General features: G+C 43.5%; 102 protein-coding genes. 69 read left to right on the top strand and 33 right to left on the bottom strand.

Annotated elements, in window-relative coordinates:
* Positions 1-188: 188 nt before the first annotated feature.
* Positions 189-1,070, bottom strand: a complete 882-nt coding sequence (locus K1M91_RS14160; RefSeq protein ID WP_232802693.1) for an AraC family transcriptional regulator — start codon at positions 1,068-1,070, stop codon at positions 189-191.
* A 176-nt stretch (positions 1,071-1,246) separates the two neighbouring features.
* Here K1M91_RS14160 and K1M91_RS14155 point away from each other — a divergent pair, with 176 nt between their 5' ends.
* The 6 genes from K1M91_RS14155 (at position 1,247) to K1M91_RS14130 (ending at position 8,769) form a co-directional block, all read left to right on the top strand.
* Complete coding sequence (locus tag K1M91_RS14155) at positions 1,247-2,395, top strand: iron-containing alcohol dehydrogenase (RefSeq protein WP_232802692.1); 1,149 nt, start codon at positions 1,247-1,249, stop codon at positions 2,393-2,395.
* A 274-nt stretch (positions 2,396-2,669) separates the two neighbouring features.
* The gene (locus K1M91_RS14150) at positions 2,670-3,023 is read left to right on the top strand and encodes a hypothetical protein (protein WP_232802691.1); all 354 of its coding nucleotides are present in this window, start codon (positions 2,670-2,672) and stop codon (positions 3,021-3,023) included.
* A 265-nt stretch (positions 3,024-3,288) separates the two neighbouring features.
* Positions 3,289-5,283: a DUF2298 domain-containing protein gene (locus K1M91_RS14145; RefSeq protein ID WP_232802690.1), complete on the top strand. Its 1,995-nt coding sequence runs from the start codon at positions 3,289-3,291 to the stop codon at positions 5,281-5,283.
* A 2-nt stretch (positions 5,284-5,285) separates the two neighbouring features.
* On the top strand, positions 5,286-7,358 hold the full coding sequence (locus K1M91_RS14140; protein WP_232802689.1) for a DUF2298 domain-containing protein: 2,073 nt from the start codon (positions 5,286-5,288) through the stop codon (positions 7,356-7,358).
* A gap of 51 nt (positions 7,359-7,409) precedes the next feature.
* A complete protein-coding gene (locus K1M91_RS14135; RefSeq protein ID WP_232802688.1) occupies positions 7,410-8,384 on the top strand; it encodes a glycosyltransferase family 2 protein in 975 nt (324 codons plus the stop codon).
* A complete protein-coding gene (locus tag K1M91_RS14130; RefSeq protein ID WP_232802687.1) occupies positions 8,338-8,769 on the top strand; it encodes a GtrA family protein in 432 nt (143 codons plus the stop codon). Before K1M91_RS14135 ends, K1M91_RS14130 begins: the two co-directional genes overlap by 47 nt.
* Before the next feature lie 91 nt (positions 8,770-8,860).
* Here K1M91_RS14130 and K1M91_RS14125 read toward each other — a convergent pair whose 3' ends face one another.
* Positions 8,861-9,538: a 2OG-Fe(II) oxygenase gene (locus K1M91_RS14125; RefSeq protein ID WP_232802686.1), complete on the bottom strand. Its 678-nt coding sequence runs from the start codon at positions 9,536-9,538 to the stop codon at positions 8,861-8,863.
* 131 nt (positions 9,539-9,669) lie between these two features.
* The gene (locus tag K1M91_RS14120; RefSeq protein WP_232802685.1) at positions 9,670-10,026 is read right to left on the bottom strand and encodes a HopJ type III effector protein; all 357 of its coding nucleotides are present in this window, start codon (positions 10,024-10,026) and stop codon (positions 9,670-9,672) included.
* Between the two features lie 121 nt (positions 10,027-10,147).
* Between K1M91_RS14120 and K1M91_RS14115 the strand changes: the two genes are divergently transcribed.
* From K1M91_RS14115 to fadA, 3 genes are all read left to right on the top strand, one after another.
* Positions 10,148-10,486 (top strand): N-acetylmuramoyl-L-alanine amidase, encoded by a 339-nt coding sequence (locus K1M91_RS14115; protein WP_232802684.1) that lies wholly within the window; start codon positions 10,148-10,150, stop codon positions 10,484-10,486.
* 775 nt (positions 10,487-11,261) lie between these two features.
* Positions 11,262-13,406, top strand: a complete 2,145-nt coding sequence (gene fadB / locus K1M91_RS14110; RefSeq protein ID WP_232802683.1) for a fatty acid oxidation complex subunit alpha FadB — start codon at positions 11,262-11,264, stop codon at positions 13,404-13,406.
* Positions 13,407-13,418: 12 nt separating this feature from the next.
* On the top strand, positions 13,419-14,594 hold the full coding sequence (gene fadA, locus K1M91_RS14105; protein ID WP_232802682.1) for an acetyl-CoA C-acyltransferase FadA: 1,176 nt from the start codon (positions 13,419-13,421) through the stop codon (positions 14,592-14,594).
* 42 nt (positions 14,595-14,636) lie between these two features.
* Here the strand turns inward: fadA and hdfR are convergent, their stop codons facing one another.
* Positions 14,637-15,482: an HTH-type transcriptional regulator HdfR gene (hdfR, locus tag K1M91_RS14100; protein ID WP_232802681.1), complete on the bottom strand. Its 846-nt coding sequence runs from the start codon at positions 15,480-15,482 to the stop codon at positions 14,637-14,639.
* A gap of 107 nt (positions 15,483-15,589) precedes the next feature.
* Between hdfR and K1M91_RS14095 the strand changes: the two genes are divergently transcribed.
* Complete coding sequence (locus K1M91_RS14095) at positions 15,590-15,931, top strand: DUF413 domain-containing protein (protein WP_232802680.1); 342 nt, start codon at positions 15,590-15,592, stop codon at positions 15,929-15,931.
* Positions 15,932-15,992: 61 nt separating this feature from the next.
* Here the strand turns inward: K1M91_RS14095 and K1M91_RS14090 are convergent, their stop codons facing one another.
* On the bottom strand, positions 15,993-16,973 hold the full coding sequence (locus tag K1M91_RS14090) for a zinc transporter ZntB (protein WP_232802679.1): 981 nt from the start codon (positions 16,971-16,973) through the stop codon (positions 15,993-15,995).
* A gap of 239 nt (positions 16,974-17,212) precedes the next feature.
* Between K1M91_RS14090 and K1M91_RS14085 the strand changes: the two genes are divergently transcribed.
* Genes K1M91_RS14085 through K1M91_RS14075 form a run of 3 tightly spaced genes read left to right on the top strand, consistent with a single transcriptional unit; the run spans position 17,213 to position 19,628 of the window.
* Positions 17,213-17,644 carry an ATP-dependent zinc protease gene (locus K1M91_RS14085; RefSeq protein ID WP_232802678.1) on the top strand — a complete coding sequence of 144 codons (432 nt, stop codon included), beginning with the start codon at positions 17,213-17,215 and terminating at the stop codon, positions 17,642-17,644.
* A 12-nt stretch (positions 17,645-17,656) separates the two neighbouring features.
* Positions 17,657-18,562 (top strand): 30S ribosomal protein S6--L-glutamate ligase, encoded by a 906-nt coding sequence (rimK, locus tag K1M91_RS14080; protein WP_232802677.1) that lies wholly within the window; start codon positions 17,657-17,659, stop codon positions 18,560-18,562.
* Positions 18,549-19,628: a succinylglutamate desuccinylase/aspartoacylase family protein gene (locus K1M91_RS14075; protein ID WP_232802676.1), complete on the top strand. Its 1,080-nt coding sequence runs from the start codon at positions 18,549-18,551 to the stop codon at positions 19,626-19,628. The genes rimK and K1M91_RS14075 overlap by 14 nt, the downstream gene beginning before the upstream one ends.
* Positions 19,629-19,684: 56 nt before the next feature.
* On the opposite strand, the gene K1M91_RS14070 is transcribed toward K1M91_RS14075, so the two are convergent.
* A complete protein-coding gene (locus K1M91_RS14070) occupies positions 19,685-21,022 on the bottom strand; it encodes a magnesium transporter (RefSeq protein WP_232802675.1) in 1,338 nt (445 codons plus the stop codon).
* A gap of 22 nt (positions 21,023-21,044) precedes the next feature.
* Positions 21,045-21,608, bottom strand: coding sequence for a mechanosensitive ion channel domain-containing protein (locus K1M91_RS14065; RefSeq protein WP_232802695.1), 564 nt, complete (start codon positions 21,606-21,608; stop codon positions 21,045-21,047).
* Positions 21,609-21,897: 289 nt separating this feature from the next.
* On the opposite strand from K1M91_RS14065, the gene K1M91_RS14060 reads away from it, so the two are divergent.
* From K1M91_RS14060 to K1M91_RS14015, 10 genes are all read left to right on the top strand, one after another.
* Complete coding sequence (locus tag K1M91_RS14060) at positions 21,898-22,854, top strand: DUF523 and DUF1722 domain-containing protein (RefSeq protein ID WP_232802674.1); 957 nt, start codon at positions 21,898-21,900, stop codon at positions 22,852-22,854.
* Between the two features lie 59 nt (positions 22,855-22,913).
* Complete coding sequence (locus K1M91_RS14055; protein WP_232802673.1) at positions 22,914-23,744, top strand: MerR family transcriptional regulator; 831 nt, start codon at positions 22,914-22,916, stop codon at positions 23,742-23,744.
* Positions 23,741-25,120, top strand: coding sequence for a deoxyribodipyrimidine photo-lyase (gene phrB / locus K1M91_RS14050; protein ID WP_232802672.1), 1,380 nt, complete (start codon positions 23,741-23,743; stop codon positions 25,118-25,120). The genes K1M91_RS14055 and phrB overlap by 4 nt, the downstream gene beginning before the upstream one ends.
* A 38-nt stretch (positions 25,121-25,158) precedes the next feature.
* The gene (locus K1M91_RS14045) at positions 25,159-25,584 is read left to right on the top strand and encodes a nuclear transport factor 2 family protein (RefSeq protein ID WP_232802671.1); all 426 of its coding nucleotides are present in this window, start codon (positions 25,159-25,161) and stop codon (positions 25,582-25,584) included.
* Between the two features lie 10 nt (positions 25,585-25,594).
* On the top strand, positions 25,595-26,320 hold the full coding sequence (locus K1M91_RS14040; protein WP_232802670.1) for an SDR family NAD(P)-dependent oxidoreductase: 726 nt from the start codon (positions 25,595-25,597) through the stop codon (positions 26,318-26,320).
* Positions 26,320-27,576 carry an FAD-dependent oxidoreductase gene (locus K1M91_RS14035; RefSeq protein ID WP_232802669.1) on the top strand — a complete coding sequence of 419 codons (1,257 nt, stop codon included), beginning with the start codon at positions 26,320-26,322 and terminating at the stop codon, positions 27,574-27,576. The genes K1M91_RS14040 and K1M91_RS14035 overlap by 1 nt, the downstream gene beginning before the upstream one ends.
* Entirely contained in the window at positions 27,573-28,355 is a 783-nt protein-coding gene (locus K1M91_RS14030) for a DUF1365 domain-containing protein (RefSeq protein ID WP_232802668.1), read from the top strand. Before K1M91_RS14035 ends, K1M91_RS14030 begins: the two co-directional genes overlap by 4 nt.
* Complete coding sequence (locus K1M91_RS14025; protein WP_232802667.1) at positions 28,348-29,610, top strand: cyclopropane-fatty-acyl-phospholipid synthase family protein; 1,263 nt, start codon at positions 28,348-28,350, stop codon at positions 29,608-29,610. The genes K1M91_RS14030 and K1M91_RS14025 overlap by 8 nt, the downstream gene beginning before the upstream one ends.
* 5 nt (positions 29,611-29,615) lie before the next feature.
* Positions 29,616-30,167: a DUF2878 domain-containing protein gene (locus tag K1M91_RS14020; RefSeq protein WP_232802666.1), complete on the top strand. Its 552-nt coding sequence runs from the start codon at positions 29,616-29,618 to the stop codon at positions 30,165-30,167.
* A gap of 583 nt (positions 30,168-30,750) precedes the next feature.
* Positions 30,751-33,312, top strand: coding sequence for a P-loop NTPase fold protein (locus tag K1M91_RS14015; protein WP_232802665.1), 2,562 nt, complete (start codon positions 30,751-30,753; stop codon positions 33,310-33,312).
* Positions 33,313-33,345: 33 nt separating this feature from the next.
* On the opposite strand, the gene K1M91_RS14010 is transcribed toward K1M91_RS14015, so the two are convergent.
* Both K1M91_RS14010 and K1M91_RS14005 read right to left on the bottom strand, forming a co-directional pair.
* Positions 33,346-33,657: a type II toxin-antitoxin system RelE/ParE family toxin gene (locus tag K1M91_RS14010; RefSeq protein WP_232802664.1), complete on the bottom strand. Its 312-nt coding sequence runs from the start codon at positions 33,655-33,657 to the stop codon at positions 33,346-33,348.
* The gene (locus tag K1M91_RS14005; RefSeq protein WP_232802663.1) at positions 33,645-33,902 is read right to left on the bottom strand and encodes a type II toxin-antitoxin system Phd/YefM family antitoxin; all 258 of its coding nucleotides are present in this window, start codon (positions 33,900-33,902) and stop codon (positions 33,645-33,647) included. The genes K1M91_RS14010 and K1M91_RS14005 overlap by 13 nt, the downstream gene beginning before the upstream one ends.
* A gap of 154 nt (positions 33,903-34,056) precedes the next feature.
* On the opposite strand from K1M91_RS14005, the gene K1M91_RS14000 reads away from it, so the two are divergent.
* The 6 genes from K1M91_RS14000 (at position 34,057) to trpB (ending at position 38,277) form a co-directional block, all read left to right on the top strand.
* Complete coding sequence (locus K1M91_RS14000) at positions 34,057-34,857, top strand: hypothetical protein (RefSeq protein ID WP_232802662.1); 801 nt, start codon at positions 34,057-34,059, stop codon at positions 34,855-34,857.
* Positions 34,858-34,876: 19 nt separating this feature from the next.
* The gene (locus K1M91_RS13995; protein ID WP_232802661.1) at positions 34,877-35,293 is read left to right on the top strand and encodes an NUDIX domain-containing protein; all 417 of its coding nucleotides are present in this window, start codon (positions 34,877-34,879) and stop codon (positions 35,291-35,293) included.
* Entirely contained in the window at positions 35,293-35,697 is a 405-nt protein-coding gene (locus K1M91_RS13990) for a hypothetical protein (protein ID WP_232802660.1), read from the top strand. Before K1M91_RS13995 ends, K1M91_RS13990 begins: the two co-directional genes overlap by 1 nt.
* 217 nt (positions 35,698-35,914) lie before the next feature.
* Positions 35,915-36,265 (top strand): hypothetical protein, encoded by a 351-nt coding sequence (locus K1M91_RS13985; RefSeq protein ID WP_232802659.1) that lies wholly within the window; start codon positions 35,915-35,917, stop codon positions 36,263-36,265.
* Between the two features lie 26 nt (positions 36,266-36,291).
* Complete coding sequence (locus K1M91_RS13980; RefSeq protein ID WP_232802694.1) at positions 36,292-36,837, top strand: uracil-DNA glycosylase family protein; 546 nt, start codon at positions 36,292-36,294, stop codon at positions 36,835-36,837.
* 207 nt (positions 36,838-37,044) lie between these two features.
* Positions 37,045-38,277 (top strand): tryptophan synthase subunit beta, encoded by a 1,233-nt coding sequence (gene trpB / locus K1M91_RS13975; protein ID WP_232802658.1) that lies wholly within the window; start codon positions 37,045-37,047, stop codon positions 38,275-38,277.
* Positions 38,278-38,469: 192 nt separating this feature from the next.
* Here the strand turns inward: trpB and K1M91_RS13970 are convergent, their stop codons facing one another.
* Positions 38,470-39,180 (bottom strand): DUF445 domain-containing protein, encoded by a 711-nt coding sequence (locus tag K1M91_RS13970; protein WP_232802657.1) that lies wholly within the window; start codon positions 39,178-39,180, stop codon positions 38,470-38,472.
* A 230-nt stretch (positions 39,181-39,410) separates the two neighbouring features.
* Positions 39,411-39,809 carry a hypothetical protein gene (locus tag K1M91_RS13965; RefSeq protein ID WP_232802656.1) on the bottom strand — a complete coding sequence of 133 codons (399 nt, stop codon included), beginning with the start codon at positions 39,807-39,809 and terminating at the stop codon, positions 39,411-39,413.
* Between the two features lie 419 nt (positions 39,810-40,228).
* On the opposite strand from K1M91_RS13965, the gene K1M91_RS13960 reads away from it, so the two are divergent.
* The 4 genes from K1M91_RS13960 to K1M91_RS21540 all read left to right on the top strand — a co-directional run bounded on the left by K1M91_RS13960 (position 40,229) and on the right by K1M91_RS21540 (position 46,259).
* A complete protein-coding gene (locus K1M91_RS13960; RefSeq protein ID WP_232802655.1) occupies positions 40,229-42,319 on the top strand; it encodes a glycosyl hydrolase family 18 protein in 2,091 nt (696 codons plus the stop codon).
* A gap of 334 nt (positions 42,320-42,653) precedes the next feature.
* Positions 42,654-44,147 (top strand): chitinase N-terminal domain-containing protein, encoded by a 1,494-nt coding sequence (locus K1M91_RS13955; RefSeq protein ID WP_232802654.1) that lies wholly within the window; start codon positions 42,654-42,656, stop codon positions 44,145-44,147.
* Positions 44,148-44,424: 277 nt separating this feature from the next.
* Positions 44,425-45,537, top strand: a complete 1,113-nt coding sequence (locus tag K1M91_RS13950; RefSeq protein ID WP_232802653.1) for a substrate-binding domain-containing protein — start codon at positions 44,425-44,427, stop codon at positions 45,535-45,537.
* Positions 45,538-45,656: 119 nt separating this feature from the next.
* Positions 45,657-46,259, top strand: a complete 603-nt coding sequence (locus K1M91_RS21540; protein ID WP_232802652.1) for a WHG domain-containing protein — start codon at positions 45,657-45,659, stop codon at positions 46,257-46,259.
* A 305-nt stretch (positions 46,260-46,564) separates the two neighbouring features.
* Here the strand turns inward: K1M91_RS21540 and K1M91_RS13940 are convergent, their stop codons facing one another.
* Positions 46,565-47,611: a PLP-dependent cysteine synthase family protein gene (locus K1M91_RS13940; protein WP_232802651.1), complete on the bottom strand. Its 1,047-nt coding sequence runs from the start codon at positions 47,609-47,611 to the stop codon at positions 46,565-46,567.
* A 127-nt stretch (positions 47,612-47,738) separates the two neighbouring features.
* On the opposite strand from K1M91_RS13940, the gene K1M91_RS13935 reads away from it, so the two are divergent.
* A complete protein-coding gene (locus K1M91_RS13935; protein ID WP_232802650.1) occupies positions 47,739-48,233 on the top strand; it encodes an Lrp/AsnC family transcriptional regulator in 495 nt (164 codons plus the stop codon).
* Between the two features lie 91 nt (positions 48,234-48,324).
* Here the strand turns inward: K1M91_RS13935 and K1M91_RS13930 are convergent, their stop codons facing one another.
* Positions 48,325-49,326 (bottom strand): metal-dependent hydrolase, encoded by a 1,002-nt coding sequence (locus K1M91_RS13930; RefSeq protein WP_232802649.1) that lies wholly within the window; start codon positions 49,324-49,326, stop codon positions 48,325-48,327.
* A gap of 70 nt (positions 49,327-49,396) precedes the next feature.
* Between K1M91_RS13930 and K1M91_RS13925 the strand changes: the two genes are divergently transcribed.
* On the top strand, positions 49,397-50,065 hold the full coding sequence (locus K1M91_RS13925; RefSeq protein WP_232802648.1) for a DUF2161 family putative PD-(D/E)XK-type phosphodiesterase: 669 nt from the start codon (positions 49,397-49,399) through the stop codon (positions 50,063-50,065).
* A gap of 61 nt (positions 50,066-50,126) precedes the next feature.
* On the opposite strand, the gene K1M91_RS13920 is transcribed toward K1M91_RS13925, so the two are convergent.
* Entirely contained in the window at positions 50,127-50,450 is a 324-nt protein-coding gene (locus tag K1M91_RS13920) for a hypothetical protein (RefSeq protein WP_232802647.1), read from the bottom strand.
* Positions 50,451-50,804: 354 nt separating this feature from the next.
* On the opposite strand from K1M91_RS13920, the gene K1M91_RS13915 reads away from it, so the two are divergent.
* The gene (locus tag K1M91_RS13915) at positions 50,805-51,347 is read left to right on the top strand and encodes a hypothetical protein (protein ID WP_232802646.1); all 543 of its coding nucleotides are present in this window, start codon (positions 50,805-50,807) and stop codon (positions 51,345-51,347) included.
* 1 nt (position 51,348) lies between these two features.
* Here the strand turns inward: K1M91_RS13915 and K1M91_RS13910 are convergent, their stop codons facing one another.
* Together K1M91_RS13910 and K1M91_RS13905 are read right to left on the bottom strand one after the other, a co-directional pair.
* A complete protein-coding gene (locus K1M91_RS13910) occupies positions 51,349-53,370 on the bottom strand; it encodes a GGDEF domain-containing protein (RefSeq protein WP_232802645.1) in 2,022 nt (673 codons plus the stop codon).
* A gap of 208 nt (positions 53,371-53,578) precedes the next feature.
* Positions 53,579-54,268, bottom strand: a complete 690-nt coding sequence (locus K1M91_RS13905; RefSeq protein WP_232802644.1) for an NUDIX domain-containing protein — start codon at positions 54,266-54,268, stop codon at positions 53,579-53,581.
* A gap of 235 nt (positions 54,269-54,503) precedes the next feature.
* Here K1M91_RS13905 and nadE point away from each other — a divergent pair, with 235 nt between their 5' ends.
* The 4 genes from nadE (at position 54,504) to K1M91_RS13885 (ending at position 57,277) form a co-directional block, all read left to right on the top strand.
* On the top strand, positions 54,504-55,334 hold the full coding sequence (nadE, locus tag K1M91_RS13900; RefSeq protein ID WP_232802643.1) for an ammonia-dependent NAD(+) synthetase: 831 nt from the start codon (positions 54,504-54,506) through the stop codon (positions 55,332-55,334).
* A gap of 82 nt (positions 55,335-55,416) precedes the next feature.
* Complete coding sequence (locus K1M91_RS13895) at positions 55,417-56,076, top strand: UPF0149 family protein (protein WP_232802642.1); 660 nt, start codon at positions 55,417-55,419, stop codon at positions 56,074-56,076.
* 9 nt (positions 56,077-56,085) lie between these two features.
* Positions 56,086-56,574 carry a hypothetical protein gene (locus K1M91_RS13890; protein WP_232802641.1) on the top strand — a complete coding sequence of 163 codons (489 nt, stop codon included), beginning with the start codon at positions 56,086-56,088 and terminating at the stop codon, positions 56,572-56,574.
* A 349-nt stretch (positions 56,575-56,923) separates the two neighbouring features.
* Complete coding sequence (locus K1M91_RS13885) at positions 56,924-57,277, top strand: DUF6572 domain-containing protein (protein WP_232802640.1); 354 nt, start codon at positions 56,924-56,926, stop codon at positions 57,275-57,277.
* A gap of 51 nt (positions 57,278-57,328) precedes the next feature.
* Here K1M91_RS13885 and K1M91_RS13880 read toward each other — a convergent pair whose 3' ends face one another.
* From K1M91_RS13880 to K1M91_RS13865, 4 genes are all read right to left on the bottom strand, one after another.
* Complete coding sequence (locus K1M91_RS13880) at positions 57,329-58,015, bottom strand: pseudouridine synthase (RefSeq protein ID WP_232802639.1); 687 nt, start codon at positions 58,013-58,015, stop codon at positions 57,329-57,331.
* A 105-nt stretch (positions 58,016-58,120) separates the two neighbouring features.
* Positions 58,121-58,918: a transporter substrate-binding domain-containing protein gene (locus K1M91_RS13875; RefSeq protein ID WP_232802638.1), complete on the bottom strand. Its 798-nt coding sequence runs from the start codon at positions 58,916-58,918 to the stop codon at positions 58,121-58,123.
* Positions 58,919-59,021: 103 nt separating this feature from the next.
* The gene (locus K1M91_RS13870) at positions 59,022-59,213 is read right to left on the bottom strand and encodes a hypothetical protein (RefSeq protein ID WP_232802637.1); all 192 of its coding nucleotides are present in this window, start codon (positions 59,211-59,213) and stop codon (positions 59,022-59,024) included.
* Between the two features lie 93 nt (positions 59,214-59,306).
* Complete coding sequence (locus K1M91_RS13865; protein WP_232802636.1) at positions 59,307-60,263, bottom strand: DUF3369 domain-containing protein; 957 nt, start codon at positions 60,261-60,263, stop codon at positions 59,307-59,309.
* Positions 60,264-60,553: 290 nt separating this feature from the next.
* Here K1M91_RS13865 and leuA point away from each other — a divergent pair, with 290 nt between their 5' ends.
* The 6 genes from leuA (at position 60,554) to K1M91_RS13835 (ending at position 67,375) form a co-directional block, all read left to right on the top strand.
* The gene (leuA, locus tag K1M91_RS13860; RefSeq protein WP_232802635.1) at positions 60,554-62,245 is read left to right on the top strand and encodes a 2-isopropylmalate synthase; all 1,692 of its coding nucleotides are present in this window, start codon (positions 60,554-60,556) and stop codon (positions 62,243-62,245) included.
* Positions 62,246-62,557: 312 nt separating this feature from the next.
* Entirely contained in the window at positions 62,558-62,953 is a 396-nt protein-coding gene (locus K1M91_RS13855) for a hypothetical protein (RefSeq protein ID WP_232802634.1), read from the top strand.
* A gap of 173 nt (positions 62,954-63,126) precedes the next feature.
* The gene (locus K1M91_RS13850) at positions 63,127-63,897 is read left to right on the top strand and encodes a phosphatase PAP2 family protein (RefSeq protein WP_232802633.1); all 771 of its coding nucleotides are present in this window, start codon (positions 63,127-63,129) and stop codon (positions 63,895-63,897) included.
* Between the two features lie 131 nt (positions 63,898-64,028).
* Positions 64,029-64,457, top strand: a complete 429-nt coding sequence (locus K1M91_RS13845) for a copper resistance protein NlpE (RefSeq protein ID WP_232802632.1) — start codon at positions 64,029-64,031, stop codon at positions 64,455-64,457.
* Between the two features lie 93 nt (positions 64,458-64,550).
* Positions 64,551-66,299 carry a DEAD/DEAH box helicase gene (locus K1M91_RS13840; protein ID WP_232802631.1) on the top strand — a complete coding sequence of 583 codons (1,749 nt, stop codon included), beginning with the start codon at positions 64,551-64,553 and terminating at the stop codon, positions 66,297-66,299.
* A 110-nt stretch (positions 66,300-66,409) separates the two neighbouring features.
* Positions 66,410-67,375 (top strand): TDT family transporter, encoded by a 966-nt coding sequence (locus K1M91_RS13835; protein WP_232802630.1) that lies wholly within the window; start codon positions 66,410-66,412, stop codon positions 67,373-67,375.
* 218 nt (positions 67,376-67,593) lie between these two features.
* Here the strand turns inward: K1M91_RS13835 and K1M91_RS13830 are convergent, their stop codons facing one another.
* Positions 67,594-68,478: a LysR substrate-binding domain-containing protein gene (locus tag K1M91_RS13830; RefSeq protein WP_232802629.1), complete on the bottom strand. Its 885-nt coding sequence runs from the start codon at positions 68,476-68,478 to the stop codon at positions 67,594-67,596.
* Positions 68,479-68,934: 456 nt separating this feature from the next.
* Here K1M91_RS13830 and K1M91_RS13825 point away from each other — a divergent pair, with 456 nt between their 5' ends.
* The 6 genes from K1M91_RS13825 (at position 68,935) to K1M91_RS13800 (ending at position 76,441) form a co-directional block, all read left to right on the top strand.
* Complete coding sequence (locus K1M91_RS13825; protein ID WP_232802628.1) at positions 68,935-70,566, top strand: diacylglycerol kinase family protein; 1,632 nt, start codon at positions 68,935-68,937, stop codon at positions 70,564-70,566.
* 262 nt (positions 70,567-70,828) lie between these two features.
* Positions 70,829-72,262, top strand: a complete 1,434-nt coding sequence (locus K1M91_RS13820) for a sigma-54 dependent transcriptional regulator (protein ID WP_232802627.1) — start codon at positions 70,829-70,831, stop codon at positions 72,260-72,262.
* 25 nt (positions 72,263-72,287) lie between these two features.
* Positions 72,288-72,482, top strand: coding sequence for a histidine kinase (locus tag K1M91_RS13815; protein ID WP_232802626.1), 195 nt, complete (start codon positions 72,288-72,290; stop codon positions 72,480-72,482).
* Between the two features lie 20 nt (positions 72,483-72,502).
* A complete protein-coding gene (locus K1M91_RS13810) occupies positions 72,503-74,017 on the top strand; it encodes a sensor histidine kinase (protein WP_232802625.1) in 1,515 nt (504 codons plus the stop codon).
* Positions 73,989-74,435 (top strand): response regulator, encoded by a 447-nt coding sequence (locus tag K1M91_RS13805; RefSeq protein WP_232802624.1) that lies wholly within the window; start codon positions 73,989-73,991, stop codon positions 74,433-74,435. The genes K1M91_RS13810 and K1M91_RS13805 overlap by 29 nt, the downstream gene beginning before the upstream one ends.
* Positions 74,436-74,485: 50 nt before the next feature.
* On the top strand, positions 74,486-76,441 hold the full coding sequence (locus tag K1M91_RS13800) for a response regulator (protein ID WP_232802623.1): 1,956 nt from the start codon (positions 74,486-74,488) through the stop codon (positions 76,439-76,441).
* A 443-nt stretch (positions 76,442-76,884) separates the two neighbouring features.
* On the opposite strand, the gene K1M91_RS13795 is transcribed toward K1M91_RS13800, so the two are convergent.
* The 3 genes from K1M91_RS13795 to K1M91_RS13785 all read right to left on the bottom strand — a co-directional run bounded on the left by K1M91_RS13795 (position 76,885) and on the right by K1M91_RS13785 (position 78,272).
* A complete protein-coding gene (locus K1M91_RS13795) occupies positions 76,885-77,292 on the bottom strand; it encodes a hypothetical protein (RefSeq protein WP_232802622.1) in 408 nt (135 codons plus the stop codon).
* 1 nt (position 77,293) lies between these two features.
* Positions 77,294-77,617, bottom strand: a complete 324-nt coding sequence (locus K1M91_RS13790) for a hypothetical protein (protein WP_232802621.1) — start codon at positions 77,615-77,617, stop codon at positions 77,294-77,296.
* 91 nt (positions 77,618-77,708) lie between these two features.
* A complete protein-coding gene (locus tag K1M91_RS13785; RefSeq protein ID WP_232802620.1) occupies positions 77,709-78,272 on the bottom strand; it encodes a BON domain-containing protein in 564 nt (187 codons plus the stop codon).
* A gap of 388 nt (positions 78,273-78,660) precedes the next feature.
* On the opposite strand from K1M91_RS13785, the gene K1M91_RS13780 reads away from it, so the two are divergent.
* The 5 genes from K1M91_RS13780 to K1M91_RS13760 all read left to right on the top strand — a co-directional run bounded on the left by K1M91_RS13780 (position 78,661) and on the right by K1M91_RS13760 (position 81,678).
* A complete protein-coding gene (locus K1M91_RS13780; RefSeq protein ID WP_232802619.1) occupies positions 78,661-79,776 on the top strand; it encodes a mechanosensitive ion channel domain-containing protein in 1,116 nt (371 codons plus the stop codon).
* A 395-nt stretch (positions 79,777-80,171) separates the two neighbouring features.
* A complete protein-coding gene (locus K1M91_RS13775) occupies positions 80,172-80,618 on the top strand; it encodes a PA2169 family four-helix-bundle protein (RefSeq protein WP_232802618.1) in 447 nt (148 codons plus the stop codon).
* A 51-nt stretch (positions 80,619-80,669) separates the two neighbouring features.
* Complete coding sequence (locus tag K1M91_RS13770) at positions 80,670-80,840, top strand: DUF1328 family protein (protein WP_232802617.1); 171 nt, start codon at positions 80,670-80,672, stop codon at positions 80,838-80,840.
* A gap of 12 nt (positions 80,841-80,852) precedes the next feature.
* On the top strand, positions 80,853-81,044 hold the full coding sequence (locus tag K1M91_RS13765; RefSeq protein ID WP_232802616.1) for a hypothetical protein: 192 nt from the start codon (positions 80,853-80,855) through the stop codon (positions 81,042-81,044).
* Between the two features lie 250 nt (positions 81,045-81,294).
* Positions 81,295-81,678, top strand: a complete 384-nt coding sequence (locus tag K1M91_RS13760) for a hypothetical protein (protein ID WP_232802615.1) — start codon at positions 81,295-81,297, stop codon at positions 81,676-81,678.
* A 54-nt stretch (positions 81,679-81,732) separates the two neighbouring features.
* On the opposite strand, the gene K1M91_RS13755 is transcribed toward K1M91_RS13760, so the two are convergent.
* Both K1M91_RS13755 and K1M91_RS13750 read right to left on the bottom strand, forming a co-directional pair.
* Positions 81,733-82,887 (bottom strand): substrate-binding domain-containing protein, encoded by a 1,155-nt coding sequence (locus K1M91_RS13755; protein WP_232802614.1) that lies wholly within the window; start codon positions 82,885-82,887, stop codon positions 81,733-81,735.
* 156 nt (positions 82,888-83,043) lie between these two features.
* Positions 83,044-83,814: a phosphatase PAP2 family protein gene (locus K1M91_RS13750; protein ID WP_232802613.1), complete on the bottom strand. Its 771-nt coding sequence runs from the start codon at positions 83,812-83,814 to the stop codon at positions 83,044-83,046.
* Between the two features lie 136 nt (positions 83,815-83,950).
* On the opposite strand from K1M91_RS13750, the gene hspQ reads away from it, so the two are divergent.
* Both hspQ and K1M91_RS13740 read left to right on the top strand, forming a co-directional pair.
* Positions 83,951-84,262 carry a heat shock protein HspQ gene (hspQ, locus tag K1M91_RS13745; RefSeq protein WP_232802612.1) on the top strand — a complete coding sequence of 104 codons (312 nt, stop codon included), beginning with the start codon at positions 83,951-83,953 and terminating at the stop codon, positions 84,260-84,262.
* Positions 84,263-84,462: 200 nt separating this feature from the next.
* Entirely contained in the window at positions 84,463-85,059 is a 597-nt protein-coding gene (locus K1M91_RS13740) for a hypothetical protein (RefSeq protein ID WP_232802611.1), read from the top strand.
* A 32-nt stretch (positions 85,060-85,091) separates the two neighbouring features.
* Here K1M91_RS13740 and K1M91_RS13735 read toward each other — a convergent pair whose 3' ends face one another.
* Positions 85,092-87,206: an EAL domain-containing protein gene (locus K1M91_RS13735; protein WP_232802610.1), complete on the bottom strand. Its 2,115-nt coding sequence runs from the start codon at positions 87,204-87,206 to the stop codon at positions 85,092-85,094.
* 326 nt (positions 87,207-87,532) lie between these two features.
* Between K1M91_RS13735 and K1M91_RS13730 the strand changes: the two genes are divergently transcribed.
* Both K1M91_RS13730 and K1M91_RS13725 read left to right on the top strand, forming a co-directional pair.
* Entirely contained in the window at positions 87,533-88,456 is a 924-nt protein-coding gene (locus K1M91_RS13730) for a diguanylate cyclase (RefSeq protein WP_232802609.1), read from the top strand.
* Between the two features lie 3 nt (positions 88,457-88,459).
* The gene (locus K1M91_RS13725; protein WP_232802608.1) at positions 88,460-92,209 is read left to right on the top strand and encodes a PAS domain-containing hybrid sensor histidine kinase/response regulator; all 3,750 of its coding nucleotides are present in this window, start codon (positions 88,460-88,462) and stop codon (positions 92,207-92,209) included.
* A 149-nt stretch (positions 92,210-92,358) separates the two neighbouring features.
* Here the strand turns inward: K1M91_RS13725 and K1M91_RS13720 are convergent, their stop codons facing one another.
* From K1M91_RS13720 to hemC, 4 genes are read right to left on the bottom strand one after another with little or no spacing between them, the layout of a single operon-like run.
* A complete protein-coding gene (locus K1M91_RS13720; RefSeq protein WP_232802607.1) occupies positions 92,359-93,537 on the bottom strand; it encodes a heme biosynthesis HemY N-terminal domain-containing protein in 1,179 nt (392 codons plus the stop codon).
* Positions 93,530-94,768 (bottom strand): uroporphyrinogen-III C-methyltransferase, encoded by a 1,239-nt coding sequence (locus tag K1M91_RS13715; protein WP_232802606.1) that lies wholly within the window; start codon positions 94,766-94,768, stop codon positions 93,530-93,532. Before K1M91_RS13715 ends, K1M91_RS13720 begins: the two co-directional genes overlap by 8 nt.
* A gap of 16 nt (positions 94,769-94,784) precedes the next feature.
* Complete coding sequence (locus K1M91_RS13710) at positions 94,785-95,537, bottom strand: uroporphyrinogen-III synthase (RefSeq protein ID WP_232802605.1); 753 nt, start codon at positions 95,535-95,537, stop codon at positions 94,785-94,787.
* On the bottom strand, positions 95,534-96,466 hold the full coding sequence (gene hemC / locus K1M91_RS13705) for a hydroxymethylbilane synthase (protein WP_232802604.1): 933 nt from the start codon (positions 96,464-96,466) through the stop codon (positions 95,534-95,536). The genes K1M91_RS13710 and hemC overlap by 4 nt, the downstream gene beginning before the upstream one ends.
* A 304-nt stretch (positions 96,467-96,770) precedes the next feature.
* Between hemC and K1M91_RS13700 the strand changes: the two genes are divergently transcribed.
* Positions 96,771-99,287, top strand: a complete 2,517-nt coding sequence (locus tag K1M91_RS13700) for a class I adenylate cyclase (protein ID WP_232802603.1) — start codon at positions 96,771-96,773, stop codon at positions 99,285-99,287.
* Between the two features lie 43 nt (positions 99,288-99,330).
* On the opposite strand, the gene K1M91_RS13695 is transcribed toward K1M91_RS13700, so the two are convergent.
* The gene (locus tag K1M91_RS13695) at positions 99,331-99,999 is read right to left on the bottom strand and encodes an alpha/beta fold hydrolase (RefSeq protein WP_232802602.1); all 669 of its coding nucleotides are present in this window, start codon (positions 99,997-99,999) and stop codon (positions 99,331-99,333) included.
* Positions 99,992-100,312 carry an iron donor protein CyaY gene (gene cyaY / locus K1M91_RS13690; protein WP_232802601.1) on the bottom strand — a complete coding sequence of 107 codons (321 nt, stop codon included), beginning with the start codon at positions 100,310-100,312 and terminating at the stop codon, positions 99,992-99,994. Before cyaY ends, K1M91_RS13695 begins: the two co-directional genes overlap by 8 nt.
* 74 nt (positions 100,313-100,386) lie before the next feature.
* Here cyaY and K1M91_RS13685 point away from each other — a divergent pair, with 74 nt between their 5' ends.
* From K1M91_RS13685 to uvrD, 7 genes are all read left to right on the top strand, one after another.
* Entirely contained in the window at positions 100,387-100,566 is a 180-nt protein-coding gene (locus K1M91_RS13685) for a lipoprotein (RefSeq protein ID WP_232802600.1), read from the top strand.
* Positions 100,567-100,576: 10 nt separating this feature from the next.
* Positions 100,577-101,830, top strand: coding sequence for a diaminopimelate decarboxylase (gene lysA, locus K1M91_RS13680; RefSeq protein ID WP_232802599.1), 1,254 nt, complete (start codon positions 100,577-100,579; stop codon positions 101,828-101,830).
* 13 nt (positions 101,831-101,843) lie between these two features.
* On the top strand, positions 101,844-102,671 hold the full coding sequence (dapF, locus tag K1M91_RS13675; protein WP_232802598.1) for a diaminopimelate epimerase: 828 nt from the start codon (positions 101,844-101,846) through the stop codon (positions 102,669-102,671).
* A complete protein-coding gene (locus K1M91_RS13670) occupies positions 102,668-103,378 on the top strand; it encodes a DUF484 family protein (RefSeq protein WP_232802597.1) in 711 nt (236 codons plus the stop codon). Before dapF ends, K1M91_RS13670 begins: the two co-directional genes overlap by 4 nt.
* A 26-nt stretch (positions 103,379-103,404) precedes the next feature.
* Complete coding sequence (gene xerC, locus K1M91_RS13665; protein WP_348983267.1) at positions 103,405-104,304, top strand: tyrosine recombinase XerC; 900 nt, start codon at positions 103,405-103,407, stop codon at positions 104,302-104,304.
* Positions 104,304-105,014, top strand: coding sequence for an HAD-IA family hydrolase (locus K1M91_RS13660; protein WP_232802595.1), 711 nt, complete (start codon positions 104,304-104,306; stop codon positions 105,012-105,014). The genes xerC and K1M91_RS13660 overlap by 1 nt, the downstream gene beginning before the upstream one ends.
* 116 nt (positions 105,015-105,130) lie before the next feature.
* Positions 105,131-107,302, top strand: a complete 2,172-nt coding sequence (gene uvrD, locus K1M91_RS13655; RefSeq protein WP_232802594.1) for a DNA helicase II — start codon at positions 105,131-105,133, stop codon at positions 107,300-107,302.
* Positions 107,303-107,492: the final 190 nt, after the last annotated feature.

Genomic DNA, 107,492 nt, shown 5'->3' with positions numbered 1-107,492 from the left:
CGATGGTAGTGTGGGGTTTCCCCATGTGAGAGTAGGACACCGCCAAGCGCCAAATAAGCTCATAGTGAGCAGTAGAAGCCCGATTCGAAAGAGTCGGGCTTTTTTACGTTTGAAGAAAAAACTCACACCAAACAAAAAACCACTCGAAAGTGGTTTGATAAAGGGCTCTGTTGATTCATTTCGAGTAGCTAAACTGTAATTTTTTTGGGGGTTGTTTGAAAATGTCTTTTAAACTCTCGACTAAATTGAGAAGGACTGCTGTAACCCACCAAATGAGCTGCATCATTGACCCTTTTACCTTCTAATGTGATCAGTTCTTTTGCTTTATTAAGGCGAACTTTCTTTAAATATTGTAACGGTGATTCTAGTGTTACCTGTCGAAAAGCGCGATGAAATGCCGATATACTCATACTCGCGCTGGCAGCTAAGTTGTCAACAGTAAGCGGTTGGGAATAGTCTTGATGTACTAAAGTGAGCGCTTTGGCTACGCGCGCATAATGGCCATCTTGCTTGGCAAGATTAAACAAAACATTACCTCTCGGCCCTGTCAAAATTCTATAAATCAGCTCTGTGACAAGGTGCTCTCCTAAAATTTCGGCTTCAGCATGGTTTAGTAATGACTGCAGTAACCTTTCACAAGTCTGCAGCATCGCTTGATCCATTCGTTCTGCGACCAGTCCACACTCAGGAGCGACCGAAGCGGTTGTGTTAGCGTGATGCTTTTCTAGTTGGTTAACCAGTTGCAATAATGTATGTGGATCTACGTCAATGGCGATGCCATAAATAGGTTGGTCATCTCGGCTAAAAGCTTCACATTCTAGCGGCAAAGGCACACCTAGCACCAAGTAATCACCTGGCCCGTAACTGAACGCCCGCTCATTTAAATGCACCCTTTTGTCACCGTGCCCCATAATGATAATGCCAGATTGATACAACAAAGGTTGGCGCTGGCTACTCTGGCCAGTACGATAAAACTTAACGCTTTTTATCGCAGTATCAACAACGCCGTCCAGCTTCTCTAAGTTGTGCTGTATTGCATAAGACAACATCAATTGACCTAAGGGGTGCATGCTCTACCCTTTTTTGATAGCGGTAAATAAAATCCAACATATCTCTTTTGGTAGGAATAGGCAATAAATCGCGCAGAATATGCCTATTTTAAAGTGGATTTAGCGACTAATATACATGCTTAGGTTGTATAAACCACTTAGAACCCCATAACTGCAAGAGACTGCGAGGGCATCGAATGAAATTTTCTTATGTGAATCCAACACAGATCCATTTTGGTCAAGGGCAAATAGCCAGCATTAGTCATGCTATCCCGAGTGATAAAAAGGTACTGTTTTTGTACGGTGGCGGCTCGATTAAACACAACGCTGTTTATGACCAAGTAGTTGATAGTCTGAAACAACATCAGTTTGTAGAGTTTGCCGGTGTTGAAGCCAACCCAACGGCTGAAACGTTAGATCGCGCGGTTGAACTGGTGAAAGAACAACAGCTTGATTACATCCTCGCGGTGGGCGGTGGCTCGGTGATAGATGGCGCTAAATATGTGGCTGCAGCCTCGCTATATGATGGTGAAGGTTGGGATATTTTGACAGGTAAGCACCAAGTGACCAAAGCTTTACCCATTGGTGCTATCTTAACATTACCGGCCACTGGGTCTGAATCAAACATGGGGGCTGTTATCACTCGTGCAGCCACTCAAGATAAGTTGGCTTTCTTGGCGCCGGCAGTGCAGCCTGAGTTTGCTGTAATGGATCCAGATGTAATGAAAACCTTACCAGAGCGTCAGTTGATAAACGGTATTGTGGATGCTTGGGTACATACTTGTGAGCAGTACTTAACCATGCCAGTTGGCGCATTCGTACAGGATGGCTATGCACAAGCGCTATTAACTAGCCTTAAAATGTTGGCTGAGCAATATGAACAACGCGATAATGATCAATGGCGAGCGAACTTAATGTGGACAGCTAACCAAGCGCTAAATGGCTTAATTGGGTCAGGTGTGCCACAAGATTGGGCGACACATATGATCGGCCATGAGCTGACTGCTTTATACGGTGTTGATCATGCCCGCTCATTGGCTATAGTACAGCCGTGGCTGCTCCGCAATCAGATTGAAGCAAAGCGCGTAAAGTTAGAGCAAATGGGCCAAGCGGTATTTAATCTGGACCCCAGTGAAGATTTAGCTGAGCGTACAATCGATGCCATAGAGCACTTTTACCAAGGTTTAGGCGTTGCCACTCAGCTGGTTGAATATGGTAGCGATAAAGAGGCTGCAATTAATACTATCCTTGCCCAGCTAGAGCAGCATGGCATGGTGGCACTTGGTGAGCATCAAGCTATAACACTTGAGCGCAGTCGTGAAATATTAACAGCCGCGCTTAAATAACCTAATCACACGGGCAAAACTAATCATTTTGTCCGTATTTCTCATTAAAAAAGCTATTGATAGCCTCTAAAATAAATAATTTAGTCATTAAAATCTAAAACTGAAACTAAATTAGACCTAGCCAACATTTTTTTTTCAATTCATCAGGCAAAATTTGTCTCTAGTACTGTTTATAGTTTGAACAGTTCGTTCTTTGCAAGGATGTAGAGACGGGTCAGAGTAATTGTTATGACAACTTTTATTTCAATTGCTTATTTATAAAGGAGTAGGGTGTATGATTTTTTATTTTGCCATTTTTGCTTTGCTGGGGATTACCTTTGCATTGTTGTACAAACAACGTCGAGCGGATGTTCGTTTAGTTAAGAAACTGATTAATAGTCAGACTTTTTATTTAAATAATAGTCCTATTGCTGGTGACAATCTTTCGTTGGTGTCTGTTATTCGCAGTACGCCAAAGCAAAAAGTTGGATTAGAAACACACTTCACTATTTATTGCTTTGATAAAGAAGTACAAAAACCCCTTTGTGTGACATTAGAGTTAGTTCATAACAAACTCAAAAGAGCAGAAATTCGTCAGTCGAAAGGGCTACAATTGCAGAATGTAATGGATAATTTAGTACTTGATTGATTTAAAAGGGTTTCTCAGTATAAATTGACTAGGCTACCATTGGGTAGCCTTTTTTATACCAAGCGTTATGATCAAATTCTTGTTTACCAGCGTTTTTTTGCTGGAAACCCGCAGTTACTAGCATTTTTTTGCCAAACAGGTCGAAGATAAACGGGCTGTTGTTTGTTACACTGCACGCTCCTGAGACAAGGATTGTAACGGGAAGAAGCTACTTAACTGGCTTAGGCCAATTAATCATTTCGCACTATCATGGAAGTTTTGGGCTATGAGTCTGATTTTTTTAGCAATGACCTTGCTAATTCTCTGCACGAATTTGGCTGCAGTGGCCGTTGTTGGGCAACGATACTTGGGGCATTATGCGGTTGGTAAATTCGCTGGCACCTTATTATTTTGTCTAGTTTTATTCTTTACTGAGCATTACATTGGCTTGGGTCAGTTGCATTGGCTATGGCCTCTCACCACTCTTGCTTCTGTTTGGTTTTTGTATCAGCAACGACAATGTTTTAAGCAAATGCTGTGGAAGCACGAAGTCGTATTTGTTATTGGCTTGCTCTATGGTTTGCTCTGGAAGATGGCTTTTCCGGATATTGATGGTAGCTCAGAAGCACTTACCGACTTGTCCTTTGTCAGTAACTACTATGCTGGCGCCCAGCTGCCTCCGCCAGATAACTGGCTACCGGGTTACACTTTCAATTTCTACTACGGTTTTCAGCACTATGCTGCAGCTTTAATGGGCCGAATCCTAAACCTTAGTGTTGGTCATACCTATAATTTAGCCAGCGCTGTGATGATGGCGTTTATGTTTAGCTTAGTGTGGTCAATTGTCAGCACTTGGTGTCGCAACAAATACTTAAAAATTGTACTGTTGTTGGCAGTTGTAGCAGGTGGCACGGGTGTTTCCCCTTTTGTTTCTTACCTTTATGACTATCCAGAGAATCAACCGACTTATTCTGCGCAAAGTAAACTGTGGGCTAGCGTGCGCTATATCGGTATGTACGATGCTAGGATGAATACTGAGTTTGCTAAAGAAACGCTAGGAGTTGCACCTGATACCAATTTGGAGTTGCCACTTGAAACCATCGGTTATCTGACCTTTCAAGGTGATTATCACCCACCTTTAGGTAGTTTTGCTTTATTGCTGCTAGCCCTTGCCTGTATTTTCCAATTAGAGCGTATTAATACTCGTTTATTTCAGCAACGCATACTAACCGCTATTTTAGTGGCAACCGGGCCACTGATGTTAATTACGAATACTTGGGTGGTGCCATTACAAGCGTTACTGGTTTTTGGTTGGCTGATATATCGTCAGGTTAGTGGCCGTTCACTTTGTTATAAATCTGTTTTGATTGGCGGTCTGGTTCCGCTGATCCTGTCTTATCCTTTTTTATTTGAATTCACCAGCCAAGCGTTAAGTACGCCGATAAAGTGGGTTGCTGCAGGCCAACACGTTGATTTTAAACAATGGCTTTTGGTGTTATGGCCGCTACTTTGTTTATGGTGCTTAGCGGCATTTATGGTTCGTAAATATCCTATTGTTGCCTTTATTATGGTAATGAGTGGCTTGTTTTTGGGCTTGGCAGAGTTAGTTATTATTGATGACCCCATGGGTGGTGTGTGGGAGCGTTTCAACACCAGCTTAAAATGGTGGTCATGGACCCAAGTTTTCATGTTAGTTGCTTTGGGCAGTATATTATTTGCTAAACAAAGCAAGTGGTTGCGCTGGGTTAGCTTGATCCCGGTATTAGCGTTGGGTAGCTATAGCATTACCATGATTGAGTATTTCGACGCTGCGGACAAGTCATCGTTTGGTAAGCTTAATGGCCATCATTGGCTAACTAAGTTGCCAGAAAATAGGCAAATGCTGCAATACCTAAAAGACGCACCTGATGGTGTGGTGTTAGAAGGGCTAGATCGTATGGCTTACACCTCTGCATCGGCAATGGCATTGTTTGCCAATAAACCTTCATTTACCGGTTGGCCGTCGCATCAAAAGCAATGGCGTAGTAACTCTGACTTTATTTACCAACGTGGGCGTGAAGCGCAGCTACTGTATGAAGGGAAATTAGACAATAGCTTGGATTGGTTAGCAAAGTATAAAATTGAATACATTGTTTATCGACAATCAGATTTTGATCGAAACAAACAGGGTTGGCTGTTGATCCAGCAGCAGATTGCCCGCGATTATGTTTGGCTGCCGTTTAAAGAATATGGCGATTTAAGACTGGGTATTTGGCAGCGTAAAGAACAAGGAAGTCATTAACCATGCATTATATTTATCTCACCCTCACGCTGGGGATTATTTGGCTTAACCTAGCGGGCTTAACCTTGTTTTGCCGTCGTTGGCTACCTAACTTTGCTTTAGCGCGTGCCTTAGGCGTTTTACTGTTTGCCCTAGTGTTCTTCTTTGTTGAACACTTTGTTGGTTTAGGCTCACTGAACTGGCTCTGGCCTATCACCTCGCTGGCCAGTGCTTATCTAGTGCACCAACAAAAGGATCAGCTTAAAGCCAATGGCTTTTGGAGTGCTGAACTGGTATTTGGTTTGGCATTTTTATATGCCTTTATATGGCGTTTTTCACTGCCTGCTATCAATGTCAGCTCAGAGCGCATTACCGATCTCTATTTTATAAGCAACTACATGGGCGGTGACACGCTCCCCCCTGATGATAATTGGTACTCTCCTCATAAATTTGATTTCTACTACGCATTCCAGCATTACCTAGGTGCGCTCATTGGGCGTATTTTCAGCCTAGATATAGGTACGACATACAATTTATCTTTCTGTATTTTAATGGCTTTACCGGTCACGTTAGCGTGGCACTTAGCCGGTCATTTTGTGAAGTCTTCTTGGCTTAAATTGCTATTAGTCGCCACCTTAGCTTTTGGTGGCACCGGCTTATCACCGTTACTGCACTTAGTTTATAAACAGCCTGCCGAGCCACAAATTCTGCAACAAGGATTTGTTGAAACAGCCAGTGAGCGCGATATTACTAATGCGGAAAATAGCTATCGTCATCAGTTCTCTAATCATGCTTTTATGAATTTAGTACGGGGTGCTCGTTTTACCGGTTCTCATGATGAAAATGCCCACGAGGGCGGTGATAAAACCAATGCTGAGATGGCGGAAATCTTCTTTCCAATCGACAAGCCAAATGAACAGTTTGAGCTGCGCGTCCTACCACTAGAAAACTTTGGCTATCAGTATTTTGTTGGTGATTATCATCCTCCGATAGGCGGCTTTTTAATACTGTTAATTACACTAGTATTGATCATGACTATTCAAGCACAGCAAGCAGTGCGTTTGTGCACCGCGATGTTAGGCGCCACGGTGCCGTTGATGTTGATCACCAATACTTGGGTATTTCCGTTGCAAGGTTTGTTACTTTGCGGCTGGTTAGCGTTAACTTACTGGCAAAAGCAAAAGCCGGATTGGGCGGCTCTTATCGGGGGCGGCTTATTTGCCGGAATATTGGTATATCCATTCTTAATTGGCTTTACCAGTGGGGGCGTATCCACGCCAGTTAAGTTAGTAACAGGTGATGATCATACGCCTTGGGCACGCTTCGTTGGTATGCAGTGGCCAGTGTTAGCCTTGATGCTATTGGCACTATTTGATCGAAAGTGGCGTCAATTGACGGTGGTGTTCTTGCTTACGTTTGGCTTGTTATTGCTGATCAGCGAAATGATTTACATTGATGACCCGACTGGCGGTAAGTTTATCCGTACCAATACCGTGATGAAATGGTGGGGCTGGATATATGTTGGCGCATTAGTCTTGTTTGGCGCTATCTGTTTAGGTGCAGAAAAGCTATGGATCAAAGTGCCTGCAATCATTGTATTGTTGCTGACCGCTAGTGCGGGGATCGACGTGGTTAACTATCTCACTCACTCTAATAAAGCACACATGGGTAAGCTACAGGGACATGAATGGTTTACTAGCAACCCTGAAAACCGCGACATGTTTAATTTTTTAAAACAAGCTCCGCGCGGGGTGGTATTAGAGAACGTGCCTAATAACGCTTACATGCATTCCAGTGTCTACGCTATTTTTAACAATAAGCCGGTGTTAATGGGTTGGCCTTCTCATTTGCGCACTTGGCATGGCGAAGTGCCACAAGTGTGGAAAATGACAGAAAAAATACGCAGCTTTTATGCTGGTACTTTAGGTGGAAGTCGTGATTGGCTGCAAGCTCACCGCGTAGAATATGTGGTATTTGATGCTGGCCAGCAGCAAAACTGGCATGCTATAAACGAACAAATAAAAAGCCATTATGATTGGTTTGGCTTTAATCGCAACGGTCAGCCGCCAAAAGGGATTTGGATGCGCCGCCAATAATAATTAGATATTACGTTTTCTCAAGGAAGAGAGACATTAGAAGGGGAACATATGGTTATTAACCCAGAGCTTAGCGTCGTGGTATGCGTGCTGAACGAAGAAGAAAGTATCGATCTATTTTTGGATACGCTGACACCAATCTTAGAGCAGGCGGTATCGTCTTATGAGATATTGTTTGTTAACGATGGCAGCACAGATAAAACCTTTGAGATCCTGCATCAAAAAGCACTTGATCCTGATAGCCATGTACGCTTAATCAATCTATCGCGTAACTTTGGTAAAGATGTGGCACTAACCGCAGGCTTAGACAATGTTAAAGGCCAAGCGGTGATCCCGATGGATGTGGATTTACAAGATCCACCTGAATTAATTACTGAAATGGTCGAGAAATGGCGCCAAGGTGCTAATTCCGTGGTGGCCGTTCGTAGTGATCGACGTGACGATAACTTTGTTAAACGTAAAACGGCGATGGCCTTTTATCGTTTGATCGGTCGGATCAGCAAGGTGGATATTCCGCAAAACGCCGGTGACTTTCGTTTGATCGATCAAAAGGTTCTGGATGTAGTGCGTAAAATGCCGGAAAAGGCTCGCTTTATGAAAGGCTTATTTGCTTTTCCTGGGTTTAAAACCGAGTACGTTTATTTCCATCGTCCACAGCGTGCTGCTGGCGAAACCAAGTGGAACTACTGGAAGTTGTGGAACTTTGCTCTAGACGGTATTTTAGGCTTCTCCACAGCTCCTCTTAGGATCTGGAGCTATCTTGGTGCCGGTGTCGCCGTTATCGCGTTTCTTTATATGGCATTTACTATTTTCAAAACCTTAGTGCTAGGTGTTGAAGTGCCTGGTTATGCTTCTTTAATTTCCTTAATTTTATTTTTCAGTGCGATAAACCTGATTGGTATTGGGATATTAGGTGAATATATCGGACGAATCTTTGAAGAAGTGAAAAGTCGGCCATTGTATGTAATTGAGGGAATCTATGACAGCCATGATCAGCAAGCTGAAGCATCAGATAAATGTGCATAATATAAACCTTGGTCAGCTGGTTTCTTTTGCTGTTGTTGGAGTAGGGGCGACGCTCACCCATGCGATGGTATTTCATGCTTTGTACGCTTGGGTGAATGTTGCGCAATTACCGGCCAACATTTTAGGTTTCTTAGTGGCTTTTAGCGTGTCTTATTTGGGGCAATTTAAATGGACTTTTAAGACCGAGGCTCAGGCCGTCACTAGCCAGAAAAAAGCTTTTATTCGCTTTGCAAAGACCGCTGCTATCGGTTTGTTACTTAACTTAACGTGGGCTGGAATAACCATCGACTGGTTAGGGCTACATCATTATGTTTATTTGGTGTTACTGACCTTTGTTACCCCTGTTGTCATTTTTGCCCTAAATAAATTTTGGGTGTTTAAGTAAAGATCTCCAAGTTATGCCTGAACCGACATGAAATGACCGCTAATAAGGTACATTTTGTTTCGATGCAGGCTTGGCTTTGGCGCTGAAATGCCTAGCGCGGAGGGTCTAACTTTTCGGTATTGTTAACCCTGAACCAGCCTGCGATACTGTATCGGTCTCGCATTGCGGGTAGCACTTCATGAGGAAACTCCTCACTTAAAAATATCACCATAGTGCCGAAGGTAGGCATTACTTTTTCTAAAATCGTATTTTGATTGTCGGGATCATGTTCAGGGTAGAGCACTAACTCGCCACCATCTTCCGTAGTCCAGCTTGGGTTCAAGTAAAAAACGGTCGTTAAAACTCGGTTGGCTTCGCCACGAAACGCATCCATGTGTTTCTTATAAAAAGCGCCAGGGCGGTAGTGGGCGAAATGACTTTCATAAGAAAACAAGCCAAGAAAGAGGCGTCGATTTAAAAAGTTTTGTAGTCGCTTATTCCAATCTAACCATGCCTGTTCAACAGGGGTTTTACCATCAATCCAGTGAATTTCATCACGGCGCACAAAATTATTCTGCATGTGATCTTGTTGTCTGCCGATACCTGCCATACTAAAGGCTTGCTCTGGCATTTGGCTAGCCTGTAAAAATAACCCTTGGGTTAAGTCGGGCTCAGAAATTAAGGCATCAGGAATAATACAGTAGCCTTGCGTGATTAATGCCTGAGCGATTGCCTCAAAGTGAGTTGGAATGCCATCAGAAGGGGGCTGTTGTTTAATTAACGCAGACATGAGCTCAATCCAAATAAGTCGGCTGACTATTTACAGTAGAAAGAGCTTCAGAGTAAAACGAAATAATTTTGTTGTGGCGGTGAAGAGAAAGCAAGATAAGCAAACCTAAGTTTGCATATCTCTCTGGGGGCTTATTTTGCGACCAAGACAGTGCCTTGGAATCTGATACCACTCCAGCCGTACTTAATAAAATTGCGAATATTGCCGTGGTCGTTACCTTCAGGGTTTTGCAGTACATCTTCACGGTAAAAGCGTCCAAATAAAGCCAGTGTCTGCGCTTGATCTAGCAGGTTCAATTGAGCGAAGGCAAATAAACGGCATGAGCCTTCATTGGTGCCAGCGGCATTAACGACAAGATCATTATCAGCACCATTACTAAACTCTGTCGGGCTGTAGTCATAATTAGCTTCAATGACAGCCATCACATCATTAAACTCAATACTATTTGGTTGGTTTTTTAGTTGTGAAATTAGTTCCGCTATGCTCATTGCTAGTCCTTGTGCTTAGATTAAAGTTAGGCAGTGATAGAAAGTCACCAACAGCCATAAAATAAAAGCATTAGTTTAAGTGATGAGGTTAGATAACTCCAACCCTAGCGAGGGATAAGCAGTGAGAATACAAAATATTAGTTTTATGATATTGAGCGCTTACCTGTGCTTCGCGACCGTTTGGGCTGACGAGGCACTAGTCATGTCGCCGCCGTTCAGCATTGAGGGAGTTGACCCATATTCGGAAGATTTATACTTGTACTTATCTGATGCTAATAAAGTACATCTAGCAATATCAATAGAAGGTGACGGGCAAATATTATTACTTAATGACCAGCCGCCAACTCCCGAGCAATTGAAAGTGTTGAAAAAAGCATTGGCTGACTTGCAGGACCAAAGGCCCATTGACCCACAAGCCAGCCAAGCTATTGACTACATAATTCAGTTTTTGAGCAAATAAGTTAAATTCACTATTTAGGCTAATGTATCTGTGACTGGTAAGACCCATTGTGCTTAGCATGAATCATTTGGGCCTTCTTGTGCCAGTATTCTGTTAACTGAGAAGCACACTGAAACACGACAAGAGGGAGAAATATTCCCAGTTGTAAAGCAAATATAACAGGCTGTTGTAGCGCAAACAGAGTTATAAGCATAGTTGGAATCAGAATGCTGAGTGCAATTATCTCTTTCATAAATCTCCCGCGCTTCTTAGTGATAAAGCAAATAATAGAGTAATAAGTCAAAAGTGCTAGTAAATTTATCAATTTTTTGTAAGTGCGTGATTAGCGATTCACTTTGGCCATTTATGCTATCCACTAATATATTGTTTAGCGGAGTATTTAATTTTAAGCCGCAGTTACCTGTTTCTAATATACCCAGTCAACCTGGAGATGCTTGATTTCAGCAAGATTTTACACGCGTTTAGGCAAGGCATTGATTGCAGGTAATGCCTTGCCCTTATCAAAATCAATAACACAGCATAAACGTGTGTAAAACGTGCCCTTTGGGAGCGCCGCCGTGTTTCCACTACGTTGTTACGCTAATTTGAAAGGTGCCTACATTCCTGCATTAGCGTGCCTACTATTGAAAACACGGTGGTGCTCTGAAACATGCATTTTCAAGTTAATTGGGTATAAATGTCACGCCTTGTTTATATTCACTGTCTAAACTTAGGGTTAAATCAGCAATATTTTCTCTCCGCATAATTGTTACGCCGCTGGGGGCAAGGAGGTTTAATGTTATATCAAAGTGATGCTCTAAGTGTGATTCAGCACGAGCATGGGATAGCTGAAATTCGTTTCGACAGTGCCGGTTCAGTGAACAAATTTGACCAATGCACCTTAGTCTCTTTCGAACAGGCGTTGCAATGCTTACAAGATATGAGTGAGTTGTCAGGGGTCATTATTAGCCATAATAAGGCTGACTTTATGGTGGGCGCTGATATTACCGAGTTTTTACCTAAGTTTGCCTTACCTGACAATGAGTTAAGTGAATGGTTGGTCAAAGCCAATGACATCTTTAATCAGTTAGAAAATCTAAATGTACCCACTATTACCGCTATGCGTGGCTTTGCGCTGGGTGGCGGTTGCGAATGTGCGTTAGCCAGTGATTATCGGATCGCGACTTCTTCTTTAGTAATTGGTTTGCCTGAGGTAAAACTAGGCATTATGCCCGGTTTTGGTGGTTCAGTACGTTTACCGCGCTTGATTGGTGCAGATAACGCCTTGTTGTGGATCACCTCTGGTAAACAGTTTAGCGCTCAAGCGGCACTGGTGGTGGGGGTGCTAGATGCCGTGGTTGACCATGATCATTTGCAGCATGCCGCTTTAGACATGTTGCGTGCAGCGATTGCTGGCAAGCTAAATTGGCAAGCGCGGCGACAGCAGAAAAAATCGCCACTCACCTTAAGTGCTGTTGAAGCGGGGATGTGTTTTGCTACGGCCAATGCCATGGTCGCAGTCAAGGCCGGTCATCATTATCCAGCACCTATTACCGCGGTAAAAGCCATCGAAAAGGCGGCAGGGTTGGCGCGTGATGAAGCATTAATGGTAGAAAACAAGCACTTCGTCAAATTAGCTAAAACCAATGTAGCCCGCTCGCTTGTAGGTATTTTTCTTAATGATCAGAATCTTAAACAACAAGCTAAAAAAATCGCTAAACAAGGTAAAGATGTTCAGCATTTAGCCGTGCTAGGTGCAGGTATCATGGGCGGGGGGATCGCTTATCAAGGTGCGAGCAATCAGTTAACAACAGTAATGAAAGACATCAACCCTGGGGCGCTTAAATTAGGCATGCGAGAAGCCAATAAGTTACTTAATAAGCAACTTGATCGGGGCCGAATTGATGGCCAAACCTTAGGTGAAACCCTCATTAATATCACACCGAGTTTACATTACGGCTCTCTCTCTAATGCCGATGTGGTGATAGAAGCCGTTGTCGAACACCCCAAAGTAAAAGCGCAAGTATTAGCTGAAACAGAGCAGCATGTTAGTCAAGATTGCGTGTTAGCCAGTAATACCTCCACGATACCCATTTCCTTATTATCTCGGAGTTTAGCCAACCCAGAACGTTTTTGTGGCATGCATTTTTTTAACCCGGTTCATCGCATGCCGCTGGTGGAAGTGATCCGTGGCGATCAAACATCAGAAGAAACCATTAATACCGTGGTGGCATTGGCTAGCAAAATGGGTAAATCAGCCGTTGTTGTGAACGACTGCCCCGGCTTTTTTGTTAACCGAGTGCTCTTCCCTTACTTTTTTGGCTTTACCTATTTAATTGCTAAAGGAGTGGATTTTGCCCAAATCGATAAGGTCATGGAAGGCCAGTTTGGCTGGCCGATGGGGCCAGCCTATCTGCTTGATGTGGTTGGTATTGACACCGCTCATCATGCCGGTGAAGTGATGGCGCAAGGTTATCCTACGCGGATGGCTAAACAACAAACGGATTGTATTGATATATTTTATCAAGCTCAGCGTTTTGGCCAGAAAAATGGTGAAGGCTTTTATCATTATGCTCGCGACAAAAATGGCCAGTTTGTTAAAGAGATTGCTTCGTCAGCATATGATTTACTCGCTCAACATTACCCTGCAGATGCCGTCATCGAGGATGAAGAAATCATCGATTACCTTATGATCCCAATGGTTAATGAAGTACTGCACTGTTTAGATGAAGGCATTATTGATTGTCCAGCACAAGCAGATATTGCGTTGGTTTATGGCTTAGGTTTTCCACCTTTCCGTGGTGGTGCTATTGCTTGGCTACAGCACCTTGGCTTAACGGCGTTTATCGCTAAAGCCGATGCTCTTAGTCATTTAGGGAGTTTATATCAGGTTCCTGAATCCCTAAGACAAAAAGCCATTGCTGGCGAAATTTACTATTAAAGGAGCGAAGCTATGGCTGAATTAAATTCAGTGGTCGTGGTTGATGCGATCCGAACGCCAATGGGGCGCAGCAAAGGGGGAATTTATCGTCATGTTCGTGCAGAGGACTTGAGTGCCCACCTAATGCAGCAGTTACTGCGACGTAATGATGCATTAAAGGCTGATGACGTCGAAGATATCTACTGGGGCTGTGTCCAGCAGACGTTGGAGCAAGGCTTTAATATTGCTCGCAATGCCGCCTTGCTGGCTGGGTTGCCAGTTAATATTGGTGCGGTGACGGTGAATCGGCTGTGTGGCTCGTCAATGCAAGCACTACACGATGCTTCGCGAGCCATTATGTGTGGTGATGGCGATGTGATGCTGGTAGGCGGGGTTGAGCACATGGGCCACTTACCTATGACTCATGGCGTCGACTTTCATCCTGGTATTGCTAAATATTCGGCTAAAGCGGCAGGAATGATGGGGCTTACCGCTGAACTGCTAGCGCGTAAATTTTCAATCTCACGGCAGCAACAAGACGAATTTGCTGTCCGATCACACCAACAAGCTTATGCGGCTAGTCAAGCAGGCTTGTTTGCAAATGAAGTGGTTAGTACCTTAGGTCATGATCAACATGGTTGCTTAACGGCGATAGAATTTGATGAAGTAATAAGAAGTGAAACCAATCTTGAGCAGCTAGCACAGCTGCGTCCAGTGTTTGACCCCGTCCATGGCTCGATTACAGCCGCTACTTCCTCTGCCTTATCAGACGGCGCCGCGGCGATGTTATTAATGAGCGAAGCCAGAGCCCATCAGCTCGGTTTACCTATTAAGGCAAAAGTGCGTAGCATGGCTATTTCTGGTTGTGAGCCTTCGGTAATGGGATTAGGGCCGGTAGAGGCGTCACACAAAGCGCTGCAGCGAGCGCAGTTAAGTCTAGCTGATATGCAGGTGATCGAGCTCAATGAGGCATTTGCTGCGCAATCGTTAGCGGTGTTACAAGGGTTGCAGCTGGATGACTGGCAAAGCAAGGTAAACTTGAACGGTGGCGCGATTGCCTTAGGTCACCCATTGGGTTGCTCTGGTGCGCGTATTTGCACCACCTTACTTAATGTGATGCAAAGTCAAGACGCTCAATTTGGTTTGGCCACCATGTGTATTGGCTTAGGTCAAGGTATCGCAACGGTGTTTGAGCGAGTTAAAAACTAACTCGCTGAACGATAAAAAAGGATGGTATTGCACTATCCTTTTTTATTGGTCATTTTGAAAATATTTTATCACTTGCTGAATTTGCTCAATTCGATCGCTATCGGGTAAGTAAGCCGCATAAACGCTGCGCTCTAAACTAATCGCATCGGCAATTTGTACCAGCTCGCCAGCCTCAACATATGATTGAATCAAAGCTTGAGGTAAAAAAGCGGCGCCGCCATTTTGCAGTATAAAGTCTAATCCGATGCGCACCGAGCTGGTGTGTAAAATGGGTTGCGGCAAATCAGAGAACTCTCGGGCATGCTGCATGTTAAATGCTGTGCCCCAATCAACTTTAATGTAGTTCTTTATATTTTTAACCAAAGGCTCGCAACTCATATCACTGCTGACCATCACCAACTCAACTTGCTGCAACAGTTCTCGTTTTATGTCGTCAACCTTAGGTGGATCAAACAATACTGCAATATCTAAACTGCGCTCAAGCAATTGACGGGACATTAACTGTGGTGAGATCACGTCTGCACGCAGAGCCAGACCGGGTAATGAGGTGTATACCAAATTGATATAGGGCTGTAAAAATGCGTCCCAAAGATTAGGGGCTGCACCAATAGATAGCTGTAATGCATTGTTTTCACTAAGCGCGATATCTTGTTGTGCGCGATCCCAAGCGTTTAGCATCGCCTCGGCATAGGGTCGCATTCGTTCACCCGCTGGAGTAATTTGAATGTTGTTGCGGTGGCGACTAAATAACTCTACACCTAACAGGCCTTCCAGCTGTTTTATTCTAAAGCTGACGGCAGAAGGAGTGAGGTATAAATTTTCGGCTGCCTTACCAAAGTGGCGCGTATGTCCCACTTCTAAAAAGGTTTTAAGTAGTTCGGTATCCATCAAAAACCTTCACGCTAGAGGAAAAAAAATTTTGATTTAGTAATTGCGAATAATGACTAAGATTCAGCTGAATGCAACTAAAATCAGCAAAAGAAGGAAAATTAATTATGGCTACCAGTTTTGTATGTGGTAAAGCTTTCTATGACGATCAGTCTTTTCCTTATGGTTTTAAACGTAGTGGTGATTTTACCATCAAGGAAGCAGAGCTATTAGAAGGTATTGGACACTCTTTGATGGCTTTGGCTAAAGGTGATCAATCGCCAATGACTGATGAAGAAGCGCGCTTTGTTAAAGTGGCGCAAGGCGAACTACCTGCTGAATCAGTCGTTGAGAAGGTGTGGATCAAGTACCGTACGCTAGCGAAAGGCAAGACGTTCTTTGGCGTAACCGGAAATCCAAATAAGAGCCAACTCAGTCGTGAAGTAGAAGCCGAAGAAGACGAAGAGTAAACATTACCATAGATAAAAAAACGGCAGCTTATGCCGTTTTTTTTATGTCTTAACAACAGCCTTACAGCCATTTTTTCCACCAAAACAAACCAATAAGTGAGCCTGTTAGCGCGAGCAGCAAGGCAATGAAAATGTAAAACGCCGCAGGATTTTCTGAGCCAGGAATACCGCCGACGTTAATGCCTAACAGCCCAGTTAAAAATCCTAATGGTAAAAAAATTGCGGCCACCACTGACATCACATACATGCGCTGGTTTAATTGCTCCGAAAGCAAATCCGAGCGTTCTTCGTAAGCAATTTGGGCGCGCTCGACAATCACTTCAAGCTCTTCGACATAGCGCATCAGGTGGTTAGCTGTTTCCTTAAACTCATGCCGAAACGCTTCGTCAATCCAAGGGTAATTACTTTCATAAAGTTTACTCAGTGCCGCTTGTTGCGGTGCAATATAGCGCTTTAAGGTAATGGTTTGACGGCGAATAGAAGATATCTCTTGGCCGATTGTTAACTCTTCTTCTTGGTATAGTTCATCTTCTATGTTGTCGATACGTTGCTCTAAACTATCGATAACATGCTGCATCCGCATGGTGAGTCGCTCAGTCAGGGAACTGATCACTTCCGTAATACAAGTGGGTCCATCACCCTGCGTCAGTTGTTTGCGAATATCGTCAATAGACAACAGACGGCGTTTTCGCGTACTGATAATGCGGTTGTCATCAACATATAGGCGAATCGAGACCATATCTTCAGGGGTTTCAGTTGGGTTTAAATTGACGCCACGCAGAAAGATTAAGCTGGCACTGCCGTAGTTAGTCCCTGTTACTCGCGGCCGAGTTTCCCCAGCTAACAATGCATCAACGACATGTTCAGATAGGCCTGACTCTTGTGTTATCCAGTGGCGAGACGCCGCGTCAGTATAATCAAAATGCAGCCATAGTTTTCCATCTTCAGGGCGCCATTCTGTTATGGCTTGATGAGTGTCAACAGGAGTGGCACCACCTTTACCATCGAGTAATAAGCCATGAACTAGACCATTTATTGGCATGTTAAATTCTCATTAAGTGGACAATTAGTGCCCTATCATAGCGGAAAAGCACTAGAGTATAACTATATACCCAATCAACCTAGAGATGCATGCATCTTCAAGTTGATTGGGTATATACGTGGTTGCTATAAATAATCACAAGGTCGTGTTATTTTGCTTGTGTGGTTAAGGGTTTAGGTATAAAAAGCATGCCCCTTAATAATCTCAGTTAAGCATGGGTAGGTACAAAGGAGTTTCATGTGAATAAAAACAAATTACAGGTGGGGTGGCGCGAGTGGGTTTCCTTGCCAGAATTGGGTATTTCACAGATAAAAGCCAAGGTCGATACAGGTGCGAGGACGTCCTGCTTACATGCATTTAAAGTAGAAGAATTTGAGCGTGATAACGCAACATGGGTGCGTTTTTGGCTGCACCCAGAGCAACAAAATAATGAGGTTGAGTTGGTCTGTGAGGCACCGGTTTCAGATCAACGTAAGGTAACCGACTCTGGCGGTCATACCGAAACGCGTTACGTGATTACGACTAAGCTTGAGATAGCGGCGCAGTCTTGGCCGATAGAAATAACCCTAACAAATCGCGACAGCATGATGTTTAGAATGCTGTTAGGGCGCACCGCGATGAACGGTCGCATTATTGTGGATCCGGAAGGTTCATACCTTGCCAGCCACTAGGAACTAAATGTAATGAAAATTGGTATTTTATCTCGTAACAGAAATCTTTATTCCACTCGTCGCTTGATTGAAGCGTGTGAGCAGCGCGGCCACGAAGTTAAAGTGATAGATGCGCTACGTTGTTATATGAACATCAATTCAGAGCAACCTGAAATTCATTTTAAAGGTGAAGAACTAAGCGGCTTTGATGCGATTATTCCACGCATTGGTGCATCCGTTACCTTTTATGGTTGTGCGGTTTTGCGCCAGTTTGAAATGATGGGCGTATACCCAGTTAATGAGTCGGTGGCGATCACTCGCTCGCGCGACAAATTGCGCTCAATGCAGCTACTGTCACGCAAAGGTACCGGCATGCCTATTACCGGGTTTGCCAGTAAGCCCGATGATGTTAAAGACTTATTAGACATGGTTGGTGGTGCACCTGTGGTGATTAAGCTGTTAGAGGGCACCCAAGGTATTGGCGTAGTGCTAGCAGAAACCCGCAAAGCGGCCGAAAGTGTTATTGAAGCCTTTATGGGCCTAAAAGCTAACATTATGGTACAGGAATACATTAAAGAAGCAGGTGGCGCGGATATTCGCTGTTTTGTCATTGGTGAAAAAGTGATCGCTGCGATGAAACGCCAAGCGGGTGAAGGCGAATTCCGCTCTAACTTACACCGTGGTGGCAGTGCTTCTTTAGTAAAAATTACCCCTGCGGAGCGTAGAACTGCCATTGCCGCAGCCAAAGCCATGGGGCTTAATGTGGCGGGGGTTGATTTATTACGCTCAAGCCGTGGCCCACTCGTGATGGAAGTCAACTCTTCACCTGGCTTAGAGGGGATTGAAAAGGCAACAGGCAAAGATATTGCTTCGTTGGTGATCGATTTTGTCGAGCAAAATGCGGCATCAAAAAGGACAGCGACACGTGGCAAGGGCTAAAAAGAATCGGTCATTTACCTTACTGGGTGAGGAAATCTTACCGGGTGAACGTAAAACATTAGCGTTAGAAGCGGCGAAGTTATATACCCACTCCACGCTGGACTTCCCCATTGAAGTGATTAATGGGGCTTATCAAGGTCCCGTGCTAATGGTATGCGCCGCGATTCATGGTGACGAACTTAATGGCGTGGAAATTGTTCGTCAGTTGTTGGCGAAAATAAATCCACAGCAACTCAAAGGAACCTTAGTTGCTGTGCCTGTGGTGAATGTATTTGGCTTTATTCATAAATCCAGATATCTACCTGATCGCCGCGACCTAAATCGGTGCTTTCCGGGGTCGGCAAGGGGCTCGTTAGGCTCGCGCATGGCGCACATGTTTTTTGATAATATCGTTAAACATTGTTCCCATATTATTGATTTACATACAGGTGCGATTCACCGTACTAACTTACCGCAAATTCGCGCTAATTTAGATAATCCTGCCACCAATGCCATGGCGTTAGCCTTTGGAACTCCTGTCATTATTGATGCATCTCTGCGCGATGGTTCGTTGCGTAGCGAAGCTGAAAATTTAAATGTGCCCGTTATTACCTATGAAGCGGGTGAAGCATTAAGGTTTGATCCCATTGCAATCGCGGCTGGTCTCCAAGGTGTTGAGCGTGTCATGCGCAGCTTAGGCATGCTGCGGTCGTCACGTAAAAAGCGTTTGAGTGAGCCAGTGATAGCGCGCTCAAGTAGCTGGGTTCGCGCTGAAAGCGATGGTATGTTACGTAGCCAAGTATCTCTAGGTGAGCGGGTCAATAAAGGCCAAATATTGGCTTACATCAGCGCACCGTTAGGGCATGGTGAGTGGGAACTAAAAGCGCCGCGTAGCGGCATCGTCATTGGCCAACAAACTTTACCGCTGGCCAATGAAGGTGATGCTGTGTTTCATATAGCCTTCTTTGCCGAGCCTGATCATTTGGTTGAGCAGCAAGTTGAAAGTTATATTGGTGAAGTGATCGAAGCGGATGACGAAATGTTGCGAGCAGGCTTTGTCCACGATAGTGGTCATTCACAGCCTTAATATTTTGTCCCAATAAAAAAACCAGCGTGAATGCTGGTTTTTTATACCTACTGATTCTATAAAATCAGTAGGGTTGCTGTCCCTAAGAAGGCAAAAAAGCCAACTACATCGGTCACCGTGGTTAACACCACTGAGCCTGCTAATGCAGGGTCGAGTTTTAGCTTGTCTAATACCATTGGAATGAGCACGCCGAATAATGCGGCGGTGATAATGTTGATACAAATGGCTAACGCAATAATGGCGCCGATCATTGGTGATTGAAACCAAAGTCCTGCCAGTAGGCCAATCACCAGCGCCCAAAGCAAACCGTTTAAAGCACCAATGCCACACTCATTTTTAATTAACGATATTAAGTTACCAGCAGAAACTTGATTCAGCGCCATGGCTCGGATCATCAAGGTTAAGGTTTGGCTACCAGCGATGCCTCCCATAGAGGCAACAATTGGCATGAGTACCGCAAGGGCGACCACTTCTGAAATCACATCTTCAAATAAGCCAATGGTGATGGAAGCAAAAATCGCTGTAACAAGGTTTATTCCCAGCCAAACAGCGCGTTTTTTCGCACTGTCGATCACTGGTGCGAATAAATCCTCACTTTCGCTTAAACCAGCGCGTGCCATTAAGGTGTTTTCATATTCCTCACGAATAATCGACATGCCTAAGCGCACACTAATTTGACCGATCAAACGATTATGCTCATTGACTATGGGTAGACAATCATATTCGGCATGTTCAATCAGCTCTGATGCTTCTAATAGCCCTAAATCGGCTTGCAATGCGGGTTGTTCTTGATCCGCTAAGCTTAATACTGGGGCGTCCAATGGTGCATTGAGTAATTTATGTGTCGCTAGCGTAGCGTAGTAAGTGCCATGTTTATCAACAAGATAAATTGTGGGCTGAGCATTACTGGGATCTCGGCTGATTAACCTTAAAGCATGGCGCACCCGCAAGCTTTTGGCCAACACCCACATTTTTCGCTCAGCGTAACGGCCTATTTCTTCATCGTTATACTCGTTAGCTTGATCATAGAGTTCAATTTCTTGTTCATCGATCAGGCTTAAGGCTTTTTGTACTATTTCATCGGGTAAGTAGTCGGCCCATTCAATTAAGTCTGCGTTGTCTAAACGAGATAAAACTAAGTCGAGTTCAATAGCTGAAAGGCTTTGAATGATCGAGTAACGCGCATCTGAACGCATTTCCGTCAGTACATCTACACTGTGGTTTAATGACAGACAGCGCCATAAATGAATACGTTTTTCTATCGGTTGAGACTCAAGAATCAGTGCCAATGCACCATCATCGAGCTCTTTTTCAGCCAAATTAAACAAGGCATCCTGCTGCTCTAGAGGGGCTGCAGAGATTTGTGAAATCACTTGGCTAATGTCTTGTTCCATGATGCCTCCTGTGCGAGCGCATTTAGGCCTGAGTTTTGCCTATTAGGCGTTTTGTGTGCACTTTCTTGGCTTTTTCCGGTGGTTGAGTGAGCACCATTACTGGGCGAACTATAAATAAGTTATTGGGGTAAATGACCTTGTTGCCATCTAAATTTTCCATTACCACATTCATCAAGCCCATTTCGATGATCCGGCCTTCCACAAAGTTTGCGCCATCAACCACTCGCACCCAGTGACCGACACGGCAGTCGTTTTGAATAAACAGTAACAAGAATGAAGTCAGGTTACTCAACAGTGACCAGCCCGCAAACAAGGCTACGCCGAGCATGGCAAATAGCGATGAGCCCACAACCAACAATCCGCGCAGCTCAATGCCCCAAATGATCAATAACAGACACAATAAGACAAAGGCAGAAATAATCTTTAACAATAATCCCGCGCGGTAGCGGCGATGGGGATCAATGCGGCCTCGTACCATATTTTCTAAGATACGATTTTGTATTTTTACAATTTTGGGAAAGCTAACAATGACCAGTATGGTAATTAGCAGCTTATATTGCTCCATGATTAAATAGATGACTTCCATCATTTTTTCCCACCCTAAAACAGTAGGGCAAATGTAAAGTAAATGCCTACAGGATCAACCTTTATTTCGATATTAAAGGAGAGAAAATCTTGTCCAGAAGAACAAATTATTCCAACTTGCCCTCAGTCCACAGTCAACTTTAAGCCATTAGCATCATCTTGTTTGAATAAAATGTAGAAAAAAACATAACCAAAGTGATCCAAAGCAATTAAATACTTGTACATATATTTGCTGTTAGTACAACTTTTGACTAACTTTAAAACACCTATTGCGTACAAGGACTTTGTTTATGTATCAGTTTGAGCCAGAAAAAATAAAAATCGGAATCAGTTCGTGCCTATTGGGCCAAGAGGTACGTTTTGATGGTGGCCATAAACAAAGTAAATATTGTCGTCATGATTTAAGCCAATATTTTGATTTTCAGCCAATTTGTCCTGAGATGGCGATAGGCATGGGGGCACCACGTAAAACTATTCGCTTGGTTAATCAACTGGGCGATATTCGTATTAAAGCCTCTGATGACAGCTTTGATGTGACCGATAAATTACGCGAATTCTCAGCTTCTAAATCGGCCCAACTAGCAGGTATTACTGGCTACATTTTTTGTGCCAAGTCGCCAACGTGTGGCATGGAGCGAGTGAACTTATACAAAGACGGCACCAAAGATGCCGTAAAAGAGGGGGTAGGTGTATTTGCTGCTCAGGTGATGAGTGATCACCCGCTTATACCGGTGGAAGAAGAAGGGCGATTAAACGACCCTATTTTACGTGAAAATTTTATAACCCGAGTTTTTGCTTACCACGATTGGCAAAAGCTGCGTGCAGCAGGTGTGACGCGTGATGCTTTATACAAATTTCACGCACGCTATAAATACTTGCTGATGGCTCATGATGTGAACTTGTACTACAAGCTTGGGCCATTGCTGGCTCATGGTGACGGTGATGCGGAAACAATCGCTGATCAATACATAGTAAAGTTTATGCAAGTGCTAAAAGGGCATCCAACACGTAAGAGCCACGCCAATACCTTGTCTCATATTCAAGGCTACCTAAAGCGTAGCTTGCGCAGTGAAGAGCGTCAGCAATTGGCTAGAACCATAGATAAATACCGTCAAGGCTTGATTCCATTAATGGCTGCAATGACCTTGATTAAGCATTATCAAAGTTTGTATCCAGATGCTTATATTGAGCAGCAAATATATTTAAATCCGCATCCTGAAGAGCTGAAATTACGCTATGAGCATTGATTTAATTATCAGGCTAAAAATTGAACCGTCGTATTAATAAAGAAAAATAGAGACATGTTATGAGTATTCATCAGGCGTTATATCCCATCCGCGAAGTGTCTGAGCAAACAGGGGTAAACTCGGTCACGCTGCGTGCTTGGCAGCGCCGTTTTGGTTTACTAAATCCACAACGAACCGCGAAAGGACACCGTTTATACAGCGAGCAAGATATTTCACGGGTACATGACATTGTAAGCTGGTTAGAAAAAGGGGTGCCAATCAGTCAAGTGAAGCCTTTATTGGAGCAACAACCGAGTAATGAAGTGCTGGATAACTGGCAGCAACAAATTGAGTTATTGCTGGCAGCTTCATTTGCACTAAAGGCGAGCAAGCTGAATCAACTGTTAGATCAACTTACCTCACTCTACCCTTATGGCTTAGTGATGAATAAAGTTTTGATTCCTTGGTTAAAGCAATGTGATGAAGACTGTGTCACTCGGGCTGATGGCACTATCGTGATGGTCTGGCTGCAACAACAAATAAAACAACGTTTTTACACCCGATTGCAGCTGGCTAATCAAACCAATCAAGGGCTTGCAGTTTGGTTGCTGCAAGTAGGAGAGCGACCTTGGTGGCAATTATTATTACAAGCTAATGAATGGGCTCTAGCGGGCTATAGAGTGACCACCTTACATCTACCTGATTTAACACCATTGCCGTTGGTGATGGACCGTATTGAAGCGAATGACATCCTATTTGATTTGCCGGCGCAAGTGACCACGAATCAAAAACAATTATTCAACCAGCTTGGTTCACATGCTTATTTAACCGGAGAGTTTGCTGTTTTGCATCAAGTTAATTTAGGTTTAAAAGTTGCCGACTGTCGCCAGCCAAAGGAGGCGTGGCAATGAATTTGGTTTGGTTAAGAAAAGACCTTCGTATTAGTGATAATCCCGCGCTAGCCGCTGCCATGGCCACAGGCCCTACTTTAGCGTTATTTATCAGCAGTCCTGCGCAATGGCATAAGCACAATCTTGCGTCCATTCAAGCAGATTTTATCGAGCAAAATTTACAATCTGTGGTGAATGAGTTGGCGCAGCTAGGTGTGGCAACCTTACATTATCAAGTGGATTTGTTTGCTGATATTCCTTCGTTTTTATTGGATTTTTGTCAGCAGCACCAAGTTGAGCAAATTTTTGCTAATACTGAGCCTGAATTAAATGAGGTGCGTCGTGATCGCGCTGTGCTAGAAGCTGGCTTGCCGTTAAAGTTATTTGAAGGCCATAGCATCATGGCACCGGGCACGGTTTTCACCCAAGCGGGCACCATGTTTAAAGTGTTTACCCCATTTCGCAAACAGTGGCTGGAAAAAGTGATGCAGCAATGGGTTCCGCCATTGGCTAAACCGATTGCCATTGGACCTGCGGTAGAGGCTATTAGCATTAAACTGGACTTTCCAAAGCGCGATAGCAGCGCTTGGTTAGCAGGTGAAGACGAAGCTCTGCAACGCTTAAGCACTTTTGTGCAGCATAAGGTAGCAGATTATAAAACTTATCGTGATATGCCTGCACTCGATCAAACCAGTGGCTTGTCGGGATACCTCGCGGTGGGGGCTATCAGTCCTAAGCAATGCTTGCATCAAGTATTACAACATTACCCCAGCGCATTAAGTGAGCCTGACAGTGGCGCATTTTGCTGGATCAGTGAGCTAGCTTGGCGCGACTTTTACCGGCATCTGTTGATTGCCCATCCAAAATTATCCATGGGCTATAACTTTATTCCTAAAGCCGCCAATATTCAGTGGCGTCAAAATGATGATGACTTTGCCGCTTGGTGCGAAGGCCGTACGGGCTACCCGTTAGTGGACGCTGCAATGCGGCAACTAAATGAAACCGGTTGGATGCACAATCGCTTACGCATGGTGGTGGCGAGTTTTTTAACCAAACATTTGCTGATTGATTGGCGTTGCGGTGAGCAATATTTCAGCCAGCAGTTAATTGATGCTGATTTAGCGTCGAACAATGGTGGTTGGCAGTGGGCTGCCAGTACAGGCTGTGATGCGCAGCCGTATTTTCGTATTTTCAACCCCATCCGCCAGAGCGAGCGGTTTGATCCCGATGGCAGTTTTATACGTAAATATTGTCCGGAATTGATTAATTTAACAGCAAAAAATATTCACATGCCAAAGGCCAATGAACGACCGATTCGTTATGTTAAACCGCTGGTGGAACATAGTGTTGCTCGCAAGCAAGCATTAGATGTATTTGCTGTGTTAGGCAAAGGTTAATCGATTAATTGAATCTTGATAGCTAGAAGGATGCGTGAGTGAAATCAGCCATAGTGAGCCAATTTGTAGAGCTGTACCAGCAGCTAGACAAAGACAATTTAGAGCGCTTGGGAGAGGTTTACGACTCTAATATACGGTTTGTTGACGCACTTCATGAAGTGAATGGCTTGGTGGCGCTGATGGAATACTTTGCAGGTTTATATCATTCCTTAGAACAATGTGATTTTGCCATTCATCAGGTGATTCAAGATCAGCAACAGGCCAGTCTTTTTTGGGTCATGACCTATCGCCATCCAAAGCTCAATGGCGGCAAGGCCATTAGTGTCCACGGGGCGAGTCACCTTAAATTTACCGATAAGATCACTTATCACCGTGATTATGTCGATCTAGGCGAAATGCTATACGAACACATTCCACTGCTGGGCGCTTGTATTCGCCAAGTAAAAAAACGTGCTAAGCGATGAGGAAGTAACTATGAAGCAAGTATTGATTACAGGCTGCACCTCAGGCATTGGCCAGCAGCTCGCGTTGGATTATATCAAGCAAGGTTGGCAGGTGTGGGCGTGTGGTCGCAATGAAGTGGCATTGGCCGAACTGAAACAGCAAGGTGGCGAGCGCTTGCACCCTTTATGTTTTGATTTGAACGACACAGTGGCCATGGCGCAGGCGGCGGAAAAAATCACCGCGCTAGATTTAGCCATTCTTAATGCTGGCACTTGCGAATATATTGATGACCCAAAACAATTTGATGGCGCCCTATTTGAGCGTGTGATTTATACCAATCTTATTGGTTTAGGTTATTGTTTAGAAAAGTTTTTACCTCTTCTTAACCAAGGGGGGAAGTTAGCCCTGATGGGCTCAAGTGCCAGTTATGTGGCGTTGCCAAGAGCCGAAGCTTACGGCGCAAGTAAAGCGGCGGTGAGTTATTTGGCTCGTACTCTAGCGATTGATTTAAAGGCCCAAGGAATCAAGGTTAGTTTGATTAGCCCAGGTTTTGTGAAAACGCCACTCACCGCCAAGAATGATTTTCCCATGCCAATGAGTGTTGAAGTGACCGAAGCCAGTCAGGCCATTATGCAAGGGTTAGCACGCAATCAGTTTGACGTACACTTTCCAAAAAAATTTACCTTTATATTAAAAACATTAGCCCTATTGCCTGAATTTTGTTGGCAACAACTGGCTGCAAGGATACAAAAATAATGAAAAAAGTCGCCATTGTTGGAACGGGAATTTCAGGTCTAGTGTCTGCTTATTTACTAAACCGAGAGCATGATATTCAAGTGTTTGAAGCCAATGATTATATTGGTGGTCACACCGCCACGGTGGACGTAGAAGTGGATGGCCGCAGTTGGGCCATCGATACCGGCTTTATTGTGTTTAATGATCGCACCTATCCAAACTTTGAGCGCTTGTTAGCACTGTTAGGTGTGCAAGCTAAGCCAACCGAAATGAGCTTTAGTGTAAACAATGTACAAACGGGCCTTGAATACAATGGTCATAATTTAGATACCTTATTTGCTCAGCGCAGTAATATCCTTAATCCGAAATTTTGGCGCTTTATCGCTGAAATTATGCGCTTTAATGGCAAGTGTAAGGCGCTTTGGGCGGAGCAAAGTATTGATCCTGAACTGACGTTAGGGGACTTTCTCAAGCAACAAAATTTCAGTGAGTTTTTTGCCGAGCACTACATTTTGCCGATGGGCGCAGCGATTTGGTCGTCAAGCTTGGTGGAGATGGAGCAATTCTCGTTGCTGTTCTTCATTCGTTTTTTCCACAATCACGGTTTGCTTAATGTCAACGACCGCCCGCAATGGTATGTAATAGAAGGTGGCTCGCGTAATTATATCGAGCCGCTGGTGGCAGAGTTTAAAGATAAAATTCACCTAAACACTGCAGTGAGCAAGATTGAGCGTGGTAATGAAGGTGTGGTGCTGACGTTAAATAACGGCCAGCAAGCATATTTTGATGAGGTGGTATTAGCATGTCATAGCGATCAGAGCTTGGCCATGTTGAGTGATGCCACCGAACAAGAGCAAAAAATATTAGGTGACTTAGCCTACAGCGAAAATGACGTGGTATTGCACACAGATACGCGTTTGTTACCTAAGCGAAAAAAGGCTTGGGCGGCGTGGAACTACCAGTTAAATGGTCAGCGCGACAACCCTGCCAGCGTGACGTATGACATGAACATATTACAAAACCTGCCAGCTGACGCGCCGACTTTTTGCGTTACCTTAAATCAAAATCATGCCATTGACCCCAGTAAAATATTACGCAGTTTCAAATATATGCACCCTGTATTTAATCAAGCTAGTTTGGCCGCGCAGCAAAATCGTGAACAAATTTGCGGTCGTAACCACTCTCACTTTGCTGGCGCGTATTGGTACAACGGCTTTCATGAAGACGGTGTGCGCAGTGCGTTGGATGTGTGTCAGCGCTTTGGTTTGAAATTATGAGTAGCGCCCCTGCGACGTTAAACCAAGATACCACGCTTGAGCACAGTGCTATTTATACTGGCATTGTGCGTCATCGCCGCTTTTCTCCTGTGGGTCATGAGTTTAAATATCAAGTGTTTTTCTTAGGGTTGGATTTAGACGAACTGGGCGCGGTAGAAAAGCTTGGCTCTTGGTTTAAACAAAATCGCTGGGCACCCCTTAGTTTCAATCACCAAGATTACTTACATAAAAACCAGCCTGTCAGTCGCCAAGCGGTGTGGCAAAAAGTGCAAGATTTAGGCGGAGTGGCACTGAATGGTCGGGTGCTGATGTTGGGGCAATTGCGTTGTTTCGGCATTTATTTTAGCCCAGTGAATTTTTATTACTGCTATAACGATGCCGATGAACTGATTTATTTATTGGCAGAGGTAAGCAACACACCTTGGAATGAGCGTCATTATTATCTGGTGGATATTGCAGCCAATCAACCGACTGACAAGGTGTTTCATGTGTCGCCGTTTATGGATTTGAACATGAAGTATTACTGGCGGATCAAGGCGCCGGGCAAGCAATTACGTCTGCATATGGAAAATCGCAACGAAGCCAAATTGTTTGACGCGAGTTTAATGTTGCAGCGGGTAGATCTAACTAATCAAAACTTACGTAAACAAGTAATAAAACTGCCATCTATGGCCATTAAGACCCTGGCGGGTATTTATTGGCAGGCGCTGAAACTCTATTTAAAAAAAGTGCCTTATATTCCTCATCCAGGGCCATCGACGGAGCAAAAAAATGGATAATTCAAACGTGGCCACCCTGCAACAACAGCCGGTGCATTGGTTAGACAAAATGGCGAAGAAAGCCTTATTTGCCATTTTAAGTAAGTTAAGTGAGGCGGGTTTAACGGTTGAAGACGGCTCGGATGTGATGCACTTTGGTGATGCCAACGCTGAGTTGCAAGCAAAGGTTGAAATACACAACAGCCGTGTTTGGCGTCAATTGTTATTGGGAGGCAGTATTGCTGCTGGTGAAAGATATATTCAAGGCGAGTGGACCAGCCCTGATTTAACTAAGGTCATCCAAGTGTTGGGGCGAAATTTAACGGTACTGGATAAGCTTGAAAAACGCTTTGCTTGGCTGTCGAGTTTGCGTCATTTAAAAGTGCACAAGTCGAATCGTAATTCTGAACACGGCTCGCGCAAAAATATCTTGGCCCACTATGATTTGGGCAATGATATGTACCGCACTTTTTTAGATAAAGAAATGCTGTATTCCAGTGCAATTTATCCGAGTAAAGAGGCAGACTTAGAAGCGGCGCAATTACATAAATTACACCTGATATGTGAGCGCTTGGAGTTAAAACCTGGCGAGACATTGTTAGAAATTGGCACCGGTTGGGGCGGTTTGGCTATTTATGCGGCGCAGCATTACGGCGTTAAAGTCACCACCACCACCATTTCTGATGCACAGTACGATTACGCTTGTGCACGGGTGGCGGAGCTTGGGCTACAAGATCAAATTACCTTACTCAAGCAGGACTATCGTAAGCTTGAGGGGCAATATGACAAGTTAGTGTCGATTGAAATGATCGAAGCCGTGGGCCATGAGTATTTAGAAACCTTTTTCCGCACTTGCAGTGACCGCCTTAAGCCGTCGGGCAAAATGCTCATTCAAGCCATTACCATTGCCGATCAACGTTATGATAGTTATCGCACCGGTGTCGACTTTATTCAGCGTTATATTTTCCCCGGTGGTTGCTTACCCTCCGTTAGCGTGATGAGTCAGCACATCGCCGATAAAACCGATATGGTCATGATGCAACTCCATGATATTGGGCTTGATTATGCGCGTACTTTAAAAGATTGGTTACACCGTTTTGAGCATTCATTGGCTGACATTCGCCAGCAAGGTTACGGCGAAGATTTTATTCGTTTGTGGAAGTTTTACCTTTGTTATTGCGAAGGTGGCTTTTTAGAGCGCAGCATTAGTACGGTGCATTTGGTGGCTGCTAAACCAGATTTTCGCAGTCCTGACTATGTGACTTATCACCGTTGAAATCTATGTTGAAAATTAATCTTGATCAGCCGTCTTGGGCTGCTGGATCCAGCTGGCTAGCCAAGCATTTTTTATGGCTTAATGCTTTGATGTTTCAGCTGGTTTGGTTTACTGCAATTTTATTGCAGCAAGATGCTTGGCCTTACGTCACTGTATTACTGTTGTTGCATTTTTATCTTAGCCCAACGCGACGCCAAGATTTGCCGCTATTAGTTGGGGTAAGTTTGGTGGGGATGTTGTTAGATTCGACGCTGTCTTTAACGGGGGTGTTTGTCTTTGCCGATCAGGCAGTGTTGCCCTTGTGGCTAGCTTTCATTTGGTTTCATTTTGCAGTGGCGCTTAATCATAGTTTGGCTTGGTTGCGCCGTTTGCCGTTATTGTTGGTGGCATTGATGGGCAGTATTTCCGGTCCTTTAAGTTATCTCGGTGGTTATCGTTTAGGGGCGGTAGAGTTGCCTTTGGGGGCATTTAGCTCTGCGTTAATCATTGGCGTGCTATGGGCGCTGGTCTTACCCGCTTTTGTACACTTTTCTGTGTGGTTAAAGCGTAAGAACTGATTTTCTTATTGAGCTAGTTTATTGCGCAACTGCTAACCGTTCGCTAACCCTATCACTGCGCAAAACCGCCGCTAGTACATCCTTGTAGGCTTGGCTTTTTCATCCCTGAAAAAGACATTTTGCTCCGTGATAGGGTTGGCTCAGTAGCTTTTTGTGACTCATTTTGGTGCTGATGTAGTGATGTTATTCTCACGGACTTAGTTCATGGCTTGTGCTGAACTGAGGTGTGCTGGCAATTGTAGGTGTATTTACGGTCGTGTTTTTCCCTGTGAGGAAAGCTGCTAAGGCACCGTATTTAATACAAAAAGTGCCAAGTCTTTTGTTTTTGAAGTTAGAACGACTAGAATAGCCAATGTTAATGGTTTAGCGCGATTTCATGTTCAAGTGCAATCGTTACACGTCGTGCTTTCTCCTGCCATTTTTCGCAAGACCAATATAGGTGAAATATAGTGGTGGCTACTCAGTCGAACGTACGCAATGGTTTGTTGCGCAAAGAGCGGCCTACACTGTTGTCCGCTGGGCGGCTACTTAAAAATTAAGCGTTCTAGCAGATGTGACAAACTTCAAATTTAGGTAGCTGACAATGGGTTGTGCTTTTCGGTGGTTAACTGTAATTATTTATGCAATAAGCGCATGGTTTATCGTAGATTTTCTATATTCACTTCCCATGGTGCAAAATATTTTTGGCGCTTGGGTTAGCTTTGCAAACAGTAATGATGGAGTCTTCTTTTACCTCGTACTTGGTTTGGGCGCTGCGCTGATAATTAATAAGATCTTGGTACACACTGGTGATAGCAACCCTGAACGAAAACTTACCCTGATCTATTTAATGTATCCCCCTGCTTACTTTTCTATTGTTCTCGTCGTCTGTGGTTTTATAAGTCAGAACGCGCTGTTTGTCAGTGAGCTATTCATCAGCTTTTCCAATTTAAACTTCACGTTGTTTAGTGGGGCTTTGGCTTTGTGGCACTTTAACAAAAAAGGGCCAACCAAGAATGTCACACCGTCATTAGCTAAAGCACAGCGGTACACCCCATGGCATGAGCATGAGGGTTTAATTTTGAATGCATCTGATGACAAATTTAGGCACTTTGACGTGTTAGACTCTTTACAGAAAGAGGTGGAAATCAGTCGCGAGACTAACCGTGGAATTGTTTTATATGGTGACTTTGGTTCAGGGAAATCTAGCATTATTAAAATGTTAAGTGACCGAATTCTGGATAAGACGAATAAGACTAAGTGGGTCATCTCAAAGTTTGATGCATGGGGTCGGCTGGCTAGTGAGGGGGATGCGCAAAAATTATTGCTTAACTCACTTCTTGCTGATTTGAGCAAGCAAGTGAGCGTGTCATCTTTATATTCAATGCCAGACAAGTATGTAAATGTGTTATCAGGAACGGGTAACACGGGCTCACTGTTATCTAAAGTCATTCCAGCAATAGAGATGTCGCCTTTGAGCCAACTAAAAAGGATAGATACTCTATTACAGGCTTCAAACCTGCGCTTGTTGTTGGTGATTGAAGATATCGATAGAAATGGCGTTACACCTTCCAGTTCAGCTGCGATTGCCCCTTTGCTCGATCAACTATCTTGCTGTCAAAACATTCGTTTCATATTTACGATTGGTTTTACGAACCATCTTAGCAACATCTCAAATCGCATAGCGGTTAAACGATTTGACCTTTCCTTGCCAGAAGCGAACGTCAAAGCGCTTATTGAACAGTACAGAACACGCTGGATAGAAAGTGCGCGTGCGCAGGAGATAAGCTTAATTGATGATTTGCATAGATGGGTGATTACGGATGGTTGGTTAAACATTAAGGGATTGAAAGAGGAAGGTGAGTCCGACGACCCGTATGAGATGGATTTTGGTCGCGAGTTGGAGCCGTTAACTGCGGTGATTTGGCTTTGTAAAACGCCAAGGATGTTGAAAGCTATGCTTAGGGAAGTGGATACCTATAGCGATAAATTTAAAGAGTTTATTCCTTTTGATGTGCTGTTGTGTTGGTGTGCTTTGAAAGTGTGCGATGCTCAAGCCTTTGGTTTTGTTATGCAATATCATCGTTTCATTCTAGAACATGGTCAAGTGCGTAATCTTGAATTATTAGAGCAAGCCAAGGAGGGGTTTGAAAGCCCTGAAGGGTCTTCAAGTATAATCTATTTTTTATTTCCAAAAGCTTTTAGGGATGTCAGTTCTAACCAGACCCGTGACGGGCACACGTTTTACTTGCCCCTTTTTAGTTTTATGGATGGTGGTTCCGAATACCTTAAGCTGTTGACGGGAATGATAGATGTATCCGACCTTACTTTGCCTTTAAGTGATACGATTAAGTTTTTAAGTAAAAATAAGCAATTACCAAGAAACAAGCGTTTAAAAATTTGCAAGACATTATCGCGAAATTTGAGTTGTGGAGGTTTGAGTTGTGTAGATTTGCTAAGGCGTTTCATGGCGCAGATTAACCCCCATAGCGATAATGAAGGATTTAAAGGCCTTTTGGATGTTGCAAAGGAAATGTTCGATAACCTTGATTCAGAGAGGTTACTGCGGGGAGATGTGCAGGGCTTGTTTAAAGTTTGTGCTTATCAAATTGGCTATAAAATGAACCATGTCAATATTAAGTCACTGATGCAGCTGTCAGATCTGGTACTCCCACAGAATCTATCTGCGGGAGTATATTTGCTTGATACTTTCTCTGAGGTGAACGTCGATGAGGTCGAAAAGGCAAAAACAGCAGCCCTTCAAAAAGCGATGCTTGATGCTCCGAATTTCTTGCTCCATGACAATCCAACTCAGTTTAGAACTCTTATTGCCCTTTGTGACTTCGATATGTCGGGAAAAGCTTGGTTGAAAGAGTGTGTAGCTTTTGCAAAAAGCATATCTAATACATACCCAAATCAATCGGTTGCAATAATAGCCGCCATCTTGACTGAAGATAGCTGCAGAGACATTTCATTTCAGAATAGCAGGTGTAACTTGATTGATAATGACTTGTTATTAGATATCAATCAGTTGATTTCAATTGATGTTGATGACGATGAGTTTGATGCTGATATTTTGAATATGGTGCGATATGTAAAAAGTCATGCGAATGATCGGCTTAATACACAGACCATGGAAGAAAGTTTAGCAACCCCTTTAAGTTGAGTGGTTGCCCAGTTATTTATCTTTATTTTTGCATCAACTTTGAGGCGTCGCTCGAAGCAAGAATTTCAGTAAGTCACGCTCTTGCCGCATCACGTGCAAAATATAAACTTTTTCGCGGTCTATTTTGTAAAACACGCGGCACGGATTAACCACCACTTCGCGATAACTCAAATTGCTTAACTCAAGCGGTGTTTTTCCTGATTCAGGAAACATTTCGAGGTGTTCGACATGGGCAAAAATTTTTTCGACCAAATTTTTAGCGGCGGGTAAGTTGCTCAAAGCAACATAGTCAGCGATATCGTTTAGGTCTTTGAGGGCGGGATTGGTCCAAATTACTTCAGCCATTTATTCATTTTCGCTTTGGCTTCATCATTGGACACGGTTTCGCCACGGCTTATTGCCAGCTCACCTTTAGCTAGCGCTTCAAGAATTTGCATGCGTTTTTGCATAAAGTCGAAGTGTTCAACGTCAACAAGGTAAGCTGAAGGTTGTCCGTGCTCGGTAATTAATACCGGCTCTTTAGAAGAATGAAGCTCTGATAATATCTTCGTTGCTTGGCGTTTTAATGTTGTTACTAGTTCTACTTTCATCATCATCCCCCTCTGATAAGTATCACTATAGTAGCACTCTTTCTGATGGGTGGGGAAATACCGCCTACCACTTCTTGGAACCAAAAATGGTACTCGACCTTGTGAAAATTGCCGATAGAATGGCTGTTACTTATTTATTCATAATTTTAACGGCATGAAATATTTTAAATTTTGGGTCAAAGAACCGTTCGATATAAGGGTTGGCAACCAAGTCGAAACCATTCAATTACTGGTTGGCTCAAATGTTTCAAAAGTGGTGGCTGCCGAGGAAGGCGCGCTACGAGCTAAGGTGATTGAACAGCGCATTGCCGAGCAGCAGCCGAAGCCATTAAATGAATATGATGCTGCGATTAAAGAGCATGTGGCGCAGATTATTGATGATAAGAATATAGTGACGGTATGTCGCTATGGCGCAAAAATTTGGAACACCACGCAATACACCATTTTGGATTTGGATCATTACCGTAAAGGTTGGCTCGATATTTTCAAGCCCTTGCGTAAGTTAAGCCTAAAAGAACGCATTGTGTTTAAGTTTGAAGAAAACCTAACGCGTTATCCGCAGCTTGGCGGCGACTTTCGGATTTATGAAACCGCAAAAGGTATTCGCGTCATCTGTCGAACGTATTTAGACCCCGCCGAACGTGCTCATACTAACTTGTTGCATAAGCTGCATGTGGATTGGCTGTATGTGCAGCTATCCAATAAGCAAAAGTGTTATCGAGCGCGCTTAACGCCTAAGCCTTATCGGATGCGAATTAAGACTATTAAACTCAAAACGCCGCTCGATTGTGAAACCCAAGTTTATGAAGATTGGGCGAAAGATTACGAGTATGCGGCACAGCAGTTTTCCGTGGTGAGATTAGTTAAGACGATTGGTCGCGATTTTTCCCGTGAGCCAGCGATTGAATATCATGATCAAATGGCGAATTTAACTCGCGGCTGCAAGCTGGCTTAATCGAACGGAGTGAAAAAACATGAAAACCCATCCATGTGCGTCTTTTTTGTTAATCAAAGATGGCCAAGTGTTACTGGAAAAACGCTCTGAGCACAAGGCTTGCGATCCAAGTTTAGTCGCGATCCCCGGCGGCCATTTAGAGGCTGGCGAGTCACCTGAGCAAGGGTTATTGCGAGAAATAAAAGAAGAGCTAGGTGTGCAGGCGCAGCAGTTTGTGCATATTTGCTCGCTATACCATCCCAGCACTGAACTTCAACTCATTCATTATTATGCCGTGTTATCTTGGTTGGGTGACATTGCCGCATTTGAAGCGGATGCGGTGTATTGGCGATCGTTTGCCGATGCCAAATATGAGTTGGATACTGATGCGGATAAGCTCGCCCTCGCTGAATATCTCCGATTAACGGGCTGTGGTTACACAGCAGTTCAATGGTAATGCGCTTAGTTCGTGCGTTCGGTATTTTTGCCGTTGGACTATGTTGCGGAGCGCTTGGATTGTTTATCTATTGGCTGGGTGAGCAAGCTGTTAGCGCCGAGAGTGACGCCGTATTGAACGCTATTATGCCTTTCACCCAACAGCGAATTCAGCCTGAAAATCAGCATTGTGAAGGTCGTGATCTCGATACAGTTGGCAAGGTGTTTGTTAGTCTGATCTCTGCTAGCCAGAGGGAGGGCGCAAATAGCTTGTCAGTTGGCTGTTTCGGTGGCTTATGTAATATATCGTTAAGTGATTGTAAGCCATGGCAAACAGCTGAGTGTAATCAGCGCTTTTTGCAATTTAAACAAAGAGACATGGGGGCGGTTGACCCGCATTCATTTAGCTGTATGGACCTACCATAATCATGTCACTCAGCAATAATGAGAGGCATTCACAAGATCATTGCTTTTAAGCTGAACCTACCATATTCGCGAGGGGTACAGGGGCTGCTGGATGTGAGCTAAAAAAGCGCGTGTAGGGAGTCTTCATTGTGTAAACAAGCAGGGTCCACTGTTTCTGATGAGATGATTATGAGCCATAATACCAGCCTCATTCTTTAATATTTACTAAGGTGTGGTGATGCCTGTAAACAAAAAATTGTCGAAACGAGCGCTGGCGTTTTTCCTTATGTTCGTTGCGATTGTGGTTTATGCGGTTAATTTACAGTTGGCGAAAACCACTTTTTATATCAAAAATAGCAGCAGTGAAGCCATTAATGTTACCGCGAGTTGGGATGGTCAGATTAAAAGCTTGGGGTCGCTAACGCCGCGTCAAGAAGTGCCATTTGAGGTTAAGGAGCAAGGGGCGATAAAATTTAAAGCGAATTATGCCAGTGGTAAAATCAGCACCGCTATCGTGCCTTCTTATACCTTGGGATCGGATATCACCGTCGTGATTAGTGACGCTAATATTACGGTGCGTGGCCAATAGTGTCATTTTCAACCTTATTAAAGGATGTGCGTAGTTGCCGCCATTGCCAAGTGCATTTGCCTTATGAGCCGCGTCCTGTGGTGCAAATCCATCCTGATGCCAAAATTTTAATTGCTGGCCAAGCTCCGGGACGTAAGGTGCATGAATCAGGCATTCCGTTTAATGATGCGAGTGGTGAGCGATTGCGAGAATGGTTAGGTATAGATCGTGAAAAATTCTATAATCCTAAGTTAGTTGCAATTTTACCTATGGGTTTTTGCTTTCCTGGCACGGGTAAGGGGGGCGATCTGCCACCAAGACCGGAATGTGCAGCCTTGTGGCGGGAGAGGTTGCTTGCGCAACTGCAACAGATTGAGTTAACGCTTGTTATTGGTAAGTATGCTCAGGATTATCACTTAGGAGGCGCCCGATTATCGGTGACCGATCAGGTGCGCGCGTGGCAGCAATGTTGGCCCAGTATTGTCCCCTTACCTCATCCTAGCCCAAGAAACAATATTTGGTTAAGGCGTAACTCTTGGTTTGAGTCTGAGTTAGTGCCTGAGTTACGCAAACGGGTTTCAGAGCTTATTTAATCCATCTATGTCATCAACCTGGAGATGCTTGAAACATGTTTCTCAAGTTGATTGGTTATATGAGGCCCCATAAGCGAGGCTTGTTTTATCGCTAACTCCATCATTTCGCCCCATGAAAGTATGCCCGAGCTAACAGATCTTCACTGTAGCCATACATTTATTGTGGTTTTGTCGTTATAAAAAGATACCTCTCTTGAAAATAAGGACATGACGAAAATGGAAAATACCTTTCAACATCCAGAGCCTAACGCGCAGGGCTATTTTGGTGAATTTGGCGGTAGTTTTATTCCCGAAGAGCTACAAAAAATCATGGACCAAATCAGTGCCGCTTATGATCAATGTAAAAATGATCCTGAATATCGCGCCGAGCTTGCCCGGCTATATAAACATTTTGTAGGCCGACCTAGTCCTATTTTTCATGCACAAAATTTATCAGAAAAATACGGCACCGATATTTATTTAAAGCGTGAGGACCTTAACCACACTGGCGCCCATAAAATTAACCATTGTTTAGGTGAAGCGCTGCTGGCGAAAAAAATGGGCAAAAAGAAGCTGATTGCGGAGACGGGGGCTGGTCAACATGGCGTGGCCCTAGCAACGGCGGCGGCGTTAGTTGGGCTTGAGTGTGATATATACATGGGTGAAGTAGATATTAAAAAAGAGCACCCAAACGTAGTGCGCATGCGCATTCTCGGGGCACGGGTGATCCCTGCGACTCATGGCAGAAAAACCTTAAAAGAAGCGGTTGATGCGGCGTTTGAAGCTTATATGAAAGACCCGATCACACAAATTTATGCCATTGGCTCAGTCGTGGGTCCGCACCCATTCCCTGCGATGGTGCGTGACTTCCAATCAATTATTGGTAATGAAGCGCGTGAGCAATTTCAACAAATGACAGGTAAATTGCCTGACAATTTAGTCGCGTGTGTCGGCGGTGGCTCTAATGCGATGGGCTTGTTTAGTGCATTTTTAGAAGATAAAGACGTTACTTTATATGGTGTTGAGCCATCGGGTCGTAGCTTAGACCCAGGTGAACATGCGGCTACTTTAACCTTGGGTGAGCCGGGCATTATGCATGGCTTTAAGTCTTACATGCTTAAAGACAGTGAAGGCGAACCGCAACAGGTTTACTCGGTTGCAAGTGGCTTAGACTACCCGTCGGTTGGGCCACAACATGCATTCTTAAAAGAGTCTGGTCGTGCAAATTATGCACATATCAATGATAAAGAGGCCATTGATGCTTTTTTTGAATTGTCACGTATGGAAGGCATTATTCCTGCTATTGAATCGTCTCATGCCATTGCGCACGCCATTAAGCTGGCACAGCAAGGAGAGAAAGGCTCGATTTTGGTGAACCTATCGGGTCGTGGTGATAAAGACATTGATTTTGTCGTGGAACAATACGGGTCTCAATATGGTATTGATTCGTTGCTGAGCTAGCAAGATAAGACACTGGGCGGAAAAACGCCCACTATTGGGTGGGTAATAGAAGCTTCAAGTAAGCTGAAGTTAAGATGATCAATAAGGTGCACGCAATAGTTGCACCTTATGTCGATGATATTTAACCTCAGTTTTGCTTAGGGCAACGACAAGCGGATAGAATATATTTTTCTTATCCAGAACTCGGGTTATTTAGTTTAAGCTGATCAGTGCTGAAATGACACCTATCACCCCGCCGAAGACACCGCCCCATACGACTAACCAGCCCAAATGTTCACGGATCATCTTCTGAATAATCTCTTTGACTAATCGCGGCGTGAGCTCGCTCAAACGTTGGTCAATAATGCTGTCGACATTGGCGCGAATATCATTGAGCATGTCGGGCTGTTCAAGTTGGGATTTTAAGTTTTGCTTAAACTCGTCTTGTTGGCTAATGTCCAACATTGACTGTTTCATCTTTTCAATAAATGGTTGTTTAAGTGGCTCTAGTGCTTCTTGGCCGCCCATCATGGCTAACATCGCACCAAATTGTGAGTTCAAAATCACTTCAACTAAGCCATTAAAACTCGGCTCTAAGTCGATTTCATCAATCACGGGCTTTAAGTCTATTGAGGCCGCACTGTTCATTTCTTGGCTGAGAAATCGGTCGATATTTTCTGTCGTAAAAAACTGCTCCATCATTAGGCTTTTAATGCCTAATTTAAAATCTTCAAAGCGCGCGGGGATCACGCCTGAGCCATATAAGCCTGGTACTTTCTCAAAGAGCATGTGAATGGCAAGCCAGTTGGTAATGGCGCCAGAGAAAGCAAATAAGCCAGCAAATAATAGTACGGGTTGGTCTAGCCAATAGCCTGCAGCAAGGGCTACTAAAGCTAATAGGTTGGTCACTAAACTCTTGTTCATTGCTAAATGCCTCCAAAAAACGCGATTCTAGCAACCGCTTAGAATTTCTGAAAGTGGCTTATGGTGTTTATGGACATATAGGTGATATGAAGGGAACGGATATGGCGGCAAGTGTTGCTAATTTTGTGGCCCCTATGAGTGATAGAGAGCATGCTGCGGTAAAAGTGGGCTAACTCTACGCTAGCCCCACCGATTTGATATAGAAAACATCGGTTTAAATTTAAACGTATTTATTTTTCAAAGTAGTAGGTATTGGATACTAGTTCGTGGCTAGGTAAGGCGCTAGTCATTACTAGTTTTAAGCAGCCATCGGGTTTGATCTCTAAGGTTTTACTAAAAAATACGTCTGAGTCTTTTAGGATAATTGCCTCTAATAAATGAGGTTTTTTTAGCTCCAAACAATCCTCGTCACCTGACCCTTTACCAGTATAAGGGCGGAATTTACCATCGGGTATCTGTTCATAATGGTGCTTTTTTTCTACGTCACGTTCATTTTTGCTAAAAAATGAAATAACCAAGGTATCGTCTTCTTCACTTATTAAACAGTGCCCACTAACTGGGGGGCTGCCAAACTCAATGTCGGCTCGTTCGGGTAGTAACTGCCAGTCACCCAAAAATTGTTCAATCATGTTTTAAATCCCGGTAAAAAATGAAAATAGGCAAAAATATATGGCCTAGATCTTATCCAAATGTGCTGATCTAGGGGTCTCGTTATCTGTAAGCAAAATTAGTACATTTCCGTTCTTTTTAGCAATAAATATTTACGTCGATAAAGCGGTTTTTCATCGTAATTCTGCTCTTTGTATCTCGTGGAAATATATTTTTGAGGTTATCGCTCGAAATCACATCACTGGTTAAGTTTTGTGGCAATTATTTTTGACTAATGCCGACTCACTAGGACTTTGTGAGCTTTGCTGTCCTTTTGTTGTTCGGTTCAGGGTATATTGTCGAGTCTGACATTGGGTTGGCTAGGTTGCTTGGCTCGGTATGCAGTGGGTAAAGGGTTTACCCAGTTATCATGTTTTTATTGCAGCAAAGGATTGCAGCTATGAAATTGTTTTTTACCAGCTTAGTTTGGCTGTGTTTATGTGGATCATATTCGGCTTTCGCTGAGCCGATCCGAGCCGGTTATTTTCCATTTTGGGCTACTTATAGCCAGTCTTATCACGTTGCTGATATTCCTGTCGAACGCTTAACTCATGTGATTTATGCATACGCCAATATCACTGAGCAAGGTGAGGTAGCATTAGGGGATAAATACGCTGATGTTGATCGTATTTATGAAAACGATTCCCCGTTAGGTGGCAAGCGCGGCAGTTATAACCAGTTGCGGCAAATGCAACAAGCTTATCCTCATATCAAAACCTTCATCGCCATTGGTGGGTGGAGTTATTCCAAGTATTTTGCCAATGCTGCGCGTGATCCTGACACCTTTGCTCGCAGTGCTGCAAATTTTGTGCGCGAACATGGCTTTAATGGCATTGAGCTAGACTGGCGCACGCCGGTGATGGCGTATCGTGGTCAGCCAGCCTATTGGGAGCAGCGCGAACAATACTTTACGTTAATTAAGGCCACGCGTGCTGCGCTACAGCGGTTAACAAGAGAAACGGGTCAAGAATATGGCTTGAGTGTGACCTTGAGTGCCGATGATCAAATGATGGAGCATTGGCCGCTGCCGGAAATGCAACAGTATGTCGACTTTATTAGCTTATTAAGTATTGATTTTCATGGCAGCTGGAATGACAAAACCGGTCATTATGTGCCATTAAATGCGCCAGCTGGAGAGGTAAGTGTAGCCGCTGCGATTACTCGTTTTAATGCATTAGGTGGGCAAAGTGACAAATTAGTTCTAATGCTTGCAAGTCAAGGTACTAGTTGGCAAGGAGTGGCTATACCGGGAGTCGGTCAGTCAACCAAAGGCGTACCATTAGGTACTTGGGATAATGAACAGACTGGTGCTAGTGGTGTCTTTGCGCAGCAAGATATTCAGCGTTTTGCTAAAGATCCTTCATGGCAGCAAGGTTTTGATGAACAAGCAAAGACGGCTTGGTTGTATCACCCAGAACAACAGATTTGGCTATCTTATGATAGCCCGAAAGGAATTGATGCCAAGTTGAATTTTGCTCAGCAACAAAGGCTGGCAGGCACTGCGTTATGGACCTTGTCCGGTGATGCCTCTGGTTCGGATAGCGTGTTGCGGCAGATCCATCAGTTTGATGCACCTTGGCAAAGCCTTTGGATTGACAGCCGACAATGGCTAATAGCTGGCTTCATTGCTCTGGCCATATTGCTTTCTCTACTAATGGCTTATCGTAAATTTAAGCCAGCTAAACAAGAAGTACCGATTAGCTTGCCTGATTTAGTGTCTTTACTCGAACAGGGAGCGCACAGCTATCAAGATGTCCCTGAGCCTATGCAACAAATGGTGCAAAAGCTGCAGTCGTGGCAGCAACAAGCGTTAGCTATTGCGCCTAGTGCTGAGCCTGCTCGAGATATTTTACCTGTGTGGCAGCAGAGCCGCAGTGTTGAGGCTTTGCATCAAGAGTTGGTCAGTTGGTTTTCCCGTCAACCGGGGGTGAAGTCGGCCAGTGTATATCAGGGCGAACGGCAACTTGCGGCCAGCGATGATCCGCAGCATGGTGAAGATAGCCAGTCTATTCAGTTGCTACTCGATGATTTGGACGCCTGTGTGCTGCAGCTGCAAGTGAGTCCTGAACACAATCACGAAGGGCATTATCGCCAATTAACAGATCAATTAGGTCAATGTCGACAGTATTTAATGCAGCTATGTCGCCAGCCACAATTGTTAGGTGAGTTACACGCAATTGCGCAAAGCAAAGACAAATTAAGGTATATCAAGGCCGAGCGTGGCTACAGTGGTTTGTATTTGGATGGCCAAGCCGAGCCGAGTTATATTTTATTAAGATTGACAGGTATTAAATTATATTTTGACAATCAAACTCTGCTACAAGTACATCGTTCTTGGCTGGTTAATCCTAATCGAGTTGTCTGCTTAGAAAAACTGCAAAAAGGTAAGTGGCAATTACGTTTAGACTGCGGTGAGGTGGTGCCCGTTTCTAAAAGCTATTTGCAATGGATCCAAGAGCTATTTCCTCATTGGTGGAATAAAAGTGCGTAATTTGGTGATGTTTACAGACTAACTTGATTGATATTAAGTTGTTGTTATTATTGTTTAAATTTTGTTTTTTGAGTGTTTTTGGTGAATGTTTTAATTATATTTGGCAGATAAAGCTGCTCTAGTAAATAGTACGCAGGGATGTTTTAAACCGATAACCTAGCAACTGCGTATTTGGTGTAATAAAAGCTATGTTCGATTGCATGTAAGCGTTTGATTGTTAACTTTTTTGTTGTTTCTTCTTGGTCATTGGTGAAGCTCGGAAGGTGAAGGCCTAGTTTGGTGGGATTTTTACGGCATGATGAAAGGGCTTTAACGCCATTCACACGGAGGAACTATGGCTAAATTAACTTATCTTGCAGGACTAATGACGATTTTATGTGGCACAGCAGTGGCTGCGCCAAGCCCAGCACAACTCGATGTATTACCTACTAAAACCAGCGTGTATGAGACACATACCGTGAGTTGGAATATGTGGTGGGGCGAAAATGCTCAGCAATGGCGCTTGCTTAACAATGGCGAGGAAATTTGCTCGGGTGAACTGGTTGCGAAGGGCAGCAGTAAGCAGTCTGCGTCATGCCAAACGCAATTTTTACCGGGTGAAAACCTACTAAAAGTGTCCCTATGCAATGTTAATGGCTGCAGCGACAGCGCAACTCATCAAGTGATTGCTGAAGAGCCCGAGCTGCTTGCTTGGCAAGCGGAAACCCCTTATCCGGCAGGTAGCTTTATTTTAGTTGGTAAAAAGATTTACCAAGCACAGTGGTGGACTAAAAATGAGCAACCACCAGCGAAAGTGTGGGCGTTTATAACCGAGCAAGGGGCCGCGTTATCGGCGCAGGTGGCCACTTGGAAAGACAATGCTCAAGCTGCTTATACCATTCAACACGATGATCTTTGTGGCTATATTACGGATGGCATTATTCATAACGGTGTTCCTGAGCTAGAAGCGCGTGGCTTGCAGGGCTCTGTAGGTGTCATCGCGGGAAATTGCGCCGACTATCATTGGCAAGCTGTAGAGAAGTTTGCCGCAGCCGGCCATGAAATATTTAACCATTCTTGGATGCATGTGAGCCCTGTAGGTGACACTTGGTCTGATGAAGTTGAGATCAGCCAAGCTCAGAAAAAAATTGAGCAATACGCACCCGCTGCTGTCGAGTTTTATGCTTTCCCTGAAGATCAAGCGACGCCAGCTTCTATTGCCGCATTAAAAGCGGAGCCAAACTTAATCGGTATGCGTTCGGTAAACTATTGGCAAGCTCGTGGCGTGAATGATGCGAACACCTTTGACCCATACTTTATTAAAAACGATCTCTTCACTAATTCTGGCATTTGGTCGGTGTATGAGGGCAGTGATGACATTTTACGTGCTTATGTAGATGACGCGATTGCCAAAGGGGGTTGGGCACTGCGCACGTTTCACGGCGTAGAAGATACGTCATGGGAAATGGTGCCGCTAGCCCGTTATCAAGGTCACTTAGATTACGTTAAATCTTTGGTGGATGACGGTAAGCTTTGGGTAGCTGGCGCCAGTGATATTATTCGTTATGGTATGTCGCGCCGCAGCTGTACCACTCAAGCAGACACTCAGTATAATGGTAACCTAGTGGTTAGTTTTGATTTGTCTGATGCACAATGTCAAAAGTATCTTGCTGATGAGACTGAGCTGACTTTAGTGATTAATACTGACCAAGATGTGCTTGGGGTGTCCGCTAGCTACCTTGTTGCGCCAGCAGATGAAGCGCAGCCTAGCGTGACAGCTGTGTCTGCAACTCAATACTTGGTCAATGTTAAACCGCATCTTGGACAAGTGATTTTAGTGGCAAAGTAGCTTGCAGATCAGGGTTAAGAGCTGAACAACATTTGCTAAGATTGTCTCAGCGATTGATGGTTGGGATTGTTGGGCAAGAAAGTAGCATTTAGACTTTGAATAGAATTCAGCCACTACAATGACACTTAATCAAGTAGGCTGTCGGCGTTAGCGACAGCCTATTTTGTGTATTAACGGTTTAGCTTAAAGTGGCTGCCTTAGGTAAGCAATTATGGTTAATTTATCTTATACTCTACGCCGTTGATATATGGCTTGATGAGATAAGGATTGTTTGCCAATGAAGCTCATTTTTTCGCTACTTGCGGGATTCTTATTTACTGCTTCAATCGGGTTTGCTCAAAGCAATTCATCGTCTGAATACTGGCCGCTTGATGAATTTTATCAGGCTTTCCCTCAGCAAGTAGAGCTTTCCCGTAACTTTGAGCAATTAGTGCAGGGAGAGAGCCAGCCGTTGACGGTAGAGCAAGATAAAGAAATTCGTATTTTTGTGGTTTACCCTGGGCACCAAGTATCCGACTATTGGCGCCGCAGCATTGCTTCTTTTACCGCGCGCTTAGATGAGCTAAATATTCACTATCAAATATATAACCATTACACTCGGCCAACGGTTGCAGTTGAACAGCAACAGCGCTTGATTGAAAAAGCCGAGCGCTATCAACCAGATTATTTGATTTTCACTCTGGACGTATCAGAACATGCTAACTTGATTGCTCATGTTCTTGAGCAAAAGAAAATGAAACTCATTTTGCAAAATATAACGACCCCCTATAAGGCGTGGCAAGCCAACCCCCCTTTTATGTACGTGGGGTTTGACCATGTTGAAGGCACTAAACTGTTGCATGGCTACTTTACTCAACATTACCCCAAGGCAAAGTATGGCTTGGTTTATCGTAGCCCTGGTTATGTGAGTGAAATGCGTGGTGATAGTTTTATTCGCATGCAAGAAGCCGCTGGTGCGCAATTGGTTGATTCTCATTATTCGGATGCATCCAAACACGGCGCAGCTGTGGCGACTCGAGACATGCTTAAGAAGCATCCGCAAGTTGATTTTGTCTATGCTTGCTCAACAGATGTGGCGTTTGGAATTACCGCAGCATTAGTGAGAGACTCGCAATTTGAAGGCCATAAAATTGCCGTTAATGGTTGGGGGGGAGGTGACAAAGAGTTAGATGCTATTTTGTCTGGTGAGCTAGATGTGACCGTGATGCGCATGAATGATGATAATGGGGTGGCAATGGCAGAAGCCATCAAGTTAGATCTTCAAGGTCGAGCAAAACTTATCCCGCAAGTCTTTTCTGGTGATTTTAAGCTTGTTGACAAGCGTATTCATCCCGCTAAGTTAGAAGAGTATAAGAAAAGAGCGTTTCGCTATTCATCAGCTAGCCAATGACCCTAGCAAGCGTCATCTTTTCACTGTATTTTCATTAAACTTTGGTTTCATCAAATACATAATAAGTAAATAGTTATAGACTAGTCGCTGACTTTATCTGTTATCAAGGAGGATAACCCGTGAGTGAAGTGTTAAAAGTAACCATTATTTCTGATGTGATCGCTGCGCTAGATGCAGGAGAATTAAAATTAACGGATGTTGAGTCGGTGGTCGCACATACTGAACATAGTTATGCAAGTGTCATAGATACTTTTGTTGATGATGTCGGCTTAAATTTTGAATTAGCCAAACAAGCCAATCGGTTATTAGCACGCTTTATTTCCAGTGCAGATTATCAATTAACGCCAGCCGAACGTTTGATCGACATGGGTATGATGTATTTGGACTTTGCCGAAAGCCATCCCGGCTTATTTAACTATATGTTTAGTTATGAAGATAAAGACAAATGGTTGGATCAAAACTTTGCGGAAATTGCACATGCAAACTTTGCTTTGTTACAGCAAACTATCAAAGAAGGCATTGAAAAAGGTGTGTTTGTCGCAAAATATGAACCTGTTTTATCCCTCTCTGCTTGGTCGATGATTCAAGGTTTGGCACACATTCAATCAAACCGGCTGTCACCATTATCAGAGTCGCTATCGCAAGAAGCGAAGCGCCAAGTATTAGAGAATCTTTATTCAGGTTTATTAACCGACAGTTATAAGGCAGTTTATAAAGCTTAAATGAGTCATTGTATTGATTTATAAGCTTTTAAAGTTATCAGTCAAACGTCTTCTATGGGCAAGCAACAGGCTCAAGCAAAACTGAGGTTATTTGTTAAACCTCAGTTTTGCTTATCCAAAATTCGGCTTACTTAAACTAACCCGAGTTCTGGATAAGCAAAATAGTCTATTTCCCCTGCAAAAACACGGTGAATATGTCCCTACAGGCTTTGCGTTTTCATCTCTGAAAACGAAATTTTTCAGTAAAATATACTGTATCCATTTGTAATAGGCTTAAGCAAAACTGAGGTTAACTAGTAGCAGTGTTAATGCCATTGGGCTAGCCAAGCTTGGTGCTGCTGTAGTGAGCCAATATGCCGCTCAACCCACTTTTCATCGTAGTAGCAGTCTAAATATCGCTCACCGGAATCACATATTAGCGTCACTATTGAGCCGCTTTCTTGTTGTGATTGCATTTGTTGCGCCAGTTTAAGCACACCAAAAAGGTTCGTGCCAGTGCTAGGGCCCACTTTACGATTCAATTTCTGTTGTAACCAAAGCATGCAAGCAACACTAGCAGCATCGGGCACGGTCATCATATTGTCTATTACACTGGGAATAAAGGATGGCTCAACCCTTGGTCGACCAATGCCTTCGATACGGCTGCTGAGGTGGTTAGTGAGATCTTTCCTACCCGTTTGATAATAAGAATGAAACACCGAATGTTCGGGATCCACCACAGTTAATTGGGTGGCAAGTTGCTGATAACGAATGTAACGGCCTATGGTTGCACTGGTCCCGCCAGTGCCCGCGCTCATTACAATATGGCTTGGTTGCGGGTGTGGCTCCAACTGCATTTGTTGAAAAATAGAATCGGCAATGTTGTTATTGCCGCGCCAATCTGTTGCGCGCTCGGCATAAGTAAACTGATCCATATAATGGCCATTAAGCTGATCAGCTAATTGTTGTGCTGTGCTATAGATTTTCTCTGTTGAATCGACCAAGTGCGCTTGACCACCGAAAAACTCAATTTCTTCTATTTTCTTTTTCGCGGTGCTTTTGGCCATTACGGCAATAAAAGGTAATCCGAGTAGGCGAGCAAAATACGCTTCTGAAATAGCCGTGCTACCACTTGAGGCTTCAATGATAGGGGTGTTTTGTTTGATCCAGCCGTTACACAGGCCATATAAAAATAACGATCGTGCTAATCGGTGTTTTAAGCTGCCCGTAGGATGCGTGCTTTCATCTTTAAGGTAGATATCTATTCCTGAGAATTGCGGCATATCGAGCTTGATTAAGTGAGTATCGGCTGAGCGTTGTATATCCGCTTCGATTATTTGTATAGCTTGTTGGAGCCAAGTCGATTGCTGCATGGGCTGTGTCCTAAATAGATAAGATCTCAATGATAGAGAATATTAGGGAGAAAAAATGTGCTAAAAAATCTTATTAACACCTATTATTTAGAAAATTTTTCCGTAATTTATCCAAGGTAAGAAATTTATGCTAGATAGGGTCGATTTGAAGATATTAGCGTTGTTGCAACGAGATGTCAGTTTGTCGGTCAGTGATATCGCTGAGCAAGTTAACTTAACCACAACGCCTTGCTGGAAGCGAATTAAAAGACTGCAAGATGAAGGTGTTATTCGTCATAAAGTTGCGTTACTCGATCCTCTGCAACTTAACTTAGATTTGACTGCCATGGTACAAGTTAAAACGCAGCAACACAGCGTCGCTTGGTCGGAGGCATTTTTATTGCAAATAAAGGACTTGAATGAGGTAATGGAATGCTACCGGATGGCGGGTGAGTACGATTACATGCTCAAAGTGGTGGTAAAAGATATGCGTAGCTTCGATGCTTTCTACAAAAAACTCGTAAACCGAGTATCGGGGTTAACGGAGGTGACGTCTAGTTTTGCCATGGAGCAGCTCAAATATACTACCGAGCTGCCCCTTTCATCGGCTTTGATCAAGGAAGAACAGCCAATTCAGTCGTGAGTATTGGCTAATGCCTTTCCATCTTTGATGGCAATGCTATGACAAGCCATCAAGGATGAAGGGGTTATCGAGCAATATTCTAACCAGGTGATTATTTTGAATCATTACTGGGATTGGCTTTGGCGATATTTTTATAGCGTTCAACTAATTGTGAAAAATCAGCTATAGGTGGGGGCAACTGGATTGGCGCCATGGTTTGCCATAGGTTGCTGTTTGATTCACTTTGCGCAATGGCAAAGCTGAATGGGTAATACCCGCCCATACCAAGGCGCAGGTCTGTCACTTGCAATTGGTCATTGAGTGGTGAAAACATGAGCAAACCTTGGCTAAACCATTCTAGCCGCTCCAGCTCGGCAGATTGATATTGGTTCAAATATTGACGACCTGTGCGGTAGTGTTGCCAATGTATTGGGTGTGAGTTAAACACATAGGTAAAGCCTTCGGCGTAACTGTCTTGTTGATAACGCAAAACGCGCCAAGCCAAAATATTAAAGGGGGTTGGTGCTACAAAAATTTGCTGGCCCGCGGCTTCATCAGCACTAAGCTGTTGCTGTACCTGCCATTTAGAAAATTGTCCTGCAGCCAGATACAAGCAGCTAAAAGTTAATGCGTAAATGTTAATTTTTTGCCAGCGTGGAGGACGTTTACTTATGGCTAGGCCAATAATGGCGACGAGTAACGGCAAGGTGTAAAGCGGGTCGATAATAAACACGCTGGACCAAGAAACTGGCGGAGAGGTGAGTGGCCACCAAATTTGCGTGCCATAGGTGGTAAACGAGTCGAGTAGTGGGTGGGTGATTAACGCAAGCCAAATAACCAAAAAACCCGCCCATGGGTGTTCTTTTACACTTTGCCAATACTGCCGAGCCAGTAAAAAAAATACGCCTGATAGAGCTGTTAGGACAAATAAGGAATGACTAAAACCGCGATGGCTAGTGTAATTGGCAATATCATCGCCATAGTTAACCAGCACGTCCATATCGGGCAGCGTACCCAATAGTGCGCCCGTTAGTAATACTTTTTTGCCAAAGGGTTTAAACCCTATTGCAGCGGCAACTGATGCGCCGAGCGCAATTTGCGTGACTGAATCCATAATAGTAATTTTCCTTTTGCGGTAAGATGCCACAGCGGTTGACTTAAAACATTACTTTACTGTGTGAGTTATGACAATAAAACGATTAGAAACCGATTTATATCTACCCATTAAAAACATGTTAGAGCAGCAAGGCTTTATTGTGAAAGGTGAGATAAAGCAGTGTGATGTTATGGCTGTGCGTGATGAACAGGTGCTGGTGGTTGAGCTTAAAACCACCCTAAACTTGACCTTAGTGCTGCAGGCCGTAGAGCGTTTAGCATTAACTGATTACGTTTATATTGCGGTGCCCGCGGATTGCGCCCCCATTAAAAAACAGCAAAAAAGCATTGTTAAGCTATTACGGCGCTTAGGTCTTGGCTTAATTGTGGTGGCGTTTGTTGGCGAACAAACCTATGTTGAAACAGTGGTTTCACCGGGTGATTATCAGCCACGTAAAAACCATGGCAAAGTTAAGATGGCTTTAAATGAGTTTCATCAGCGTCAGGGCGATCCTGAGCAAGGGGGAGCTAATAATAGCAGTAAGAAAATGACCGTTTACCGACAGCGAATGATACGGCTGGCGCTTTATTTAGAAAGTCATGGTGCGACTAAGGCCGCGAATGTGGCGCAAGATATTAATGAGCCAAAGGCCGGAACTATGTTAGCGAATAACTTATATGGTTGGTTTGAGCGCGTCTCGAAAGGAATATATCAATTGTCTAAACAGGGACGAACTGAGATTGATCAATGGCGCTAGCTCATGCCTTTAGTTAATAAGATTTGTTTGGTCGGTTTAAGCGCGTCTGGAAAGGTATTTTTCAATTTAATGACGCGACCAAGCGACGGTAACTCATGTCTTTAGTCAATAAGCCAGCGTGATTAAGCTTATTCGCTAGTTCAATTGGTGCGACATCAAAAAATTGGTTCTGCGCAAACTTCAAGCCGCTTACTATCACTTCATCACCTTCACGGTGAGAAATATACAGCTCAAAACTGCGTAATGTTTGTAACTCTTGTTTTAATGCAGTTAGGCTTACTTCGTCGCTGATGCTAAAGCTACGAACTTGATGTTGATGGTAAAGCATGACTTGTTTATAGCCATGGATTTCACTCATTCTGGCTAATGCTTGCGATAATGACATTTGCATTGTTCCTTGCCCCCTAATTAAACACTAATATTTAATACATTCGCATTACAGTTTAGTTAAACACTGTCATTCTTTTTTTGGGGTTAAAAACTTTTATTTGTGAGCGCCAAGCGACTACTTTGTCGCGCCTTAATTAGCAAGCGCCGAGCAACCCTCTCTGATGGCCTCTTGGTGTTTCCTTGCGGCAGATATTTGAATAAGAAAATGTTTCTATTGCTCAAAAAATATTAATTCAAAAGTATTAGGGGTTTATGTTCACGCTTTAGTTTATTGGTGTTTACTCAAAAAAAGATAAAGTTGATAATTCAATGGCTTGATGCTTAACCTGAATTTACCCTAGGACAAACAATGAAAAAACTGATTGGACTCCTCATATTGATCGTGGTGGCGGTACTGGCATATCGCCAATTTCTAACGGCGGAGCCACTGCAAACTTATTATTTTAAAACCATCCCTGTTTCGATTGCGACTCGACCCGATGTAAATGTTGAATCAAAAGTCACTGAAGAAATGACCTTTGAACTTGCCAGCTCTGGGGCGAAAGACAAGGTGGTTCTGACTGGGTTAGTGTTAGATACAGTGGTAGAAGACATGACACAGCAGTCTATTGAAGAGTTAGACCAAGAAGATTTCTATGAGTTGATCAGTAAAATGGATAAGCGACTAGCGAATGATTCGGTGAGTTTAATTGAACGTGGCTTCGTTGAGCAGGCTGGCCAACGAGGCTATCGAGTTGTATTTAATCTTAATAACAAAGGCAAAGAAATGATAATGGAGCAGCGTATGTTTGTTTATCAGGCTCATATGCTGTTATTAATGACGATGCATCAAGGTGGCTTGGGTGATGAAAAAACCGCTGAAGCTTTTTTTGATTCACTGGTATTTCTTTAATTTAAGGGAGCGTATCAAGGGTAAAAATGGCTAATTGGTTTTTGCCGTTTTTCTTGGCTTGGTAAAGTGCGACATCGGCTTGGTTTAGCAATGTTTTTTCGCTTTGTGGTTGCGCATTATCCAGCTGAGCTATGCCCGCTGATAAGCTAATAAAGCCTAATGGGCTGGCTTGGTGGGACAGTTTTTTGCTTGCCAGCGACTGAATGGCTTGGTTTATTCGCGCTGCTGCCTCAGTTAAGTTAACACCTAACATGACCACCGCAAATTCTTCACCACCATAACGAGCAATGGTGTCATCTGCGCGGCGAAAGTGTGTGGCGAGTAAGTGAGCCACGCTCTTAAGGGCTTCATCTCCTTGCAAGTGTCCATAGTGATCGTTATAAGGCTTGAAGTTATCAATATCTAACATGGTGACGATGAGCGGTAGTTGGTGGCGGCAGGCTTGATGCCAAGCGCGATTCAGGCATAAGTCCAGTGAACGTCGATTTGCGACCCCCGTTAATGAATCGGTTTGAATTAGCTGCTCTAGTTTTAGGTTGGTTTGAGCTAGGTTTTGATTGGCTAGCTCAAGCTCTAATGTACGCAGTTGAACCTTGTCTTCTAATTGTTTGTTTAATTTTATTAAGTCTTCTTCTGCTTGTTTGCGGGCAATCATTTCAGAAAGGTTCGCGCCGAAGATCCTTATGAGTTGCTGGGTGTGTAGGTTCAGAGTATGGCCGTGAACCAAATTATCAGCAAAGATAAAGCCGATGACTTTATTATCGCTGCGCAATTGTAAAATGGCATTCCAACCTGTCCCTACTGGCTCATTATTGTGATAGAGGGTCGCTGGCTCCTCAACCACAAGGACATTTTCATTAGCGATGGCGTCTTGAATTAAGGTACTTTTTGGAACTAAGGTGTGATACCAGGTTTCATCGACTAGTTGGCCGTTGATATCCGTTCCATAAGTACCACGAATCGTCTTACCATTATCATCACTCAAAAAGATAGCCACTCGATCCAGCATGAGTTCTTTTTTGGCAAGCAATACTGCGGCGCGGCATACATCCAGTACGGTATCGGCATGAGACAGCTGTTCGAAACTGTTGTAGAGCATTTTTAAACTTTCTTCAGCACGTTTTCGAACCAAAATTTGGCTGAACATGTGGGAAAACGAGCGCAGGATTTCTTTATCGTGCCGCGTTATAGGTTTGTTATTTATGAGGTTATCCAACGCTATCCAGCCGAGAAATGCTTCACCATCACGCAGGATCAACATGGCATTCCAGCCGTGGCCAACAATGTAACTGTCGGTAAAAAGAGGCACGTCTTCTAACACGACAAAGTAGTCTTTGGTCTCTAAGCAAGTTTGCATAAATACGGGAGACATTTTATGTACATCATATACATGGGTGTGCTCATCTGTCGTGTTGCCATGAGCATCGGTACCATAGGTTGGGTTAAAGGTTGCTGTTAAGGGGTTCATTAAAAATAACGCTGAACGGTCAAAGCCGAGGGGTGAGCGCAAACTTTCAACGGCTTGTTTATGTAACTGATCAAGAGAACTTGCATTACTCAACTTTAAATTGATATTTTGCAATAGCATTAAGGATTCTATAAATTGCGCTTCTTGGATTTTTTGTTCTTCTGCTTGTTCAGCAAACGCTTGCTTAGCTTGTACTTTTTTCTTTAACAGCTGCTGGTTTTTTTGTAGTTGATATTGATAACCCATTTGTCTAAGTAGACTTGCAAACTGTGGCCGCTGTGTCAGCCAAGAAAGTGAAAAGTGTTGGCTAGCAAACACAATACATAAGTCAGGGCTAATGGCTTTCGGCCAAGCTAATATGTGCCAGTTATTAAGTGGTATAAATTGGTAGTGCCAACCTGCTTGGTCTCTTGCCATTGCATTTGTAAGTTGCTGGTGAGGCAGTGTTTCAGTGTCTGTTTGGTCAAACACACACGGTTGGCCTACCGTTTTTAATGCCAATTGGTGGGGCTCTGGAACTAAATCAATTAATCTAGTTTCAATCGCTTTACTCATCGACAGGAACAACTCGAGCGTCAAGGCAATCAACTCGCTTGATTGTTGGCACTGTTCGAGCCGTTCTTGTATCTCATTAACTTGTGTGACCGATAAATCCAATTTTTCACTCGCATAGCCAAAGTGTCTATTCTGAATAATATAGGCAAAAACTTATCTGGTTTAATTATTTATTAATTTACGACATAGTAATCGGCTAACTTTTGAACTAAATCGATGTTTCTACTTCGGTATGAATTGTGCTGTGACCCTTCATTAACTGATCAAAGTGAACCAACAAATGCTGCTCTGCACCGCGATAAAGCAGTGCCGGACGGTTTTGGCTTCGGTCTTTTTCTCCTGTTTCGACCAAAATATCAGGGCGATTCATGCGGCGCCGAAAAGCTGCTTTAGGTAATTTGCTGCGTAATATAGTTTCAAAAGCGTCCTGAAGTTCAGGCAAGGTAAATTGATCTTGAAAAAAATGCACGGGCAGGCTGGTGTATTGAGATTTGCTTATTAAACGCAATAGCGCCTGTTGGATTAAGGATAAATGGTCAAATGCCAAATTAACTTTTGAGTTAATTAAGTCAAACACATTGATCCACTTACAGTGGGTAAATACTTTTTGCTCGGGGGTAATAATAGCCAAGAATAAGCAGCAAATTGACCAGTCTCTTGGATCGCGGTGATTATTGGCTAAGGTGTTTACTTGCTCTAGATAGGCACTTTCTATGTGGGCTCGTTGTTGCAAAATGCGGGTGGCCGTGTCGCGAATATCTGTATCTTCTGCTGGTTGGATCCCCCCTCCGATTAAGCCAAATTGATTAAGGTAAGGCTCACTTTTACGCTTAGACAGCAAAACTTGTAGCTGTCCTTGCTGAAGTCGAAAACAACATACTTCGATAGTGCCAATCATTTTTTCGCCCTTGGTTAAATAGATATCTTAAGTATTGCACAGGTACTTATATGAAATTTAGTTACTTTTATCCATTTGGTAAAGAGATTACAGCGATAAACTTGCTATGTTTTATGCGTTTAGCACAATAATTGGCCTCTTTAGGCCTGAGTTGCTCATGCCAAGCTTTGCCCAGTGGCTCGATAATGCTAAATTTGTTGCCTATTTATCGTTAGCTGCAATAAAGGATACAAGTATGAAGGCGCAAATATTGGCTGAAATGAAGGTTCAGGCTGAAATCGATGTTGAGTTTGAAATTAATCGACGCATTGCATTTATCCAGTCACGCCTAACTCAGTCTGGTTGTAAAAGCTTAGTGCTTGGTATTAGTGGCGGTGTTGACTCCAGCACTGCAGGCCGTTTGTGCCAGCTCGCTATTGAAGGTTTAAATCAGCAGCAAGACGGTTCCGATTTCCAATTTATCGCCATGCGCTTACCTTATGGTGTGCAGCAAGATGAAGATGAAGCGCAATTAGCTTTAGATTTCATTCAACCAAGTCAGCGTGTCACGGTTAATATTAAAGATGCCGTTGAAGGTTTACATGCCGCCAGTGTCGCGGGCTTGCTGACGTCGGGTTTGAACTTGCCGGAAGAAGGGGCCGTTGATTTCGTAAAAGGTAATGTGAAAGCGCGTCAACGCATGGTGGCGCAATATGAAGTGGCCGGTTTGACCCGCGGGCTAGTGGTTGGAACCGATCATAGCGCCGAAAACATTACTGGTTTTTATACCAAGTTTGGTGATGGCGCTTGTGATTTAGCCCCTTTATTTGGTTTAAATAAACGCCAAGTGCGATCAGTGGCGAGCGCCTTGGGCGCGCCAGAATTGCTAGTAAATAAAGCGCCGACCGCTGATTTGGAGTCTCTAAAACCACAACTTGAAGATGAAGTGGCTCTTGGTATGACCTATGATCAAATTGATGACTTTTTAGAAGGTAAAACGGTGCCAGCTGAGATAGAGGCAAAGTTGATTGCAATTTACCAACGTACTCAGCACAAACGTCAGCCTATACCTACTATTTATGACTAAGTTGGCGCTCTAGGCCCAACCATTATCATGTATTTTTCGGTGGCTATTTGATTGCCGCCGCACTATTTTTGGATTGAATAACGTGGAACTAGCTTCAAGTCTCAGCCAGCAAGACGAAATATTACTATCAGCCTGGTTAAACAGCGCCGAAACACCTAATAACACTTTTTCGTTGATGGCGACAAAAGGGTTTTTATTCGCTTTGGTTTGCGCCCCCAAGCCAATAGAAACCGATGTTTGGTTAAGTCAGATTTTAGGTGGTGAATTACCTGCAGATATAGCAGAAGACAAGCTATTTGCTTTGATTACGTTACACAATCAAATTGGTAATCAAGTTTATGAAGAGGGCATGAAGCTGCCGCAACAATTAGAATTTTCGGCGGGCTGTGAAGCTAACTTTCTTGCAGGGCATCCGCTACACGAATGGTGCTTAGGCTTTGCGGTAGGCAGTGGTTTTTATGCCCAAGATCTCATGGATGCTTTGCCGGAAGATGAAGATTTATTTGAAGCATTTTCGATGGCTTATATGACGCTGAGTTTTTTTGCCAGTAAAGCCAACGCAGAAGCCATTGCCGAATTTCAAGATCATGGCGATTTACAAACTTTTAGCCAAGAGATGTATGGCCTCATGCCTGATTTTAGTTTGGGTTTTGCTGCGCTAGTCGAAGAAGCGGCGTTAGCTTCAGGTTTAATTGCTGAAGATGATTGGGACGAAGAAGTCGATGCCGATGACAACCAATAGGTAGTAAACGTGACAGAGCAAATTTTAACTTGGATGCAAACTCTCGCGCGTGAGCATGAAGACGAATTACATGGTTGCGCAGTATTGAAGCCTTACTTGAAGGGCTATTTTCCTGAGCCGTATTTACAGCAAACCGCGTTCATGGTGGTGGACACCTTGCCATTGCCAAACTTAACTGGGCTAAAAGGCATGTTGGCGCAGCAGTTTATGCCGAAAAATTTGCGTTCAATTTCATATGCCCACGGCTACTACATATTGCGTGAGTATGCTGATGATTGGTCTCTGCATTGCCGAGAATTGGTGCATTTAGCACAATGGCGGCACCTTGGCGCAGAAGGCTTTTTAGAGCAGCTGTATCAGCAAGTAAAGTCAGATGGTTACCAGCAAGCAAGTTTAATTAAAATGGCTGATGCAGTGGTTGAACATTTTAGGCAAGATAGTGAACTAGATAATATTCCAGCATTAGTCGTGCAAAGTTTACAAGCGGTAGAGAAATAACATGAGCGTATTATCTAGACAGTGAACCAGATAATATTCCTGTATGAATTAATAGTCGTGCAAAGTTTACAAGCGGTAGAGAAATAACATGAGCGTATTATCTAGACAGTGAACTAGATAATATTCCTGTGTGAATTAATAGTCGTGCAAAGTTTACAAGCGGTAGAGAAATAACATGAGCGTATTATCTAGACAGTGAACCAGATAATATTCCTGTGTGAATTAATAGTCGTGCAAAGTTTACAAGCGGTAGAGAAATAACATGAGCGTATTATCTAGGCAGTGAACTAGATAATATTCCTGTGTGAATTAATAGTCGTGCAAAGTTTACAAGCAGTAGAGAGTTAACATGAGTGTAGAGCAGTTAGAAAAAGTCGACTTGATGAGCATCGACAAGGAAAACGAAACCTTAGTGCTGACCATTTTAGATGCCCTTGAGTGGGATGAAGAGGATGTACACTTATTTACGCTGCAAAGTAAGATTAATGCGTATCTTGAGTTTATCCGTACCGGGGAGGTATATAAGGCGGAGCCTGAGGCCCAGGGCATGCGTATGGCGATAGAAGCTATGTTTAAGCATAAGCCCCATGCCGCAGCTGAAGCCTTTCTGGCAAAAGTGGAAACCATGCTTTACGAGCAAACCCGAGTGAAATTTAGCTATGGTCCCAACCCCGCTACCGGGTATGTGGACAGCGATTCTTAACCGTCAATGTCTGTTTATGCGCGCGAGCATAAGTGTTCGCGCGTCTTTAAATTAAAATTGCGCCATCTCTTGGGCGGTTAAATAACGCCACTCTCCTTCCGCCAAATCTGTTAAATCAACGTGGCCAATAGTGGCGCGATGCAATCCAATCACTTTGTTATCTAACGCCGCAAACATGCGTTTTACTTGGTGATATTTGCCTTCCTGCAAGGTGATTTTTACTTGCGTTGGACTAATCATCTCAAGTTTGGCTGGCAGCGTTGGCTTGGTTTCATTATTAAGCATTATGCCTTCTTGGCAGCGCTCAACCGCGTCTTCGCGTAAAGGTTCAGCTAGCGCCACAAAATAAGTTTTTGCACAACTTTTCTTTGGCGAGGTAACGCGGTGTGACCATTGGCCATCATCGGTGAGTAGCACTAAGCCTGTGGTATCCACATCGAGTCGACCTGCTGGATGCAGTTTATCTTTTTTCTCATGCTCTATGAGGTTTAGCACACAAGGGTGGACTTCATCTTGGGTCGAGCAGATATAGCCTTGTGGCTTATGTAGGGCAATGTAGATAGGGCCGGTTAATGTTAGGGGGGAACTATCAAATAACACGGTTTTTGTGATATCTATTTTTTGTGCTGGGTTAGTGATCAGTGCATCCGCTACTTTTACTCGGCCGCGTAGAATCGCTTTTTTGGCGTCAGCCCGAGACAGCTTGGTGGTTTCACATAAGTATTTATCTAGACGCATGCCAATTCTCTTTCTTGATGGTATGAATGGCGATCCACTCAATAAGCTGCAGTCTAATCAAGAATAGGCAGTGAAACCAGTGGATATCGCTTTAGTTGGTATCCCTTACCTTAAAGGGATCGACCTATAGTGTATTTTGCGCGATAAATTGTAGTCTTTAGCCAGCTTATCCAAAGTGCCACTGCTCTCAAGTAGCTGAAAGTATCCAAGCAATTCATCTTGTGAAATAAGTGCTCGATGACTCAACAAAGCTTGATGCTGGTAGCGCTGATCCCAGCGCTTTGAACTTAATAATAATTTTTTACTTTCAGGGTGTTGTTTTAAATAAAATTGCAAGTAAGACCAAGTAACAGGAGCAACTTCGCCTCGCTCTCTTAATACTGCCTCGATACTGGCGTGATTGTTGTTAACGAACGAAACATCAAATTCTTTCTTGAGCAAAGCTTTATCAGTGATATCACGGGTAATGTTGTAATGATAACCATCGACTAAAACCAGCTTTTTACTTTTTAGGTCCTCGAAAAAATCTTGGTTACGATCGGGTCTATTCTGTGTGATATACACTTCGCCGTCATCGAGTGGGAGCGGAATGGTGTAAAAGTTGACGTGTTGCCAGCCCCACATTTTATTTTCAAATAAGATTAACTCAAAACGGTTACGGCTGAAGGCTTGATATCGATATAGGCTTGACGTTGAAACAAAAGTGAAGTCGTATTTATCTTGTATTTTATTTAGCTGCTTAAGTACGTCTAACGTTAAGCCGGAATAGGTGCCATCAGGCGCTTTGGTTACATAAGGAGAGAAAGGATAACCGCCAACCTTAATTACAATTTTGGCGTGGGCGTATGCACTTAATGAAAAGTAGAATAAAAAAAATATTGATAGTGCAAAGCGCAGCAACATAAGCTTTTATTATTTCTTAATAGTGAAAATATAAAATAAATATAGCTTTTTTATCTGTGTGTTGACCAGTGCGAAAGCTATTTATTGCTGCGCAAGCTATTTGTTACAGTCCAACCTGTGTTGTTGCGTTATTTTCCCAGAGGGAAGTGAACACAATTTCTTGTTCTTGCATATCACAGCTGGCGTGGAAACAATGTCCCTTCGGGTCTTGATGTGTCAGTACAATTTCCTTTCTTACTCTTTGCTTTTGCTGTGTTTTTTTGTCGTAGTCAGCGCAGAAAATAATGTGAGCCATAATTGCATCCTGTGATAATGATATGCTGACACTATATGAAGAATAGGGCTACCTCACTATCAGGGATAACCCATATATTTACTGAGTAAGAGGTTATTTTTTGTGATCGCTGCGATTAAATACACTAAAAGCCGTTGCCACGTGATGGCAATACACCTCAATTAAATGCTGGTCGTACTCAGAAAACTCATGGCGAGGTTTGCCCCGCGAATAAAGTATATGTTCTGAGCCTTCCTCGGTTCTGAAGTAAGCGATATAACGATCGCCATAATATAGGCTATTTTGAGTGCGATGTACTTCGCTTAATTCTGCTTGGATACATTCAGGTAGTTTATGGATTTTAAAATCTGAATATTCAGCAAACTCTCCGATCCCCACTAACACCTCTCGTTCGTCTGTATTTTCCGCAATGCGATAATACAGGGCGTCATCGCCTAAATGCAGTAAGGTGGTTAATTGCGTTAATACATGAGTGGCAAAGTCATGAATAGCTTGTTCGTGTAAGAGTTCATGTGAGTATTTTATCATCGACTCAAGACTACGTTTGGTCAACTCAATGGCCTGTATATCGCGATAGTTTCTGAGGGAGGCATAGATAGTGGTGCGTAGTTTTTGTGACGTCAACTCCGCTTTTTCTTTGTAGTCGTTAATATCATACTCAACAATAACATTAAGCTCTGGTGCTTGCCCCGGCTGGCCTGTGCGAAGAATAATGCGGGTTTGGGTATTTTGTAATTCATCGCGCACATATTTAACCACATCTAAACCAGCATGGTCTGTTTCCATGACTACATCAAGGAACATTAAGGCCGTGTCTGGATTTTCTTTGATCATTTTCTTTGCTTCGGCACCCGAATAAGCACTGATGGTTTTAACGGGTAAATCCATGAACTCCATTTGATGGGTGACCATGCGCGTCACGGAGTGAATGTCCTGTTCGTCGTCAACAATCATCACTTTCCAATAGCGACCTTCTGCTGATTTAGCGTGTAAAGTTTCCTCTGCAGGTTCATCATCCTCAAAAATTAGAATGTCGTCATCATCTGCCATGTTAAAGCCTTGTTTGATTGCTGATCGAAGCGGGTTAATTAAGGTTTTAGACCTCGAGTCGGCCGCTGTCTAGGTTAAGGTTGAAATTCTGTTAGGTAGAGCATAACTGGTTTAGGGTGAATTATTTAATCTATTTCGGTTATTGTGGCTATTTTTACCAACTATGTGAATTATAAGGGTGAATTATTGCGACTATTGATGGTAATGAATCAAAAATAGCGCAGTCATTGCGTGTGTGGCTATTTATACTGGTGCTTCTTCACAAAATAAGTCAATGCTAAGGGTTTTTTATGTCGTCATTTAATCACAAAAAATATAAAGCGTTTCAACCAATAAAAATGGTTAACAGACAATGGCCAGACCAAGTGATTAGTCAGGCTCCACTCTGGTGTAGTGTGGACTTGCGCGACGGCAATCAAGCCCTGATTGAGCCTATGTCGGTAGAACAAAAAAAAGTGTTATGGGCTTTGTTAGTTAAAGTTGGCTTTAAAGAGATTGAAGTGGGCTTTCCTGCTGCATCACAGCCTGACTTTGACTTCGTACGCTGGTTAATAGAAGAAGACCAAATTCCTGACGATGTGACCATTCAAGTGCTGACCCAAGCCCGCCCAGCTTTAATTGAACGTAGCTTTGAGGCATTAAAAGGGGCAAAACGCGCTGTTGTACATTTATATAACTCCACCTCGACGGTGCAGCGTGAGCAAGTATTTAAACTTGATCGTGCCGGTATTCTCGATATTGCGGTAAAAGGCACACAGTGCGTAAAAGCGTTAGCACAAGCAAACCCTGAAACCCAGTGGACCTTGCAATATTCGCCTGAAAGCTTCACGGGTACAGAGCTGGATTTTGCGGTGGAGATTTGTGATGCCGTAGTCGCGACTTGGCAGCCAAGTGGTGGGGAAAAGGTGATTTTGAACTTACCAGCGACGGTTGAGATGTCGACGCCGAATGTGTATGCCGATCAAATTGAATGGTTTATTAATCATGTCGCGCAGCGTGAAAACGTCATCATTAGTTTACACACTCATAATGACCGTGGTTGTGGTGTTGCTGCCGCTGAATTAGGCGTCATGGCTGGAGCCGATCGCATTGAAGGTACCTTGCTTGGTAACGGCGAGCGTACCGGCAATATGGACGTCGTGACAATGGCGATGAACCTTTACAGCCAAGGCATCGATCCTGAGTTAGATTTCTCCAATATTGATGAAGTGGTGCAAGTGGTTAAAGCTTGTACTCAATTACCAGTGCATCCACGTCATCCTTATGCTGGTGAGTTAGTGTTTACTGCGTTTTCTGGTAGCCACCAAGATGCAATTAAAAAGTGCTTAGCATTACGCCAGCCTGACGATATTTGGAATGTAGCTTACTTGCCAATTGACCCAACGGATTTAGGTCGTGATTACCAAGAAGTGATCCGTATTAATAGTCAATCGGGTAAAGGCGGCATAGCGTGGATTTTAGAGCGTGAATTAGGAGTGCAATTACCGCGTTGGGCGCAAATTGAATTTAGTAGCGTGGTGCAAAAAACCGCCGAACAAACCGGTGCAGAAGTGTCAGCGCATCAAATAAGCGATCTATTTAAAACGACTTATCTATCAACCACGGGGCCGTATGTGTTAGGTGACTATCACATTGAGCGTAAGCACAGTGATCATGTTAAAGCTAAGCTTGAATATCAAGGACAAGGCGAGGTAACAGCATTAGAAGTGGAAGGCATTGGTCGTGGCGCGCTAGATGCTTTTGTTAATGGCTTGCAACAACAAACGGGCCTAGCCATAGACGTGATTGATTTTGCTGAGCATGCCATGACTTCGGGCGCGGAAGCAGAAGCGATTACATATCTATTAGTGAAGGTTGAAGACACGCGTGTATTAGGTGTTGCTGTGCATCAAGATATTATGACCGCCTCGTTGGGCGCAGTGTTAACTGCGTTAAACATTTACACCGCGCAGCAAGTTGCTGAGGTGGCGGTAGCGGGTTAGTTCCTCTTTTAGATTGAACCCTGTTTAGTTTTGGTGATAGCCCCAGATTAAGCATGGTTCACTCTGCAAATCGCGCTAGCCACCCTTGGTTGCTCAACAAAAAGCGTCCCTGCCTTTTTATGTCTGCCGATTGAATAATGCTTCAACTATCAAAAATACTGAAAATAATTAGTTTTACATCTAGGTATCAAAATTGATTTTAAGTTTTTGTTATTAAAAGAATAGTGCTGTTGATATGTTGTTTTTAAGAATGCCATATTTTATTCTGAATTAAGAAACTTCGTTTGGCCTATCAAATAGAGAGCTTTAAAAATGATTATCGATTATGTGCAGTCTTTTACCTCAGTTGTATCCGCTTTAGCGGCGGCCTTTGCTACGTATTACGCTTACAGGGCTATGCGAGAAAACAAAAAAAATATATTTCTGAAAGATAGGAATCGGCTAGCCTTAGCTCTGCACCGGCTACATAAGGAGTTTCAGCATGAATGGATGTCTTTTAAATTTTCAGAACATATTGAAGCTCAGAATATAATACTCGCTTCAAAGTATATAATTTCTACTGAATTATATGATGAGTTGATGGTTCTAATGGTTCAATTGCATAAGTTTGAGAATGATGAAAATCGATCAATGGGGACTAATGACAAAGCAGAAGAAATAGACATTCTTTTCAAGAAGGTCACATGTAAGAACAGGCTTGATGAATGATCAATAAGTTGAAATGAGGCAACAGTGGTCAATGTAGCAGACGTTAAAAGGCAGGGATGCCTTTTTCCGAGCGACCATGGATGGCCCGAGCGATCTGCAAAGTTGACCGACTGTTGCCAAAGTGATTGTTTTAGTAAGCTCAAACTTAAGGCGATAAATAATAAGGGGCAGCTGTGGTTTGGAACAAAATGAAGTACGTGGCTTGGCTGGTTATCTGGTTGATTTTATTGGCTACGCCCAGTGTGTTATTGCTTGAGCATCAAGCGCTATTCCCTTGGCTTGACTTAACCAGTGGGTTTGCTGCCGCAACTTATTTGTTAACCTCAACGGGCACAGCGCCTTATGCGGTGATGACTGTGGTGATCTTTTTAGCGGTGAGCTATTTTTGCATTCCTAAACCTAACTGGCTAAGAATGACAGCGGCCATGGCCCTTAGCTTGCTCAGTAGCCTTGGATTAAATCATCAGTTGAAATCGTATTTTGCGGAAGCGCGGCCTAACATTACGTTTCTTGCTAGCCAAATGGGCTCTCCTGTTGATCTTTATTCGTTTTATAATCAACATTCTAGCCAGAGAAGCGCGTTAGTTGCGCAGGCTTTAGAGCAGTATCAGCACCCTGATAATCGCGCCCAATTAACCACCCAACCGCCGCTCCAAATATCGCCGACGATCCAACAACATTGGATCAATGAAGTGGGGTATGCATTTCCCTCTGGCCACACTATTTTTGCCACCACATTAGTACTCACCGCGAGCTATTATTTATTATTATCCGGTGCGCTTGGTTTGAATATTATTTTGCTGTGCTGGGGCGCGGCAATGGGACTGAGCCGAATGTTACTGGGTATGCATTGGTCGCAAGATGTTTTAGTCTCTACCTGCTTAGCGGCGGTGATCAGTGTTGTCTGTATCAGCGTTATTGAGAAAGTCCAACGGCCAAAATAATCACCGCTACAGCGCTGCCATGGTTTATTGCAGGGCTGAGCTTGGGGCAATGATGTTGGCGCGATCAGACCAATGCATTTTGTTCTTTAGATGCTACCCTAGTTCGCAGTTATTCATTGTGGAGTATGTAAATGAAACAAGCGCCATTTTTATCGTTATTAGCAGCATTAGCTCTGGTTGGTTGTCAGTCAAAACAAGCGGCTCAAGAGACCAAAACGACAGCACCTGAAACCATGATAGTCGTGGATGCTGCCAACGCCCGTTCGTCATTGGATTGGAATGGCGTGTATCGTGGGATTTTACCTTGTGATGATTGTGATGGCATTGAGATTTTTATCGAGCTCAAGCCCAATAATACTTATGCGCTTAGTCGTAAGTTTCTTGGCAAAATGGGCGTTGCGGTTGTTGAAGCTGCGCCATTTACCTGGAACGATGCAGGTAACACCATCACTATTGAAGGTGGTACACAGTTTTTTATTGGCGAAAATAAAATGTGGCTAGTTGATGAGAATGGTGAGCGCCTGATGGATGATGCTCGCGCTATTCTTAAAGAAATGTAATTTGCCAAACAAAGGCGTGCAGCCGTCATATCGACTCTGCACTAAGCCGCGAGTTGGGTATAATAAGGCTGAGTTAATTACTGAGCCTTTTTTATGCCTAAATTTACCCTGCGCCCTTACCAGCAAGAATCGGTAGATGCTACGCTGAATCACTTTCGACGCAGTGATGCGCCTGCGGTGATTGTGTTGCCAACGGGGGCGGGGAAAAGTTTAGTGATTGCTGAGCTGGCAAAATTGGCGCGGCGTCGGGTGCTGGTACTGGCACATGTGAAAGAGTTGGTTGAGCAAAACCACGCGAAATATCAAAGCTATGGCTTAACGGCGGGGATATTTTCCGCTGGTTTAAAACAAAAAAACACCCAACACCAAGTTACTTTTGCCAGTGTGCAATCGGTATCGCGCAACCTTGAGGCATTCGCCAGTGAGTTTTCGTTGTTGATCATTGATGAATGCCATCGCGTTTCGGATCAAGACACCAGTCAATATCAGCAAGTGATCCAAAAGTTGCGTGAGTTTAACCCCAAACTTAAAGTGCTAGGCTTAACCGCTACGCCTTATCGCATGGGCACAGGCTGGATTTATCAATACCACTATCACGGCATTGTACGCTCCCATCAACCGCGAGTATTTGAGCGCTGCATTTATGAATTGCCATTGCGTTATATGATCAAAAATAAGTTCCTGACTCCACCCAAGCAAATTGACGCAACTGTTGCCATGTATGACTTTTCTAGTTTGTCGGCCACGGCCAATGGGGAATATAAGGCGGATGATGTTAACTTGCTGCTCAAACAACAGCAGCGCGCCACCTTGAGCATTGTGCAGCACATTACCCAGCTTGCCCAACAGCAGCAGCGCCAAGGCATTATGATTTTTGCCGCCACCGTGATGCATGCCAAGGAAATTGCGGGTTATCTGGCTGGCTATTCTTGCGCCTTGATCACTGGTGATACGCCAACCCCTGAGCGCGATGCCTTGATCCAAGCTTACAAAGCGAAACAAATTCAATACTTGGTTAATGTGTCGGTGCTCACCACGGGATTTGACGCCCCTCACGTTGATTTTATTGCTATTTTACGCCCGACCGAGTCGGTCAGTCTGTATCAGCAAATCGTTGGTCGGGGTTTGCGTTTAGCGCCGGGTAAAGAAGACTGTTTAGTGATTGATTACGCGGGTAATCAATATGACTTATATGCGCCAGAAGTGGGTGAGAAAAAGCCTGCGAGTGATACGGAACCAGTGCAAGTATTATGTCCGGCATGTGGCTTTGCTAATGTGTTTTGGGGCCGTACTGATGGCGCAGGTAAGGTGACTGAACATTTCGGTCGGCGCTGTCAGGGCTTTTTCGAAGAAGATGATGGCACGATTGAAGCCTGTGATTTTCGCTTTCGCTTTAAAAATTGTCCTAATTGTAATGCTGAAAATGACATTGCCGCGCGGGTGTGTCACGAATGTCAGCAGCCCTTGGTGGACCCAGACGATAAGTTAAAGGCAGCATTAAAGTTAAAAGATGCCTTAGTGATCCGATGCTCGGGTATGGTGTGCAGTGAGCATAAGGGCAAATTGAAAATCACTTATTTTGATGAAGAGGGCTTAGAGCTGCAGGAATACTTTAACCTTGCGAACAAAGGCCAGGCGTTTATTTTTAATCAACAATTTGGTCGGCGTGTTGATCAAGGCAGTGCGCCTAAGGTGTTTACTCAGCTGCAACAAGTACTCGATGAGGCCGAGCACTTAATTGCACCTGATTTTGTGATTGCGCGTAAGCAAAAGAACTTTTGGCAGATTAGCGATAAAATATTTGATTATGAAGGGGCGTATCGTAAAGCGAACCAGCTGTAGGTTTTATTTCATTCGTTAATTAATATTTAACACTGCATTAAATATATTAAAATATTCTTACCTTGTTGATTAGCTTACACTCAGTGTATGTAGTTAATGAGGCACACACCATGAGAAGTATCAGACAACGAACCACTATGATCCATACGCCAATGGCCGGTCTTGCGCTAGCCATTGCGAGTTTAGGTTGGGGTTGGGATCAGGTGTCCAATGGTGCGGGGCACTTTCAGTTGTTAAGTGCGCAAGTTGCTGCATTACTGCTGTTACTGTTGCTGGTTAAATTTGTATTACATCCCAATAGCCTACGGGCTGATCTTGCCCATCCTGTGGTGGGCAGCGTAGTGCCTACTTTCGCCATGGCGAGCATGGTGGTGGCGAGCACGTTTGCTAGTCATCATGTATTGGGCGCTAAGTTGGTCTGGTTAGCAGCGATTGCCTTGCACATTACTTTTTTACTGATGTTTACTTACCACCGTGCGCGTCAGTTTAAGTTAACAGATATGGTGCCAAGCTGGTTTGTGCCACCAGTCGGGATTATTGTGGCGGCACTGACTTGTCCTGCGGTGCAATTTAATGGCTTAGCAACTGTGCTACTCTACTTTGGCTTAACTTGCTATGGCGTATTATTGCCCTTAATGCTGTTTCGTTTGTGTTGCTGTGGTTCATTACCTGTTGCTGCTAAACCAACATTAGCTATTTTAGCGGCGCCCGCCAGTTTAGGTTTAGCTGGGTACTTAAACTTAGTGACTCAACCCGATTATCATTTGTTAGCCGTGCTTTTGGTGTTGGCAATATTGATGACCGGCTTTTTGTACTTAGCCTTCTTTCGTTTACTGCAACTACCTTTCAGCCCCGGTTACGCTGCTTTTACCTTCCCTACGGTAATCGGTGCCACTGCGTTGTTTAAATTAGCAGGCTACATCGAACAGCAGGGCCATAATCCTGCATGGGTTGAGGTGTTACAGCACTTGGCTAAATTAGAGCTGGTGGTTGCCACTGTGGTGGTCAGTTATGTCGCATTGCATTATCTGGTTGACCAAGTGCAAAGCCAACGCGGTTTTCAGGTGAAATGTTAATTAGCCCGAGTTATGGATAAGCAACACAGTCTGTTTTTCCTGCAAAGACGCGGTGAATAGACCCAAACAAGACCCTGTAAATAATTATCAACCAGAAGTTCTTAAGCTTGTTTGGGTATATATCCCTATATGCTTTGCGTTTTCATCCCTTAAACGAAATGTTGCTGCAAATATATACTTTATCCGCTGGTCATAAGCTTAAACAAAACTGAGGTTAATTAGCCATTAACACTCTGCTTTAAATGCTCGACAAAGCGTTGAAATAGTACGCTTTGTCTCTTGTTCTCTTGGAATACTAAATACAGTGGTCGGTATAACGGCTTGGCTAAATCGAGTGCCACTACCTTGCCGCTTTGCAGGGCATCGGTGGCGGTTAATTCGGAGATACAAGACAGCCCTAAATTACTCGACACGCAGTTAATAATGCCCATGGCTTCATTAAGCTCAAGGGCGAGGTGCCACTGGTTTAAATGTGGGGCAACTTCACGATTAAATAGGGCGCGACTGCCTGAGCCATCTTCTCTTAATACCCAATTTTGCTGATCGAACGCGTGCAGTGGCAGTTGTTTCTGTTGTGCTAAAGGGTGGTTGGGAGGCGCAATAATACACATGCTGTCTTGATGCCAAGGGATCAACACTTGGCCGGGTAAACAGACATTAGCTTCAATTAAGCCTAAATCGAGCTCGTAGCGGGCCACTAACTGGCACACATCACGGCTGTTCATAATTTGCAGGCTTTGTCTTTGATGGCCAGTCAGTTGACGAAATTGTGCTAACAACGCCGGCATCAGTTGATTACCAATGGTTTTACTGCAACCTATGTGCAACTCACCACTGAGCTGGTTGCCATCAAACAAGCTGCTAATTTCGTCACTGCGCGATAGTAACTCATGGGCTAAAGGCAGTAATAGCTCTCCTTGGCTGTTGAGTTTGAGACGGTTAGGCAAACGCTCAAATAGGCTTTGATTAAGCTGATGCTCTAGCTCTTTGATGGCCATGCTCACGGCTGGCTTAGTCAGTGAGAGGGCCAGTGCAGCCTGGCCGATATTGGCGCTTTTTGCCAAGGTGGTGAAGATGCGCAATTGCTTCAGCGTGATATTCATTAAATGCCTTCTCGTTAGTGCAATCTTTATACCCAAGTTACCTCAAGATGCTTGTTTAGCGAGAATTTGTAGGCTGTTAGGCGCGACGCTGATTTGAGACATAGTTATTCTACGTTGAAAATCAGCAACAAAGCATAACAGCCTACAAAACTCGCCCTTTGGGAGCGGCTCTGAATCCTGCATCTTGAGGTATCTTGGGTATATCATGGACAATGTTAACCGATGAGTGTTCACTAAGACTAATTTTACAAAGAGCGAGGTCTTGGAAGAAGTGTGTAACTTTTACCTAGTTCACTTTTATTTTGTAATATGTACCTATCGAGTAGTATTTTGATACCGGCTGAGAATGTTAAATATCTTTAACATTCATATTGTTATAGTTTTTTATGTTTAGGCATAAAACTTGAAGACCATACAGGTAACCGCGTATCGCTAACTATCAGGAGAGTCACTGCAATGAAAATGACCAAGTACTACGTGCTACTACTATTAATAGCAGCTTGCTTTGTTTGGTTTAGTTTTGGTCATTGGTATCTATTGATACCCAGCTTGTGGCTTTTTACTGCTCTTGCGAGTGTGACCTTTGCTTACACTATGAATTATCCGGCTTTATTTCGGAAGTCGGTGACAGGTCAAATTCCTTGGTGGGTTAAGCTAATTTTACTGCCTTACTTGGTTGGCGCTCAGTTGTATAACTCTTTTATGCGCTTGTACGACTCAGTGCCCGCCATACAACAAATTACACCAAACTTATATTTGGCTGCTCGGCTTTTCCCCAGCGATATTGAAACACTTAAAGCTGAAGGTGTTACCGCCATTCTAGATGTCACCTCTGAGTTTGATGGCTTTAATTGGTCGGCAGAGCAAGAAGGGCTTTATTATTTGAATATTCCTATTTTGGATCACTTTTCACCAACTGAGGCACAGCTGCAACACGCTATCCGCTGGATTGGTGCACAACATAAGTTAAAGCAAAAGGTGGTTGTGCATTGCGCCTTAGGTAGGGGCCGTTCGTTTTATATGACCTGTGCGTATTTGTTGATGTCTGAGCCAGATTTAACGGTCAGAGAAGCCATTGAAAAAATCCAAGCAGTTAGAACCACGGCTAGATTGAATGCGAAACAAATGAAGTCATTGCTAACCCTAAGTAAAGACATGGCAGAGCGAATAAATCCCCAGCTTCATTTGATTGTTAACCCCGTTTCAGGTTCAGGTAAGTGGCAACAGTATGCGAATCAAATTGTGGGCCAGTTAACGCAGCAATATGAACTGAATTTTTATTTTACTGAGCCTGACGTCAATGTTACTGATGCGGTGAAATCCATGCTGCAACAAGATCAAGCCATGACTTTTGTTGCCTGTGGTGGCGACGGTACGGTGGCTGAAGTGGCAACCGCAGTGAAAAATAGCCCACATCGTTTAGCTATTTTACCTTTTGGCACGGCGAATGCGTTGGCTCACGTGCTGTTTGGTGTTGGCACTAAAATTGATCCCATTACTCAAGCCTGCCAAGCATTGTTTAAAAATGAAGAAAAGCAAATGGATACCATGCTTTGTAACCAGAAAATTGTACTGTTAGTGATCGCCGTTGGTTTTGCAGAGCAAATGATCGATCAGGCCGATCGTACGCAAAAAAATCAGTTTGGCCAGCTTGCTTATATACAAGGCTTTATCAACGCGGTCATAGATAATAAAGCGCAAGACTTAAAGGTGCGAATAGATGAGGGTGAGCAGCAAGATTTTTCTTGTTGTAGTTTAGCGATTGCTAATGCTGCCCCGAGTACCACAGTGTTAGCGCAGGGTGGTGGTGAGCCTGATTGGCAAGATGGTTTGTTGGATATTACACAAATTGAGCATGATCCAAGTGTCACGCACCGAGTTTTAAGCTTGGTAGAGCTAATTAATAACTCTTTAAACAATGCGTTAAATGGTGAAGCGTCTCCTAACTATCGTGTTGCTCATTGCCAAGCGAAGAAGGTTCAGTTGTTTAGTGAGGCTGGCTTTCAATACAGTATTGACGGTGAAATAGCCCAGGCAACACAGTTGGATATCGAAGTGTTGCCTGCCAGCTTGCGCGTTATATGCTAGGGGCAATGATCTTTGGTGATGATTTTTATAACAAATGCTGTCCGAAGGGGTCGGCCAAAGCCCTTCTGGCGTAAACATTTTCTTTTTGTTGAGTAGTATTTGTTTAGGATGCCTAAGCGGTACACTACTCGTCACGATAGACACGCTTTTATCTCGAGCAGAATTAAACCATGAAAGCTCAGTAGACTCTAACAATAGTTAATATAAATCAGTCAATTAATAGGGTAGAGTAGTATAGATACTGGTTGAAAGGATTAAAAAAGTGAAGACAGTTTTACTCGTTGATGACGATCTTGAATTTACTGAGTTAGCTTGTCGTATTATTGAATATCTTGATTGCGATGTTTATTCTGCCGCCACTTTGGCAGAAGCAAAGCAGTGGCTGAATAGCCAGTTATTCGATCATATTTTACTCGACTTTATGTTGCCTGATGGCAGTGGCTTGCATTTAATTGATTTCGTAAAAGCGAATAAAATTAAGTCAACTATTACTATGATCACTGGTCATCCGGCGGTTAAAACAGCCATTTCAGCGATGTGCCATGATGATATTGGTCATTTAACTAAACCTATTGAGGCGGAAGACCTTAAAGCAATTTTTTATCCTCGCTCGGCTCGAGCTAAAGCGAACAAAGAACAACCCGATGCTGTGCTTTACTTTGACTGCTTACTTGGCGAATCAGCACCAATGAAAGAGATGTACACCATGATTGAGCGGGTGGCAAAAACCAATGCCAATGTCATGTTGCTGGGTGAAAGTGGTGTCGGTAAAGAAATGGTGGCACAAGCAATACATAATGCCAGTGAATATACTGGAGAGCGTGTTTCTGTTAACTGTGGAGCGATCCCGAAAGACTTGATTGGCAGTGAGTTATTTGGTCACGAAAAAGGGGCGTTTACTGGTGCAAGTGGACAAAAACAGGGGGTTTTTGAATTAGCTCAAGGTGGTACCTTGTTTTTGGATGAGCTAACTGAAATGCCTATTGATATGCAACCAAATTTATTGCGTGTGTTAGAAACACAAACGGTTACTCGAGTGGGTGGTAATAAGAGCATCCCTATTAATTGTCGTGTCGTTTCAGCAACGAATCGCACTGTAGAAGATATTGCAATGAACAATGTGCTACGCGAAGATGTGTATTTTCGCTTAGCCGTTTTTCCTATCACGATTCCTCCCTTACGGGCTCGTAAAGAAGATATTCCTTTGCTTGCACATTATTTTTTAGGGTTATTAAACAAAGAACATAGTAGTCAACTTCGCCTGCGAGATGAAGATATGGCAAAGCTTTTAGAGCATCATTGGCCAGGTAATATTCGCGAGTTAAAGCACACCATTCATCGCGCCTTTATTATGGCTGATATGCAAGCGGGCAATCTGGTTTTTCCGACTACTTTTGAGTCTCCTTTCTCTCTTGCGCGAGACTCACTTACGGGGAAAGGAGGCGCGAACGCAGTCAACGTTTCGGCTGATTCCGAGCCTGCTAACTTACAATATGTCGCACCTAGCGCACCGATAACAGCCGTGGAAACTTCAATTACCGTTGGCCAAACGATTGATGAACTTGAAAAAGAATTGATCTATAAGACGTTGGCTTCAGTAGAAGGTAACAAAACTAATGCTGCTAAAATGCTGGGTATTAGCACCAAAACATTATACAACCGCCTGAATGCTTATGAAGAGTCTTCCGCACCTTAAAATCAACCCAAAGGAGTGATGGGAAATGCAGCAGCCAGAAGAGTTAGAAACCGTCATCCATGATGCGCGTAAACCCCTTAATCATATTTCAATGCACGCAGAGTTAATTAAGCTGATGGCCGATCAATCAGCGAGTGAAACAGATTTAAAACAAGCCGCAGACCAGATCATTAAAGCCGCTAAAGAATGCAGCGCTATCCTGCAAACTCTCGTTAAATAGTCACAGGGAATTAAAAATTGATGCAGCTATCAAGCCTTTACAATCGGTTAAATACCACTAGTTTGGCGTGGTTAGGTGCGGCGATCATTGTGGTAGCGATTATTGTTAATGCAGCCATTGGTCTTGATAATATTCAGGATTTGGCAAACATACAAAAGCGGTTACAAAACACCAGTAAAGTCATGTTGGTCGTCGATAGCCTGCATATTGATATTTTGAACGCTGAAACGGGTCAACGGGGATATTTATTATCAGAAAACGCCAGCCATCTTGAGCCTTTCATTAAAGCTTTGGAAAAATTTTCTGACAGCTTAAAGCAAGTAGAACAGGTTCAATCACAAAGCCACGAACAGCAGCAAAGAATTGATGCTTTCGCTCGGCTTGCAGAAGCTAAGCTGAAGTCGTTGCAGGAAAGTGTTGAACTCGCGGTAGGGTTAGGGGCAGAAGTTGCGCAGCAGGGTGAGGAAGAAGTTGATTTAACTCAAATGAATATTCGCCATTTGTATCAATCGATTATTATCCAGGAAACCAATATTCGCAATGACTTGCTTGCTCGCTTAGATGACTCTCGAGCTAAGGCAAACCGTAATATTATTTGGTTTACGTTGCTCAGCATACTGATGTCTGGTGCGGTATTGGTGCTGCTAGCAAAACATTTAAATAGTATTCGAACGGCAAAAAGCAATTTAGAGAAATACAATGCCCAGCTAGAGTCGAAGGTGCAAGAGCGCACTCACGCACTGGAAGTGTATGCCGAAGAGCTAAATCGAAGTAACCGAGAGCTAGAAGATTTTGCGTTTGTTGCTTCCCATGATCTGCAAGAGCCACTGAGAAAAATTCGTGCTTTTGGTGACCGTCTTAGCAGTAATTATGCGGATCAGCTTGGTGACAGGGGCATGGATTATTTAGCTCGTATGAACTCAGCAGCGCAGCGTATGTCTGTTTTGATCAGTGACTTATTAGAGCTTTCTCGTGTTACCACGCGAGGCAAGCCTTTCCAGTTGGTTGATCTCAATGACTTGTTAATGCGAGTGCTCGATGACTTAGAAATTGCAATCCAAGACAGTGGGGCCCAAATTACGGTCGCTTCACTGCCCTGCATTCAAGCTGATGCCAGCCAGTTGAGTCAGTTATTTTCAAACTTAATTTCTAATGCGATTAAATTTCGCGAACCAGAGCAAACACCCAATATCATCATCGGAGCTAATAGTATTAGCCCTCCTGTACAGGCGAACATATCGAATGATAAACCTTGGCTTGAACTCACTATAGCTGATAATGGCATTGGTTTTTCAGAGCAATACAGTGAAAAAATATTTACTCCATTTCAACGCCTGCACAGTCGCAGTGAATATGCCGGAACAGGCATAGGCTTAGCCGTTTGTCGGCGGATCATCGAGCGCCATAGTGGCCAAATTTCTGCATCCAGCACACCAGGTGTCGGTGCTACTTTTACTATATTACTGCCCATAGATGCAGACCTTTTTACAGTTGAGGACGGAAAAGTTGAATTACTTAAAACCCCAAGCAATTAGTATTCTAATGGCAGATGATGATGAAGATGATCGCATGCTGACTCAAGACGCTCTTGATGAAAGCAGAGTGTTAAACACGATTAATTTTGTTAATGACGGCGTAGAACTGATTGAGTACTTACGCAATGAAGGGCGTTATCAAGACCGTGAGCTTTATCCTCGCCCGAGTTTGATCTTACTTGATTTAAATATGCCGAGAATGGATGGTCGTGAAGCCCTTAAAGTCATTAAAGCAGATGCGGATTTACGTTCAATTCCTGTGGTGATATTAACCACTTCCAAAGAGGAAGAAGACAAGCTTCGTGGTTATGATCTAGGTGCGGCCTCTTATATTGCTAAGCCCGTTAATTTTGAAGGGTTGGTTGAGCTAATGAAACATTTAGGCAAATATTGGATTGAGATCGTTGAGCTGCCTTAAAAAGTGAACTACGCCAACGTTACATTTATTTTTTATGCCGAGGCAGGTTAATGGATAATCGCATTGTTAAGTTACTACTGGTTGAAGATGATGAAGATGACTACATTCTTGCCATGGATTATTTGCAAGAAATACCAGATTTTACATTTGAAATTAAATGGTTAAGTGACTATCAATCGATTGTTGAGATATTGCAACAAGAGTCGTTCGACTTATGTTTACTTGACTACCAATTGGGCGCTCATACTGGACTTTCAGTACTAGAAGCAGCTAAAGCAATGGGCTGTGACACGCCTTTTATCATGCTAACGGGGCAGGTTGACGAAGTGCTTGATGCCAAAGCGTTAGCGTTGGGGGCTGAAGATTTTCTGGTAAAATCGGAAATTAATAGTGTGCGTTTTATCCGTGCCATTCGTTACGCTCTTGCGCGCAAAGAGTTGGAAAATGAAAGGTTAGAGCGCTTGAGAATTGAGTCAGACAGCCGTGCTAAAGATCGGTTTTTAGCGCACTTAAGCCATGAATTGCGGACGCCATTAACTTCTATTATTGGTTACACCGACTTACTGCTCAGTCGAGCCGAGCTCGATGCGATTAAGCCAGAGTTATCAATTATTAATAGTAATAGTCAGCACTTATTAGCGCTGCTTAATGAGGTGCTCGATCTATCCAAAATCAGAGAAAATAGCTTATCTTTGAATAAAGATACCTTTTTGCTATCGCCTTTTTTAGCAGATTTACAAAGTTTATTTAATATGGCTGCGGCTAGAAAAGGTCTTAGCTTTAAGATTAACAGCAAGGAGCGACTGCCCGAATCAATTTTTTCTGACTCAACTCGACTCAAGCAAGTGTTGATTAACACCATATACAATGCGATAAAATTTACCGAGTCTGGTCAGGTCTCCGTCGATTTAAGGTATCAGCAGCAAGCCGAAAAGGGGTTGTTATTTTTTTCAGTGGTGGACACTGGGATCGGTATACCAAAGGATAAGTTAAAGCGAATTTTTAAACCTTTCGAACAAGTGCAGGAGGTGACGACCCGCACGGAAGAGGGCGCTGGTTTGGGCTTGGCCATCAGCGCTTCGTTAATCGAGTTACTAGGTGGGGAGCTAAAAGTAGAATCAGTTTTAGGTGTTGGTAGTACTTTCACCTTCTCTATTGATACGGGCTTAAAGCGACCTAACTTAGTACCACTTATTCTTGCTCCACCGTTAGTGGGACAAGAGAAAGAAGCATCACGGCCAATGAAACTTAATGGCCAAGTGCTGGTTGTTGAAGATGTTCCAGAAATACGCACTTTACTTTGTAATATTATTTCAGCTACCGGCGTGACGGTTACCAGTGTGGCAGACGGTCAGCAAGGTTTGGCTCTGTTAACAGGTAAGCAGCATCATTTTGATTTGGTTTTCATGGACCTTCACATGCCTGTGATGGGTGGACGAGATGTTGTAGTCGCAGCAAGAAATCAAGGGCTTGAGCTGCCAATTGTGGCGTTAACAGCCGCCGCACTAAAAGGCAGTGAAGAGACTTTACAAGCACTTGGATTTAATCGCGTGTTGACTAAGCCGATAGACACCGCACAATTACAAGCTTGCTTAGCGCATTTTTTACATCCGCAAGCCAGTGTCAGCTCGTTAGCGAGCAATAATGAACAACCCGGTAAGTCAGGCAAAAAAATACTATTAGTAGAAGATGATGATGATGCTCGTGAGTTGATGTGCATGCTGCTTAAGTCATTGGGAGCCGAAGTTTATTGTGCGGCCAGTATTCAATCTTGTTTAGCCTTTTATAGCCAGGTTGATGCCCTTGATTTAGTGATCCTTGACTTAATGTTGCCTGATGGCTCAGGGTTGGATGCCGCCACGCAAATTAGGGCACAAAACTCGGAACAAAATTTGGCTATTATCAGTGGTTATGAACCAGAGCCAGAACAGTTAGTGTCGCTGGGGATAGCGCATGTATTGTTAAAGCCTGTTTCATTGTCGGATTTGAGCGCATTGTTAACTTAATTTAACCGCTTTCGATATCATTTAGCCTCAGCCTGTGTCTGGCTATCTTAGCCAGATAAAGTATGTTTTACAGCAACATGTCTTTGTCTGGGAATGAAAGCATAAAGCGAATAGCAGCACATACATTGCGCTTTTGCAGGAAAGCACACCGTTCATTAACCCAAGATCCGGGTTATCTCGGTTTTATAAAACTGTCTGCTAATCGTTTAAGCATTACTAATTTTCTTAATGTTGAAAACTTACCGTGGCGCAACATGATTATTGATGTAATTGCTGCCCCGGTAACGAAGATGGGTGAACTCGCTAGGCTTTTACAGTGGGCGCTCAAGATTTTCTGGTGTAAATGGCTATCGAACACACAGGCTTGATATTTGGCTTTTTTTACCATGACATCTTGATTTACGGATTGATATATAAAATCGGCAAGGCGTGTCATAAAAATCCTATTTTATCTGACTAAAAAATCCATCTATAAACTCATCGTAAGTGATATCAAACAACCAACTTGCGGTGGATAATAGATAATAAATAGCGATCAAGTTAGCGACTAACACAAGGCCAGAAGCCGCAAATACATTTAACCCTAGGCTGATGAGCGAGAAAGCAATCAGTACTTGCAAGCCAACCCATACGGCACAAGTTAAAAATACGGCAGTGGCGATCAGGGTGATGATAGCAATCAGCATTTTTAAGTTAGCCTTTGCTTTGGCTTTTATTAACGCAAATACAGCGTTAAGTAAGCATGCGTAACTATCTATTAAGCGGCTACCTAACGCAGGGAGCGCGTTTAGCTGCGCCCCCAGCTCTGCTGAGCCTTGAGTTTTATACCCCGAACTCTGTGACTCTTGCATCTTACTTATTCCTTAATAGCATGGTTAACAATGCGCCAGCAGTGAAGGCGATACCTACTGTTTTCACTGGGTTTTCACAAGCGTATTTTTTAACTGGTGAATTATTCCATTTTTGTTGTAGCAGGCGTGTTTGCGCTTTCATTGCTGCACTGGATTGGCCACTTTTTGCTCTTAAACTCTCCTCTGTTGAGGCCGCTGAACCATGCAGCGAGTCGACAGTGCTGTGTAGTGATGCCGCGACTTGGTCTGCCACTGGGTGAGCCGGCGCCTGATTATTGGCTTGTTGTGATTCAGTTTTTGCGTTATTTGTATTCTTGGTAGGCATAGTGTCTCCTCAATAATAAAAAAGTATTCACTTCTGGAAAATTTTTGAGTTAGCGGAAATGACGCTCATAATGAGCGTCATGAGTTTGATTCTAAGAGCTTTTTACTATATCTAAGTTGGCCGTTACGTCTTTCACATCTTCTGCATTTTTAGCAATACTAATGGCTAAATCTTTTTCTGCTTGTGAATCCACTTCACCAGTTAATGTGACGATGTTATTTTTAACGTCCACATCAATATCGGTACCACTGATATCAGTATCAAACAGTAGGCGAGTTTTGATGACCGTAGCAATTTTGACATCAGTAAAGCTTGATTCAGCCATACCTCTTTGTTTTTCTAGCTCCTTACGGTCGATGCCTTCCACCACTGTAATCTGGTTATCGACTTCTTTTACGCCATCAATGCCAAGTACTAGTTCTCGGGCAAGTTTTTTATCAACGTTATGGTCCACTTGACCTGTCAGTATCACTACACCATTTTTTACATCAGTATTGATATCGAAAGAGTTAACATTTGGATTAAATAAAAGTGTCGCTTCAGCTTTGCCATCAATCCAGGCGTCGTTTGCTTCTTTTTCCCAAACGTTGTTTGCTTGTGCAGTTGAAACAGAAAGTGCAGATACCATAGCTAATGAAATAAGAGTGCGTTTCATAATATTTCTCCATTTTAAGTTTAACGATTAAGTTGATGTCACAGCTAAGGTATTGCAGAACACGTGCCAATTATTATTTTCCTTTAAAATCAGTCTTTTATTGTTTTTTGTTTGTTGTGGCAAATATATTTTTGTAAGGTTTACAGGTTGTGCTGTAACTTTTTCAAGTAATAAATACCGGATTTACCTCATTGCTACACGGCGAGTAATAAGAATGGGCTTAATCTCTTGTATTGAATGTACTATGTGATGAAACCTGGTATTAATTAGGGGGATGATTTTTTTTATGTTTTTGTTTAATAAGTAAAAATATTTTTTGAAGAGGGTGTTGGTCTTCTCTTTGCATTACCTGAAGCCTATGCAATCCAACTATTAGGACCCCGTATTCATGAAAACCTTTCTTATCAAAAATCATCTGGCTGATCTAACCACCTCCACTCCCTCCGCGCCGACATTAGAACAACCCTGGCAGTTTTCTATGCAGGGAGTAAATGCTCAAGTTGTTGAGTTTTTACATGCTGCAGGAGAAATGCTACCTGCTTTATTACTTGGCGTTGTGGCAATAATAAGCAGTTATTTTTTGGCTAAGCCACTTTCTTACCTATTACTTAAACCCTTGGGCTATATCAGTGAGAGCCGTTTGTTATATGTTGTCACTCGGCGATTCATTAGCATCTTAATTATATTGTTTGGCGTATATTTATTTCTAAAGTTAGCTGGCCTAACACAATATGCTGTTGCGGTGATGAGTGGTACTGGACTGCTAGGGTTAATCTTAGGCTTCGCGTTCAAAGATATTGCCGAAAACTTTATATCGAGTCTGTTACTGAGTGTGCAACGGCCATTTAAGATTGATGACGTAATTGAAGTGGATGGCCGCCTTGGAGTAGTAAAAAAAGTAACGGCGCGAGCGACAACATTAGTTGATTTTGATGGCAATCATATTCAAATACCTAATGCTACTGTCTATAAGAATGTGATTAAAAATCTAACCGCTAATCCAAAGATGCGCGGGCATTTTATGTTAGGTATTGGGTACGATAATGATATTCGCCGCGCACAAAGCCTTGCCGTTAGTATTATAAAAAATCAGCCTGCAGTATTAAGCGATCCCGCCCCACAAGTGTTGGTTGATAATCTAGGCTCAGCAACGCTCAACTTCAGCATCTATTTTTGGGTGAATAGTGAACAGCATAGTGCGATGAAGGTTTCCTCACACTTAATGCGGGAATTGGTTAGTGGATTTATACATCATGAGATCAGTATGCCTGATGATGCACGCGAGCGAGTGCTACTAAACAGCCAGGGCAGGGATATCTTCTCTATGGAAACCAGTGCCCAACCTCCAGCACCTAATGCAAAAAATAGATTGCATCATCCGAAGCCATCAGTCATAGAGCAGCGCGAGCAAAGTAATGTGGATGATACTAGCAGTGACGCAAATGAAATTCGTGAACAGGCCGATGAATCACGAGATCCAGAACAGGGTAATAACATTATTTAGCTTTAGATATGGCCATGGCATGGTTGAGCAGTGCTACTTCGCTCTGGTTTGTACCTAATGAACCGCTTTGCGGTTCTTTGCTAATTTATTAGGCGAATAGCTTCACCTGGGGAGTAAGGTCACCATTTGGTCTAAGGTGATGCAACTTTATAGATATGCTTTCTTTGCTCCCCTCTAGGAAGAAATGTTTACAAATTATTCATAAGTGATGGTGAGTACTAATTACATTGGGCATGTAACTGTTACAGAGTGGAAGGTTTTACGTGGTAGTTATTATTTTCTAAGTGGTTGTTTATTAATTATTTTTCTAGTTGGCATGTCTTCTGCATTAGTTCAGGTGTAATTAACTGATTACATTTAATTTAAACCATAAATAAGTGAACAGGAGATAGAGTATGTCTAATTCAAATTATGAGATGGGCCCAATTAAAGAATTGGTAAAAGTGTTGAATGGTGGCATTGAATTTTACAGTGCAGCAAAAGAAAAAACCTCAAATGGTAACCTTGTTCGTGTTTTTGAACGCAATATTCAAGAAAAAGCCCTGGCCATTTCTGACTTACAAACATTCATTTTAATTGACGATGGTCAAGTCGAGACCGATTCAGCCCTGTCCGTTGAGCTGCGAGAAGCCTATACCAAGATCATTGCACTGGTTAGCTCTGACTCTGATCATACTTATATTTCACAGTTAGAAGAAATTGAAGATAAAGTACTAGAAAAGGTAGATGCGGCATTGCAAGAGATGCTACCTGCAGACTGTAAAAGTAAGTTATTGCAAATCCAAGTACGAATGCAAAATTGTCATGATGAAATGAAGCAGTTGCAATTAATGACAGCTTAACTTTTTTAACTAATTTTGAGCTGATTTCTTAACTAAGTTTGAGGAGGTAACATGTTACATTGGGCATTGACTTTTCTAATTCTTGCATTGATTGCCGGTGTATTGGGGTTTGGCGGCATAGCTGGTGCGGCAGCTGGAATAGCTAAAATATTGTTTTTCGTTTTTATCGTATTTTTAGTTTTGTCTTTTATCGTTCCTATGTTCAAAAGACCCCGAAGTTAAATGGAGAAACACATGAATACAATTATTAATCTTGCAAAAGTTTTTGGTGTTGTCGCTATCTTATCTTTAGTTGGTTGTTCGGAAGGTCCGGCAGAAGAAGCGGGTGAGAAAATAGACGAAGTTGTTACTGATAGTAGAAATGCACTTGAAGATGCTTGTGAGGATATTAAACAAGCTGCTGATGCTCAAGAAAGTGACTGCTAAGGTTGCATCTGCCAGACTCTTTAAGTCCATTGTTGACTCACAACCTGCAATTTTAAAATACAAAGCCCCTTGTGCCAATAACTCGTACGGGGGCTTGTTACCTTGATTGCTTCAATTCGTAAATAACATCAATTTTTTGCCCTTTCTTAGTATTTTCTTGCCTAGGTGTGAAGTTTACAAAGTTTTAAGTCTTCTCTGTTGTTGCTTTATGGTGCAATATAAAACTGAAATTTAGTCATACAAGGATGTGATGATGACAACCAGAGAAAAAACCGAATTTATTAAATTGATTGAAGGTCTAGAGCAAGGCAGTACGGATCAAAATACCCTTTGGCCGGTCTTCTTAAATACGGCATTTTATATTCCATTAAATGCTATTAAAACGGCACAAGGCGAGAGCCATACGCCTGCTTACGCGCCATCTCATGTTAATGAAGGCGTTAAGTCGTTAGTTATCTCGCAATTCGCGGCTGATGTAGCAGAGCTAAGCCAACATATTAGTAAGGTTCAAGGCGGCGATTTACTGCAAACATTGCCACCCAAAACCGAGTTAATTATTCCGATTGGTGATAATGCTTTTAACATCTCCGCTGAGACGGTGTCTTGGTTGCGAGAGAACGCTCGTCCGGCTTAATTGATATCAAGTAACACCACTGCTTAGTCGGTGTTACTTCTCCTGTGCAAGTAGTTAATAAGTTAAAGCCTGCTGTGAAGGCTGCCCAGAGTAGCGAAACGCGATTGCTTTGAGTTTATCTAACTCCTGCTGACTAGTTTTTTTGGTTACCAAGGCAAAATCACCTGAATAGACTTGTGGTACCATTGCCGATTTTCCCGCTATATCCAATTTAATTGCTTCGGCCATGGCTACGCCATTGTCATCATTCATCCGCATAATAGTGACGTCTAATTTACCTTGTTGCAGCGCGGCGAGTTCTTGTTCTCCTCCGCCCCAACCATTCACCATGACTTTATCTGCCAGCCCTTTTTCCCTGATGGCATCTAGCACCCCTAGGGCTAAATCTGTCGCGCAGGCGTAAATAAATTTAACCTGAGGATTCTGTGTGAGAATGTTTATTGCACTGCGGTAGGCCGACTGTCTTGATGCTTGAGTGTAGTAGCTTTGCACCATTCTTAGGGATGAAGTTTGCGTTATATCATCAATAAAGCTTTGCCCACGTGTCTCACTGATGACGCCGGGAGACCAAAGCACCACGCCATAATCACCTTGGCTCTGAGTTTTCTCTTTAAAGTATTGGCTTAGGGTTTGACTGCCTCTGGCATGATCAAAGCCCACATACAAAAATGGTGGCGTATCTTGCCATTGCAACACAGGTGTGGTGATATTTTGCAGAATAAGTTTACTCATACCAATTTTCAGAATGCGACTGATGAGCTCACTGTGCTTCACGGTATCTAAGGTAAAAATGATGTAGTCGGCGCGATAGCGAGCGGCTTTATTAATCAGTCGCTCTTGTTGCTCTTGCGCCATATTTGGGCGGGTGTAGTGGGTTTTTATCTCATATTGAATATTAAGCTCATTGAGACGAGCTGTGAAAGAAGCAATGCTACGACGCCAATAATCTGAAATTTGTTTACCAGGGTAAATAACAAATATGCGTAGAGGTCGAGGTTGTATTATCTGACTTTTTTGACTGGGAGAGCTAACAATAGAGGCAAACTTTTGGCTGATAAAACGCTGCTCTGGGTGCTGCTCTAAGTAAGTAGAAAGTGGGGTGAAAGTGATAGGGCTGGCAAGGAGAATGGGGCTATAGATTAGAAAAAATGAACACAGAATATTTGTTACTAATGTTCGCCACGCAAGCTTAGTTAAAATATACATCATTCCCTTCGTCAAAAAAGTTAATCAATAACATTAAGATACATTATTCTTTACTTTATTTTGACAACTTAAAGCTTAAATAAGTGAGATCTGTTCAGCACTTTACTTGATTAAGTCAACGGCTGTTGACCTAATCCAAGCTTAAGTATTTAGTATGGTTTAAATGTTTGCGGCTTTTGACTCGTTAGATGCTTGATCTTGTTCGGCTAACTTTTTGGCTCGAAGTTCTGCGATAGCACGATCTTGATTTAATTTTCGACGGCGGTTGAGTAAGGCTAGTTGTGCCGCAAAAGTACCAATAAGTGCGCCCACTAAAATATCTTCCGGTCGTTGCAAACCCATTAGTAAGCGGCTGAACATAGCCACAGCCGCCCAGCCTAAAATAATGAAACCAGTGAGGGTTTGTTGGCGTGAAAAGAACAAGGTGGCAAAGTAGAGTGCGATTGTCATGCTAGCAATAGCATGTGCAGAAGGCATCGCATAGCTGGTCTCCATGACCCATTCAGATTTAACGTATTCAGGCACACCATGGGCTTGGGCTAATGCATTTGACATTAGGGCGTGTTTTTCTGCCATTGGCTGTTGGTAGTACTCAGCAGATAATAAGCCAGCATTAACTAAATTGACCACATTCGGTCTCGGTTGCTCGGCAATAAATTGCAATCCCCAGCCGAGTAACAAGGCAATGGTGAGTAGTGGAAAAGCACAATAAAACACCCGCCAACATTCCTTTGCGGTGCTGGCATAGTGAATTGATAAAAAAATGAGAGGAATAAAAATTCCTTGTGTAGATCCTAAAAAGCTTAAAGAAATTAATGTATTACCAATAAGTTCTTGTTGGGGAATAAAATCAAACCAAGAAAATTGAAATAGATGGCTCAGCAAAGAGAGGCTAAGCAAACTAAAACTAAATAGAACAGAAAAGCGCATGGTATTTCCAACTTCGGGTGTGATTTTACAAAAGAGAGGTAGTGTAAACGGGGTTGCGTTGAGACTCAAACCAGAATAATAACATAATCAGCAGGCGGCTAGTGCTGTGGTGAGCCTAACTGCAAGGAGAAGCAAAATGACATATTGTAAATTCCATATGGGTCAGCTGGTCGATCATCAAGTACATGGGTATCGTGGCGTGATTTATGGTGTTGATGCCACTTTTAATTTAGCTGAACAGCAATATCAACATTTAATTAGCGCGCAGGTAGAAATGCTACAACCTTGGTATTTGGTCATGGTTGATGGTTCTAATAAGCTGGCTTATATTGCCGAGTCCAACCTGTTAGTTAGCACCGATCATGAACATATAGAGCATCCTATGCTAGCGCTTATTTTTACTCATTTTAACGGTGAGCGTTATTTTCTAAATGAATCTATCCATTAGGGTTATCTAACCCCCTCTGGGTAGTGGCTAGGATGTAAATTGCTGTTTTGTTAGCCACTTCCCTGTTTCTTTCCGCATTTTGTTGTACCCTATCCGGCTCAAATTAGCATGGGGCGTGTCACCTTACTGTTAATGTACACATTATAAGAAGAGGAGCCTAAGGTCGACAGACCCTAGCGCTATCCACAGGGATATATTAAATGGACGATAAAATTACAAAAGATCCCGCCTTTTTGGACCTGTTAGGGCAAGGGCAACCGTTACAAGCACAAAAGTATTTGGTCGACACTTATCAATTGGGGGTCGTTGATGCTTCACTTCGCGTTCGCGCGATGCAATCTATCAGCCATACCACACTGAAAGGCCGATTTTACCGCGCATGTTTGCGCATTGGGCAAATTATGGGACTCGCTTTATTTGCGCTTTCTATTTACTGTTTCTTGCATTTAGGTGAAGTAAACAAGGTAACTGAGAACATTCAAGCCTGGCCTCGAGTCACCGCCGAACAGTGGCAACGCCAAGGTGATCAAATTGTGTACCTTTACCAAGTAGCGAGTGAAGAGTACCAAACCGAGCAGGCGCGTCGTCCAGCATTAAATGTTGCGACGGGGTTGGCTGAAATGGCAGGACAACCTTTGGTATTGGCTTATCAGGCGGACCAACCTAGTGTGGCTTATCTTTATGCGAGCAATAATTTGTATACGAGTACTATGCTGTTGTTAATTACTGGTTTATTGTTATTAGCTATGTGTCAGTTTTTTTTGTGGCGCCATCGGTGTAAACATCGTCGCCCATAACATCCGTTGGAGTGGTGTTTAGGCAGATTACGTTAAACCGTCACGCACTGTAACTTTTTCGGTTTACAGTGCTGGTGAAAGGCCATCACATTGGCTTGGTAAGCTGGTTTATGAAGGTAGAACCCCTGAAACCAATGACAACCGTACGATTTTAATAATTCATGCTGCGCCTGCGTTTCTACCCCTTCTGCTAATGTTTCAACTGCTAGGGCTTTAGATAGCTCTACAATGGCTTTTATGAATGCTTGGCCTGAACTGGATTGGTCTAGTTGTTCGATAAAGCTATGGTCAATTTTCAGGCCGTCAACAGGTAGCTTGTGCAAGTAGCTGAGTGATGAATAGCCAGTCCCAAAATCATCTATCCACAAGGTAAAGCCTGCCGCTTTGAGTTTAGCCAGCTGTTGGCAGCAAAAATCAATGTCAGTTAATAATTGTGTTTCAGTGATTTCTAGGATGATACGGCTAGCTTTGATGTGGTATTCACTGAGGCTAAATAGCAGTAGCTCAGCCAGTTCGGGGTTGTTTAACATACATGCGGCGACGTTGATAGATATTTTAAAATCTTCTTGTTCATTAGTGAGCAGCTCTTCAAACGCCGCACAGCTTTGCTCTAGTACGTATAAGGTTAAATCTTCAATTAATACCGGGAACTGTTCTGCTATTGGAATAAATTGTGCTGGTGAAACTGGACCCAGTTTTTGGTGATTCCAGCGCACTAAGGCTTCCACACCCACCATGCTATTGTCGGGATCAAAAATGCCTTGGAAGAGTACATAGAGCTCCCCTTTATCAATGGCTAGTTGCAGGGATTTTTTCAGTGTTTCAGGTTGCCACTCATTTTGATTACCACCAGCGATAAAATGAGTATATTTGTTTTTCCCTTCATATTTGGCGGTGTGCATCGCTATTGAAGCCGCTTTTAATAAACTATCAAATTCATTTCCATCGCGTGGCCGAGACGAAATGCCAATACTCATGGTGAGTTGGTGAGCACTTTGTTTGGTATTGAGTGCTTGCTGTGACATGGCTAATAGTTCACTGGCAATTTGTGTACTGATCGCTTCACTTTGTTCATGTGCGACAACCAATAAAAATTCATCACCAGATACGCGCGCAATTAAAGCCGTTTGTTGATATTTTCTAACTAGTTGTGTGAGGCGTTTGGCAAAAGCACGTAAGGTTTCATCACCTTCTTTATAGCCCATGGTGTCATTAATACGTTTGAAACCGTCTAAGTTAATAACGGTTAAACTAGCTTGAGCACCTGTTTTTTCACCGAGTAATAATCGTGAATGATGGAAACAACCTTCACGATTATAGAGGCCAGTAAGGGGGTCATACCATGCCAATTGTGACATTTCATTGTAGCTGTCGACTAAATTGTTACGCATTTTTTGCAATGACTGCGACAACTTCCCTAACTCATCAGTGCGCTCAAGTGCCAAGGTGACATCTAAATCTCCTTCGCCAAGACGTTGCGAGCGACTGGTTAGCAATCGAATCGGGTGAATAAAATGACTGGTAATCATATAGCAGGCCGCGAGAGCGAGTAGAGTAAAGATCAAGGTGCCGCTAATAGCTTGGATTAAAAACTGCAGTGAGCTATCACTTAAACTACGCTCAAGATTATTGCGTAGTAAGCTGGTTTCTTTGGCAGTACTTATCGGGAAACCTATTACTAGCATGGTGTGACCACCATTATTGGGGCTAGGGATGGGGCTGAACAGGTTGACGATATCATTAGTCACCAGCTCTGACTGATACTGTAATTTAGGTAGGTTATGTGGCCATAAATTTTCTTGTTGCTGATAAGGCCCAATTAAGTGTCCTGTTTGATCATAGATAAATGCATAGCTTAATTGGTTTTTTTCAACAAGCTCAGCTAAATTTTGTAGGCTAGATAGTTGATTTATTTGATTGGTTTGGCTGAGCTGAGCCACGAGTAACTGGCTTGTGATTTGCCCTTGCTCGCGCACTTTGCTAACGAGTGTGTCACTTAGTTGATTTTGTGCATTGCTACTGAATTCCTCTGCAATATCTTTACTGATATTAGAGAATATATAGATAAATAAGCACAGTAAAACACCTGTTAAGCCGAGTAAGGTTAAGCTATATTTGGCTTGTAATGGCAGGTCTTTTTTTAACAACACCATGTCCTTGAATGAGGAGTAAGTTAATCTTTTATACCGAAAGATGGTTATTTCAGGGCAAACTCAATGCTTCGCTGATTACATCAGTGTATTTTGCAGGCATATTTTTTAGCTGTTTAATATTTATGTCTATATTTAGTTTCCATACAAGTTGTTAAATGTGAGCCCTCGCTGATATTAGTACTCTACTCCAAATATTTGGGCTGATAAAGTTAGCATAATGGATGTCGCGATGATGGTCGCACCCTGTTACTGGTATATACAACCTGAAATTGATGTGTATATCGAGTTGCAATCTTCTTGAACTAAAAAGGAACGCCCAGTTGTCAACTGATACGCGTAATCGAATCCTGATCGTAGATGATGAGAAGGTCAACATTAGTATCTTGGTCGAGCTGCTAAAAGACCGTTATGACACTGTGGTGGCGAAAAATGGTGAGCAAGCACTGCGACGCGTGCTAGAGCACAAACCAGATCTTATTTTATTAGATATAGTGATGCCTGGGATGAATGGCTTTCAAGTTTGTAAAGCCCTTAAAAGTAATCCTGAGACCGCTGATATTCCGGTTATCTTTATCACCGCCAAAGATTCAGAGAATGATGAAGAAGAAGGCCTGAGTGTTGGTGCTATTGATTATGTGACGAAACCATTTAGTAGCGCCATTATTCGTGCGCGAGTGCATAATCATCTGGAGTTAAAACGGCGCGGTGATTTATTAAAAGCGTTAAGCACCATCGACCCTTTAACAGAAATTGCCAATCGGCGCCGGCTAGACGAGTTTCTTACTTTCCAATGGCAGCAATTGAAGCGTAGTGGCGGCATGTTAGCGATTTTGCTGCTTGATATTGATTACTTCAAAGCCTTCAACGATCACTATGGTCACCAACAAGGGGATGAATGCTTAGTTCATGTTGCTCACACATTAAGTTCATTGCCGTTACGAAATGTTGATTTAGTAGCGCGTTATGGTGGTGAGGAATTTGTTATTGTATTGGCGCTGACCGAGCTATCCGCTATCGAAAAGGTGGCCTTAAGTGTGCAACAAGCGTTGCAAGAACATCCTGTTAAGCATGGTTATTCATTAGTTGCGCCTTATGTCACTGTTAGTATAGGGGGGGCAAGTATTTATCCAAGCCAAGGTGGCTCAGTGGCACTATTATTTAATCAAGCAGATGCTGCGTTATATCAAGCCAAGGACCAAGGGCGAAATCGTTTTGTGTTGGCCGATTTTCAGGATGAAAGGTAATTTATGATATTGAGACTGACCCGCTCCCTCGCAATGAAGATGTTGACTATTTTTATTGCGACGGCTGCTGTTGGCTTAACCCTGTTGTTTGCGATTTTAGAATATCGCCATTACGTTAATGAGCGAGAGTCTTTACACAGCCACCTCGACCAGCTGGTGTCCGTGCAGTCTGAAGCGCTTGGTTCCCATATGTGGAATTTAGATAACCAAGCCCTAGAGTTGGCGTTAAGCTATATCGCTTCTGATGAAGCTTTTGTATCTGCAGTACTCATGGATGAATTAAACAATGTGTTATTAGAAATTGGTGAGCAAGAAGTAGAGCACCAAGGTCACATCAGTATTATGAAACATATTCGTTATGAATATGGTAACGACTCCCTTGTGATGGGGGCATTACGGGTGGTGTTTCGTGATGACACCATTCGCAGCAAAAGCTACCAACGTATCAAATCAGATTTGGTGATGTTGGTGGTGTTTATCTTACTCATTGCTGGGGTTTCATTACTCAGTACCCATCGTATGCTAGGTATTCCTTTGCGGCGTTTACTTGAGTCAATTAATGGTATGTCAGTTGGCAAAGAGATTAAAACCGTTAGCTGGCAGTCGCGTGATGAACTGGGTCAAGTGATAGCGGCTTATAACCGTATGATTGTGCAGCGTGAAATAGATGAGCGACGCATTCGTGAAGGTGAAGTGCGAACCCAAGCCATTTTGAATAACGCCAGCGCGTTATTTTATTTGAAAGACGTCGACAACCGTTTTGTATTCGTTAACCGTAGTTTTGAGCGGCTATTTGGCGTTAAGAGCCAAGAAGTGATTGGAAAAACAGCGGATGAAGCATTTTCAGATGCGGCTCATCGGCTATTTTTCATTGGCGATAAAAGCATCTTAACGCAAAATCAAGGCGATGAAATGGAGGTTGAGCTGGACAATAATGGGCAGCAGCTGACCTTTTTACGTAGTCGTTTTGCACTTTTTGATGAGGTTAACACCGTAAGTGGCGTTTGCGGCACAGCATCTGATATTACTGAGCGTAAAAGTATGGAGCTGGCACTGCGGGACAATGAAGCACGTTTACGTAATGTGCTCGATCTGAGCCCTATTGGTGCGGGGATTGTTCAGCATGAAGGTGGCGGGCTCATTTATTCTAACTCGCAGCTGTATGAACTGTTAGGTGCCGACTTATCATTTCTATTAACGCCTGGACAGTATCAGTTTGGCTGGGTGGATGAAGCACAGCGCGCGGCTTGTCAGTCTGAATTTCAAGCAACGGGTCGTGTTAGACCGCGAGAAGTGCAGCTAAAGGGTCGCTCTGGACATATTTTTTGGGCAATTTTATCACTAGAGCGGTTAGTGCAATCTAATCAGCAGGGTGTATTACTTTGGTTGTATGACATCAGCGATCGTAAGGCGGCTGAACAGCAATTAGAAAAGCGCGTATTAGAGCTAGAAGAAGCCCGTCAACGTGCTGAGCAGGCTATGCTCGAATTAAATATTGCCAAGCTGGACGCTGAGCAGGCTAACCAATATAAGAGTGATTTTTTGGCTAACATGAGCCATGAAATCCGTACGCCAATGAACGCTATTATTGGTTTAAGTCACTTAGCGCTGAAAACGGGTTTAGACGAGACGCAAGAAGATTATGTTAATAAGATTCAAGCCTCTTCTCGTAACCTGCTTGGTATTATTAACGATATTCTCGACTTTTCAAAAATTGAAGCAGGCAAGCTGGAGTTAGAGTCAGTACCGTTCGAGCTGGGTGCCATTTTAGAAGAAGTTGCGGCACTGTGCAGTACCAAAGCAGAAGAAAAAGACATTGAGTTGTTAGTGCATTGTGAGCCCGATGTGCCTTCACATCTGGTTGGTGATCCACTTCGATTGGCCCAAGTGCTGACTAACTTAACCAGCAATGCGGTTAAGTTTACCGAAACGGGAGAGGTTCTGGTTAAAATAAGTGCCAAGCCAGCCAGTTCAGGAAAAGCTAGATTACTTTTTGCTGTTAAAGACACAGGTATAGGTTTAACGGAAGCTCAGGTCTCGCAATTATTTGAATCTTTTACTCAAGCGGATACTTCTACTACGCGTAAATATGGTGGCACCGGCTTAGGCCTTGCCATTAGTAAGCAGCTAGTGATGAAAATGGGTGGTGATATTTGGGTAACGAGTACGCAAGGTAAAGGTAGCACGTTCTTTTTCTATGTTGATTTGGTGGTTGGTGAAGGTGAAGTGACAAAGACGCAAGAAAGTGCCTTGAAAGACAAGCGGGTGTTGGTCGTTGATGATAATGAAAGTGCGCGTTTGATCTTTTCCGATATGCTAACCCAATTTGGTATGGAAGTGGATGTATTGGAGTCAGGTGAAGCGGCCATTGAGCATCTATTAAAAGATAACCACAGTGCCTATGACCTGATTTTGATGGACTGGAAAATGCCGGGCCTAGATGGCATTGAAACCAGCAGGCGCTTACTTAAAGCAAAATCTCAGTTTAACTTACCAACCATAGTGATGGTGACATCGTTTGGTCGTGATGATGCACTAGAGCAAGCAAAAGGAGCGGGGATTGTCGACTTAATTACTAAGCCGATTAATCAGTCAGTGTTATTTAATACCTTACACAATATTTTGCTCGGTCAGCGCACTGATAACAATAAATCTGAGCCGTTGGCAATCTCGACGCTAGAGGGGAGAGTGCTATTAGCAGAAGATAATCTAATTAATCAGCAAGTTGCAAGAGAATTAATTAAAGCGCTAGGCATTAATATTGAGATAGCTTCAAATGGGGTGGAAGCGGTAGCCATGGTTGAGCAACAAGAGTTTGACCTTATCTTTATGGATATTCAAATGCCTGAGATGGATGGCTACCAAGCGACCAAGCTGATACGAGAAAATCATCAAATTCCGATTATTGCGATGACCGCTCATGCCATGGCTGGAGATAAAGAGAAGTGTTTGAAACAAGGAATGGATGATTACCTTAGTAAGCCGATTGATCCTGATGAGCTAAAACGTGTTTTAAAAAAATGGTTACCGACACCAGCAAAAGAAAGCTCGGAGATTGCTCAAGAAGTTAATCAAGAAACGACCCAGATAACTCAAGAGCAGCCGAGTGAAATTGTTGCGAAAAAATTAATAAGTGTAACAAAAGATAGCGCCTTTCCTTGGTCTGAGTCTCCTCCTGAAGTGGAGCTTGAGACGGTAATGAAACGTTTGGCTGGGAATGCTAGCTTGCTAGTAGAGCTGTTGGCTGAATTTGTGAAAGGGCATCAAAACGACTTAGACAATATTAGGCAAGCCCTACTGTTTAATGATGCAGAGCAAGCAAAAAGTATTGTACATGGCCTTAAAGGAGCCTCGGGCAATATTGGTTTGGAACAGTTACATAAGTTGTCCGAGCAGCAAGAGTTGCAGTGGCATTCTGTTACGGCAGCGAATTTTGAACTCTTAGAGCCATTTCATCATTGCTTATCTTCGACCATAGCACAACTACAAGCTTGGCTCGCTGCTGAGCAATTGGTATCAGAGCAACTGACTTCGCACCCAAATCAAGGCGCAGACAATGAAAAGCAAAGCGCATGGCTAGAGCTACAGCAATTATTAGCCCAATCTAGTGGTGAAGCGCAGCAACGTTGGCAGCAGTTGCGCACAGGCCTTGCTAAGCAAGCGCCTGAGGTTGCAGATAAAGTTGATCACTTGATTGATGAATATGAATTTGAAGAAGCAGGACAAATATTGGCTGACTGGCTTGAGGGTTAACTTGCTGTCAGTCGCGCTGGATATCTTTCAAATGAAGCTGGCGGTGAAGATAAAGCGCTCACAACTCTGCATCGTATAGCCGTCCCTCTTTTTAGCGTTTAAAAAATAAGCCCAGCATTTGCTGGGCTTAGTTGTTTATGGGATTGAGCTTATGCTTGGCTTAATGTCAGCCCCTGCTTAAAGCACTGCTGAGCTTCGCTAATGACACCTTGTTGTTCTAGTAATAAACCTAACTGGTAGTAATCATTGGCATTGGGCGTTAGCTCTATCGCAGCTTGGTAGGCTTTAATCGCCAGTTCAATGTTGCCCGCTTTCTGTTGGCATTGTGCATAAGCGGATTCTAATGCCGCACTGGCTGGGAATTTCTTCCGGCCATGTTCCAAGCTGTTTATGAGCGCTTGATAGTCAGCTAGTTTGAGCTGATTAATCACTGCCAATACCCTGTCTGGGGCAGACTTTTTGATGCCGTTTAGTAGAATAATTTTGGCACCATCATGATCGTCAAGGGCAATCAGCTCTTCACCTATTGCAGCAATCAAGCTTGGCTCGGCTTTTAGCTTACGGGACATTTTGTTCCAATATACTTGTAAGCCATGGCTGCCTTCTTGTTGTGCCAATTGTTGAAAGATTTTGGCATAGGCGGTTAGTTCTAACTGTTCAGCATCATCATTGGCCACTAATCCGGCTTTACGTAAACTTGGCAGTACATCCAATAATTTTTGCCACTCTCCCAGCTGTTGGTATGTTTCACTGAGTAATTTTAATACTTGTTGGTGTTTCGGCTGTTTATTATGCAGTAGGCTTAACGCGGCATGGGCTTCTTCATATTGGCCTTGGCGTAAATGAAATTTGGCTTGAGTTAAGCCAATGGCAAAGTTGTTATCGCTATTTTGCTGCGCCTGTTTTAAGTAGGTGTCACGCTTGGCGTTATCACCTTGCTCTTGTGCTGCTTCCGCGGCAGCAAGATAGTTTAGCAGGGGAGTGTCACTATGCGTGGCTGAATTGGCAGTAAGGCGCTCTGCATTTTTAAAGTCGCCTTCGGCTAATGCGAGCATACCTGCGTAGGTATTTTTACGTGCTTTACGTACATTGCGACCACGTAGCCAATCATAAGATGTTTTACTGATACCCAATGTTTTAAGCAATAGCCATTCAATACCCAATAATAAAAGGTAAAATAAAACACATAGAATGATTGCTTTGGTGACGCTTGTTTCAATGGTGTAATTGCCCATTGCCACCAAAACATAACCTTTACTGCCAGACACTTCGGGGCCAAAAATGAGGCCCGCAATAATAATGGCAACAAGAATCGCCGCTTTAATCATTGCTTAACTCCTGTTTCATTGAGTTAGAAAGAGACTTCTTCACACGATGATCAATGACGTCTTCTAAGATAGGTTTCGATTTCAACTGATCTGGGTACTGAACGGTGATGGCTTTTTTGCTGAGCTCCGTAAGACTTTCTACCAAGTACTGTGTGTTTGGATTGTTTTGATCATAGTACTGGTTGATCCAACTAGCGGCCTTTTCTAGTGACTCGGTATAAATAGCTTGGTGCTCGCGATAGACAGCAAGCTGAGCTTTGACCAGTTGGTTTTTAATGTTCTCTTTTAAATACCAAGCTTGGTCAGGTGCTAATAAGGCTTCTACTTTGCCATCTCGGCGTTCAATGGTAATAAAACTGTCGGCAAATGAGCGCCATGATTTTTTTAGGTTGTCTTGCCAGTCACTGATATCTGAAGACAAAGTATTGTCGGTTTCAGTCAACACTTCTGGTAACTTGATTCCGGCAATGTTGAGCTTATCTATTTGTTGCTCCAAGCTAGTGAGCCTCAATACTAAGCCGTCTTTGTCGAGGTCAGGCAGCGCTTCTAGTTGAGAGATATCGTTAATGATGGCTTGGCGTAACGGGTTTAAACTGGGATCGGAAAGCTCGGTAATCCGTTGGTCCGTCGCCAGTAGTAGGGCAATACTGGATTTCACGTCATGCTCTAGCCATAGCTTCCGACCCGCCATACGCATTAAATATTCCGCTTCTGCTAGCATCCAGTCACTAGGGCGGCGCACGTCCATTTCTGCAATATTGCGCTGCAAGTTGCCGATGTCTTGTTCAATTAACGTTGCTTGTTTAGCTTGCGCTTGCAAGCTTTGCTCTAGGGCTTTATTGCGCTCAGAAGTGGCTTGGTTAAGCGCTTTTAGGTCGCCAATATCACGCTGCTGTTGATCGAGGGCCGACGTTATTTGTAACTGTAAGCGGTCTAAAATTTGGTTTTCAAGTTGGTCTAACTGACTTTGTTGGTTGGTTAGAGTTTGCTGATGATGCCAATATAGCCACGAGCTTAAGCCGGCACTGAGTATGATAGCTGCGATGCCTAAGTAAAGGCCGCCTTTATTTGGCTTACTGCGTTCTTGGCTGGTGGCTGGTTGAGGCGTCGCAACGGCGGCTTTTGACGGCGCCTTTTTATCGACCTGAGCCTCTACCTTGGCCTTATCTTTATTTTCAGGCGTTGACGGCGTGCTTTTGGGGTTGGTTGAATTACTGTCTTTAGCGGTCATTGACACCTGTCCTATGTTATTCAATATTATGAAGGCATTGGATCAAGGCTGATTGGCTGGCGCCTTGAGCGATCCAAACTTTGATAAACCCAGCTTCTCGGGCCAGTTTTGCGATTCTGTGGCTAATTACAATCAAGTTTAGTTTAAACAGCCAGTTACGCTCGCAATTTGGTACAACATTTATCAGGGCGGTAAGTATCTCACCGCTAGTGATAATAACACTATTTATGTGATTTTGTTGCCATTTAGTTAGAGTTTCAGCTTGATTTAAGGGTATCGGCTGACGTTGATAGGTGCTGACTTCTGTGACCTTAGCTCCTGCTTTTTGTAAGCTTGATGCGATCAGGTCGCGGCCTGCATTACCTTTGAGTATGAGTATTCTTCTCTGGTCGATGGCTTGCAATGCCGGCATGGCGATTAAGCCTTCTGAATCCGCTGACTCTGGGTAGCACGCGTTTATTTGCGCGAGTTGATGCCAACAGTCTGCGGTGTTTTTGCCGACGGCTAAGTATCTAGCCTGTCTTGGCCAATTTAGATGGTGCCGTTTTAGATAGCTATTAGCATAACGTACGGCATTGTCGCTAATCGCGATGATGAACTGAAAGTTATCTAGTTCATGTTGTGACATGGCCAATGATTCTATGTCAGGGCTGGTGCTGATTTCGAGCAAAGGCTGGCCGATAGCAAACCAACCTTGTTGCTCTAATGCATCAATTAGCGGCTGCTGGTGTCGCTGCGGCCGCGTAACTAAAATGCGTAGCGACCTCATGCGTTTTGATAAACCTCTGCGAGGATCGCTTTCGCTCCCGCGTCCAATAAGCTATTGGCCAAGGTTATGCCAAGTTGCTCTGCTTGTGCGATGGGACCGCGGGTTTCACGGTATAGCATGGCGCTACCATCTGGACTTCCCACTAATGCGCGTAAGTAAATCTCTTCGCCTTCTAGCTCAGCATAACTGCCAATAGGCACTTGGCAACCGCCTTCTAAAGTATTATTAACGGCGCGCTCTGCCAAGACTCGAATACGAGTTTCGGGATGATCTAATGATGCCAGTAAGGCAATTGTTACGTGGTCGTCACTACGACATTCTATGCCAACCGCGCCTTGGCCAACTGCGGGTAAACTTTGTTCAGGGCTAATATAGCTGGCAATGCGATCATTCATTTCAAGGCGTAGTAAGCCAGCCGCGGCCAAAATAATCGCATCGTATTCACCAGCATCCATTTTTGCTAAACGCGTGTTAACGTTACCGCGTAGGTCTTTCACCACTAGATCGGGACGGCTCGCGCGTAGTTGGCATTGACGGCGTAAGCTTGAGGTGCCAACCACTGCACCAGCAGGTAACTCTTCAATGGTTTGGAAGTGATTTGAAACAAAAGCATCGCGTGGGTCTTCGCGTTCACAGATCGTTGCTAAGCCTAATCCCGCAGGAAACTCCATCGGAACGTCTTTCATTGAATGTACGGCAATGTCCGCTTCACCTGCGAGCATGGCATTTTCCAGCTCTTTTACAAATAGCCCTTTACCACCCACCTTGGCCAACGGAGTATCTAGGATAATGTCACCCTTAGTGACAAAAGGAAGCAAAATCACTTCAAGGTCAGGGTGGATCGCTTCTAAAGCGTCTTTAACAAATTGTGCTTGCCACATTGCTAGCGGGCTTTTGCGCGTGGCGATACGTAATGTTTGTGTTGCCATGTTCATTCCATTGGTCTGAGTAGGGCTCTGAATGTTATCAAAAACCCTTAAACAACTCATTAATGCTGCGAATTTATATTTTCATCATAGTGTTGTTTTGATATGTTTCAGCGCGAAAATATTTTGCTATGAATGGTTAAAGCTGATTTTACCAGCACTGATGTTGGTTTTATGAGCAGTTGTGTTTACCTATCACTAATATACTGTTAACATGATCACACTTTTTGTGTGGTCTTAAGTTGACTCTGTAAGCGGCCTGTTTGGGCTTGGTGAGTGAGTCATACTTTTTAGAAAGGGTCATTTTTTGCAGCAGCTAGAAGCATTACAACAACGTGCAGATGAATTTAATCTTTTGCGTTTACAATATGCGCGGGATGCATTGCCGGCGCAAGGCCGTTATGTTTTTAACTTTATCCCTGTATTGCTACATTATAATAACCCACTATTACCAGGCTTCGTTAATGGCGAAGTGCCCCATGGTATTGCCGCATTTGAACCTTCTTGTGAACAACGGAACTTCGTTCAAGACTTATCCCTCACCGCTAACTGTGACGCCAATATCGATGTAAATGAAACCACTATCTTAGGTTTGTATACCATGGGTAGTACCTCATCGATTGGTCAGTGCTGTGACAGTGATTTAGATATTTGGATTTGTCATCAGCATGAATTAAGCCGTGAACGGCGTTTATTGCTTGAGAATAAGTGTTTGCTGATTACACAGTGGGCCGAAACCCGCGGTATTGAAGTTAACTTTTTCTTGGTTCCTGACAATAAATTTCGCGTCCAAAATAGCGCTCACATGAGTAAAGAGGGCTGTGGTAGTGCATCCCATCTATTGTTGCTGGATGAATTTTATCGCAGTGCTTTGTGTATTGCGGGCAAGCCTTTATTGTGGCCTATGATCCCCGCCGAGCAAGAAGGTAATTACGACGAATATGTGGCTCAGTTGGTTGGGCAGAATAAGATTAATTTAGATGACTGGCTTGATCTGGGTGGCTTTGGCCGGATCCCAGCAGAAGAGTACTTTGGCTCTAGCTTATGGCAGCTTTATAAGGGAATTGATAGTCCGTACAAAGCAGTTATTAAAACCTTGCTGATGGAAGCGTATTCTTGGGCTTATCCTAATACCGAGTTAATTTCGGTTCGCGCTAAAAAAACGTTCCATCAACAAAGTTTTTACGACAAAAAATTAGATGCCTATTGGTTGATGCTGAATCAGGTCACGGAGTATCTCGAAGCCACCAACGACCATAAGCGCTTAGATTTAGCGCGACGCTGTTTTTACCTCAAAACCTGTGACCGCTTATCTCAACTAGCGAAAGAAGATGAACCGGCTTGGCGTCGAAATTCATTGCAAGAAATTGTTGCGCAATGGCAATGGAGTGAGCAAGTACTGCAGCATTTAGATAATCGTGAGTATTGGAAAGTGCAGGAAGTGCGTGGTGCTCATGGTGAACTGCTCGAAGCACTTATGGTGAGCTATCGTAACCTGATCCGTTTTGCCCGCCGTAATAATATTGGTGAGTGTATTAACCCCGAAGACATCGGCATTTTGTCGCGCAAGTTATACGCTGCATTTGAAAGCTTACCTGGTAAAGTCGCGTTAATAAACCCGAGTATTTCACCTGATCTTTCTGAACCAAACTTGAGTGTGGTGCAGGTGCCAGAGGGGCGTTCTAACCCTGAAGGGTGGTACTTGTATAATTCAACCCTAGAATCGAGAGCGATTATAGGACGTGCGCCTCTTGAGCATAGCCCCTATTTATCTAAGCTAATTGCTTGGAGTTATTTCAACGGTTTGCTGGTCAAAGATACTAAATTGCACTTGTTTAATCAGGGCTCGGATTTAGTACAAGAAAACTTCTTACAGTTTAGCCAAGATTTGGCGCAGACATTTAAAGTTAAAGTATCTAATGCGACTAACCTTGCTTTGAGTCGTCCTTGTGAAATTCGCCATTTGAGCATTTTTCTCAACTTAGAGAACGACCCTACTTGTCACTGGGCCAACAAGGTGATTGAGTTTGATGTTAACGCCAGTGATGTTTTTTCTTTTGGTGCCAATAAAGAATGCTTAGTCGGTAGTGTTGATCTGGTTTATCGTAACTCTTGGAATGAAATTAGAACCTTACACTTTAATGGTGAAGAGAGTGTGGTGGATGCGTTGAGTACTATTTTAGGTAAAATGCATAATGATGCCGCCTCTCCCGATCGGATTGATGTGTTTTGCTATGCGCAACATTTCCGTGGTTTAATTCGTAATCGTTTCCAGCAATTAGTCGCAGAAGGTATCACTACACGGTTGAGCTCTGAACGCGATCAAGCGGTAAAAACTTTAGTGGTCGGCAATCAAAAATTTGGCGTGTTCTACGAACGCCGTGGTGTGTCAGTTAAGAAACTGGAAAATGCCATTGATTTTTATAGCCAAATTGCGGATACCAAGCTGGAGCGAATGCCACTACGGTTGGATAAAACCCATCACACCAAAACCCCTGAGATTGTCGCGTCTCATTCTAGTGAAGGACTAGTGCAGTTCTTTTTTGAAAATCATGACACTGGCTTTAATATCTATATCGTTGATGAAATCAATCGTGTAGAAACTTATCAGCATTTCAGTGGTAACAAAGAAGAATTGGTGCAAGGGGTGAATCGTTTTTACACTTCTGCCCATTCGCGTCAAGATGATAAGTCTATGATTAACTTCAACTTGCCGCAGTTTTACGAAATAGTAAGTGATGCCAATGGCGACTTGGAATTATTGCCTTATCGTTCACCGTCCATAACCAGTGAGCCAATAAAGCAATTTAGTAGCGCTTCTTAATTTTGGGCCTATGGCGTTCGTCATTCATTAGGCCTTAAAACATTTATATCGCAGACCCTAAACGTTGCCTTAGCCAGTAGCTAATATCGGCAAGTTGTTGCGCACACAAACTATGGCCCATGCGGTAGGTTTGCCATTTTACGCTAAAACCATGTTCGCTCAAGGTTTGCTTAGCTTGCTTGGCTGCTTGTAGTGGCACGACCTCGTCAAACTCACCATGATGCATCAAGAAGGGGGTATCTTGATTAGTTGACGTTTTCTCTTTACCCAGTTTCTCTGGTTTACACATGTAGCTGGATAACGCCATCACGCCAGCAAAGCGATGTTGGCTACGGCAAGCTAAGTGTAGCGCGATCACGCCCCCTTGTGAAAACCCTGCTATCACGATATTTTCTGGCTTTATTCCTTGCGCAACTTGTTGCTCAATTAATTCGCTGACTAACACCATGGACTCGAGTACGCCTGTTTCATCGGCGCGATTATTTAAGTCCATCGTCTTAATATCATACCAAGCGCGCATGGTTTGCCCTTGGTTCACGGTGACCGCGCGGATTGGTGCATGAGGAAAGATAAAGCGGATCCCATGCTGCTTGGGCAGTTTCAGCTCTGGCACAATAGGAGCAAACCCTGCACCTGAGTCACCTAAACCGTGCAACCAAATCACACAAGCTTGGGCTTCACCGGTTGGCTCGATCGTGATGGAATCAAGCATCGCCTAGGTCAACCTTGATACCAGATTGCTTTTCAATTGCTGCACTCAGGAAGCTTAATAGCTCGCCGCCTTCGCGGTTATCAATCCAAGGACCATCTTTGTATTCAAAATGATGGCCGTTAAACTTAGTGGCAACCCAAATCTGATGCAGTGGCTCTTGACGATTGATAATGATTTTAGAGCGGTCAGCAAATTCCAGTTCAAGCACGCTACCATTGATTTCCCATTCAATATCGTCTTCGTATGGGTCGACCTTTTCTGTTAGTAGTTGGTAAAAATCATCGGCTAAACGGTGAAATTCAGTATCATTCATTGCGTAATCCCTATTGCTTTTATCATGGTGAATGCGATTATAGTGTTCATAACCGAATTAACATAGAGTCTATCATGACCAGAGTAAACCAAATGGCCTTTGGTTTAGGCTTGGTTTTACTGCTTGCCGGATGTGGTGTCAAGGGGCCGTTGTATTTACCAACCCCTGAGCCTCAGCCCGAATCGTCATTGGAACCAACGCCGATGCCGACAGCAGATGTAACCAATAATAACGAAACAGATCAATCTAAGTAGGGGTAGAGCTTTGGACTTTTTTAATTATCAGGAAGATGGTCGTCTTTTCGCGGAAGACTTAGCGGTAGAAGACGTTATTAAGCAAAGCGGTACGCCTGCTTATATTTATTCTCGTGCCACTATCGAGCGCCATTGGCATGCTTTTGACCAAGCCGCAGGCGATCATCCCCATATGATTTGTTACGCAGTGAAGGCAAACTCAAACTTAGGTGTATTGAATCTGATGGCTAAGTTGGGCTCAGGTTTCGATATTGTGTCTGTTGGTGAGTTACTACGAGTATTAAAAGCCGGCGGCGATCCAAAAAAGGTTGTATTTTCCGGTGTCGGTAAAACGGAATTAGAAATTCGTACCGCGTTAGAAGCTGGCATTTACTGTTTTAACGTTGAGTCTGAAGGCGAATTATTACGTATTAATGAAGTTGCCGCTCTTATGGGTAAAAAAGCGCCTATTTCTATTCGCGTTAACCCTAATATAGATGCAGGTACGCACCCTTATATTTCGACAGGTTTAAAAGAAAATAAGTTTGGTATCGATATCGAAAAGGCGTCTGCGATTTATCAAATAGCCAGTGGACTAGAAAATCTTGAAGTGAAAGGTGTCGATTGTCACATTGGCTCTCAGCTAACGGAAATTGAACCCTTTATTGAAGCTATCGATAAGTTGTTAATATTGATCGATAACTTAAAGTCTAAAGGCATTGAAATTAGCCACTTAGATGTTGGTGGCGGCTTGGGTGTGCCGTACAACGGTGAAACACCGCCACAACCGGCTGAATACACTAAGGCACTTAAAGCGCGTCTTGGCGATCGTAAGTTGAAGTTATTGTTTGAACCAGGCCGTGCGATCATGGCCAATGCTGGGATTTTGGTGTCTAAAGTTGAGTTCTTGAAATTAACTGAGCACAAAAACTTTGCCATTGTTGATGCGGCAATGAATGACTTAATTCGTCCATCACTTTATAGCGCTTGGCAACGTATTGAGCCGATGAACATACAAGCCGACCGAGAAACCCGCAACTATGATGTAGTGGGACCGATTTGTGAAACGGGTGATTTCTTAGGTAAAGATCGTGACCTAGCAATTGCTGAAGGTGATTACGTTGTTGTGCGCAGTGCTGGCGCTTATGGCTCTACCATGGCGTCAAACTACAACAGCCGTTGTCGCCCCGCAGAAATTATGGTCGATGGGGATCAAGCTTACCTAGTGCGAGCGCGTGAAACTCATGAAGACCTGTGGAAAGGTGAAAACGTTTTACCTTCCTAAGGAACGAAATTAGATGTTAGTGAATTTTTCGAAAATGCACGGCTTGGGCAACGACTTTATGGTGGTTGATAATGTAACCCAAAATGTGTTCTTTTCTAATGATGCGATCCGCCGTTTGGCGGACCGCAACTTTGGTATTGGTTTTGATCAACTGTTAATTGTTGAACCGCCATATAGCCCCGATTTAGATTTTCATTACCGTATTTTTAATGCGGATGGCAGTGAAGTTGAACAATGTGGTAACGGCGCGCGTTGTTTTGCCCGTTTTGTGCGCATGAAAGGTTTGACCAATAAAAAACGTATCGGTGTCAGTACCGCCAAGGGGCGGATTGAGTTGATAGTGCAGCCAGATGGCAACATCACGGTGGACATGGGCAAACCAATATTTGAGCCAGCTAAAATACCTTTTAAAGCGCAAAAAGAAGAGAAAACTTACTTAGTGCTTACTGATGAGGGCGCCACTATGTGTGGTGTGGTGTCGATGGGCAATCCTCATTGTGTGGTATTGGTTGATGATATAGATACTGCACCGGTAGAGATATTGGGTCCCTTGTTAGAAAAGCATGAACGTTTTCCGCAAAAGGTAAATGTGGGCTTTTTACAAGTAGTTAATGAAGGTTTAGGCAAGCTTCGAGTATGGGAGCGTGGTGCTGGGGAAACATTAGCTTGTGGCTCGGGTGCTTGTGCTGCCGCGGTGATTGGGCAACTGCAAGGTAAGCTTGGACCTAAATGTACTTTAGAGTTGCGTGGTGGCAAGTTGTCTTTTGAGTGGCAACCGGGCGGCTCAGTGATGATGACTGGCGCGGCAGAACATGTGTTTGACGGACAAATTCAAATATGAATGACAGTAGTGTTGCGCCACATCAGGTTGCATTAGATGAAGAAAATGTGGCGCAATTTTTAGCTAACTCACCTGAGTTTTTTATGCGCCACCCTGAATTGTTAAGCTCGCTAACTTTACCTCATGAAGAGCATGGCACGGTTTCGTTGGTGCAGATGCAAATGCAACGCCAACGGCAAAAAATTAGCCAGCTTGAAGAAGAAATTACTCAGTTGATGTCCATTGCGACTCATAATGAGAAAATTTCGCGGACTTATGGTGATTTGTATCCTGAGTTACTGCAGGCAGAATCTTTGGTTCAGTTAGTACGAATCTTAGGTCGGGTTTTTCGTGAACAATTAAGGTTAAACGCATTTGCCATCAAGTTAGATACAGACTATTTTGATCTGCCAGCGCAGCATGCTATCTATAGCCTAGATAAATCGACTCTTGATGGTTTGCGAGCGCAGCGGATCCGTAACGAAGAGCATTATTTTGGTCGTATTGATTACGCCGACAAAAACGCCATTTTTGGTGAAAAAGCCTTAGTTAACTCAGTTGCTTTAATTGAGCTAGGAGAGCAAGGTTGTCTGGGGATCTTGGCCGTTGGTAGTGCTAATGCGAACCATTTTGTGCCAGAAATGGATACCCTGCTATTAGACCAGCTTTGCCAGATTGTGGCTATTTTATTGCCGCGGTTGGTAAAAATTAAAACCGACAGCGCGTAACGCCATTCCAAATAATGAGGTGTGTCATGCAAGAGTGGATGGATGCGTTTTTGCAGCACCTCAAATCCGAACGTCAGTTAAGTCCTCATACTCTCCAGAACTACCAGCAGCATTTAGTGCAGTTTATGGCGTTATTGGCCGAACGAAACGTAACGTCTTGGCGGCAGGTTGATGCGCAAATGGTGCGTTTACTGATTGCTAAGTTGCATAAAAAAGGCATTAGCTCTGCCAGTATTGCCACCAAACTATCTGCTTTACGTAGTTTCTATGAATTTGCCTTGCGCCAAGATTGGTTGGTAATTAACCCCTGTAAAGGTATTAGCCCACCGAAGCAAGGCCGGCCACTGCCGAAAAACCTCGATGTTGACGATATGCTTCGCTTGCTTGATTTAGATACCAACGACCCGTTAGTTATCCGCGATAAAGCCATTATGGAATTAATGTATTCTTCAGGCCTGCGTTTGAGTGAACTGGTTAATCTGGATCTAACGTCAATAAAGTTAGATGAGCGGCAGGTGCGAGTGATCGGTAAAGGCAACAAAGAGCGTATCTTGCCTGTGGGCCGCCAGGCGGTCGACAGTATTCGGGCTTGGTTAGTGGTGCGTAGTGAATATGCACTAAGTGATGAGCCAGCCTTGTTTTTGTCGAAGCGTAAGCAGCGTATTTCGGTACGAAGTGTGCAAGCAAGAATGGAGCAATGGGGCTTAAAACAAAGTTTAAATAGTCATGTTCATCCCCATAAACTGCGTCATTCCTTTGCCACTCATATGCTGGAGTCCAGTGGTGACCTACGCGCGGTGCAAGAGTTACTTGGCCACGCCAATATTGCCACCACGCAAGTTTATACCCATTTAGACTTTCAACATTTAGCGAAGGTTTACGATAATGCCCACCCAAGATCAAAGCGAAATAAAGAGTCTGAATAATGAAATGTTACCGCCGTTTAAAGCCATTTAAAGCCATCAGTTTTGACCTCGATGACACCTTGTACGACAACCGCCCGATCATCATAAAAGCTGAACAACAAAGCTTTGATTATTTACGCCAACAAGACCCAAGATTAGCGCGATTGACCAAGCAACAATGGTTTGATTACAAGCAACAAGTGCTTGCTTTAGATGCAGCTTTGGTTGGTGATGTTACAGCTTGGCGTTTAGCGGCGTTACAAGCCATCTTCGTTGAGCTACAAGTAGCAGAGCCAGCGCAAATGGCGCAGCAGGTGTTTGAATATTTTTTACATGTACGCAGTGACTTTACCGTGCCTGCAGCAAGTTTTGATGTGCTTAACCGGCTAGCGCAAGTTTATCCTGTGATCGCGATTACTAACGGCAATGTGAATTTAGCGCAGATAGGTTTAGACCATGCATTTAGCTTGGTGTTAAAAGCGGGTGATGGCTTAAGGGCGAAACCCTATATCGATATGTTTGCTTACGCGGCTAATCATTTAAACATTGAAATAGCTGATATTCTACACGTTGGCGATCACTTAACTACCGATGTGTTGGGCGCTAAAGCGAATGGCGCGCAAGCTATCTGGTTTAATGACCAAGGGCATCAGTTGCGCGCTCATCAAGATAGCCGCATGTTGCCTGATATTGAAATGACACATCTTAGCCAGTTATTAAACCTGCTTTAATCACATATGCCTCAGCACCTTAAGGCTGCTTGGGTATATTCCCTACTAGCGAGATTCGCATCTTTGGCTGGTTTGGGTATAATCCCTTTATTACTGAATAAATAAACAGTGCTTTTATGAATCCTGAACTTTTGCTCGACGGTCTTAATGACAAACAGCGCGCCGTAGTTGCTGCGCCACAATCCAGTAAACTCGTCTTAGCGGGCGCGGGCAGCGGTAAAACCCGCGTGCTGGTGCACCGCATTGCTTGGTTACTGCAAGTCGAGCATTGTTCGCCTTACTCGGTACTGGCGGTGACTTTTACCAATAAAGCCGCCAAAGAAATGCGCGCGCGGGTGGAAGCTTTGTTAGGCAGTGGTGCGGGTGGCATGTGGATTGGTACTTTCCACGGATTAGCCCATCGCTTATTGCGTGCTCACTATAATGATGTTGGTTTGCCGCAAGACTTTCAGGTGCTTGATTCAGATGATCAACTGCGCTTACTGAAACGCCTATGTAAGGGCATGAATCTGGATGATAAAACCTTTCCGCCTAAGCAAGCGCAGTGGTATATCAATGGTAAAAAAGACGAAGGCTTACGACCTAAGCATCTTGATGCGTTTGGTGATGTTATAGAAGGTACTTTTATTAAGATCTATCAGGCATACCAAGAAGCCTGTGACCGTGCCGGTCTGATTGATTTTGCCGAGCTGCTATTACGTGCCCATGAGTTATTCCTCAACAACCCGTTTATTCTCGAGCATTACCAAAAGCGTTTTCGCAACGTGCTGGTCGACGAGTTTCAAGATACCAACAATATCCAATACGCTTGGCTACGACTTTTAACCAGTAGCGACAATAACCTCATGATTGTTGGCGATGATGATCAGTCGATTTATGGCTGGCGTGGTGCCCGTATTGAAAATATTCAGCGTTTTCTTGATGACAATAAAGGCGCGGAAACCATCCGCCTTGAGCAAAATTACCGTTCAACCGCCACTATTCTAAAAGCCTCAAACAAGCTCATTGCTAATAATAGTGAACGCATGGGTAAAGAGCTTTGGACCGAAGGTGACGCTGGCGAGCCGATCTCGCTATATGCTGGTTTTAATGAAGTGGATGAAGCGCGTTTTGTGGTTGGGCAAATTAAAGAGTGGCGCGATGAAAAAGGCGATTTAAAAGACTGCGCCATTTTATATCGTAACAACGCGCAATCACGAGTAATAGAAGAAGCCCTAATGCAGGCCAGTTTACCGTATCGAATTTATGGCGGTCATCGCTTCTTTGATCGGCAAGAAATTAAAGATGCACTGGCTTATATGCGGGTGATTAATTCGCGCTTAGACGATGCCGCGTTTGAGCGCATCATTAATACCCCAGCACGCGGCGTTGGCGATAAAACCTTAGGCATATTACGTATCGCCGCACGCGATCGCGGCCAAACCTTGTGGCAAACATTGATTCAACTATTAGATGAAAGTGTTTTTGCGGGGCGAGCGTCTACTGCATTAAAAGGGTTTGTCCAGCTGATAAATCAAATGGAACAAGACACCACCGAGTTGCCATTACACGAACAAGTGGATTTTGTGATTTTGCACTCTGGCCTCCAAGCCATGTATTTGGCAGAGAAAGGCGAGAAGGGCAAGGCGCGAATTGAAAACTTAGAAGAGCTGGTCACGGCGACCAAGCAATTTGAAAAGCCGGAAGAAGCCGAAGAAATGTCAGATTTGACCGCTTTCTTAACTCACGCCGCACTAGAAGCGGGTGAACAACAAGCTGATGAATTTGATGATGCGGTGCAAATGATGACCATGCACTCAGCGAAAGGGCTCGAATTTCCATTGGTCTTTGTCGTGGGTGTAGAGGAAGGCATGTTTCCAAGCCAACAATCTGCAGAAGACCCAACGCGATTAGAAGAAGAACGTCGCCTTTGTTATGTGGGCATGACCCGTGCGATGCAAAAACTCTATTTGTGCTACGCCGAAAGTCGCCGTTTATACGGCCAAGAAAAGTTTCATCGCCCTTCGCGTTTTCTCAAAGAGCTGCCCGCTGAGTGTGTCACGGAAGTGAGATTGAAAACCCAAGTTAGTCGACCAACGCAATTTGGCCGTTTTTCCAATACTTCAGTTAATGAATCGTTTGAGAACACCGGCTTTGCCTTAGGTCAGCGGGTTAATCATGTGAAATTCGGCGATGGTACGGTGCTTAATTATGAAGGAAGTGGGGAGCATAGCCGCATTCAAGTGCATTTTGACGACCAAGGTAGCAAGTGGCTAGTCACTTCTTATGCTCGACTAGAAAAACTATAAGCTGATAAAAGCGCCATTTTTATCAAGTTTAGTGTGGTTTTTGAGCGTTTCGGTGTGAAAACATCAAAATAGCGATATTTTTACAAATTAGCTCAATAAAAGGGTTGCGCTTAAATCGAATCTCCCTATAATGCGCAACCACTGAGACGGCACAGCGCAAGGCGCAACGCAACATCAGGTGGTTAAGAAG

Source organism: Motilimonas sp. E26, from assembly GCF_021278025.1.
Lineage (GTDB): Bacteria > Pseudomonadota > Gammaproteobacteria > Enterobacterales > CBDFNC01 > Motilimonas.
The sequence above is the reverse complement of the archived record's forward strand: the minus strand, read 5'-3'. Positions and strand labels throughout refer to the sequence as shown.

Excerpts from the sequence above, each read along its gene's own strand:
- K1M91_RS14160 (WP_232802693.1), bottom strand. The coding sequence starts at position 1,070 with ATGCACCCCTTAGGTCAATTGATGTTGTCTTATGCAATACAGCACAAC.
- K1M91_RS14155 (WP_232802692.1), top strand. The coding sequence starts at position 1,247 with ATGAAATTTTCTTATGTGAATCCAACACAGATCCATTTTGGTCAAGGG.
- K1M91_RS14150 (WP_232802691.1), top strand. The coding sequence starts at position 2,670 with ATGATTTTTTATTTTGCCATTTTTGCTTTGCTGGGGATTACCTTTGCA.
- K1M91_RS14145 (WP_232802690.1), top strand. The coding sequence starts at position 3,289 with ATGAGTCTGATTTTTTTAGCAATGACCTTGCTAATTCTCTGCACGAAT.
- K1M91_RS14140 (WP_232802689.1), top strand. The coding sequence starts at position 5,286 with ATGCATTATATTTATCTCACCCTCACGCTGGGGATTATTTGGCTTAAC.
- K1M91_RS14135 (WP_232802688.1), top strand. The coding sequence starts at position 7,410 with ATGGTTATTAACCCAGAGCTTAGCGTCGTGGTATGCGTGCTGAACGAA.
- K1M91_RS14130 (WP_232802687.1), top strand. The coding sequence starts at position 8,338 with ATGACAGCCATGATCAGCAAGCTGAAGCATCAGATAAATGTGCATAAT.
- K1M91_RS14125 (WP_232802686.1), bottom strand. The coding sequence starts at position 9,538 with ATGTCTGCGTTAATTAAACAACAGCCCCCTTCTGATGGCATTCCAACT.
- K1M91_RS14120 (WP_232802685.1), bottom strand. The coding sequence starts at position 10,026 with ATGAGCATAGCGGAACTAATTTCACAACTAAAAAACCAACCAAATAGT.
- fadB (WP_232802683.1), top strand. The coding sequence starts at position 11,262 with ATGTTATATCAAAGTGATGCTCTAAGTGTGATTCAGCACGAGCATGGG.
- fadA (WP_232802682.1), top strand. The coding sequence starts at position 13,419 with ATGGCTGAATTAAATTCAGTGGTCGTGGTTGATGCGATCCGAACGCCA.
- hdfR (WP_232802681.1), bottom strand. The coding sequence starts at position 15,482 with ATGGATACCGAACTACTTAAAACCTTTTTAGAAGTGGGACATACGCGC.
- K1M91_RS14095 (WP_232802680.1), top strand. The coding sequence starts at position 15,590 with ATGGCTACCAGTTTTGTATGTGGTAAAGCTTTCTATGACGATCAGTCT.
- K1M91_RS14090 (WP_232802679.1), bottom strand. The coding sequence starts at position 16,973 with ATGCCAATAAATGGTCTAGTTCATGGCTTATTACTCGATGGTAAAGGT.
- rimK (WP_232802677.1), top strand. The coding sequence starts at position 17,657 with ATGAAAATTGGTATTTTATCTCGTAACAGAAATCTTTATTCCACTCGT.
- K1M91_RS14070 (WP_232802675.1), bottom strand. The coding sequence starts at position 21,022 with ATGGAACAAGACATTAGCCAAGTGATTTCACAAATCTCTGCAGCCCCT.
- K1M91_RS14065 (WP_232802695.1), bottom strand. The coding sequence starts at position 21,608 with ATGGAAGTCATCTATTTAATCATGGAGCAATATAAGCTGCTAATTACC.
- K1M91_RS14060 (WP_232802674.1), top strand. The coding sequence starts at position 21,898 with ATGTATCAGTTTGAGCCAGAAAAAATAAAAATCGGAATCAGTTCGTGC.
- K1M91_RS14055 (WP_232802673.1), top strand. The coding sequence starts at position 22,914 with ATGAGTATTCATCAGGCGTTATATCCCATCCGCGAAGTGTCTGAGCAA.
- phrB (WP_232802672.1), top strand. The coding sequence starts at position 23,741 with ATGAATTTGGTTTGGTTAAGAAAAGACCTTCGTATTAGTGATAATCCC.
- K1M91_RS14040 (WP_232802670.1), top strand. The coding sequence starts at position 25,595 with ATGAAGCAAGTATTGATTACAGGCTGCACCTCAGGCATTGGCCAGCAG.
- K1M91_RS14035 (WP_232802669.1), top strand. The coding sequence starts at position 26,320 with ATGAAAAAAGTCGCCATTGTTGGAACGGGAATTTCAGGTCTAGTGTCT.
- K1M91_RS14030 (WP_232802668.1), top strand. The coding sequence starts at position 27,573 with ATGAGTAGCGCCCCTGCGACGTTAAACCAAGATACCACGCTTGAGCAC.
- K1M91_RS14025 (WP_232802667.1), top strand. The coding sequence starts at position 28,348 with ATGGATAATTCAAACGTGGCCACCCTGCAACAACAGCCGGTGCATTGG.
- K1M91_RS14020 (WP_232802666.1), top strand. The coding sequence starts at position 29,616 with ATGTTGAAAATTAATCTTGATCAGCCGTCTTGGGCTGCTGGATCCAGC.
- K1M91_RS14015 (WP_232802665.1), top strand. The coding sequence starts at position 30,751 with ATGGGTTGTGCTTTTCGGTGGTTAACTGTAATTATTTATGCAATAAGC.
- K1M91_RS14010 (WP_232802664.1), bottom strand. The coding sequence starts at position 33,657 with ATGGCTGAAGTAATTTGGACCAATCCCGCCCTCAAAGACCTAAACGAT.
- K1M91_RS14005 (WP_232802663.1), bottom strand. The coding sequence starts at position 33,902 with ATGAAAGTAGAACTAGTAACAACATTAAAACGCCAAGCAACGAAGATA.
- K1M91_RS14000 (WP_232802662.1), top strand. The coding sequence starts at position 34,057 with ATGAAATATTTTAAATTTTGGGTCAAAGAACCGTTCGATATAAGGGTT.
- K1M91_RS13995 (WP_232802661.1), top strand. The coding sequence starts at position 34,877 with ATGAAAACCCATCCATGTGCGTCTTTTTTGTTAATCAAAGATGGCCAA.
- K1M91_RS13990 (WP_232802660.1), top strand. The coding sequence starts at position 35,293 with ATGCGCTTAGTTCGTGCGTTCGGTATTTTTGCCGTTGGACTATGTTGC.
- K1M91_RS13985 (WP_232802659.1), top strand. The coding sequence starts at position 35,915 with ATGCCTGTAAACAAAAAATTGTCGAAACGAGCGCTGGCGTTTTTCCTT.
- trpB (WP_232802658.1), top strand. The coding sequence starts at position 37,045 with ATGACGAAAATGGAAAATACCTTTCAACATCCAGAGCCTAACGCGCAG.
- K1M91_RS13970 (WP_232802657.1), bottom strand. The coding sequence starts at position 39,180 with ATGAACAAGAGTTTAGTGACCAACCTATTAGCTTTAGTAGCCCTTGCT.
- K1M91_RS13965 (WP_232802656.1), bottom strand. The coding sequence starts at position 39,809 with ATGATTGAACAATTTTTGGGTGACTGGCAGTTACTACCCGAACGAGCC.
- K1M91_RS13960 (WP_232802655.1), top strand. The coding sequence starts at position 40,229 with ATGAAATTGTTTTTTACCAGCTTAGTTTGGCTGTGTTTATGTGGATCA.
- K1M91_RS13955 (WP_232802654.1), top strand. The coding sequence starts at position 42,654 with ATGGCTAAATTAACTTATCTTGCAGGACTAATGACGATTTTATGTGGC.
- K1M91_RS13950 (WP_232802653.1), top strand. The coding sequence starts at position 44,425 with ATGAAGCTCATTTTTTCGCTACTTGCGGGATTCTTATTTACTGCTTCA.
- K1M91_RS13940 (WP_232802651.1), bottom strand. The coding sequence starts at position 47,611 with ATGCAGCAATCGACTTGGCTCCAACAAGCTATACAAATAATCGAAGCG.
- K1M91_RS13935 (WP_232802650.1), top strand. The coding sequence starts at position 47,739 with ATGCTAGATAGGGTCGATTTGAAGATATTAGCGTTGTTGCAACGAGAT.
- K1M91_RS13930 (WP_232802649.1), bottom strand. The coding sequence starts at position 49,326 with ATGGATTCAGTCACGCAAATTGCGCTCGGCGCATCAGTTGCCGCTGCA.
- K1M91_RS13925 (WP_232802648.1), top strand. The coding sequence starts at position 49,397 with ATGACAATAAAACGATTAGAAACCGATTTATATCTACCCATTAAAAAC.
- K1M91_RS13920 (WP_232802647.1), bottom strand. The coding sequence starts at position 50,450 with ATGTCATTATCGCAAGCATTAGCCAGAATGAGTGAAATCCATGGCTAT.
- K1M91_RS13915 (WP_232802646.1), top strand. The coding sequence starts at position 50,805 with ATGAAAAAACTGATTGGACTCCTCATATTGATCGTGGTGGCGGTACTG.
- K1M91_RS13910 (WP_232802645.1), bottom strand. The coding sequence starts at position 53,370 with ATGAGTAAAGCGATTGAAACTAGATTAATTGATTTAGTTCCAGAGCCC.
- K1M91_RS13905 (WP_232802644.1), bottom strand. The coding sequence starts at position 54,268 with ATGATTGGCACTATCGAAGTATGTTGTTTTCGACTTCAGCAAGGACAG.
- nadE (WP_232802643.1), top strand. The coding sequence starts at position 54,504 with ATGAAGGCGCAAATATTGGCTGAAATGAAGGTTCAGGCTGAAATCGAT.
- K1M91_RS13885 (WP_232802640.1), top strand. The coding sequence starts at position 56,924 with ATGAGTGTAGAGCAGTTAGAAAAAGTCGACTTGATGAGCATCGACAAG.
- K1M91_RS13880 (WP_232802639.1), bottom strand. The coding sequence starts at position 58,015 with ATGCGTCTAGATAAATACTTATGTGAAACCACCAAGCTGTCTCGGGCT.
- K1M91_RS13875 (WP_232802638.1), bottom strand. The coding sequence starts at position 58,918 with ATGTTGCTGCGCTTTGCACTATCAATATTTTTTTTATTCTACTTTTCA.
- K1M91_RS13870 (WP_232802637.1), bottom strand. The coding sequence starts at position 59,213 with ATGGCTCACATTATTTTCTGCGCTGACTACGACAAAAAAACACAGCAA.
- K1M91_RS13865 (WP_232802636.1), bottom strand. The coding sequence starts at position 60,263 with ATGGCAGATGATGACGACATTCTAATTTTTGAGGATGATGAACCTGCA.
- leuA (WP_232802635.1), top strand. The coding sequence starts at position 60,554 with ATGTCGTCATTTAATCACAAAAAATATAAAGCGTTTCAACCAATAAAA.
- K1M91_RS13855 (WP_232802634.1), top strand. The coding sequence starts at position 62,558 with ATGATTATCGATTATGTGCAGTCTTTTACCTCAGTTGTATCCGCTTTA.
- K1M91_RS13845 (WP_232802632.1), top strand. The coding sequence starts at position 64,029 with ATGAAACAAGCGCCATTTTTATCGTTATTAGCAGCATTAGCTCTGGTT.
- K1M91_RS13840 (WP_232802631.1), top strand. The coding sequence starts at position 64,551 with ATGCCTAAATTTACCCTGCGCCCTTACCAGCAAGAATCGGTAGATGCT.
- K1M91_RS13835 (WP_232802630.1), top strand. The coding sequence starts at position 66,410 with ATGAGAAGTATCAGACAACGAACCACTATGATCCATACGCCAATGGCC.
- K1M91_RS13830 (WP_232802629.1), bottom strand. The coding sequence starts at position 68,478 with ATGAATATCACGCTGAAGCAATTGCGCATCTTCACCACCTTGGCAAAA.
- K1M91_RS13825 (WP_232802628.1), top strand. The coding sequence starts at position 68,935 with ATGAAAATGACCAAGTACTACGTGCTACTACTATTAATAGCAGCTTGC.
- K1M91_RS13815 (WP_232802626.1), top strand. The coding sequence starts at position 72,288 with ATGCAGCAGCCAGAAGAGTTAGAAACCGTCATCCATGATGCGCGTAAA.
- K1M91_RS13810 (WP_232802625.1), top strand. The coding sequence starts at position 72,503 with ATGCAGCTATCAAGCCTTTACAATCGGTTAAATACCACTAGTTTGGCG.
- K1M91_RS13800 (WP_232802623.1), top strand. The coding sequence starts at position 74,486 with ATGGATAATCGCATTGTTAAGTTACTACTGGTTGAAGATGATGAAGAT.
- K1M91_RS13795 (WP_232802622.1), bottom strand. The coding sequence starts at position 77,292 with ATGCAAGAGTCACAGAGTTCGGGGTATAAAACTCAAGGCTCAGCAGAG.
- K1M91_RS13790 (WP_232802621.1), bottom strand. The coding sequence starts at position 77,617 with ATGCCTACCAAGAATACAAATAACGCAAAAACTGAATCACAACAAGCC.
- K1M91_RS13785 (WP_232802620.1), bottom strand. The coding sequence starts at position 78,272 with ATGAAACGCACTCTTATTTCATTAGCTATGGTATCTGCACTTTCTGTT.
- K1M91_RS13780 (WP_232802619.1), top strand. The coding sequence starts at position 78,661 with ATGAAAACCTTTCTTATCAAAAATCATCTGGCTGATCTAACCACCTCC.
- K1M91_RS13775 (WP_232802618.1), top strand. The coding sequence starts at position 80,172 with ATGTCTAATTCAAATTATGAGATGGGCCCAATTAAAGAATTGGTAAAA.
- K1M91_RS13770 (WP_232802617.1), top strand. The coding sequence starts at position 80,670 with ATGTTACATTGGGCATTGACTTTTCTAATTCTTGCATTGATTGCCGGT.
- K1M91_RS13765 (WP_232802616.1), top strand. The coding sequence starts at position 80,853 with ATGAATACAATTATTAATCTTGCAAAAGTTTTTGGTGTTGTCGCTATC.
- K1M91_RS13760 (WP_232802615.1), top strand. The coding sequence starts at position 81,295 with ATGATGACAACCAGAGAAAAAACCGAATTTATTAAATTGATTGAAGGT.
- K1M91_RS13755 (WP_232802614.1), bottom strand. The coding sequence starts at position 82,887 with ATGATGTATATTTTAACTAAGCTTGCGTGGCGAACATTAGTAACAAAT.
- K1M91_RS13750 (WP_232802613.1), bottom strand. The coding sequence starts at position 83,814 with ATGCGCTTTTCTGTTCTATTTAGTTTTAGTTTGCTTAGCCTCTCTTTG.
- hspQ (WP_232802612.1), top strand. The coding sequence starts at position 83,951 with ATGACATATTGTAAATTCCATATGGGTCAGCTGGTCGATCATCAAGTA.
- K1M91_RS13740 (WP_232802611.1), top strand. The coding sequence starts at position 84,463 with ATGGACGATAAAATTACAAAAGATCCCGCCTTTTTGGACCTGTTAGGG.
- K1M91_RS13725 (WP_232802608.1), top strand. The coding sequence starts at position 88,460 with ATGATATTGAGACTGACCCGCTCCCTCGCAATGAAGATGTTGACTATT.
- K1M91_RS13720 (WP_232802607.1), bottom strand. The coding sequence starts at position 93,537 with ATGATTAAAGCGGCGATTCTTGTTGCCATTATTATTGCGGGCCTCATT.
- K1M91_RS13715 (WP_232802606.1), bottom strand. The coding sequence starts at position 94,768 with ATGACCGCTAAAGACAGTAATTCAACCAACCCCAAAAGCACGCCGTCA.
- K1M91_RS13710 (WP_232802605.1), bottom strand. The coding sequence starts at position 95,537 with ATGAGGTCGCTACGCATTTTAGTTACGCGGCCGCAGCGACACCAGCAG.
- hemC (WP_232802604.1), bottom strand. The coding sequence starts at position 96,466 with ATGGCAACACAAACATTACGTATCGCCACGCGCAAAAGCCCGCTAGCA.
- K1M91_RS13695 (WP_232802602.1), bottom strand. The coding sequence starts at position 99,999 with ATGCTTGATTCCATCACGATCGAGCCAACCGGTGAAGCCCAAGCTTGT.
- cyaY (WP_232802601.1), bottom strand. The coding sequence starts at position 100,312 with ATGAATGATACTGAATTTCACCGTTTAGCCGATGATTTTTACCAACTA.
- K1M91_RS13685 (WP_232802600.1), top strand. The coding sequence starts at position 100,387 with ATGACCAGAGTAAACCAAATGGCCTTTGGTTTAGGCTTGGTTTTACTG.
- dapF (WP_232802598.1), top strand. The coding sequence starts at position 101,844 with ATGTTAGTGAATTTTTCGAAAATGCACGGCTTGGGCAACGACTTTATG.
- K1M91_RS13670 (WP_232802597.1), top strand. The coding sequence starts at position 102,668 with ATGAATGACAGTAGTGTTGCGCCACATCAGGTTGCATTAGATGAAGAA.
- xerC (WP_348983267.1), top strand. The coding sequence starts at position 103,405 with ATGCAAGAGTGGATGGATGCGTTTTTGCAGCACCTCAAATCCGAACGT.
- K1M91_RS13660 (WP_232802595.1), top strand. The coding sequence starts at position 104,304 with ATGAAATGTTACCGCCGTTTAAAGCCATTTAAAGCCATCAGTTTTGAC.
- uvrD (WP_232802594.1), top strand. The coding sequence starts at position 105,131 with ATGAATCCTGAACTTTTGCTCGACGGTCTTAATGACAAACAGCGCGCC.